The organism is Falsiroseomonas sp. E2-1-a4 (assembly GCF_051433165.1).
GTDB lineage: Bacteria > Pseudomonadota > Alphaproteobacteria > Acetobacterales > Acetobacteraceae > Falsiroseomonas.
The window spans coordinates 273,153-386,381 of sequence record NZ_JBHMFS010000001.1 but is presented as its reverse complement, the minus strand read 5'-3'; the positions used below and the strand labels follow the sequence as shown (position 1 = coordinate 386,381).

The window sequence follows — 113,229 nt, the reverse complement described above, 5'->3', positions numbered from 1 at the left end:
GGGCGTCCGGCGCCAGGGTGTCCGCTCCCCGCAGCGGCCCCATCGCGGCCACCGCGCGCTCGGCGAGATGGGTTCGCGGTGCGCTCAATCCGGTCATGCCAGCAGCATCCTTGCAATGATGCGGGGCGCATCCGCGAGCACGGCGCCAAAGGCGACGAACAGCATGGCGAGTCCACCAGCGAAGCCGATGCCGGAGATCATCGCGCCGCGCCGTGGCGGCGCGGAGACGGCGCCCAGCACCGGCAAGCCGATGCGGCGCAGATCCGCCAGCGTGTAGAAGCTGCGATCGAGTTGCATCAGCAGCAGCACCAGTCCGACACCAGCGCCGAGGCCGACAACAAGCACGCCGGCTGACAGCAGGAAGCGGTTGGGCGAAACCGGCTGCGCCGGCACCGTCGGCGGGTCCACCACCTCCAGCTGCACGCGGTCCGAACTGTCGCGCGCCGCGCCGGCCAGCTGCAGCGATTCGCGCCGCGCCAGCAGCTCGTCATAGTTGCGGCGCAGAACAGTGTAGTCGCGGTCCAGGTTCAGGAACTGCGCCTGTACCTGTGGCGCACTGCGGGCGATTTCGTCCAGACGCTCCAGCTCGGCAATGCCCTCACGCTCCTGTCGCTCCAGCGAAGCGATCTCGGACTCCACGTCCACCAGCCTAAGGCGCAGCATTTCCAGCGCCTGGTTCTGCGGCTGCGCAACAGCCGCACGTGCACCACCGCCACCACCACCACCCGCGCGTGCGGCATTCACCACGGCGAGCGCGGCGCGAACATCCGGGTGCGAGTCCGTGAAACGGAGGCGAAGCTCGGCCAGCTGGCGCTGCGCCTCCACCAGGCGCGGATTGCCGCCACCCGTGGTCACGGCAGGCGCCGGCACCGCCGCCATCTCCTGTAGCTGCTGCTGCGTCAGGTCACGGCGCCTGCGGGTATCGATCAACTCGCCCTGCACCTGCGCCAGGCGGGTGCGCGCCGCCTCGAGGCGGGAGGCCCCGCCGAGCGCGTCGGAGGGAAGAATATCGAGGTAGCGCGCCCGGAACTCGGCACGGCGATTCTCGGCCTGGCGCAGCTGCACCTCATAGGATGCGGTCTGCTCCGCCACGAAGTTGCGCGCATTGTCCATCTGCTGGCGGTCGGTGACCATCGCCGCCTCCATGAACAGGTTCAGCGTGGTGGCCACCACGTCATGCGCAAGCTGCGGATTGCGGTCCTGGAACTCGATGGTGAACAGGTTGCGGGTCTGCGTCTGTAGGCGAATGTCCCGCGCCAGCCGTGTCAGCATCTGCTCCTGGTCAACCGGGTCCTGGATCTGCTCACGCAGCTGCGTGCGGGTGATGATCTTCTCGAGGTTCGGGCGCGACAGCAGCGTGCGCTGCAGGGTCTCGACCTGGCTGGCCGGTGAGCTGTCGATCGCAATGCCGCGCAGCAGCAGGCCAAGGATCGCATCCGCGTCGGCATAAACCCGCGTCGTGGCGACATACTGGTTCGGCAACATCGTGACGCCGGCCCAACCGCCGAGGCACACCACCCAGGCAAGCGCCAAAGCGCGCCAGCGGTGGCGGGCGCCGGCGGCCAGCGCCCGGCGGAGCAGCCCGTGCAGGTCCATGGTCAGAACCAGCCTTGCGGGATGACCAGCGTGTCGCCCGGCTGCATGGCAATATCCTGGGAAATGTCGCCGCCACGAAGCAGGTCATCCAACCGCACAGGGATCACCTGCGGCGCCGCGCCATTGGGCGGGCGACGAATGATCTCGGCGCGATTGCCGGCGGCGTAGCGGGTCAGCCCACGGGCGTTGATCATCACGTCCAGCACGCTCAGCCCCTCGCGGTACGGCAGCGCCAGCGGCTGCGCCGCTTCGCCGATCACCCGGATCTGGCGGCTCGGCTGGCCGATGAAGGACTGCACCATGACGGTGACATTCGGCTCCCGCACATACTCCGCCAGGGCTTCCTCCAGCGCGCGTGCCAGCTCGCTAGGCGTGCGCCCGGCGGCCTCGACGTCCGGCACCAGCGGCAGGGAGATGCGGCCATCCGGGCGCACCGGCAGCGCCGCGGCGCTGAGTTCCGGCGCACGATAGACGAAGACGGTCAGCGTATCGCCCGGACCGATCACATAGGAGCTGGCGGCGGAGGATTCAGCGGTGGCGGCGGGTAGCGCTGTGGGTGTGCCGGCACAGCCGGCAAGCCCGGCACCCAGCCCGATGATGAGGGCAGACCAGGCCGGAATGCCTGCAACGCGGAAGCTCTTCATGCCGATGGCCTCTGGCTGGAGAAAAGCGGGCCGTGGAGGCCGGGAAGGTCCCGGAGCGGCGTCGCCTCTGGTGGTAAGAGCGATACAAAACTGAGCCGGCCGGCGCTATCTACAATTAAGCCCTGCGAATTTACGTTAAACGCAAACAGCCAGTGTGCAGTTGATTGAAATGTAAAATTAGGTGCCTTTTCAGGCAATCCTGTTGGCCCTAATGCAGTTTCGTGCCAATTTTGCTAAAATCATCTCATTTACAATATTTTGTGATTATTATTCGGATCGTGTTTGTCCGGCGATGTCGCATTATGCAGGCAGAAGAGGGCGACACCCATGACAAATTTGTTTGGCCACAGCGTACGAACCGAAGTCCTTGCACTATGTCTCGGCGAGACCGGCGCTGTGTTTCTTTGCGTGTTGGCGCTGCTGGTTGCGGGCGGTCCCTTCGGCCCGGCGGAGGGGATTGCCGCGGCCATGGCGTTGGCGGCGATCACGGCCACAACCGTGCTGTTGGTGGCGGGCGCCGTCGGGTTCTATGAACCCTCCACACTGGCCGGTCTGCGCGCCACCCTCGTCTCCGGCCTGGTCGGCACCACCATCCTGCTACTGCTTTCGGTGCTGGCGCTGCAATTCACGGAAGGTGCGGGCGTCAGCCCGGTCCAGCGGCATGCGCTGATCTCCGTGATGCTTGGCACCGCCATCGCCATCCTGGTCACGCGCCTGGGTTTCCTGCTGCTGCGGCCGCCGCTTCGCCGCCTGGCGCTGGTCGGCGCCGAGAAGCCCGGCACGGATCGCGGCTACGCGCCCTTCGAGGTGACGCTGGTGCTGCCGGTGGCCGATGCGCTGTCTCAGGCCATCACGCGCGGCCGACTGCGCGCCTGGCGCGTCTGGGCCGTGATCGCGCCGGCCCGCACGCCGTTGCCTGCCGAGACACAGAAGAACTGCGCGGCCGCCGGCGTGCATGTCTTCACGGCTGCTGAATTCAGTGAACACGGTCTCAACCGGCTGGATCTGGAGAGCCTTCCGGAAGGCTGGCTTGCCAGCGCGAACGCGGCCCATACCAGCCGGACGGAGGCCGCCTTGCGCCGGGGCTTCGACATCCTGGTTGCCAGTGTGCTGCTGCTGCTGACGTTGCCGCTGCTGCTAATCACCATGGTAGCCATTCGCCTCGACAGCCGGGGCCCGATTTTCTATCGGCAGGAGCGTGTCGGCCTGAACAACCGGCCCTTCATGCTGTTCAAGTTCCGCAGTATGGTGACGGATGCTGAGGCTGGCGGCGTCGCGCGCTGGGCAATCCGCGGTGATCCGCGCGTCACGCGCGTGGGCCGCATCATGCGGCTGACGCGCATCGATGAGATCCCGCAGGCCCTCAACGTGCTGCGGGGCGACATGTCTGTCGTCGGGCCGCGCCCGGAACGGCCGACCTTCGTGGCGCAGCTTGGCGAGATCATTCCGCACTACCACGATCGCGCCATCGTGAAACCGGGCATCACCGGCTGGGCGCAGGTCAACTATCCCTACGGCGCATCGGTCGAGGATGCGCGGATGAAGCTGGCCTACGACCTGTACTACGTGCGCCGCCGCAGCCTGCTGCTGGATCTGCTGATCCTGCTGTCGACCGTCCGCGTGGTCCTGTTCCAGGAAGGCGCCCGCTGATGCACGGCGCCGCGCACCAGTCGCCGGGAGGGTCGCGGTGAACGCCGCGGCCACGCCGTGGCTGCACGTCGCTGCGGCCGCCCTGTGCTTCGGCTGGGCCGTGTTGATCCTGGCTTGCGGGCGGCTGCGCGCCACCCTGCCGCTGACGCTGGCATGCCTGGCCGCTTCGGGCTGGGCGGCGGCGGTGGCCTTGCAGCCCGCCATGCCACTGGACGGCCTGCCCGGCGCGCTGGAGATTCTGCGCAGCACCCTGTGGCTCGGCCTGCTGCTGCTGCTTACCCGCCGCTACGGCGGCACCATCGCGGCGCCGCAGGTCTGGCGCTTCGCCGTGGTTGGCGGGGTCCTGACGCTGCTGTCGCTCGCGGCCTTGCTGCCCGCCACGCCCAGGCTGCCAACCATCGGCTCCCCGGGTTTGATGGCGCGGCTCGGCCTGGCACTGCTGGTGCTGCTGGTGGCCGAGAATTTGTATCGCAACGCGGACCGCTCGGCGCGCTGGCATGTGATCCTGCCCTGCCTGGTACTCGGCGGCCTGTCCGCCTTCGACGTGGTGCTGCATGCGGATGCGGCGCTGCATCGCTTCTATGCCCCGGCGCTGCTGGATGCACGGGCGGTACTGACCGCGTTGTCGATGCCGCTGCTGGTGCTCGCCGCGCTGCGCGACCGACGCTGGCGTCGCAACCCGCCGGTCTCGCGCCAGGTGGTATTCCACGGCGCGACGCTGGTCATCGCCGGCACCTTCCTGACCGGGGTTGGCGCGGTGGGCGAAGGGTTGCGGCATTTTGGCGGCGATTGGGGTGGTGCGGCGCAGGTCAGCCTGCTCGCCGGCGCGGTTCTGGCCATCGCGGTGGCCGCCTCCTCCGCCTCGATGCGCTCGCATATCCGCCGGCGCGTGGTCGACCATTTCTTCGCCGCCCGTTTCGATTACCGCGCCGAATGGCTGCGCTGCGTCGCCACGCTGTCCGCCCAGCATGCGGAAGCCGAGCAGCGCGCCATCGTCGCCATGGCGGATCCGGTGGACAGCCCGGCCGGCCTGCTGCTGCTGCGTGATGCGCCACAGGCGCCGTTGCGCTGGGCCGGATCCTGGAACCTGCCGGTGCATGACATTGTGCTGCCGCCGGACCACGCCCTGGTCACCGCGCTGCAGGACGGCACGCATATCGTCACCGCGGTACCGCATGACCTCGCCGCAGGGCTCGCGCCGCTATGGCTCGCCGTGCCGTTGCGGCATCACAGGGACGGGCTGCTCGGCCTCGTGCTGCTGGCGCCGCCGCGCGCCCGCTTCAACCTGGACGCCGAGGCGTTCGACCTGCTGCGGGCCGTCGGCCGCGAAGTGGCGATGTTCCTGGCCGAGCGCCGCGCCGCCGAACGGCTGCACGACCAGCGCGCGCTGACCGACCATGCCCGCCGCTTCGCCTTCGTGGCACATGACGTGAAGAACGTCGCCAGCCAGCTCACTCTGGTTCTCGCCAATGCCGAGCACAACATCGCGGATCCGGAATTCCAGCAGGACATGCTTCTGACGGTCGGCGCCTCCGCGCAGCGCATCAACGCGCTGATCGCGCGGCTGCGGGAGCCGGAGGCGGAACAGCCGCCGGCACTCATCGCACCGCTGGAGACGATCCGCGCCGTGCTGCGCGAGGTGGCGCATCCGGTCGAAGTCGCGGCGGATGAGGCCGATGCCTGCTGCATCGCCATCGCACCGGAGGCCTTTGCCGCCGCCCTGCGCCACCTTCTGGACAACGCCATCGAAGCCTCTCCCCAGGCCGTCCCGGTCCGCATCGCGCTGCGGCGGGATGGCGGATCCGTGCTGCTCGACATCACCGATCGCGGACCCGGCATGACCCCCGAATTCGTGCGCGACCATCTGTTCCGTCCCCTGGTGTCCGGCCGCGCTGATGGCAACGGCGTCGGTGCCTGGCAGGCGCGCGATCTGTTGCGCGCCGCCGGCGGCGACCTGCTCGCGCTCAGCACGCCGGGTGCTGGCACCACCATGCGCCTGACCATGCCCTGTCAGCCGGCAGCCAGGCCACCACAACTGCAGGAGATTGCGGCATGAGCAAGCCGAAGCTGCTTATTGTGGAGGATGATCCTGGCCTCTGCGCACAATACCGATGGGCCTTCCCGGCGTGGCGCGTCGTCATCGCAAGTGACCGGCGCCAGGCGGAGGCGACGGCCAGGCGCGAACAGCCGGCCGCCGTGCTGCTGGATCTCGGCCTGCCGCCGGATGCGGAGGGTGTGGCGGAGGGTTTCGCGACGCTCGCCGCGCTGCGCGCCCTGGCACCGGGCCTGCCCATCATCGTCGCCAGCGGCCAGGGACAGCGGGAGACGATGCTGCGCGCGGTCGGCCTCGGCGCATATGATTTCTGCGAGAAACCGGTCGACCTCGACGTGCTGCGCACCATCCTCGATCGCGCGCTGCATGTCCGCGCGCTGGAGGAGGAGAATCAGCGCCTGGCCGCCGCGCCGCGCCCCAGCCCGATCGCGGACATCATCACCGCCGACGAGGCTATGCTGAAGCTGTGCCGCAGCATCGAGCGCCTGGCCACCGTCTCCGTCCCCGTGCTGCTGCTGGGCGAAAGCGGCACCGGCAAGGAAGCGCTGGCCCGCGCCCTGCACCAGCTGGGTCCGCGCGCACCCAAGCCTTTCATCGCCCTGAACTGCGCCGCGATCCCGGAGGCGCTGCTGGAAAGCGAGCTGTTCGGCCACGAGCGCGGCGCCTTCACGGGCGCAGTTCGCCAGGTGACCGGGCAGATCGAGGCGGCGCATGGCGGCACGCTGTTCCTCGACGAGATCGGTGACCTGCCGATGTCGTTGCAGGCGAAGCTGCTGCGCTTCCTGCAGGACCAGATGATCGAGCGCATCGGCGGCCGTACCAAGATCCGCGTCGACGTGCGCGTCGTCTCCGCCACCAATCAGCCATTGGAGGAACAGGCCGAGACCGGCGGCTTCCGGCAGGACCTGCTGTACCGGCTGAACGCGCTGACGCTGCGCGTGCCGCCGTTGCGCGAACGTGGCGGGGATTCGCTGCTGCTGGCGCGCTGGTTCCTGGCACGCCACGGGCAGGAGGCGCAGCGCCGCCTGCGCGGCTTCGATGACACGGCGCTGGCCGCTATCGCCGCCCACCCGTGGCCCGGCAATGTGCGCGAGCTCGGCAACCGCATCCAGCGCGCTGCGCTGATGTCCGAAGGCCCGCTGCTCAGTGCGGCCGATCTGGAACTGGCGGAGGCGGTACCTGACACCGAACCGGCCAGCGAGGATCTCGACCTGCGCGCCGCCCGCGCGCGGGCGGAGCGGGAGATGATCGGGCGCGCCCTGGCGCGCTGCAATGGCAGCTTGTCCGCCGCTGCACGCCTGCTCGGGATCAGCCGCCCGACGCTTTATGACCTGCTCGAGACGCATGGGCTTTCGCCGCAGCGCGCCGACGCCAATCCCGCCTGACGGAGATCGAATGATGGCCCGCATTCTCTACAGCCTGCCCGCCTTCACCCTCGCCGCCCTGATGGCGACGGCGGCGCCCGCCTTCGCCAATGCCGCCGCCGAACGCGCCCGCGCGGCCGACGCGCGCGGCGAATTGCGCGCCGCGCAGATCGAATGGCGCAACGCCGTGCGCGCAAGCCCGGAGGACGGCGCCATCCGCATCGGCCTTGCGGAAGCCAGCCTGCGGCTCGGCGATGTCGACACCGCGACGCGGGAGACGCGGACGGCGCTGGAGCGCGGCCATGACCCGGAGGGCAGCACCACAGCGCTGCTGCTGCGGATTTACCTGGCGCAGGGCCGGGCACGCGAGTTGCTGGCGGATTTCCCGCAGACCGACACCCCTGCCCCCGCCGCCGGCCAGATCGCCGCGGGGCGTGCGCTGGCGCATCTGCTGCTGCGCGACCTGCCGGCGGCGCGCGACGCCGTGGCGATGGCGGAACGGCTTGCGCCGAACGCCGCGCAGCCCGGCCTCGCGGCCGCGGCACTGGCCTTGGCCGAAGGCGATCGCGGCGCCTCGGAAGCGCGGCTGGACCAGGTCCTGGCGGCCCATCCCCAGTTGGACGAGGCCTGGCTCCGCAAGGGTTCGCTGCAGCTCGAGCGTGGCGATCGCGCCGGGGCCATCGAAAGCTTCGGCCGCGTCATCGCCCGCGCGCCCACCGATGTGCAGGCGCGGCTGCGCCGGGCGGAGGCGCTGCTACGTGACGAACGGCCCGCGGAGGCGGCGCAGGACCTCGACGCCGCGCTCGCGGTCATGCCGAACAACCCCACGGCAATCTATCTGCGCGCCATGCAGTTCGGCAGCCAGCGAGAGTGGCAGCAGGCCGATGCGGCGCTGCAGCGTATCGCCGGCCAGCTCGGCAACTTCCCGAACGGCTTCCTGCTGCTCGCCCTGGCGAAGGGCGGCCTGGGCCAGCAAGCCCAGGCTGAAGACGCGGCGCGCCGCCACGTGGCCCGTTGGCCGGATGATCCGCGCGGCGCCAGGCTGCTTGCCGGCATGGCGATGAGCGCCGGGCGCCACGCGGAAGCCGCGCAGGTGCTGACACGCGCAACACAGAACCGGCCGCGTGATGCGGCGCTGTATGACGCGCTCGGCCGCGCGCACAGCGCCGCCGGGCGCCCGGACCTGGCCGTGCAGGCGCTGGAGGAAGCGGCGCGGATCGCGCCAGAGGATGCGGCGCTGCTGACCCGCCTGGGCATCGCCCGGATGGCCGCCGGTGACCCAGGCGGGGCGCAGGGCGCAGTGCAACGCTCGCTCGACCTCGGCCCGGCACAGCCCGGGGCGCGGGAGATGCTGGCCGCCGCGGCGCTCGCGCGCGGCGACCTGGACGCCGCGGCGGCGGAGCTGGCCCAGCTCGACGCGGCGGCCCGGCAGGGTGAGATGGGCGGCGTGCTGGATGGCACGCTGCGGCTGCTGCGGCTCGACGCCGCCGGCGCGCGCAGCGCCTTCCAGGCCGTGGTCGAGCGCCAGCCCGCCAGCATCCCCGGACGGCTCGGCCTGGCGCGCGTGATGATGCTGCAGGATGAAGGGGCGGCGGCGGTGCCGCTGCTGGGCGCGGTACTGCGCGAGCAACCCACCAATGGCGAAGCCGCGTCGCGCCTGGCCGCGCTGGCCCAGGGCGGAGCGGGTGAGACCAACCGGAGCGAGGTGGCGGAGGCCGCCCAGGCGGCGCTGGCCGCGGCGCAGCAGGCCAACCCGGCCAATGCGCAGCTTGCGCTGAACCACGCGGGCCTGCTGCTGCGCCGCGGCAATGCCGCCGCCGCACTGGCCGTGCTGGACACCCAGCCACTGCGCAACCAGCGCGGCACCGCGCTGCCGCTGGCGCGCGCCGAATTGCATGCCGCACTGGAACAATTTGATGCCGCCGAGGCCGCAGCGCGCGAGGCGATGGCCGAGGACCCGTCCTCCGTCCCGGCCCGCCGGCGGCTGGCATCGCTACTGATGCGCAAGGATGACAAGCGCGGTGCGGAGGCACTGCTGCGCCAGGGCCTGCGCCAGGCGCCGGCCGATGAAGGGCTGCAGCAGGCGCTGCTCGGCGTGCTGCGTGACGGGGCTGGCGGCGTGGCGGCGGCGGCGGCCGAGGCGGATCGGTTGGCCCGCGCTCCGAACGCCCCGCCCACCGCCCGCGCCCTGCCCGGCGACCTGCTGATGAGCCAGCAGCGCCATGCAGAAGCCGCGGAAGCCTACGGCGCGGCGCATGCCCGCGCTCCGGCATCCCTGCTCGTGCAGCGGCAGTCCGCAGCGCTGCTTGCCGCCGGCCGCGTCCCGGATGCGTCTGGCGTCCTCGATGCCTGGGTTGCGGCCAACCCGGACGACCTGGCGGCGCTCAACACACTGGCGCAGTTCGACCTGATGGCCCGACGCTTCCCGCAGGCGGAGGCGCGCCTGCGTCACGTTGTGGCCGCGGCGCCGGAAAACGCCGTCGCGTTGAACAACTTAGCCTGGGTGCTGGGCGAGCAGGGCGAGGCGCATCTGGCCGAGGCGCGCGGCTTCGCAGAGCGCGCCTACTACCTGGCACCCAGCCCGAACATCGCCGACACGCTCGGCTGGATCCTGGCCCGCAGCGGTGAGCCGCAGATGGCGGTGGCGCTGCTGCGCCAGGCGGTCCGCGCCGGGCAGGGGCCATCCGCCGGCTACCACCTGGCCTATGCGCTGCATCAGGCCGGTGACGGCGCCGGCGCGCGGCGCGCGCTGGAGACGGTGCTGGCCTCGACCACCAACTTCGCGGAGCGCGAGGCGGCCGAGCGCCTGCGCACCACCCTTTCGAACTGAAACGAGCGATGCGCCGCAAGGCCCCAGGAGCACAAGGCTGATGCCTCCGGACCAGACCCTCATGCTGCCGGAGACGCGGCCGCAGGCGGCCGACCCGGCGCGGCCGGAAGCCGTGCTACGGCTGCTGACCTTCAGCACGCTGTACCCGAATGCGGCGCAGCCCAACCACGGCGTCTTCGTGGAGAACCGTCTGCGCCATCTGGTCGCCAGCGGCGCGGCCAGCAGCACCGTGCTGGCGCCCGTGCCGTTCTTCCCCTTCGCCGCCGCCGCGCGGCTGGGCGGTGCCCGGATGCAGGGTTGGGCGCGCTATGCCGGCATTCCGGCGCGGGAGGACCGCCACGGGTTGGCGGTGCATCACCCGCGCTTCGCCGCGCTGCCGGGCATCGGCATGCTGACCGGCCCGGCTACGCTCTACGCCAGCGCCCGCCGCGCCCTGGCGCGGCTACTGGCGGAAGGTCATCGCTTCGACGCGATCGATGCGCACTATGTCTACCCGGACGGCGTCGCGGCGGTCTGGCTGGGGCGCGAATTCGGGCTGCCGGTCGTGATCACCGCGCGCGGCTCCGACATCTCCCAGTTGCCGCAACACGCCGTGCCGCGCCGGCTGATCCAGCACGCGATACGGCGCGCCGATGCGCTGATCTCCGTCAGCGTCGGACTGAAGGATGGGCTGGTGGCGCTGGGCGCGCCGGCGGGCAAGGTGACCGTTCTGCGCAACGGCGTCGACCTGGAGGCCTTCCGGCCGACCGGTGACCGGCCTGAAACCCGCGCGGCGCTGGGCCTTGGCAGCGGTCCGCTGCTGCTTTCGGTTGGCCACTTGATTCCGCGCAAGGGGCACGATCTGATCCTGCGCGCCCTGCCGCTGCTGCCCGGGCATAGGCTGATGGTGCTGGGCGACGGACCGGAACGCGGCGCGCTTCTGGCGCTGGCCGAGCAGCTCGGCGTAGCGGACCGCGTGCATCTCCTGGGCAGCCGGCCGCATGCGGAGTTGCCGCGCTACTACAGCGCGGCAGACGTGCTGGTGCTGGCCTCCTCGCGTGAGGGCTGGGCCAATGTGCTGCTGGAGTCGATGGCCTGCGGCACCCCGGTGGTGGCCAGCCCCGCCTGGGGCAGCCGCGAGGCGGTGCGCAGCCCGGCCGCGGGCCTGGTGATGGAGGGGACCACGCCGGAGGCGATCGCCGCCGGTGTGCGTCGCCTGCTGGCCGCACGCCCGGACCGGGGGGCCACGCGCGCCTATGCGGAAGGCTTCGGCTGGGAAGACACGACGCTGGGCCAGCTTTCGGTGTTTCGGAAGGTGCGGGCATGCGCCTGAACGTAGTCGCACGTATTACCGGAGCGTCAGGTCGATGATCCGCAATCTGGTCTTCATGGCGGTCCTGTTCCCGATGCTCGCCACGGCCTTGGCGCAGCCCTTCGTCGGCGTCCTGCTGTGGTCCTGGATCTCCTTCATGAATCCGCACCGCGAGATCTGGGGACCGGCCGCCAATCTGCCCTGGGGCGTGATGGTGCTTGGCGCGACGCTGATCGGATGCGTATTGGCCAGGGAGCCGCGTCGACTGCCACTGAATGGCGTGACCGTGCTGCTGATGCTGATGCTGGCGATGTTCACGCTGACGACCTTCACCGGCCTCGCCACACCTGCCAATGCCTGGACCAAGTGGGACCGGGTCATGCGGGTCATCGTCGTGCTGCTCCTGACGGCCGCGATGCTGACCGACCGGCGTCGGCTGGACGCGCTGATCTGGCTGATGGCGATTGCCATCGGCTACTACGGCGTCCGCGGCGGCCTGTTCACCATCATGACCGGCGGCAGCTACCGGGTCTGGGGCCCGGAGACCTCGATGATCTCCGACAACAACCACATCGGCGCGGCGATGCTGGTGGCCCTGCCGCTGATGAACTACCTGCGTCTGCAGGCTGGTCACCGGCTGGTGCGCATCGGGCTGGCTGTCGCCATGGTGCTGACGCTGTTCGCCATCATTGGCACCTACTCGCGTGGCGCCTTGCTGGGCATCGCAGCGGTCATCGTGGTGCTGTGGCTGCGGTCTAGCCACAAGCTGCTGGGCGGCATCATCATGGTCGCCGTGCTTGCCGTTGCCGTCAATTTCATGCCGGAGCAGTGGACGCAACGCATGAACACGATTGGTACCTACCAGGAGGATGCCTCCGCCACGACGCGGCTGACCTTGTGGGAGGTGTCGCTCCGGCTGGCCCTCGACCGGCCTTTGGTCGGCGCCGGCTTCGCAGCGCCCTACTCGCAGTCCGTGGTCGACACCGTCATGCCGGGTGGCCCGGCACGAGCGGTGCACAGCATCTGGTTCGAGGTGTTGGGCGAGCACGGTTTCATCGGGTTCTTCCTGTGGTTGGGCATGACGCTGGCCGGCGCCTGGTACGCCTGGCAGCTAATCCGGCTGGCGCGTAAGCAACCGCAGCTTGCCTGGGCGGGTGATCTTGGACGGATGCTGCACGTCTCGATCGTAGCCTACAGCTCGGCGGGCACGTTCCTGTCGCTGAGCTACTGGGACTACTATTGGACCTTGCTGGTGGTCGCGCCCGCCGCGCTGGCCATCGCACGGCGCAGCCTTGTGCAGCAGACCGAAGTGGACCCTTCCCGCTTCGGCTGGCGCACCGTGAAGCCGGGTGCCAGCAACCCGCGTCCTGCCATTGCCACGGCATGGAGCCGGCAAAGGCGGGCCAGCACATGACCGTCGCGCAGGCGACGAGGAGCCACTCATGCAGAGCTTATATTTCCTCGCCATGCTGCTGGGCGTCGCCTGGCTCTGTGTCTGGAGCATCCTGCCCGCAAGCTATCGCACGCGGGGCTGGTGGCCTTTTGCTATGCGCAACGACGTCTCCGAAGGCAAGGAAGCCGATCAGGCGGAGCACCGTGATGAGGGCACACGGCGCAGCCGGCGCGGAACGGCGACTTCGACTGCACAGCCGCCGGTCACCGCAGACCAGCAAACGAAGTCTTGGCGGATTCGCCGGGCGCAGGCCGTGGGGTCCCGTCGTCATCAGTGAGACGACGGGCGCAGGCAGCAGGGCGATGCCGGCGGTGGAACGCACCACAAGGGAGTCAGCAGCATGAGCGATGGAAACGAGGCAGGCGCCTCCTCGAAGGGGAAGTCGGGTCCCCGCGACAGGGCCTCGCTCGGCCGCCGCGAAATCGGGCTGCTGGGAGTTGGCTTGTTGGCGGGCTGCGCCGCGGCAGGACCCGGCGCCGTGCGGGCGAACCCGTCCGGCGGCGGCGTGGTGCTGGCAGATCCCCTGCCATGCCTCGCGCGGCGCGACGACCTGACGGGGCTGCTGCTGCAGGGCAGCGGCCGGCCATCCGGCAGCGAAATCCTGACCTTCGGGCTGCCGTTCCGTGCGGGGCAGATGCCGCGCGGGTCGACGCTGACCGCGAGAACGGCGCGCGGGGAAGGGCGCGCCTCGCGTGTCCAGCTCGACGTCATCACCCGCCATCCTGATGGCACGGCGCGCTTCGCGGCCGTCAGCCTCGAGGCCTCCGGACTGCCCGCCAATGCCCGTCAGGCATTCGTGTTGTCACGCGCGACAGCACCGGCGTTGGCCGCGCTCGATCTGGCGGCGGCGCTGTCGGGGCGTCAGGCGATGGTGGAGCTGACGGCGCTTTCGGGACGCGGCGAGACCTGGCGGCTCGATGTGCTGGAGCGGCTGCGTGCCGCGCCGCAGGGCGCGGCCTGGCAATCCGGACCGCTGGTGGTGCAGCGGCGCATCACCGCCGCAGTGCCGCCCGAGGTGGTGGGCGGGGCCACATCAATGCGGCTGGTCGCCGATGTCGCGGCGCAGGCGGACGGCACCATTTGGGTTGATGTCTGGTTCCGCAATGACATCGCGATGCAGCCGGGGGGCGGCACGGCAGCCTATGTGGCACGGGTCCTGCTGGATGGCCGGGAGGCGCTGCATGCGACGATGCCCGCGCATCACCAGTATCGCAGCTGGGGCCGGCTGCTGGGTGCGCTCCCTGGTGGCCAGCCGGCGCCGCCGCAGCCACCGGTGCGCCACGATGTCGTCTATCTGGCTGATACCGGAGCGATTGCCCATTACGACCTGACCGCGGGCGTGAATGAGGCGATGCTGGCTTCGATGGCGCAACAGATGGCGCAGCCGGAATGGCATGCGGCCTTTGGTGCGCGCGGCATCACGCAACAGATGCCGAGGGGCGGCGGGCGCATGGATCTGGGTCCCACCACGGGCTACCAGGCCGCCTGGCTGATCAGCGGCGATCCGCGGGCCGCCAGGTACTGCATCGGGCAGGCCGAGGCGGCGGGCACCATTCCCTGGCATTTCTGGGACCCGAATGGCGGCGCGGACCGGCACGGCGGCTGGTTGGATGCGCGGCGCTGGCCGCGGCTGTGGACGGATCCGCGCGGCCGGAATCCGCCGGGGGGGCTGGCACAGCAGATCACCGAGGATACCGGCTGGAGAATCGACACGACGCATCAGCCGGACCTCTCCTTCGTCCCGTATCTGCTTACCGGGCGCCGCGCCTTCGCGGATGAGGTGATGGCGCAGGGCGCCTGGAACGTGCTCGGCATATGGCCCGCCGTGCGTAATCCGCCGGGCATGCGCAACGACCGGGAAGGCTTTCTTGTTGTCCATAAGCGGCAGGTTCGGGGCGCCGCATGGTCCGTCCGCCAACTGGACGAAGCCGCATGGACCGCACCGGATGGCGACGCCAACCAGGCCTATCTGCGACATGTCGCGGACCGGAACTGGTCGTGGCTGCGGGCGCAGATCCCAGCCTGGACGGAGCTGCAGGGCGAGTTGCATGGCTGGCTGGTTCCCTACCAACTCGGCGGAGATGGGGTGGAGTTGCTGCCCTGGCAGCAGGACTACTTCGCCTCCGCAGCGGCGGCGGCGGCACGGCTGGGCAATGCCGATGCGCGCGTCTTCCTGGCCTGGATGGCCAATTTCCTGGTCGGCCGTTTCACGGCGGCCGATCGCGGCTTCGCGCGGCATGATGGCGCGGCCTTCATCATCATCGTGAGCCATCCCGGCAGCGAGGGCGGGATCGAACGGCCTTTCCAAAGCTGGGCCGAAGTCGGAGATGCGACGCGCGCACGCAACCGGTCGAATGGCGATGGCTGGGCAAGGAGCCAGGGTGAATACGCCCGGTTGGCCATGCAGTCCTTGGCACAGCTTGCCGACATCCTGGACCACGATGGCGCGCGGCGTGCCTATGACTGGCTTGCCGGCGCCCAGGCACCGTTCACGGATCCGATGAGCTTCGCGCGCCAGCCGGCCCTGAACATCGCCCCCCGTGGCGTGCCGCGGCTGCCGAGCCGGGTCCGGTCTTGCGTGCTCGCCTGATGGAACCGCGCATCCGATCCTGCGGCGCATCGGCTGCGCCCAGCCGGGCATCAACAGCGCCCAGCTGGGCGACGCTGCCCGGCGTTTCTTCTCTCCACCCCCAAGGCGCGCGGCGATTGGCCGGCGCGCCGTCCCGGAGTTGATTCGATGGCTCGATACCTGGTCACTGGTGGCTGCGGCTTCATCGGCTCACATCTGTGCGAAGCTCTGATCGCGCGCGGCGACCAGGTTCGTGTGCTGGACGATCTGTCGAGCGGTCATCGCGATAACCTGGCGCCAGGTGCCGAGCTGATGGTCGGGGATGTCGCGGACCTGGGCGCGATGACGCGCGCCCTGCGGGGGATGGATGGGTGCTTCCATCTGGCGGCCATCGCCTCCGTGGAGCGGGGCGTGCAGGATCCGCTTGGCACGCACAGAGTCAACCTCACCGGCACGATCACGGTGTTCGAGGCCGCCCGTGCCGCGCCGGCTGCGCTCGGGTCGAAGAATCCCTTGCCTGTCGTCTATGCGTCCTCAGCCGCAGTCTATGGCGATCCGGCGCGCCTGCCGCTGGCCGAAGGCGCTCCGACCCGGCCACTTTCGGCCTATGGCGCCGACAAGCTGGGCTGCGAGCAGCACGCGCGGGTGGCCGGTGCGGTGCATGGCGTGCCGACTCTCGGGCTACGCTTCTTCAACGTCTTCGGCCCGCGACAGGATCCGCGCTCGCCCTATTCCGGGGTCATCTCAATCTTCTGCGAGCGGCTGGTACGCAACGAGCCGGTCGGCATCTATGGCGATGGCGGCCAGACACGCGACTTCGTGGTGGTGAGCGACGTGGTGACCGCCTTACTGGCGGGAATGCGGCAAGCAAGCACGGCCGCCCCGGTGCTGAATGTCTGCACGGGCCGCGTGACCACAGTGCGGCAACTTGCCGAATTGATCGGCAGCGTCTGCGGGGTGGAGCCCGTGTTGCGGCATTTGCCGGCGCGCAGCGGCGAAATCCGCGATTCGCTGGGCTCGCCGGACCAGATGCGCGCACTGCTGGGCGTGGGTGATCCGGTGGCGCTCCGCACCGGGCTGGAGAGCGTGGTCAGGTGGCTGCGTGCCGGCCGGCCGGGCCTGGCCATCGGGGCTGCGTCAGACATACCGGAAGCTGTCAGCTCGTGATGACCCTCACGGCCAGCCCGAGCAGGCCCCAGAGCAGCGCGGAGAGGGTCCCGATCAACAGCATGGGGGCCGGCCGGGCCAGTCGCCGCAGTTCGTGGCGCCTAATCATCAGAACCCGCGCCCAGGAGCCAACGTCTTGCCGTGATATCGTGACGATTTCCAAGCATGGATCGGCGGCAGCCCTTTTTCGCCCTCGCGGACCGGTGATCGTAAAGTTCTTACTCAATTTTTCGCGCGAACGCATGCAGCGCACGCGAAAAGCAGGATGTTTACATGGCCGCCAGCGCCTGCTCGTGGCATTTCAGAATGGTTCGGCGCCATGATTTCACGTCGCCTTGAATCGCTGCACCAGGAGCTTTCAGAATGTGTGGCGTAATCGGCCTGTTCCATGCCGTGGATCCCACGGTGCCCAGCCTGGCCCTTCTGCGGCGCATGACGGACGCCGTGCAGCATCGCGGGCCTGACGGCGAAGGCGTGCATAGCGAGCCGCATCTGGGGCTCGGCCATCGTCGCCTGTCCATCGTCGATTTGGCCGGTGGCGCCCAGCCGATGTCAATCGCCGGTGGTGCCGTGACCATCGTCTTCAACGGGGAAATCTATAACCATGAGGCGCTGCGCCAGCAGTTGCGCGCCGCGGGCCACGTTTTCCACAGCCGTTCCGACACCGAGGCCATCCTGCATGGCTGGCGGGAATGGGGCCTGGGCGTGCTGGATCGCCTCAAGGGCATGTTCGCCTTCGCTTTGTGGGATCGGGAGCGCGGGGAACTGCTGCTGGCGCGTGACCGGCTTGGCGAAAAGCCCATGCATTACGCGACGCTTCCCGATGGCGGTTTGGCGTTCGGATCCGAACTGGCGGCGTTGCTGGCAGCACCAGGTGTCTCGGCGCGTCTCGATCCCGCGGCTGTCGAGGATTACCTGGCTTTTGGCTACGTGCCGGACCCGGCGACCATTTATGCCGGTATTCGCCGCCTGCCCGCCGGACATTTCCTCTTCCAGCGGCGCGGCGAAACGACCCCGCCGGTCCCGCGCCGGTACTGGCAGCCGCCGACCGCCTCCGTCGCCGCGCCCGCGGAAGCGGCGGTGGAACTGGCCGCGCGTCTAGAGACGGCCGTCCGTGCGCAGATGATGGCCGATGTGCCGCTCGGCGCCTTCCTGTCCGGCGGGGTGGATTCCGCCTCGATCGTCGCCTTCGCCGCAGCCGCGGCGCGGGAGGGCAAGGGAGGCCCGCTGTCTACCTTCACCATCGGCTTTACCGGCCCAAATGACGAGCGGCCCGCTGCTGCCGCGGTTGCCGAGCGCCACGGCACCCGCCACCGCGCCGAGACCAGCGAGGCCGACTACCTGTCTGCCGCGCGAGAGGTGGCGGTGCTGTTCGGCGAACCCTTCGGCGACCACTCCGCGGTGCCCACCCTCGCCGTCTGCCGGCTGGCGCGACAGGATGTGACGGTGGCCCTGTCCGGCGATGGCGGAGATGAAGTTTTGGCCGGCTACCGGCGCTATCGCTGGCACATGCTGGCCGAGACGGCGCGCGCCTGCCTGCCAGCCCCGGTGCGCCGGAGGGTCCTCGGAACGCTCGCCCGCGCCTATCCGAAGCTCGATCGCGCCCCACGCTGGCTGCGGGCGAAGAACACCTTGACGGAGATCTCGCTCGATAGCGCCGTCGGCTACTACCGCACCGTCTGCAAGGTCGCCGATGAGCGGCGGCGCGGCCTGTTTTCGCCGGGCTGGCGCGCGGCGCTCGATGGGCATGACCCGATGGCACGTATCGGCGCGCTGATGGATGAATGCGACCCGCGCGATCCCCTTTTGGCGGCGCAATACGCGGATCTGCACACCTACCTGCCGGGCGACATCCTGGTGAAGACCGACCGCACCAGCATGGCGTCGTCGCTGGAACTGCGGCCGCCGATCCTGGACCATGAGCTGGTCGAATGGGGGCTGTCGCTGCCGGCTTCGCTGAAGCTGCGCGGCGGCGTCGGCAAGCATGTTCTGCGGCAAGCCATGGCACCGCACCTGCCGCAGGAGCTGCTTTGGGGCCGCAAGCGGGGTTTTGCGCAGGCCATCGGCGGCCAGTTCCGCAAGGGTGCGCCGGAGCTGCGCCGGCGCCTGCTCGGCGGCGCCATGCTCGACAGCGGCATCTTCGACCCGTCCGCCGTCTCACGGCTGGTGGAGGAACATGCGTCCGGCGGTTCGGACCACTCCCAGGCGCTGTGGCAGTTGCTGGTCTTTGAGGGCTTCCTGGCAGCGCAGGATGCCGGCACGGCGCGGGCGCTGCCCGACCTCGCGGGGGCCTGATGCAGCCTTCAGCTCCAGTACCCGCAACGGTGAAGCCGGTTCCGCCGGCCGAAGACCCGACGACCGCGACCAATACCCGCCGCCTTGTCGTGACCGGCGCCGCCTTCATGATCGTTGGCCGCCTGGCCGTGCGCTCCATCAGCGTGATCAGCACACTGATCCTGGCCCGGCTTCTGGTGCCCGAGGATTTCGGCATCGTCGCCTTGGCCGCCGCCATCTTCGCGGTTGTCGACCTGATCAGCACGACGAATTTCGCCCTCGTGGTGGTGCGTCGCGCCAGCGTCGACCGCAGCTTCTACGATACCGCCTGGACAATGAACCTGCTGCGCTGCCTGCTGCTCGGCGGCCTCGTTGTACTGACGGCGGAGTGGCAGGCGGGGCTGATGCGCGAGCCACGGCTGACCCCGGTGCTGATGCTGATTGCCCTGAACGTCGCGTTGGACGGGCTGGCCAGCATCGGCCTGGCGCGGCTGCAGCGGGAGATGCGGTTCGATCTGCTGTTCCGCCAGCAGGTCATAGTCAAGATCGCGGCCTTCACCATCACCATCGTGCTCGCCTATTTCTGGCGCAGCTACTGGGCGTTGGTGCTGGGCCATACCCTGGCGAAATTGATCGCCATTCCCTACGGCTACTGGCTGGCGCCACACCGGCCCCGCTTTTCGCTGCGGCATTGGCGCGAGTTGCTGTCCTTCTCCAAGTGGTCGCTGCTGATGAATGCCTGCGCCGTCGCTGATGGTCAGGCACCAAACCTGGTGCTGGGGCGGCTGCTCGGGATGCAGTCGGTCGGCATGTACAACATCGCCTACCAGGTCGCGGCCACGCCGGTGACCGAGATCGCGGTGCCGGTGCGCGGGCCGATCTATGCCGGCTACGCGCGCAGCATGCACGACAAGGCGCTGCTGGGCCGCGAGTTCCTCAACGGCTTCGGCTTCCTCTTCACCGTGCTGCTGCCCTTGTCGGTCGGTATCGCGCTCGTGGCGCCGGAAATCGAGCGGATCGCGCTTGGGCCGCGCTGGGAGGGTGTCGCGCCGCTGATGACGCTCTGTGCCCTCTATGCGTTGGTCGACGCCATGGCGCATTTCAACTTCAACATGTTCACCGTGCTGGACCAGCTGCGCCGCTTCGTCGCCACCTACTCGATCATTGTCCTGGTGCGCGTGCCGGCCGTGGTGCTGGGCGCCATGTGGGCCGGAGCGGAAGGCGCGCTGGTGGCAATGCTGGCGACGGGCGTGCTGAACGCTGCGATCTGGCATCATCAGGTGGGACGCCTGCTGGGCCATGGCCTGGGTGATGCGCTCGCACAGATCTGGCGCGGCATACTGGCCGCCGCGGCCATGGCGGCGGCGGTGCTGGCGCTGCGCGGCCTTCTGCCCCCGGGCGCCGGCGACATGCTGCAGGCCTTGCGCGATCTGTCCATCCTGGCACCGGCCGGGGCGGTCGTCCATGTCGTCACGCAACTGCTCCTCTGGCAGCTTTGCGGGCGGCCCGCAGGACCGGAACGGCGCCTCCTGAGCCTGGCGGGGCGGATGCTGGCGCGGCTGCGCCCGAGGCCCTTCGCAGCAAGCCGCTGACGCGGACCAGCGAATTCTACTTCGTATCTTGGAGAAGAGCATGTTCTATAACTATCGCCGTAAGCTTCTTTACTGGCGCTTCAACCGTGCGATCAGCGGTATCCTTGAGACGCCGCCGCTCGTGCTGCGAGACGCGCCCTGGACCTTCGTCAGCATGGTCTCCCCCAACCACGTGCCGATGTATTTGCTTAGCATGAAAGCCTTTTATCGCCGCATCGGTAGTGGGCGGGTGATCGCCATCATCGACCGCGACACGCCTAATGAACCACTTGAGATGATGCGCCGCCATATCCAGGGCATCGAATTCAAGGTCTTGGAAGATATCGACACCGGCCCCTGCCAGCGTGGTGGTACATGGGAGAGAATCCTGCATATCCTGGATCTGGCCGAGGATCGATATATCGTTCAGATCGATGCTGATGTTCTGTCAGTTGCCGAGGATGTTCGTGAGGTCTTGGACTGCCTTGAAGCTAATCGTTCATTCACGATGGCTGACGAGCATGTTTTACATTCAATGCAGGAGGCTGCAGATCTCGCCCGCCAGATCAAGGGCAATTATATTGGTCAGGTGTCGGAACGGCTGTTCGACCAATATCCGGGACATGAGAATCTGCGCTACGTACGCGGCTCCTCCGGCCTTGCGGGTTTCGCTCGGGGCGGCTTCCCGCGAGCGGAGCTGGAGCGCTTCCATGGCGAAATGGAAAGGCTCGTCGGCGAGAAGCGTTGGAGGGAATGGGGTACGGAGCAGTGCGCCTCCAACTTTGCGGTCGCAAACTCACCTGGTGCGATCGTGCTGCCCTATCCTGCTTATGCGAGCTACATTGGCACCCCGCCGCACCCCGATACGAAATGCTTTCATTTCATCGGCACTTACCGGTTCGCCAATGGCGTCTTTGCCGGACACGGTCAGAAGGAGATTAAGACGCTAATGCGTGGCGCGCAGTCGAGTTAAGCGCAGAGCCGATCATACGCTCGCTCCGGCGCGGCGGCTTGTGAATTCGGATGGGGCGCAGGTTCAGCCAACACCCGCGCCCTTGCTGCTGACGCTCACCCAAATGCGCAGCCTGCCGGCCCAGTTCCCACGCTCGGGCGGCGTGCCGCGGGTGGATGATCGCCGCGTGATCAGCGGCATCATCTACGTCATCCGCCATGGATCGCAGCGACGCGATGCGCCTGCGGCCACGCGCCGTACCAGGACCGCCCGGACGGCCGATGATACCAGGGCCGGCCCGAATACCAGGCTCCACGCCGTCTGCAACGGCCGACGCCACCTTGTCCCGATGCTACTGACTAACGGGCCAAGTTAGTGAGCATCGCGGCGCCGCCCTGCAGGAAAAGGGCATCAGCCGGTCAGCGCAGTGCCCTGAACCTGTAAACGGCCAGTCGCCTACTGCTCATCCCGCACGACGCCGCACTCTCGGACCGCCGCATAGCCACCGCTTCCGTCAACTTCTGGTGTGGCGATGAGGCCTGACACTAGCGAAGCGATATGGCCTCGATCAACGCGCGGTCAGCGGCGGGGCAGGCGACATAATTGGGCCCTGCAAAGTCTTCCTGGGAGTAGTGGTAGTCTCGAAACTCCACCCCACGGCCGGTCAGCCGCCCCACGGCATATCCGACTTCGCTGAAGAACTTGTAGAAGTCGTTGAGCAAAAAGCGGCTTTCGATCGCCCCCCTGTTGTACTCGAACTGGATGAGGCGGACGGACCCCGCATCCAGCAGCGGGCGAAATCCCTGCAGGACCCTCGATTCACCGCCTTCCGTGTCGATCTTCAGGAAATCGATCTTTGAAATGTCTTGTCTTTGGCAATAGGCAGCGCCCGTGTCGATCTTGCAGTCCTGGGCCACGGTTGCGCCGCTCCCGTTGAACTTGTGCATACTGGAAATCTTTGAATTACTGCTGACGTGTACCTTGATGAATCCTTCTTGATCGCCAAGACCAAAGGCGTTTGCAACGACGCGTGGTTCGGCAGCAAACCTTTCCTGCAACACCTTGAAGGTGCTTGGAACAATCTCGAAGCAATGAATGCGGGCCCGAGGGTAATTCTCCAGCGCTTCGGTTGCCCAGTGCCCTTCGTTAGCCCCTACATCGAAGAGCGTCGTAAAGCCAAGGTCCGCCGTTCGCTGCATCAAAAGTTCTTCGCCGTTATTCTTTGTGTCATAGATACAGCCTCGGGAAGGATTTATCAGCTCACGCGCGAAAATCTCGGTTGCATGTCGGCGGGCGACGTCTGGGACAGCAACACGGAACTGATGGCCAAGACCCTCGATCTCGTCCGGCGTTAAGCGCCTGAGGCACGCAGCAAGACCCTTCGCCATGGCCAGGCCAGCTGTTTTCCAGATGTGCGGCATTGTCTCTCCAGATTCGCCCATTACTGGCGAATGAAGCATATGTTTTCTATGGCAGGTGAGTCCAGCGGTCGACGACGGTTGTCTAGGATCTTCGGCGCTGAAGCTGATTTACATATTTGGTCGCACGTAAGACGGACGCTGCAGCGTCCAATGGGCTGCGCAAACGTCCTGGGGTTCAGGCCGGTCGTTGGTCACGACGCCCGAAGCGGGCCACGCGCCGGGCAGTGCGCCACTACTGCACCGTCGATCAGCAACCGCTCCGTGGAGATGGCGGCAAGAAGGCATTTCGTCGCCATCTCCCACGGCGGCGGGATCCGCCCATCAGCTACGGGCCATACGTCGCTCGATCAGCTCAAGTACCTGCTGTGCCAGCGTCTCGGTGGATGGACCGCTGCCGTCCAGCACGATGTCGGCGTCCTCGGGCGGCTCATAGGGGCTGGTCACCCCGGTGAAGTTTGCAATCTCGCCGCGGCGCGCCTTCGCGTAGAGCCCCTTCACGTCACGCTCCATGCATATCTCTATGGGCGTGTCCACGAACACCTCCAGGAACTCGCCCGCACCCAGCATTTCGCGCACCATCTGCCGCTCGGCGCGGAAGGGGGAGATGAAGGAGGCGAGCACGATCAGCCCTGCATCGACCATCAGCTTCGCCACTTCTCCGACGCGACGGATATTTTCCACCCGGTCCTGGTCTGTGAAGCCAAGGTCCCGGTTCAGCCCGTGGCGAAGATTATCCCCGTCCAGCGAATAGGTGTGCCTGCCCTTCTGGTGCAGCGCCTGCTCCACCAGCTTTGCCACGGTGGACTTGCCCGAACCGGAAAGGCCGGTGAACCACAGCACCAGGGGCTTCTGGCCCAGCGCGGCGCTGCGCGCCGCCTTGTCGACCAGGAAGTGCTCGTGGTGGATGTTGGTCGACCGACGCAGCGGGAAGTTGATCATCCCGCAGCCCGCGGTGCGGTTCGTGAACCGGTTCACCAGGATGAAGGCGCCCGTCAACCGATTCTGCGCGTAGGGGTCCATGGGCACGCGCTGTGCGGTGCTGAGGTTACACAGGCCTATCTCGTTCAGCGAAAGCCGCGTCGCCGACTGGTGATCGAGGGTTGCCATATCCACCCTGTGCTTGATCAGCGTGATGGAGGCGGACGTCCAGACATTGCCGATGCGGAGCATGTACTGGCGCCCCGGGAGCATCGGCTCCTCATCCATCCAAAGAATGTGTGCGGCGAACTGGTCGGCCACCGCGGGACGGTCAGCGATTGGCGCCAGCACATCGCCGCGTGCCACATCCACCTCATCCGCGAGGCAAAGGGTGATGGCCTCGCCGGCTGTCGCGCGTTCCTGGTCGCCAGCCGTGCCTAGAATGCGCGCTACCTTGCTGCACACGCCCGATGCCGCGACGACAACGGCTTCACCCACAGCAACCGATCCGCTGGCCACGGTGCCCGAGAAGCCGCGAAAATCCTGGCTGGGCCGGTTTACCCATTGCACGGGAAAGCGGAAGGGAATGTGGCTCAGTTCCTCCTCCACGCGGACGCTCTCAAGGTGCTCCAGCAGGGTGGGCCCGCGGTACCAGGGCGTGTTGCCGGAGCGGCTGCTGACGCTGTCGCCGAAGCGGCCGGACACCGGGATAGGCACCATGGTGTGGAAGCCGAGGCCGGCCGCAAAAGTGGCGTACTCGCCCACGATTCGATCGAACACCTGCTGGTCGAAATTGACCAGGTCCACCTTGTTCACCGCCAGCACCACATGCCGGATGCCGAGCAGCGAGCAGATGTAGGAATGCCGTCGCGTCTGGGTCAGCAGCCCCTTGCGCGCATCCACCAGGATGATCGCCAGTTCGGAGTTGGAGGCTCCCGTCGCCATGTTGCGCGTGTATTGTTCGTGGCCTGGGCAGTCGGCGACGATGAAGCTGCGCCGCGGCGTGGAGAAGAAACGGTAGGCCACATCGATGGTGATGCCCTGCTGACGCTCCGCCTCCAACCCGTCCACGAGCAGCGCAAGGTCCACCTCGTCGCCCACGGTGCCGTGCTTGCGGCTGTCGCGGGTGATGGCGGCCAGCGTGTCGTCCATGATCATCTGGCTGTCATAGAGCAGCCGCCCGATCAACGTGGACTTCCCATCATCCACGGAGCCACAGGTGAGAACGCGTAGCAGGCCACGCGACAGGATGGTGCCGTCCATCAAAAATACCCCTCTCGCTTCTTGCGTTCCATCGAGGCTTCCTGGTCGTTGTCGATCAGGCGGCCGTGCCGTTCGGAGACGCGAGAGGTGCGCAACTCGTCCACCACCTGCTCCATTGTCTGAGCGCGGCTTTCATGGGCGCCGGTCAGCGGCCAATCGCCCATGGTGCGGAAGCGGACCCACATCTGCTCCACCTGCTCACCCTTCTCGAGCGGCATGCGCTCGTCGTCGCGCATGATCAGGGCGCCGCCGCGGCGCAGCACCGGCCGCTCGGCCGCGAAATAAAGCGGTACGACGGGAATCTGCTCGGCGGCAATGTAGTCCCAGACGTCGAATTCGGTCCAGTTCGAGATGGGGAAGACACGCATGGTCTCACCCGGGGCGATGCGCGTATTGTAGAGACCCCACAATTCCGGCCGCTGGCCGCGCGGCTCCCAGACATGGCCGGGCGCGCGGTGCGAAAAGACACGTTCCTTCGCGCGCGCCTTCTCCTCGTCGCGCCGCGCACCACCCAGCGCCGCGTCATAGCCGCCGATGTCCAGCGCCTGCTTCAGTGCCTGCGTACCCATCACGTCCATATGCAGCTGGCTGCCATGGGTCAGCGGCCCGATACCCTGCGCCAAGCCGTCGGGATTGGTGTGCACGATCAGGCGCGCGCCGAGCTCTGCCGCCCGCTGGTCACGGAATCGCAGCATGGCCCGGAAGTCCCAGCCCGTCGCGATGTGCAGCAGTGGGAAAGGTATGCGCCCGGGTGCGAAGGCCTTCATCGCCAGGTGCAGGACGACCGAGCTGTCCTTGCCTATGGAGTAAAGGAGGACGGGGTTACGGAAGCTGGCAGCCGTTTCCCGAAGGATCGCGATACCCTCCGCCTCAAGCCGCCGGAGATGGGGGCTGAGTGCAAAAGTCTGAGCGGGTTGCATGGCGTGGCCTCGTTGGTCGCGGGTGATTCGATACGCGGCAGGCTTGGATGCATCAAAGAAAAGTCCGCAGCGTGCCTGTGGGTTCAGATTTCTACGCCGCCTGATTAATAGAGACCGCGACCGTGGACGAAGCGGAACGTCTCAATTCTCCCGGCGCTCCTTCCAGGCCGCGACACGCACCGGAGCTAGTCGACACCCCTGGGGTCCACTGCCGCTCCGCCGTGGAAGAAAAGGATCCACCCGGTCGCCGTCACGGTCCTCGATTCCGCCAGCAGCTCCTATCGAGCGGCAGTGACCTCGCCGCGGTCCAGCAAGCGCTCGCTGCCGCCTTCTTCAGCTCGCAAGCCGATGGATGCGGGCGCTTGTGCTCACCTGCCGCTCGCGAGGAACGCCACAGAAATCGAGCAGGTCGACCTGGCGATCGCGATCGTCGATGTCATCAGCCATGACAATCCGAAACACATCGGGATGCCGCTTGGCGATCAGCTCGGCCTCGCCGTAATAATAATCCCAGTACTGCTCGATCGCTTCCTTCTTGGTCGGCCCGGGGAACTTGGGGAAACACTTGTCCCAGACGGGATCGAGCTGCCAGCGGGTTCCGTCATGCTCCATCCAGAAATTCCGCGACGTCACGTAAGGCTCGCGCGTTATGGCCGCACTGATACGAGCCCCAACTCGCTTGGACATCCAATACCCTAGATCCGACTTATGCATCCAGCTTCGAACGGTGGCTGACTTGTCTCGCTTCAGGCAGATAAACCGGACGTTCTTGCTGTGTGCCGCAATCGCATCCACATAACTAAGATAGTAAAAGGCAACATCCCCGATAAGCGACACTTTTTGCATTTTGCTCAGTTCGTCGTATTGCTTGGCCGAGACCTCCCGCGCCAGATCGACTGTGAGCATCGACGGCGAACCGCCGTCCAGAATGGCCTGATACTCATCAATCGTATTAAGTATCGGCCGGGGTGTGCCGAAAAATCGCACGTTGCTCGGGCTCATTTCGTGGAAGAAAACCGCATCGTGCTGCGCATTCAATAATTTTGCCAGCGACGCCGTTCCGGAACGGCCGCTCCCGAGCCCGATGATGATCATTTGAACCTTCCATCAAACAGCCAATCGCCCAACCGCAGGCAAAGACACGCCGCGGTCATCAATCGCCATATCGCAACTTCAAGCGGCATGTTATTACGTAGTGGATGCAAGTGTCCATCTTGCAAAAGTCGCAAACCGGCCAGTTTTTGATCCGTGTCGATCAAATAAATTGGCGCATTGGCCCGTTTCAGCTCACGCGTCAGGTCAGCGTGCCCGCCCCGCCGCGACACCGATGGCGACCCTGCGGGAGTCTGCGGCTTCGCCACGAGCTCACGAGGCCTGACCCGGCTTCACAACCGGCGGATCCCCAAGCACCCCGGCCGCCGCCGCCAATGCAGCATCAATTTTTTTGTAACAAACGTCAAAAACTGACCTGTTGCCATCGACGGGATCGTCGATCGGACCGAAGCCGGCCAGATCGCCGATAATCAGCAACCGATCCCGCAGTTGGGGAAAACGAGACACCACGTCGTCCCAATTTTTACTATCGAATACAAGTATCGCCCCCGCACCCTCGGCAACGGAGTCTGTGAGGTGACGTGAGCGGTGGGCGTGCAGGTCGACCCCGCGCGCTGCTGCAGCAGCAAGGCCAAAAGGCGGCGTCAGCCGCCCATCGCGCGGCAGGGTGCCAGCCGACGTGACCGCAATTCGACGGACTAGATCGGGATGCCGGGCGGCCAGCGCGATTTCGGCATAGGGGCTGCGACAGATATTGCCCGAGCAGACGAAGACCAAGGGACCGCCCCGCGCCAGAGCGCGCAGCTTTCGCCGGGCCAGGATCTGTTTCACCGCAGCCGTCCTCGGCAGTTTGCGCCACACCCGTGCGGCCACACGCCGAACTGCCCCGCCCAGCTCGATCAGGCCGGGCCAAACATCGTCACGGACAATCGTGTCCTGTCGCTCACGCCCTGTCGCGTTGCGCGCGAGTTCGGCGCCGCGGTGCAGAAACACAAATGGCGCGCCCAGCCCCGCCTGGCGAACATCCTCCACAAGCTGGCTGCCATCCGGCACCAAGTTGCGCCCATATACCCCGGCCCGATACGAAACTGCCGGTGTTTCAACCCCTTCGGTCACGAGACGATACCAGCGCCACGGGAAGTCGACACCCAGGGACACAGGAAGGGGCAGTGATCCCCATGGGCGCGCGTTCACTTCCAGAAGTACCCAGGAACCGGCATCGTTGCGCCGAAACTCGAACATCGCGACGCCCGTGTAGCCAAGCGCCCCGGTCATGGCCGCACACGCCGCATCAAGGTCGGCGGCTGGGCTCACGCTGACGCGGTAAAAACTGGCTCCCGCTTGGCTTTCGCGAACCCGGTCATGCTGGAATGCCTGCAGCAGGACGCCCTTGCTGGCCAGCACGGACAGTCCGACACCTCGCCCGGGGAAAAACCCTTCGATGAGGTGTTCATCCCGCACAAGCGTCGGAAGCACCGCGGCAAGATCCTCGACTGCGCGTATCACGCGCACCTTGCCGCGCGTGTGGAGCGTTTCGATCGCGTAGCTGCGGCGAGGCTTTACCACGACAGGCAGGCCGAATTCGGCCACGATTACCTCGGCGGTATCATCCTCTCGCATCAAACGACCGGGCGGAACTGCAACACCCGCTTGCTGCGCCAATTGGCGTGTCTGATGCTTGTCAAACAGCACGGCCACGGATCGATCATCCGGGATGGCGAAGTTGGACAATCCCCTGAAGCGGGCCCTGTGCCGGGCAAATGGCAAGAGAGCTGTCTCAGAGCAGGGTATGACGGCTTCAAATTCCTCGGCGCGCAGCAAGGCTTCCACTGCGTCCAGCCACTCCGCCCCATCATCTCGCCACAGCGGCAACCGATGGATCTTGGTGACGTAGCGCGACCGCAATGCAGGCGAGGCGAAATCCAGCGGCGCGGCGTGAACTTCAATTCCCTGGCGGCCGAGCGACCGCACCACCGCGAGGAAGCTGCGCGTATCATCGCCCAGAACCAGGGCTTTGCGGGGTACTGGCAAGTTACGCGCCGGGCCGGCTGCGGAGCGCAGACTGCGCCGTGGCAAGCGCCGTCCGGGCCAGCCAGCCGATCGATGGGCGCACCGCCAAGGCTTCACGCGCGTAGATGGCCGCCGTCATGTGGTCTCCGGCGCTGGCAGCTTCATGCGATATTTTCTGCAACGTAAATGCTTTATGTTGACGCGCGTAATATCGTATCTCGGGCCTGACTGCCGATAGGATTGCGCGGTCGAGCAGCTTTAACTGGGACAACCGCTTCTCGACCGTTGTCATGATCGTGGACATGTTGGCACCCTTTGACGGGATCGGTACGTGGTGCTGGGATACATTGAAGGGGGCGTAGCGAATGACCACAGCGCGGTCGATCGCGCGAAGATAAAAATCGCGGTCGCATTCGTAACGCAGGCCTTCATCCAGACCGCCGAGCTCAAGGAAGAATTCGCGCCGGATGACCAGCGTATTGAGGTGGCAGAAGCCATGCGCCCGCAGGAGTTGGGCGGGTTGTACGGCAATGGTCCCGGCCGCATCCGGCGCGGGCAGATCGGGCACCTTTTTCAACAGATCCTCGATCCAGACCGGGCCAGGCAGCACAACGCCCTCCCGCATCGCCACCTGGTCCGCCAGGTACAGGTCAACGGGGTCGTTGAACCGCACGGCCTGCTCGACACGCTGCAAATGCCCGGCGTCTGTCCACACGTCGTCATCGTCCAGGAAGCACAGATACGCACCCCGCCCGAGCCGCCCGCCGGTGTTAAGGGCGTAGCTCTGGCCGTGCCCCCGGGGTTGCCGCATCAGATGGTGTAGCCGGACGGGGCTGCTTGCCACGCTGTCCATGATGGCACCGTAGGCAGCCTCATGCTCCGCATCCGAACCATCATTGATGACAATGACTTCCAGTTCCACGCCCTGCTGCATCAGCACGGAATCGAGAGCCTGCTGGAACAGCGCAGGTCGATTGCGGGTCGGGATGACGACTGTGAACATCATGCAGCTGGGTCCGCCATCTGGTCCTGCGCCAACAGGGCATCCGCCACGCCCGACACTGTACCGGGACGCCCGCCAAGACTGTCCATGAAGAACTGGCAATAGCCAGCCAGGTAATCCAGGAATTCCTGCTTCTCGACTTCGTTCCGCACGTAAGGGGAGCCACCGGGCATCAATGTCGAGCTGTGGTAGGTCAGCATGAACAGCCGCCTGCCTTCATCGACTGCGGATCGGGTTTGCCGCATGAGATCTGGCAGACGGTGGCCTTCGGGCGTGAGCCGTAGCCGCTCCAGCAAGCCGGTGCGCGCCATGACTCCGGGCAGGCGCAACCGGCGGCCCAGGCTGGAATCAAGCAATGGGAACATTCCCGGCCCGGCCTTTGACAACATGCCCGCAAAGTGGACCGACAGAGGCAACTCGAGCAGTGTTGGCGATGTCAGGAAGGGATGGTCACCGTATCTGGCGAAGTCAGGCCCGCCGCTGCTTTCGAACGTGGTGTGGGGCACAACGCTGCAATCAACCTGATAACCCAGATCAACCAGGATTTCCGCCGTATTGGGTCCAATGCCATAGCGCCCGGCCTTGTAGATGGTGGGCGGGGCGCCGAACCTATCGGTAATTACGTCGGTCAGGACCTTCAGCTTCGCCCGCTCCAGAGCTTCTGGAAGATTTCCAGGAAAGGAGTTTGCACCCTGCACCGGCCCCTCATGTGGCGGGGTGACCCAGGGGTGAAGGTGCGCGCCGATGGAGCACCGGCCCTCGCGGGCGAAATCCCGAAGAACCTCTGCCTCGGCCGAAACCGCGACGGGGTAGGTAATGCAGTAGGTCGGCTTCAGACCATGCGCGTCAAAAATGGCCTGGGCATGCGTCTGCGCGAGGATGTTGCGCACGCTGGTGGCAGCCGGATCAAATGGCTTGTTCCAGTCGAATTCCTCTTCCGTATCCACCACCACCAAAAGGGTCGGCTGCCAGGATCGCGGCGCAGGCAGCGGCCGACGCACCGGAAAAGTCATTTGTGGACCAAACGGGATTTGGGTCTAGACAATTACAATCTCCTTACCTGCCATTCCGGGAAAGATACGATCGGTTCGCTGCTATCAGACTACATTTTCGCAGAATTTATGCGGCCCGCGACACCGTCGGAGGTGTCTGGTGGCTCGATCTTATCACGTATTGGGCAGCAGCGGCCTCAACTGCCGTGAGATCCGTATGCTCGTCTGGTTTCGCCGTGCCTGTTCAACAAATTGACGAAGTTTGTCACTCTGGTCGAGCGCCATCTCGCCGCCCGGGTCGCGCGCTTTCGACGCCGTCTTGCTCCAAGGGGCTCAGGGCTTCCGGGGGCCATTGGCATAGTCGGCACCACCGGCTTCCAGCAGGCGGCCGGGTGGGCAGGTCCGCATCCCGACGATCTCTTCCCGCGGCGCATCGCCTGTCAGCCCTCGATCAGCCCGGCATAGGTCTGGAACATCATCTCCTCGCCGAAATCCAGCACGGCGCGGGAACGGTTGGCGGCGCCGATGTTGCGCCGCCGCGCCGGTTCTTCCAGCAGCGTCGCCAGCGCGATGGCGAAATCGGCATCGTCGCGCGGCGTGACGAATGGGCGGTTCTGCGTCGCCACCATCGCCGCGACATCGCCGACATCGGTGGCGGCCACGGCCAGCCCGGTGCTCATCGCCTCCAGCACCGAGAAGGGCATCTGCTCCGTGTCGGAGGTCAGGGCGAAGACGTCGAAGGACCGGTATGCGGCGGCCGGGTCGGGCACGTGGCCGGCGAAGGTCACCCGTGACTCCAGCCCGAGGGACGCCGTCAGCGCCTGCAGCCGGGCCCGGTCCGGGCCGTCGCCGATGATCGCCAGGTGGAAGGCGGTGCGGCGGCGTGCCAGCAGGGCACAGGCGCGCAGCAGCCGGTCCAGCGCCTTTTCTGGCCGCAGCGCCGCCACCGTGCCAATCAGCGGCACGGCCTGCCCATCGCCGCCCCGGCCCGGCACCGGGCAGGCCACCGGCCCATCCGGCCGGAAGCGGTTGAGGTCCAGCCCGTTCGGGATGTAGCGCAGCTGCGCCTCCGGCAGCCGCCATTCCTGCTGGGCCAGCCGCAGCAGGGTCAGCGAAGGCAACACCACCTTGCTGCCGCGCAGCGCCCAGCGCCGGGCCAGGACGCGGCGGCGGAACTGACGCTCCGCCTCCTCCGGCCCGAAACCGTCCTCGATATGGATGTGGCGCAGCCCGGGCACGGCGTGGCGGGCGATGGCCCAGTCCATGCTGCCCCAATTGCCGGTCACCAGCACATCCGGCCGCAGCCGCCGCAGCAGCGCCTGGATGTCCCACAGCTTGCGCGCCAGCCCGACCGCGCCGGTGCCGCGACTGGCCGGTGGGTCGAGCAGGGTGAAGGGCACCTGAGGCCCGATCCGCGCGGCGCAGGCGCCGTTGCCGTCCAGCGGTACCACCACATGGCGCCAGCGCGCCCGGAAGCGATTGGCGAGCGCGGCGTAGCGCACCTGCGCGCCGCCCACGGCGAAGCTCGGGAAGACATGCATCACCAGCGGCGTGCGCGCGCGGCCGGATTGCTCATCCAGATTGGCCTGGCCGCGCGCCGTGGCATCCGCGACCTGATCGGTCAGCCTGGCTTGGGTGAAGGCAGGTACCGTCATGCCAGTGACCCCCGGGTGATCTCGCCGGTGGCATTGGGCCGCCGCAGCGCCGCGCGCTCGGCCTCCGCGATGGCCACCACGCGACGGGCGTTGCCGGCCCAGGTCAGGTCACGCGACAGGATCTGCGCCCGCGCCGCCTCACCCAGCCGCTGCCGCAGCGTCGCATCCTGTGCCAGGCGGGAAACGGCGCCCCAGAAGCCGCCGGGCTCCGCCGGGTCGAACAGCAGCGCCGTCTCGCCGTCCTGCAGCACTTCCCGCAGGTTGGGCTGGTCGGGCGCGACGATGGCGCGGGCGGCGGCCATGTATTCGAAAACCTTGAGCGGCGAGGCATAGGGCACCGCGGCCGGCTGCAGGGCGATATCGAAGCCCGCGACCAGGGCGGGCACAGCGTCGCGCGCCGCGAGGCCGGTGAAACGCACGCGATCGGCGATGCCGAGTTCCGCCGCCAGCCTCTCGAGGCCCGGCCGGGCCGGGCCATCGCCCACCACCACCAGCGACAGCGGGCGGTCGCCGCGCCAGGCGGCGATGCCGTGCAGCGCCTTGTCCAGCCCGTGCCAATCCCGCACGAAGCCGACGAAGCCGAGCACCAGCGAATCGCGCGACTGCCGCAGTGTGGGCTCAGGGAAATCGGCCAGATCGATGCCGTTCGGCACCACGGTGATACGGCCGGGCGGCACGCCGGCATCGGCGACGCGTCCGGCAAGCACTTCCGTCACCGGCAGCACGCGTTGCGCGCCACGCCAGGCGAAGCGCTCGATCCAGGCCGACAGGCGCGGCAGACCCAGGCCGCCGAAGCGCGCCCGTTCCTCCGCCAGCGGCGCATTCACCTCCAGCAGCAGCGGCACGCCGCGGGCCCGCGCCACGATGCGGCCGGCCACATGATACAGGTTGGCGCGTTCATAGATCACGTCCGGCTTGAAGGCCGCTGCCGCGCGGTACAGCCGCCAGGTGGCGGGAACCGCATAGGCAATTTCCGCCAGGGCCTGCGCCCCGGCCGGCAGCAGGCGGCGCAGCCGGGCGAGGCCAGCACTTTCGCCGCCCAACTCGGCCTTGTCGTAGCCGGCGGGGCCGGTGACCTGCACCGCATGGCCGGCTGCGCGGAGTGCGGCGACCATGGCGTCCAGGTGCACGCCTTGCCCGTCGCGGGATCGGATGCGGTGGCTGTAGAGGATCCTCATCGGCCGATCCATCCCGCGATCTGCCGGCGCGCCATGGCCAGCAGCCCGAGCGGATGGCCGGGATGCGCCAGCACCAGGCCCATCCGCTGCCGCCGCGCCGCCACCCATAGGCTTTTGTATGCGTCGTCGCCGCGCCCGAAATCTAGATGCTGCACGGCTTCCTCCTCGATCAGATGGCGGATCATCATGGCGGTCAGTGCGGTGCCGGGGGATGCGGCGCGGCTGGCCTCCACATGCGCGAGCTTCAGCAGCCAGGCGTGGCCGCCGGAGACCAGCCAGTACTGCGCCGCGACGGCCTTGCCCGCGGTATCGCGCAGCAGGGCGAGGCGCAGCGCGCCGACGGCCGCGGCGCCGCGCATCAGGGCGGGGTCGAAGGCGGGGAAGGGCTCGGCCGGCTTCCAGCTTCCGGCGTGCACGTCCAGGTAGCCGGTGATTCCGGCTTCCAGCGCCGGGCCGGGCTCGCGCAGCATCTCGAAGCGGAAATCACGCCTGGCGCGGTCCAGCTTGCGGCGGACGGTGGTGCGCAGCGCGGGCGGGCGGGCGGCCATGTAGCCTGGCCAACCGGCGCCGGGCGCCAGCGCCTCGTGCCAATTGCCGAAGTGCCGGTAGCGCTGCACGGTGATGCCGGCATCGCCCAGGCCCTGCAGCCAATCCTCCAGCCCGGGCGCATCCTCGGCCAGCGCCTCGAACCGGGCGGGGGCGCGAAAGCGCAGCGCAGCGCCGAGGCTGGCCCCGCATGCCAAGAGCGCGGCGGCGCCGGAGGGCTGCGCGGGCAGTGGCCGCCAGGCGAGGCTGTAGGGCGTTGTGAGGCTGCGAAGCCCGCCGTGCGAGCCGCGCTGCAGCGGCAGCAGCGCAACATCCTCGGCGCAGCGACCGAGCAGTGGCATGGCGCCGGGCGGCAGGGCGTGCGCGAGCGTCGTGTCGTACCACAGGCGGGTGGCGAAGATGTCGCCGGCGCCGACCGGGGCGAGGAAGCGGTCGCACCAATCCGGCAGCCGCCCATCCGTTACGGGATGCAGCCGCAACGGCGAGACTTTACATCTGCGGACTGAACGATCCGCACGCATGGCACGCCTCCCGGACCTAGGCAGGTCGCAAGTCGATGTCTTGGTCAACTTCAAGTCGCGGCACCGCCGGAGGCGCAGCGACGGTGCCGTAGGTGGAAGTGCATGCCTTCGTCCTCGATTGACGACGGCCGCACCAGCGGGGGCCCAGGAACGGGCCCAACCAGCGATGGCCGTCAAACACAGGTGCAAAGTCTTACATTGCAAACGCCTTGCCACAGATATTTTCCAAGACCGCCAGGGTTTTAGCCGCGCACCCAGCCGCCGCGCCCGCAATCCGTAAAGAACTCCGACAGCCTCGACAGCAAACGACTCAGGATCAAACGCGTCTCTATTTTGGCTCTTAACCCTCCCACCCGCGGGCTTCACTCACGTCGAGACGCTTCTCTGCGAGCGTGTGTCTCAGATCATGCGCGAGGACCCGTTGGATGCGACGCAGCCCAATCTGCTACGTCAGGCGTGGAGTATAGACAGAACGAAGGTGTCGTCGCTCCGCAGAAGGCTGTTATACAGAGATGTGAGGCGGAGGTTTTCGCGTGCATGACAACGGCCCGAAGGCCGCGTCAAACCGCGAAAACTGGCGCAGCTCAGATCTCAAATTACCGTTATCCGGACGCCAACGAGGCGGTATCGGCTATGGCAACCTCTATGCACGGTGACAGCCCGGTCCATTGCTGACGCCACCACTCGCGGGGCCATGGTCCGGCGAGATTACCTCATCGCAGGAGCACTGCAGATGCCGCCCGCCGTTTCCGTCGCCGTCTTTGCCTACAATGAGTCGGCGGTGATCAACCAATGCCTGGACGCGCTGGCCGCCTGCGCGCGGGAAGCATCCTTGACCGTGCATGTCCTGATGAATGGCTGCACCGACGACACCGAGGAGCGAGTACGGGCCTATAAGCCCGTCGGCTTCACGCTGGTACCCGTCGTGATCCGTCGCGGCGACAAGGCCAACGCCTGGAACGTCTACACACATGAGGTTGCGCCGCGTGATGCGGTGCTGCATGTCTTCACGGATGGCGACATGATCGTGGCGCCCGGGTCGATCGCCGGCTTGCTGGAACGCTTCGATGCCGTGCCGCAGGCCAATGGCTGTGCCGGCCTGCCGGTGAGTGGCCGTAGCCGCAACGCCTTTCGCGACAAGCTGCTCCGCGGTCATGAGATGGCTGGCAACCTCTACGCCCTGCGAGGCACCTTCCTGAACAGGGTCCGGGATCGAAATATTCGCCTGCCCTTCGGCATCTTCGGCGAGGACGGGCTGGTGACGATGCTCGTCAAGCATGATCTTGATACCCGAAGCCCGCGGAATGATGAACGCGTCACGGCGACCAAGCAGGGTGGTTTTGCTTTTCAGCAGCTTTCACCCTGGCGTCTCCGTGACTGGCGCATCTACCGCAACCGGAAGATGCGCTACGCCGTGCGGCGCCAGCAGGCGCACATGCTGTATCCCTTGCTGTTCGCACAGGGGACCGGCGCGATGCCCAAGCATGTGGTCGATCTTTATCGTGCTCATCACGATGCGATGAATCGCCGCTGGCGCGGCGTCGACACCTATTTCGATTGGGTAGCGCGCAGACGCATCCTTCGGGACGTTGCCGCGCATGACGAGGTGCGGGAGGAAGAGCGAGCACATCTGTATAGTTGATTCCCGACCGGAGCCTCGCTCTTGATCGACCGCGCCGCATCAGGTTTCCTTCTCACGCTGCTGGCCGCCCTCGTCCTGGCGCCACCCCCTTCCACCAAGGCAGCAGAGGTGCGCCCATCCCATCGCGTGCTGCGGGTCGGCGAAGGCGAACCCTTCGCGCTACCGAGTGCCGCCGCAGCGGCTGCGCAGGATGGCGACCGCGTACTCATCGCCCCTGGCCGCTACCGCGACTGCGCCGTCTGGCGCACGCCGCGCGTGACGATCGAGGCGTTGCCCGGCGGAGCGGTCGAACTTTACGGGCCCGTTTGTGCCGGCAAGGCCCTTCTGGTCGCCAGCGCGCCAGGCCTTGTGGTGGTGGGGCTGACCTTCCGGGGCGCCCGGTCGGTTGACGGCAACGGTGCCGGCATCCGCGCCGAGGGCGGCGACCTGACGGTGCGCAACAGCCGCTTCATCGACAACGAAAATGGAATACTGACCCATAGCGATACAACTGCGCGCCTGGTGGTGGAGGACAGCGACTTCCTCGGCAATGGCGCATTGCGCGACGGCCACGACTGCGCGCACGGCCTATACGCCGGACGATGGGCGCTGGTAACCATACGTCGTACACAGTTCCGGGACACGCGCGTCTGTCACCATGTGAAGTCGCGCGCGCTGCGCACGGAGATTATTGACAGCCTTATCTCGGATGGTCGTGAGAGCAACGCCAGCTATCTGATCGACATTCCGAATGGGGGCGACCTCCTGCTCCGCGGTACCGGCCTCATCAAAGGTCGCCCAAGCGGCAACCCGATCGGCGCGGTCATCATCGGCGCCGAGCGGCTCAGCAATCCAACCAGGAGCCTGGTGATCGAGCACAACAGCTTCGAGAACCGCATGTCGCGAGCCACCACTTTCGTCGTCAACCGAACGCAGGTGCCGGCCCTGCTGGAAAGCAACCATCTGGTCGGCTTCGCGCGACCGCTGCTTGGCCGCGGCCAGGTTCGCTGAGGCGGGCACTGGCAGAGGGTGGCTTCCGGCATCTGGTGAAACGGCTCGCCTGCCTCGACGGTCCACAGCTTGGAGATCGGTGCACCATCTGACAGGATACGCCCTGTCCTGTCGTTGTTCCTCGAGGACCATGTCCCTGCAGTCCTTCCTGACGGATGTCGCACTGCCGCCGCTGTTGCTGGCCATTCTTGCTGTACTGGGCGGCATACTGGCCTTGCGCCATCGGCGCGCGGGCGCAGCGATGGCCAGCCTCGGTGCGCTGGGGGTGCTCGCATTGGCGACTCCGCTGGCTGTGGCCCTGCTGCGCGGCCCACTTGAGGCGGCGGGGGAGGCCGGACCGCTCCCATTGCGGATGCCGACCGCCATCATCGTGCTGGGTGGAGACGCCGCACGCGGCCGCGACGGGCTGGAGGTGGGACCCTTGACCCTCGAGCGACTGCGAGCGGGAGCAGCCCTGCACCGGCGCACCGCTCTGCCGATCCTGTTGACGGCGGGGCCGCTGGCAGCGGGGGAGCCTGCACTGGCCCTCATCATGCAGCGCAGCCTCGAGGAGGATTTCGGCGTGTCGGCGCGCTGGGTGGAGACACGCGCCTCGGATACCCGCGGCAATGCGCAATTCTCGAGCGCAGTGCTGCGGGCGGATGGCGTCCAAGTGGCCTATCTGGTCACCCACGGGTGGCATATGCCGCGATCCCGCAGATCCTTCGCTCGCGCGGACTTTCCTGTTGTACCCGAACCCGTCAACCTCGAATCCCCGTACCGGATCAGCCTGCGCAGCTGGATTCCCCGCCCGGATTATCTCGGCGAAAGCTGGTACATGATTCGGGAGTGGGTAGGCCGCGCGGTCTACGCGCTTCGGGACGGGTAGTGCGCCAGGCGCGCGCGTTGCAGGCCATCGCACGGCCTCAGCCTGATGCGCTTGCGCGTCATGCGCTGGAAGAGCCTGGCCTTGGAACCCGGTCAGCGGAGAAGCGCAAGGTCAGAAAAGGGGGATGGGAACGCGGAGCCGGTCAGCGAGCCGGGCGAATCGTGCGGTACGCCCGCAGCGCCAACCCAAGCAGGGATCGCCGCGGAACCAGCTCACCCCACCAGAGGGTCTCCTCCCGGTCCGAAAGGCTCCGCTTGTAGCGGTGGACGCCCGCCAGGAAGTCATAGCTTTCCGCACCCTGCTGAAGCGCCGCATCGATCGCCAGCGCATGGCAAGTCATTCCCGGTTTGGCGCGGGCCTCGGGTGGCGGGGCAAGGCCGCTCTGATAGGCGAGAATCCGGCCACTGTATTTGAAATTGTATAGATATCCCACGACCGCTTCGCCAGCGGTGATGCGCAGCAGATCCAGTTCCTTCCGCGCCAATGCTCTCAAGATGAGGGCGTGGTGGAAGCGCCGCGAGAAGCTCTGTGCGAAGGCCCCCACCTGGCCACGGCTTTGCCAGGTCGCCTGATGCAATACAATCAGTGCGTCCAGGAACTCAGCCGCCTCCGCCGATGTCTCTGCACAGCGCAGTTGAAGTGTCCCCTGCGTCGTCGTGTAGAAGCGCTCGGAACGGCGGATCTGCTGCCGCGTATTGGCGCTTCGGCCGGCCATCCAGGCGCCGCCCGAGCGGCGGATCGCCTCCAGATCCAGCACGGGCACGGGGCGGGACTGCAGGTGTACCGGGATGCCATCAGCGGCCTCGACCACCGCCGCCGGCACACCGCTCAGCCGCAGCCGTCGCATGCCTCTGACCGTCCAGGCAGCCTGCAACATAGCGCGCGCAACGTCCTGGCCGCCGGAGGCCAGTAGCGGTGCATTATGCTCGATGAACGGCGCATCAAGCGTGGGATCGCCGCTCTCGGCCAGGCTGAGACGCCCGCGCCTCAGATTGAACAAGGCCAGCCCCACGGTTCGCCCCCCCTGAGAGGCGCGCAGCAGCACAGGGTTCGAATAGCGCTCCTCTGCCAGGCACCCCATCCAGGCCCAACTCTGGAAAAACGAGGGCCTCGCCTCAAGCTCCAGCTCCTGCCATTCCCTGCCTAGGGCCTCGATACTTTCGACCCTGGATATATCCACATGCATTTGCAACTGCGTCATCCCAGGTCGATCGGGGGCGGTCCGAGGGCGCACGCATCTTGGAAGCGGCACAAGACCGGGGCGTCGCGGCTGAATCCACTCGGGCGGATCGCCCCGCGATGGCACAGGTAAATCCTTGCGAGACGAAGCGCTACCTGGGGTGCCCGGGTGCGGCAATGCGGCGGTGGGATCCGCAGGTTCGGCGGGGGTTCCGGCACACGCTCACAACGGTTTTGCCCAGCCGCATGCCGCAACCACCTCACAGCCCTGGTTGACCTTCCTGCAGGGTCGCGCGCCGAAGACCGTTGCGAAGCAACGCGACGATGGCAGGGTGGCTGCCGCGCAGTCGTCCAAATCCGCCACAACGCATCCCTTTTCCTCCTCCAGCCCAGGTGTAACTGGTGGCCGCCCGATTCATCGCATACTAACGGCTGAATCGGCTATCGAGCGTTCTGAATAGTTTGCGCATGTCGAATCCTTGTTGTGCTGCGACCTTTATCAGAACGAAATTCCGGGACGCGCCGCTGCGGAAGTGGCACGGGACAGCCGGAAGGCGCAGCGAAGGACGCAACGGTGCGCGAAGTGCGCATCGCCTGCCGGTGCCGCTGATGCGGCGGCTATTTCACTGGGCGGATGTGTGGTGGAGTGGTCGGACCTGCGACGCAGGGCTCAACCGAGCCCTCGTCCGACGGGAGCGCGATGCGTTCGCGCTCCCGTCCCGGAACAGCCGGGCACGGCACGAGACCGATTGCGGCCTGAAGTAGCGTAGGTAGAGGATGGCTGCGGTAGCGCAGCGCCTTCGGGGCGGCCTGGAGCGATGGCTGAAGGTCTTCCCTGCAGCCGAATTGGCCAGTCATCGACTTGAGGCGCGACGCGCCGGTGCCGCGCGACGCCGTGCGCTCTATTGCAGGCGGGCGGCCCGACGTTCACGGGCCGCGTTCCGGTTCAGTTTTCGGTCCTGCCGGGTTGGACGGCAGGACAAAGGGCCAACTCTCTCAGGGCCTATCGTTCCCTGTCGGCGTCACGCCACGATGGCTCAGCTCCAGATGAAGTCTGACTGACGCAGGTCGGAGGCAGACACGCCGTCCATGATGATGGTCATGTCGACCCTGCCATTGCCGTTGACGTCAACCAGAAGCTGGTCGGAGGCGTCCACGAACCTGGCCTCGGAATGTCCCTTTCCGCTGAAGGCCGCGTCGCCGCGGAACACGAAGGCCCCCTTCAGCATCCCCTCAAAGACGAGGTAGTCCGTCTTTGCGGCGAAATCAGTGATGCGGTCAATTTCACCGTTTCTGGAGTCGCTGATCGCGCTGAACACAAACCGATCGGCTCCGCCACCCCCCGTGAGCACGTCGGCCCCCGCGCCACCGATCAGGATGTCCGCGCCGCCCCCGCCGGTCAGCACGTCTTTTCCGCCTCCGCCTGCCAAGCGTGCGCCGGTGGAACCAAGCACGGTCACATGGTCGTCGAAGCGGCCGCCTGTGACGCTCTCGGTGTTGAGCACGGTCAGCTTGTTCGCCGCGTTGGAGAACAGGATCAGGCTGTCATTGCCGCCGCCCAGGTCGACCCGGCCGTTGTTCATCGCCGTGCCAAGTGTCACCTGATCGTCGGCCGTCCCACCGGTGATGCTCTCGGTGTTGAGCACCGTCAGCTTGTTGGCACCGCTGGAGGACAAGATCAGGCTGTCACTGCCGGCCCCCAGGTCGATGCGGCCATTGTTCATGGCCGCGCCCAGTGTCACCTGATCGTCGAACTTCCCGCCAATGATGCTCTCGGTGTTGAGCACCGTCAGCTTGTTCGGACCGCTGGAGGTCAGGATCAGGCGGTCATTGCCGGCGCCCAGGTCGATCCGGCCATCGCTGATCGCCGTGGCGAGCACCAGATGGTCGTCGAACCTGCCGCTGGTGATGGTCTCCGTATTCAGCACCGTCAGCCTGTTCGCCCCGCTGGAAGACAGCGTCAGGCTGTCATTGCCGGCACCCAGGTCGATCCGGCCGTTGGTGATCGCGGTATCGAGGATCACCTGATCGTCGAAATTCCCGCCGGTGATGGTTTCGGTGTTGAGCACCGTCAGCTTGTTCGGACCGCTGGAAGCCAGGGTCAGGCGGTCATTGCCGGCGCCCAGGTCGATCCGGCCATCGGTGATCGCCGTACCAAGCGTCAGTTCATCGGTGGACCTGCCGCCGGTGATGCTTTCGGTGTTGAGCACCGTCAGCCTGTTCACCCCGTTGGAGGACAGGATCAGGCTGTCATTGCCGGCGCCCAGGTCGACCCGGCCATTGGTGATCGGCGTGCCGAGCGTCACATGGTCCTCGAGTGCGCCGCCGATGATGGTTTCCGTCTGAAGCACCGTCAGCTTATTCGGACCGGTGGAGGACAGGGTCAGGCTGTCATTGCCATTACCCAGGTCGATTCGGCCGCTGGTTATCGTCGTGCCGAGCGTCACCGTGTCATTGAACCTGCCTCCGATGACGGTCTCGGTGTTGAGCACCGTCAGAGTGTTCGCGCCGCTGGAGGACAGGGTCAGGCGGTCATGACCCACACCAAGGTCGATCCGGCCGTTGGTGATCGCCGTGCCGAGCGTCACCTGATCGTCGAACTTGCCGCCGCTGATGTTCTCCGTGTTGTGCACCGTCAGCTTGTTGGCACCGTCAGAGAACAGGATCAGGCTGTCATTGCCGGCACCGAGGTCGATCCGGCCATTGTTCATCGCCGTGCCAAGTGTCACCTCGTCCGCGGATTCCCCACCGATGATGGTCTCGGTGTTGAGCACCGTTAGCTTGTTCGGACCGCTGTTGGACAACGTCAGAATGTCGTTGCCCGCGCCCAGGTCGATCCGGCCGTTGGTGGTCGCCGTGGCGAGCGTCACATGATCATTGAACTTGCCGCCGATGATGGTCTCGGTGTTGAGCACGGTCAGCTTGTTCGCCGCGTTGGAGAACAGGATCAGGCTGTCATTGCCGGCAGCCAGGTCGATCTGGCCATTGTTCATCGCCGTGCCAAGCGTCACCTGATCGTCGGATTTCCCACCGGTGATGCTCTCGGTGTTGAGCACCGTCAGCTTGTTCGGACCGCTGTCGGACAAAATCAGGCTGTCATTGCCGGCACCAAGGTCGATCCGGCCATTGGTGATCGCCGTTCCGAGCGTCACCTCGTCATTGAGCCTGTCACCGGTGATGGTCTCGGTGTTGAGCACCGTCAGCTTGTTCGGACCGCTGTCTGACAAAATCAGGCTGTCATTGCCGGCACCAAGGTCGATCCGCCCGTTGGTGATGGCCGTGGCGAGCGTCACCTGATCATCGAACTTGCCGCCGGTGATGTTCTCAGCATTGAGCACCGTCAGCTTGTTCGCGCCATTGGAAGACAGGGTCAGGCTGTCCTTGCCGGAACTCAGGTCGATGCGGCCGTTGGTGATCACCTGATTGAGGACCACCTTTTCAGCGAGCTCGTCGCCGATCTTGCCGGCGTCTGGAGCCGGCGGGACGCTTGGCTTGGAAGGAGCGTTTCCGGTGCCGGTGCCGTTGCCGGTGCCGGTGCCGGTGCCGTTGCCGGTGCCGGTGCCGTTGCCAATGTCGGTGCCGCTGCCGCTGCCGCTGCCGGTGCCGCTGCCGCTGCCGCTGCCGCTGCCGCTGCCGTTGCCGGTGCCGGTGCCGGTGCCGGTGCCGGTGCCGGTGCCGGTGCCGGCGTCATACAGTTCCGGGATTGTCACGGCATGGTTCGGTTGCTTCGCGTACGTCGCCTCCAGAACGAAAGGCGGGTTTTCCGCCAGCAGGGTCTTGTAGGCGTCGTACGCCTCCTCAGAGCCGGTCAGCTGATAAATGCCCGCCAGCGTCATCAGCGCCAGGCGCGCATAGTCGCCTTGGCTCCGATGCCAGCTGTCCGTGCCGTTCGACCAGTCGTTTGCAGCCGTGGCGGCGCCGATTTCGGCCCAGCTCGTGTAGAACGCCTTCCCATCACCGATCGCTATTCTATAGGCGGCGCCATCACGCAGCGCGAAGCCCTCCTCCGCCGACTGGAAGCGGCCGATCAGGAAGTTCATCTGCCACTCGAGGAAGGTCAGCGCGTCCTCGTTGCCGCGGCTCGCGGCAGCGATGGTGGTCGAGGCGATATAGTCCTGCTGCCAGGGCGACAGATCGATCCCCTTGCCACCCACGTTTGGAACCCAGCCATAGGACTCGCCCTGCATCGCGCTCCAGGCCGGTATCTGTTCAACCAGCCACTTCCAGTTCGCATCCGCGACACCTTGCAGATAAGCCTGCTCCGGGCTGCCATCCGGACTGGCCCAGGCGGCATTCTGGATCTCGCGAATGCTCCAGGCGACGCTCCGCGCCTGGTTCTGCGGCGCGATGAAAGCGCCATCCTCGGTACGGACCGCAGGCCAGGTCGAGACCACGTTGTAGGCGGCCTGGGCCTGCAGGTTGTCGAGGATCCAGCGCTCGCCGGTCAGCAGGTAGGGGACGTAGGAGAGGCTTGGCTGGTGCGCGCGGTCCGGTGTCCAGCCCGTGTCCGTCGGTACCTGCTGCGTCAGGCCTTTTGAGTTCTCATCGCCTACCGTGCCCGTGCCGCCGCGAGCGTCGGTCCAAAGCTTCGGGTAGTTGTCCGAGTTCAGCCATGTCTCGTTCTTGGCATCCCAATAATGCCAGGGAACGCTGCTGGCGGCTTCGGCCTGACCCAGGGCGTAACCGGCGGCGTGGGGATCACCTGACATCAGCCAGGCGGTATTTCCGGCAGTCGAGATACCGATGTCCGGGCGCCCACCGGCCAGGGGCATGTGCTGCGTGACGCCGTTGACCGCCAGTGGCGCGCCCCAGGACGCCTGCGACTGGGCCTCAGCCCAGCTGCTGATCAGGCTGTCGGCGACGGTGAAGCTGCTGTCGTAATGTGCGACAGCGCCCGTCTTGGCGAGATGTTCGACATCATGCCGGATGTTCAACCAGCCTTCGGAGGGGCTGCCCAATCCCTGCCCACCATCCGTGTCGTTGGAGGAGAAGCTGCGGTGCCAGTTCTGGTATTGGCCCTGGTCAACCTTCTCCACCGCCACCTTGGTGCCGTCCATGGTGACCGTCAGGTCGTACTGCACCCGGCCGCCGCTGGCGCCCATGGCCTTGTCATTATTGAACTGCGCCTCGACCGTCATGCCGCCGCCCTTGAAGGCGGTGACGTCGAAAATCATGCGCTGTGCGCCGGGCAGGTCGATCGACACGCGGGCCTGGGTCGCCAGCGGCCCGCTCTGCCAGAAGCTGGCGGAACCGTCGGCCAACGCGTCACGCAGCGCGTCCAGGACATCGACGCTGATGGCCGATCCGCCGGCGATCTTCATCTCGACGAGGAACGAGTGCTGGTTCAACGCGGCGTTCAGATTGACCGCAGTCGCGTCAGGCGCAGCGCGCCCGGCGACGAGGGTGACTTCCACCGATTCTCCGGCAGCGAGTGCCGGTCGCTGCACCGCCAGAACGGCCATTTTGACCGACCCGTCCTCATGCCGGGTCTTCACATTCATCTGGATCGGAAGGGAGACACCGCCGCTTTGGGCGGTCAGGGCCGAGCCGGACGGTATTTCTCCCCGAAGGAAGACCTGCCCAAAGGTGGCCACTCCCCCGATTAACGCGCCGTTGCCGGCGTTCTGGAGGACGATACCGTGGGTTGAATGAGACATGGGCTACTCCCTCGGCGCCGATACACCCGACGCATCCGCCACCGGAAGTTGCATCATATCTGCGCGAAGTTTAATGAAATTTATGTAGGATAACGTAAAACAAGTCTTAGCGTTAGGCGATGGGGCGGCTCACGGGGAGTTGAATGGCGGACAATGTAGAATCATGTGCGTAACCGTATCGATATCAAAACATATTTCTCCTCGGCTTGAGCGTTGCTGGCAGTCCTGTCTCTGTTCGCGATGAAACAGATTCGGTTACATTAACTGCCTTGGCCGCATTCTGACCGCGTTTGTGGCGAGGAGATGGCCGTACCCAGATCTCCTCGGAGTTTCACGGAGGCCGGAAGCTTCTTGCTGGCGCGAATCCGCTGTAGCGCCGACGCACCGCACCTAGCCGCGCCACGCGCTCGCATGGATGCGGCAGAAGAAAACTGCGGGCCGTGTGGCCGATGGCCGCGAGCACGCCGCCATCGGCCGGCGGTCAGGCCGCCACCACCTGTGCAGCACTCACTGAAGGCGCAACTCGATCGGCCGGCGCCATCGGCCGGAGCCATGGGGCTCAATATTGGCAGCGTGGCCACGCGCCGGCGACAGGAGTGCCCAGCCCGCCTGATTTTTCTGCAGAAGCGGCCGCCTTCACCGGGTGGATCGATACGGCACCGACGCCGACAGCTATCAAAGAACCGTGCGCAGCCAGTAATGCGCACGTGGGAAGCCGAAGATCACCGCTAGTTGAGTGCCTCGCAATCCAGCATGTGGCGTTACGTTCTGCGTGCAGCAGACGAGTCCAAACCGACCGCGCCGCGAAAGAACGAGACAATCCGCAGGCCTTGCATCGAATCTTGCTGATCGCACGCACCTGCCGCTGTTCTTTACGTGAGTATTTTCCGGTCCTGCCATGAGTAGGTAAACAGCTGTAGTCGGATGCAAGCGCGGGATCGCTGCTGGCTCTTCCGGATGACGGAGGGGCATCAGCAGGTGCGAACTGGCTTGCCAGGTGAGACATCTCGCGAATACGCCCAAGCGGCTCTGGCCGCCCTGTCACATGCGGCCCGCCGCATTGTCCGAGGACACAAAGAGATGCACGGCATGGCAAAGTCTTCACCCGCCGCTTCGCGCAACGTCGCCGTCGAAGGCCACCCCCAGGGCTTGTCCGATCTCGACACGGTCGCCACCGAGATGATGGTTGCCGCAACACCGGGCAACCGTTCCCCAACCTCCGCCGATGCCAGCGTCGGCGGCCGCATCAAGGAACTCCGGCGTGCCGCCGGCCGCACGCAGAAGGAGATCGCCGATATCGTCGGCGTAACCGGCGCGCAGTTCCACCGCTATGAGACGGGTGCCACCCGTATCGCGACGAGCCGTCTGCTCGGGATCGCCGCAGCGCTGGGCGTGCGGGCCGAGGCATTGGTCGGCACCGCCTCCCCGCGCGCAGAACCGATGGTGGATTTCTCCGAAGGCGCGACCGATGAGCTGGTCGAGCTGGTTCAGGTGTTTTCGACCATCAGCGATCCGCGCCGCCGCAGCGCCCTGATGGCTTTTGCCCGCGCCGTAGCCCGCGGCCAGCCGCTGCAATCAGCCGGTGGTTCGATCGAATAGCCGTCACCTGCGATTAGTTCGGAGGCAGGGCTCGGTGCAACTCAGCCCTGCGGCCCGAGCGCCGAAACCACTTTGCGTATCAGCTCCGGCAGCGACTTGGCGCCGATCTTCGCCATGATGGCGGCGCGATGGTTTTCCACCGTGCGCTGGTTCAACCGCAGTTCCGCTGCGATGATCTTGCTTGGCGAGCCGGCGATGACGTGATCCAGGATCTGGCGCTGGCGCAGCGTCAGCCGATCCAGCCGCGCCGTCACCTCCGCCCTCATCGCCGCCTCGCCCGCCGCATGTGCAATGCGCGCATTCGCGCTCGCAATGTTCCGCAGAAGATCGGAACGCACGATCGGCTTCTCGATGAAATTGATCGCGCCTGCCGTCATCGCGCGCACCGCCATGCGGACATCGCCATGGCCGGTCACCATGATGGCGGGCAAGCGCTGGGCGTGTGGGCGCAAGGCCGCGAGCAGCGCCACGCCATCCATACCGGGCATCACCGCATCCACCAGAACGCAGCCTCGGCGCCCCGGATGATCCGCCTGCAGAAAGGCTTCCGCAGTCGGAAAGCTCTCCACTGAAAATCCGTTGGCAGTCAGCCACTCCGCCGTGTCGCGCCTCAGCGTCGCGTCGTCATCCACAATGAAGACTTGGCCTCCCACTTCGGGCGCGGCCACGCCCTCCGCCTGCAGGCTGGCCGCCATCCCGGGCACCGGACGTGGCGTTTCCGCCTCGCCTTCATGCGTGCCGCTGGCTGGCGCAACCGCATCAGCGCGCGCCGGCTCCGTCGTCTCCACGCTCGCTGCGCGGCCCGCGAGAAGGCGCCGCACCCGGGACAGGAGGTCGTCGGCCCGGATCGGCTTCGGCGCATGCTCGACATCGAGCAGCCCGATCTCCTGCCGCGTCCGGGCGGAGGTATCGCCCGTCAGGATGATCGCCGCCGGCGGCGCGGCCAGCACTTGACGCAGCTGCAGCGTCAATTCGACGCCGTTGAAATTGCCCGGAAGGTTGTAGTCGGTGATGACGAGCGCGGGCGGATGTTCGACGGCGAGTGCGATGGCGCGCGACCCCTCGAAGGCGACCGACACGGCATAGCCCTGTTCCTGCAGCAGCATTCGCAACGCATCAGCCACCGCCTGGTCATCCTCGATCACCAGGATACGCGCAGCCTCGCGTGGTAGCGCCAGGTCCTGCGCCGGCAGCGCGCTCCCTTGCGCCAAGGGCAGGTCGATGTGGAAGCAGGACCCCGCATTCTCACGCGACCGGACGCCGATCGGGTGGCCGAGCAGATTGCAGAGGCGCCGCGCGATGGCGAGCCCGAGGCCAAGCCCCTGGCTGCGCGCCCGCGCTGTGTTGCTGATCTGGTGGCTTTCCTCGAAAACCGCCTGCATCTGCGCCTGCGGAATGCCGATGCCCGTGTCCCACACCTCGATCCGCAAATGCCCGCGGACCCTGCGGCACCCCAGCAGGATGCGTCCCTGCCGCGTGTATTTCAATGCATTGGAAAGAAGGTTGCGCAGGATCTGGCGCAGCAGTCGCGCATCGCTCAGCACCACCGCACCGCTCGGCACCAGGCGCCAGTCGAGGTCTGCGGCGCGCGCCGCATCCGCGAATTCCCGGTCGAGGCTGGCCAACAGCGCGCCTACGTGAACCGGCGCGATCTCCGCATGCACGCGCCCCGCCTCCATGCGGTTGATGTCCAGCAAAGCGTCCAGAATGCCGGACATGGCATCGATCGTCTCATCCAGCCGCCCAATCAGGCGCAACAGCGCAGGATCGGACGCCTTGGCCGCCAGCAGACCGTGCAGCATGCTCATGCTTTGCAGGGGTTGCCGCAGATCGTGGCTGGCCGCCGCCAGGAAACGCGACTTTTCACGATCTGCACGCTCGGCGACCGCCTTGGCCAATTCCAGCCGCCCGGCCAGGCGTGTCTGCTCGGTAAGGTCCTCGATGGTCAGCACGCTGCGTGGCGGGTCGGAGTTCAGGCGCCTGGCGACCACCCGCAGCAATTGGGTCTCCCCCTCCGCCTGGGTAACTTCCAGGATCGAATCCTCCGCCTCACCCGGCAGGCCGTTCGCGGAGGCCAGGAAGGCCTCCAGCCGTGGTGCCGCAAGAAGGGCCGCCTCCAGGCGCTCCGGCGTCATGCCCAGCACGGCGTGAAAGCCCGGATTCGCGGCCACGACCTGGCGCTGCGCATCCAGCACCGCAACCGGCAAGTGGATGGCCTGCAGCAGGTCTTCCGCCAGGCGCCGCCGGGCGCCCGCGGCCCAGGCCACCAGCGCGCCGCCAAGTGCCATTTGTGGAAGTTCCTGGTCGACCAGCCGGCGGTCGGGCCCCTGGTTCAGTTCGGCGGCATCGCGCAGCTGCGTCATCACCCAGCCACCACCGCGGCGCAGGGCTTGCAGCCCGCGCCCCGCACGCGCCGGGTCGTCCGAGAGCAGCACGGCGATGCCCTTCGCGCCTTCCGTCTCCGCCAGGCTCAACAGCAGCGCCTCCAGCTCGCCTTCAGGCGGCGCGGGCAGGGTGCGGAGCCGGCGCTTGCGCAGTTCCACGGACATCCCTTCCGGCACCAGCAGAACGGAATCCGCCAGCACCGGCGCGCCATCCGAAGCCAGCCCAACCGGCATGGCGACCCGGCCGGCGAGCGCCGCACGAAGGGTCTCGTCCGCCCCCTCCGGAGGTACAACCACCACCAGGGCCAGCCCCGACTGCCTCGGCATGTCGGTCAGCAGGGCCAGGCAGGCTCCCAGGCCTCCGCCGACCGCGTCGACGACCACCACCGCAATCGCCGGATCAGCGGGTTGCAGGCGCGCCGCATCGACATCGCCGCAACCGGCACCGGGCATTTAGGGATCCTGGGTTTTGGGATGAAGTTCATGCAACATAGAGCCGGCGTCCAAAATGCAAACCGGCCAAAATCGCCGCTCTTGTTCAAATAAATGAGCGGGTACCGCAGGATATGAAACGGCTGCTGCGATCTGCATCTTCGCGCAAGCGTCCAGAACGCTCCGCGCAAACATGGCAATGCCTGGGGAAAGCAGGTGCTGAGACATGCGTATTCATGCGACTGACTCGCAGCGGCAGCGTGCCTGGCGATGACGGAATCCCGCTCCCGCATCAGCTTCCGTCCTCTTCCGGTTGATGATCCCCGGCGCCGCTGCCCCGACATCGCGCGTGCGCAGCAGCTTCTCGGGTGGCGTCCGCGGGTGACGCTGGAACAGGGGCTGCGGCCCGCCATCGCGTGGTTTGCGTCCCAGGCGGACCCCGCTGCGACGGCCCGGGTGGTATCCTCCGCCCTTTGAAGCGGAAGGCAGGGGCGGGACCGAGGCAGCCTCGGGTCGCGTGCCCATCAGCGCCATCAGGCCGCGGATGAGGTCCGACACATAGCAGAAGGACCGCGTCTGGGTGCCGTCGCCATAGATGGTCAGCGCCCCACCGGTCAGCGCCTGGCAGATCAGGTTGGAGACGATGCGGCCATCATCGGCGCGCATGCGCGGTCCATAGGTGTTGAAGATACGCGCCACCCGGGCATCCGCACGGCCGTGCCGGAGATAGTCGAAGCACAGCGATTCGGCCGCGCGCTTGCCTTCGTCGTAGCAGGCCCGGGGCCGGTGATGCTGACATGGCCGCGGTAATCCTCCCGCTGAGGGTGCTGCTCGGGGTCGCCATAGACCTCGCTGGTTGAGGTCTGCAGGTAGCGTGCGCCGCAACACGCCGCGAGGGCGAGCAAATGCTGCGTGCCGACGACGTTGGTCAGCATCGTGTGCACCGGATCCGCCTAGTATTGCGGCGGAGACGCGGGGCAGGCCAGGTTGTAGACCTCGTCCACCAACAGGCTCTCCGGCAGCGGTTCGGAGACATCGTGGCGGATGAAGCTGAACTGAGGATTCTGCAGGGCGGCCAGGTTCGCTTCCACCCCGGTCTGCAGATTGTCCGGGCCAATGACATGATACCCCTGGGCAAGCAGCGCGGCGCAGAGGTGGGAGCCGAGGAAGCCGGCGCCGCCCACCACCAGAACCCGCTTTTGCCTGCCTGGCGCCGGCCCGCCACCCTCATCCTGCCGCCAGCGCGTTGCGTTTGCCCTCTGCATCCGCTCATCCCCCTGCCGCGACGGATTGCGGCGCCACGGCCTGCTGCAGGGCCGCTACCAGCTCGCGGGCGCGGGCGAGCCCGGTATGCCGCTGGCGCACGATGTCGCGCGCCCGACGCGCCATCGCCTGGTGCGGGATGTCGCTCGGTGATTCCAGCAGCGCCACCACATCCTCCGTCGCCCGGGCGATGGCGACGCCACCAGGCAGTAGCGCCTCCAGCCCGTCCCACGCATCGCTGATGATGGGCGTGCCGATGGCCGCAGCCTCGAACAGCCGCACGCTGGGGGACCAGCCGGCGGCGATCATGTCGGCGCGCGTCACGTTCAGCGTGAAGCGCTGCGCGCTGTAGAAATCCGGATGCTCAACCGGCGGCAGATGCGCGATGCGCGCCACATCGGCTGGCCAGGCAATATCCTGCGGATATTGCGGACCGGCCACCACGAAGCGGCGATGCAGTAGGCGCCGCGCCGGCCCAGCAGCAGGCGATCGAGCGTCGGCTGGCGGTCCGGACTGTAGGTGCCGAGGTAGCCGGGGTCCCAGCGTGGCGTGGCTGCCGGTGTTCCGGTACTGCTCCGGCACCACCGAGCAGAACAAGGGCTCCGTCCGCCGGGCGCGGTAGCGCTACTTCAGGTGCTCCAGCGTCGGCCCGACGGTGAATGAGTAGTAGGTGGCCAGCTCCGGGATTTGCCGCGGTGCGATGTAGTCCTGCTAGCCCCGCGCCAGCCGCGCCAGGGTCACCGGCGTATCGATGTCGTAGAAGCTGACACGGCCGGGCGCGATGGCCAGCACCGCATCGAGCGATCTTCATGCCGCCAGCTCCGTTCCCGCCATGCCGAGGCGTCGCAGGATGTCCATCAGCTCCGCGACGCGGTGACGGCAGGTGTGCCGCGCCTGAATCGTCTCCAGCCCGGCGGTGGCCAGGGCCCGGGCGCAGTCGCGGTCATTCAGGACCTGGCGGAGCCGCGCCTGCATCTGTGCGCCGTCGCGCGCCTGAAGATAGTCCATGCCGGCGCGGAACAGCCCCTCCGCATCCTCCCACGGCGCACAGATCAGCGGAATGCCGCAGGCCAGCGCCTCGAACACGCGGATGGTGGCGATGCCGGGTAGCGCTTCCACATAGGGGCGGCGCGGGATGTGCAGCGTCGCGCGATGCCGCGCGAAGACGGATGGCACGGCCGCATTGGCGATCCAGCCCCGATAGTCGAGCCCGGCATCGCGCAGCGCCGCCAGCGCTGCCTCCGGGTAGCGTACGCCATGCACCGCCGGATCGGCGAAGCCGATGATCTCCGCCGCATCCGCCGCCGCGATGGCCTCCATCCGGTGCCGACCGATCCAGCCGGTGCCGAGAAATCCCAGCCTCGGCCTCATAGCTCTACCAGCGCCTTCATGAACCCATCCGGCCGGTCCCGCGTCATGTCCAGCGCATCGCCCAGGGCCGAAAGCGGGAAGGCGGTGGGTGTAGAGCGGGGACGGGTCCAGCCGGCCGCTGGCCACCGCCTCCACCGCCTCCCGCATCCCGCATCCCGCATCCCGCGCAGATATTTGGCCGGGTCGCGTTCATGCGCGTTCACCACATCCAGCCCGCGCCAGTTCCACAACCGCAGATTGACCTGGCGCGGCCCCGTCCTGGTGATAGCCCGCGATCACCAGCCGCCCCCGCACCCGCGTCAGTTCCGCCGCCAGGTCCAGCGGCCATTCCTTGCCCACCGCCTCGATCACGCGGTGGCAGAATTCGCCGCCGGTCAGCGCCTTCACCTGCTCGATGATCGCCCAATGATCCTCCACGGGGATCAGCTCAACCGCACCCATGCGCCGTGCCACTTCGAGCGAGTTGCGGCGGCGGGAGATAGCGATGACATGGGCGCCAGCGTCGCTTGCCAGCCGCGTCAGAATGGCGCCGAAAATGCCGATGCCGATGATGGCGACATGCTGCCCGGCCAGGCTGTCCGGCAGCCGCACAGCCTGGCTTGCGGGACCCGTGTCGAAGGCGGCGTAGCTGCGCTGGAACATGGTGGCGACGCGGTCGCCCACGGCCAGGCCCTGCACCTCCGCGCCCATGGCATCAATGACGCCCTAGGCCTCATGCCCCAGCGCACCGGCATCGGTCGGGAAGCGCATCCGGTCGCCCCCCCAGGGCGTGAGGTTGGAGGCGCAGACACCGCATCCCTCGATCCGCACCCGAACCTCGGCCATCCCTGGATCGACCGGTTGAACCTGGACTAGTTCGACGCGGCCCGGAGCGGTCAAGACGGCGGCTGAGGCAGGTGGCAAGTGTGGCTCCTCGGATGTCGCAATCCGGACCTTCGCGCGGCTGCGCGCGTCTCAGGCGCCGCGGAAACGGGGCCGAGCCGCGAAAGTTGCAACGCGATGTTCACCGATCTCGACCCAGGATGTTCAGTTGGCCAGCCCGATCGCATCTTGGAAGCGGCGGCTGCAGCCACTATTTCAACTATGTCCTCATTTCCCCCTCGGGCCGCCGGAGCGTCCCGCCATTTGGAATCCGGCCTCGACAATCGCATGACGAAATCTGAACACGCCGACGGCCTGGACTCCGGGACCGCGACCCCGCGCCTCAAGGTTTCGGCCCGCCTGCGCCGTACCAGCGCCGCGGTGCAGGGGCTTCTGGTGGAGCTGCGGCGCCCTGCGCGGCTCGCACCGCTGCCGGTGGCACCGCCGCGGCTGCAGCCAGGCAGCCTGCGCGTGGCGTCCTACAACATCCATAAATGCGTCGGCACTGATCGCCGCTTCGACCCGGCCCGCACCGCCGCCGTCATCGCCGAACTCGGCGCCGACCTGGTCGCGGTGCAGGAGGCGGATCGCCGCTTCGGCCGCCGTGTCGGCCTGATGGACGCCGCGATGCTGGAGCGCGAGACGGGGCTGGCGCCGCTGCCGGTCTCCGACCTGCCGGATGGCCATGGCTGGCACGGCAACGCCATCCTGGTGCGCCCCGGCACGCCCGCCCGCATCCGCCGCCTGGCCCTGCCGGGCGCGGAACCGCGGGGGGCCTTGGTGGCGGAGCTGGATCTGCCCAGCGGGCGGATGCGCGTCGTCGCCGCGCATCTCGGCCTGCTGCGCCGCTGCCGCGCCCGCCAGGCCGCGGCCATCCTGCACGCCCTGGCCGAGGATGTGGAAGGGGAGGCTCCGCTGCCCACCCTGCTGCTCGGCGACCTCAATGAATGGCGGCCCGGCGCCAAATCCTCCCTGCGCGCCTTCGAGCCGTTCTTCGGCCCCCTGGCGCATGGCCCGGCCAGCTTCCCGACCCGCCTGCCGGTGCTGGCGCTGGATCGCATCCTGGGCTGGCCGCGCGGCGTGGTCAGCGATGTGGCGGTGCATGACAGCGCTCTGGCGCGAATTGCCTCGGACCACCTGCCCCTGACCGCCGCCGTGCGGCTGGGCGATGTGGCCGGGCTGGTGCGCGAGGCCGCCTGAGAGCCTGCGTCGTTGCAACCGCAACGCTGCTGCCCCGTTCGCTTGAGGCTGGCACCGCGCATCGCCAGATCACCCGGGCAGGCGGATGAGGAGCGGCATGCGACAGATTTCGGCGATCCTGCCGGCCCAGCCCGCCCCGCCGGCACCCTCTCTCACGGCCACGCCAGGGACGGCGCTGGATGAGGCGGTCAGGCGGGTGCTCGGCGGGCTGGGCCATGCCACCAGCGGCGCCGCCCTGGTGCCGGAAGGGCTGGACGCCTTCGCCATCCGTGTCGCCACCGCGCGCGCCGCCGGCCGCAGCCTCGATCTGCAATACTACATGTGGCACGGCGATGTGACGGGCAGGCTGCTGGCCGGGGAGGTCCTGGCTGCCGCCGACCGTGGCGTCCGGGTTCGCCTGCTGCTGGATGATGCCTATGCGCTGGGGCGGGAACGCGTGCTCTCGGCGCTGGATTCCCACCCCGCCATCGCGGTGAAGCTGTTCAACGGCACCCGCTGGCGGGTGTTCGGCCGGGCCGGCTTCCTGCTGGAGATGCTGTTCGGCGGTTGGCACCTGAACCGGCGCATGCACAACAAGGCCTGGATCGCCGATGGCAAGGTGGCGATCGCCGGCGGCCGTAACCTGGGCGACGAATACTTCGGCGCCAAGGCGGATGAGTTCAATTTCCGCGACCTGGACCTGGTGCTGGCCGGGGAGGCCGCCGCCGGCACCAACCGGGTGTTCGAACGCTACTGGCGCAGCAGCCTGGCCCGCCCCGCCGCCCTGGTCTGCCCGCCCAGCGACAAGCGTGGCCTGCCGGCGCTGCGCCTGGCGCTGGCGGAGGCCGCGGCGGCACCGGAGGCGACGCGCTACCTCCAGCATCTGGGCGCCTTCAATGGCGTCGAAGCCCCGTTGGCGCGCGGCCTGGTGGCGCTCGCGCCCGGCGCCGTGCAGGTGGTGGCGGACCCGCCGGAAAAGGCGCGCCGCGGCCTGGCCGCGCGCCGCCTGGCGCGCGCCGCGGGCGGTATCGCGCCCGAGATCGCCGATGCGCTGCGCAAGGCGAAGCGGGAGGCGATGCTGATTTCGCCCTATTTCGTGCCCGGCGAGGCCGGCCTGGCCCTGCTGCTGGAACTCGTGGAGCGCGGGGTGCGGGTTTCCGTGGTGACGAACTCGCTCGCCGCCACCGATGTCGTCGCCGTGCATGGCGGATATGCCAAGTACCGGGAGCCGCTGCTCCGCGCCGGTGTACCGATTTTCGAGCTGAAGCCGAGCGGGGAGGATGAGGATACCTCGGTCTTCGGCTCCCGCGGCGCCAGCCTGCACACCAAGGCCTTCGTGGTGGATGAGGGGCCGGTCTTCGTCGGCTCCTTCAACCTCGACCCGCGCTCCGCCGCGCTAAACACGGAAATGGGCGCCTTCGTCGACCACCCGACGCTGGCCCGCGAATTGCGCGCGGAGCATGACCGGCTGGCCGACCCCGCGCGAAGCTGGCGGCTGGGTCTTGAGGACGGGCGGCTAACCTGGACCGGAACCGGTCCGGATGGGCGGCCGCGGACGCTGCGGCGGGAACCGGACGCCTCGCTGCGCCGCCGCATGTTGGCGCGGGTGCTGCGCTGGCTGCCGATTGAATCGCAGCTATGAGCATTTCCAGGTCAGGCTGCTTCGCCTGACGATCCGGAAAATACGCTGGAATGGTTGCGGCGCAGCGCCATGGCCAGGATGTGGCCCGGCGTGGGCTGCCACTGCATCACGCGCCAGCGCGCCGTGCCGCCAGGGGCGAAGGCCAGGCAGGGCGGGTCCAGCGTGAAGCCGAAACTATCCAGGCCGGTGGCAATCCCCTCCCCCGTCGCCTTCACACAGGCTTCCTTCAACGTCCAGATCCGCAGGAAGGCCGCATGGCGCGCAGGCTGCGGAAGTGCGGCCAGCAGCGCGGCCTCGGACGGCGCAAAGTAGCGTTCGGCGAGACCCGGGCCGGCCTCGCGCCGGGACAGATCCTCCACATCCAGGCCAATATCATCCTCCGCCGCCAAGGCGCAGGCAACCAGGCTGCTGGTGTGGGACAGGCTGAAGCGCAGCCAGGGCAGGTTGTGGGCGGGGTCCAGCTCCGGCTTGCCCTGTGGACCACGGAGAAAGCGAAAGGCGGGCGCGGGCAGGCCGCCGGCCTCGGCCAGCATGGCGCGGGCCAGGGCATGCGCGGCGATATAGGCGCGGCGATCCGCCTCGAAACGGAAACGCGCGGCGGCGTCCTGCTCGGCCGCATCCAGCGTGGCGTGCCAGGCGGCCAGCGTCTGGGCATCGGCGCCGCCGGGATGCAGCCAGCGCAGGCGCACAGAGCCTCGGGTGAAGGGGGCCATGGCGCCGTGGTCAGCCGGGGTAGGGCACGGCGTCACGCTCCACCAGGCCCCGGCCACGCCCGGCGGCGCGCAGCGCGGCACACAGGGATTTGCCATAGGACCGCGCGCAGGCCAGGCGGAAGGCTTCGCCGTCGCGCCAGATCAGCAGCGGAATCTGCGCGCCCAGTGTCGCCGCCGCGGCGCCCTGCGGGAAGGCGCGCGGATGCAGGTCCAGCGCCAGGATCGTCGCCAGCGCCTCCCGCACCAGCCGGCCGCGGAGTTCGAAGACGGCGCGAGAGCCGTCCATCGCCGTGCGCTGCGCCTCGGGCACTGGCAGGGCGGCGCCGGGGGCGTGCAGGCACAGCCAGTTGCCGGGCGCGGTCCAGATCGCCGTGGCGCCCGCCACCGCCGCCCAGCCGGGGCGCTGCGGCAGGCCGGGGAGGATGTCCGCGGGGCCATGCAGCGCGGTGGCGCCGAGGGCGGTGAAGGGGCGCAGTTCCAGCTCAGCCACGGGTGCGGCCGCCTTCCGGGTCGATGAAGACGGGCGCCACCACCTCCGCCTCCCCATCATGCCCGCGCACCGGGTCATAAACCCGGATGCGCGTCCCGATCCGCGCGGCGCCGCCGGACAGCAAGGCGAGGCCGATCTGCGTCTCCAGATGCGGCGACCAGCAGCTTGCGGTGACATGGCCGAGGTCATTCGCCGTGTTCGCCACCGCGCCGATCGCCAGCAGATGCGCGCCCGTCCGCAGCCCTGCCCCGCGCAGCCCGACCAGCACCGGCCGCGCCGGATCGACCAGCGCCGGCCGTTGCGCCAGGATGCGGCCGATGAAATCCTTGCGGCGCGAGAGCATCCGGCCGAGGCCGAGATCGCCCGCCGTGGTCTGGCCGTTCATCTCGCCACCGCCGGCATGGCCCTTCTCGATCCGCAGCACGCCCAGCGCCTCCGTCCCATAGGGCACGGCGCCGGCCGCCAGCAGCCGGTCCGCCAGCGCCTCCGCCGCATCCGGCGGCACGCCGAGTTCGAAGGCCAGCTCGCCGGAAAAGGACAGGCGGTACAGCCGGCCGCGCACGCCACCGGCAAAGGTTGCCTCCGCGCAGGCCATGTGCGGCAGGGCGGCGTTGGAGAGATCGGCATCGGTGACCTGCGCCAGTACGTCGCGTGCGTGCGGCCCGGCGAGGGCGATCTGCGCCCAGGCCTCGGTGACGGACAGGATGGTGACGCCCAGTTCCGGCCGCAGCGCCTGATGCGCGTATTCCAGATGCTGCATCACCCGCGCCGCATTGGCGGTGGTGGTGGTGACGAAAAAGCGATCTTCGGCAATGCGCGCGCAGGTGCCGTCATCCAGCACAAAACCGTCCTCGCGCAGCATGATGCCGTAGCGGATGCGGCCGGGCTTCAGCGTCGCGATGTCGTTGGCATAGACGAAATCCAGCAGCGCCGCGGCACCCGGCCCCACCAGCTCGATCTTGCCGAGTGTCGAGACATCGCAGAAGCCGGCGGCCTGACGGACATGCAGAACCTCCCGGTCAACGCTGTCGCGCCAGCCGGCCTCGCCGGGGCGGGCATACCATTCGGGGCGCAGCCAGGCGCCGGTGGCGACGAAGCTGGCGCCATGACGGGCGGACCAGGCGTGCAGCGGCGTCAGGCGCGTCGGGCGGTAGTCGGGGCCGGTCTGCGCGCCGGCCAGGGCGCCGATGGTCACCGGCGTATAGGGCGGGCGGAACATCGTGGTGCCGGTCTCGGCGATGCCGCGGCCCGTCGCCTCCGCCAGGATGGCGAGGCCCACGACATTCGCCGTGCGGCCCTGGTCCGTCGCCATGCCGAGGGTGGTGTAGCGCTTGGCGTGCTCGACGCTGCGGAAACCCTCCCGCGCCGCCAGCGCGATGTCGTCGGCGGTGACGTCGTGCTGGAAATCCACGAAGGCCTTGCGGCCGGGCACATGGTACAGCGCGCGCAGGCCAGCGGGTTCATCCTCGGCGCGCGGCAGCGCCAGGGGCTGGCCCTCATGCCCGGCATCCCGCGCCGCCTGCAACCCGGCGGCGGCGCCATCGGCGAGGCAGGCAGCCAGGGTGAAGCGCCCCGCCGCGGCGCCGGCCACTGCCATGCCGGGCGGCGGCGTGCCGGGCAGGAAGGCGGCCAGCGCCTCGTCCCATCGCGGGCGGCCGCCCTGGTGGCTGGACAGGTGCAGCGTCGGATTCCAGCCGCCCGCCACGGCCAGCAGATCCGCCGCGATGCGTTCGCCTGTGTCCAGCAGCGCGGAGGCCAGGCCGAGCCGTCCGCCGGTGCCCACCACCCGCGCTCCCGCCACCACGCGCAGGCCGGGGCGGGCCGGCATGTCGCGCGGGTCCACCACCGTGACCTCCGCCCCCGCATCGCGCAGCGCGGTCGCGGTGCGCCAGCCATCATCGCCAGCGGTGAACACCACGGCGCGGTGCCCCGGCAGGACAGCGTAGCGGTGCAGGTAGCCGCGCGCGGCGGCGGCCGACATCACGCCCGGCCGGTCATTGCCCGGAAAGGCGATCGGCCGCTCCACCGCGCCGGCTGCCAGCACCACACGCCGCGCCACGATGCTCCAGCCCCTTTGGCGCGGCTGGCCCGGCGCAGGCTCGGTCAGGTGGTCCGCCACGCGCTGCACCGCGCCATAGGTGCCGTGGTCGAAGGCGCCGAAGATGGTGGTGCGGGGCAGCAGCGTGACATCGGGCAGGCTGGCCAGTTCCGCCAGCACCTGCGCCGCCCAGGCTTCGCCCGGCGCGCCATCGATCTCCGGCGCATCCGCCAGCAGCCTGCCGCCGAGCCGGAAATCCTCATCCGCCAGCACCACCCGCGCGCCGGTGCGTGCGGCGGCCAGCGCGGCCGCGAGTCCGGTGGGGCCGGCGCCCACCACCAGCACGTCGCAATGCGCGTGCATGCGCTCATACGCATCGGGATCGGGCGCCGTCGCCGCGCGGCCGAGGCCGGCGGCGCGGCGGATCAGCGGCTCATAGACCTTCTCCCAGAAGGCGGCGGGCCACATGAAGGTCTTGTAGTAGAAGCCGGCGGATAGCACCGGGCCGAACAGCCCGTTCAGCGCCATCGCGTCGAAGCGCAGGCTCGGCCAGCGGTTCTGGCTGCGCGCTGATAGCCCCTCGAACAATTCGGCGGTGGTGGCGCGGGTGTTGGGTTCCTGCCGCCCGCCGTCGCGCAATTCGACCAGCGCGTTCGGCTCCTCGCTGCCCAGCCCCCAGATGCCGCGCGGACGGTGATATTTGAACGACCGCCCGACCAGCTTCACGCCATTCGCCAGCAGCGCGGAAGCCAGCGTGTCCCCCGCATGGCCGCTATAGCTGCGTCCGTCGAAGCTGAAGCGCAGCGGCTGCGCGCGGTCGATCAGCCCACCGCTGGCAAGCCGCGTCATGGTCGGCACACCTCGGCGCTGGCGATCGCGTGCGTGCGCGTATCGCGCATTACGCGCAGCCATTGCCGGCAGCCATGGATGTGCTGCCACAGCTCCGCATGCAGCCCGGCGGGGTTGTCGCGCAGATGCAGGTAGTCGTGCCACGCCGCCATCGGCGCGTCGGCGTCGGGGCGTGGCGGCGGTGCGCTGCCAATGGTCGAGAATTCGGCCACGTCGCGTTCGCCGCAGAAGGGGCAAGAAATGCGCATCAGTGCAGGTTCGCCTGGGCGCCCGCGCCCTTCTCATCGATCACCGCACCTGTCGCGAAGCGGTCCAGCCGGAACGCCGCATTCAGCGCATGCGGCTGCCCGGTGGCGATGGTGTGCGCGAAACACCAGCCGGAGGCCGGCGTCGCCTTGAAGCCGCCATAGCACCAGCCGCAATTCAGAAAGAGTCCCTCGATCGGCGTGCGGTCGATGATCGGCGATCCATCCATCGACATGTCCATGATGCCGCCCCATTGCCGCAGATAGCGCAGCCGCGACATGGCCGGGAAAAGCTGCACCGCGCATTCCATCACATCCTGCACCACCGGCAGATTGCCGCGCTGGGCGTAGGAGTTGTAGCCATCGATATCGCCGCCAAAAACCAGCCCGCCCTTGTCCGACTGGCTGACATAAAGGTGGCCTGCGCCATAGGTCACCACCGTGTCGATCATCGGCTTCACCGCCTCCGACACGAAGGCCTGCAGCACATGGCTTTCGATCGGCAGGCGCAGCCCCGCCATCGCCGCGACGCGGGAGGTGTTGCCCGCCACCGCCAGCCCCACCCGCTTCGCGCCGATGAAGCCGCGCGTCGTCTCCGCGCCCAGCACGCGGCCGCCCTGCACACGGATGCCGGTGACCTCCGTGTTCTGCAGCAGATCCACGCCGCGGGAATCCGCCGCGCGCGCATAGCCCCAGGCCACCGCATCATGCCGCACCGTGCCGCCGCGCCGTTGCAGCAGCCCGCCCTTCACGGGGAAACGAACGCTGTCCAGGTTCAGCCCTGGCACCATGGCGCGCACCTGCGCCGCATCCAGCAGCTCCGCATCCACACCCGCCAGGCGCATCGCATTGCCGCGCCTTGCATAGGCATCCCGCTGGCTGTCCGAATGGCACAGATTCAGCACGCCGCGCTGGCTGACCATGGCGTTGTAGTTGAGGTCCTGCTCCAGCCCTTCCCATAGCTGCATGGAATGCTCGTAGAAGGGCGTGTTGCCGGGCAGCAGGTAGTTGGAGCGGATGATGGTGGTGTTGCGCCCCACATTGCCAGAGCCGAGATACCCCTTCTCCACCACCGCCACATCGGTGATGCCGTGCCGCTTCGCCAGGTAATGCGCGGTGGCCAGCCCATGCCCGCCGCCGCCGATGATCAGCGTGTCATAGGCCGGCTTCGGCGCGGGGTCGCGCCAGGCGGGGGTCCAGGACCGGTTGCCGGTCAGGGCATGGCGCAGCAGGGAAAGGGCGGAATAGCGCATCGCCGCAGCATGGCACGCAGCGGCGACATGACCTGCCTGAAAACGACATGAATCGGTCGTTCCGCGTCTATTCTCCCTCCGCCAGCAGCGCCGCATCGCCGCCCGCCGCGGCGGTGTTCACCGTCACCACCCGTTCCACCATGAAGCGCGGCAGGTAGTGCGGCCCGCCCGCCTTGGGCCCGGTGCCGGACAGTCCCTGCCCGCCGAAGGGCTGGCTGCCGACCACGGCGCCGACCATGTTGCGGTTCACATAGACATTCCCCGCCGGCACCGCCTGCGCCACCCGCACGGCAAAACCCGCGCGCCGGCTCTGCACGCCCAGCGTCAGCCCATATCCGGTGCCGCCGAGCGAGCGCAGCAGCGCCGCTTCCGTCGTGCCGCGCCAGCGCACCACATGCAGCACGGGGCCGAAGACCTCCTGCGTCAGATCCTCCACCCGGCGCAGTTCGACGATGCGCGGCGCAAGGAAATTGCCGGTTTCCGTAGTGGGATGGCGAAACACCTCCCGCGCGCCCTCCGGCAGTTTCGCGAGCCAGGCTTCGATGCGCGCCTTGGCCTGCGCGTCGATCAGCGGGCCGACATGCGTCGCCGGATCGCGCGGGTCGCCCAGTTTCAATTCACGGGCCGCGCCGGCGATCATCGCCAGCATGCGGTCCGCCGCTTCCTCCTGCACACACAACAGCCGGAGCGCGGAACAGCGCTGGCCGGCGGAGCGGAAGGCGCTGGTCAGCACATCGTCGGTCACCTGTTCCGGCAGGGCCGTCGCATCCACCACCATGGCGTTGAGCCCGCCGGTTTCCGCGATCAACGGGACGATCGGCCCATCCTTCGCCGCGATGGCGCGGTTGATGGTGCGGGCCGCCGCGGTGCTGCCGGTAAACGCGATGCCGGCAGTGGCCGGATGCGCGACCAGCGCCGCGCCCACCTCCGCACCACCCGGCACCAGCACCAGCGCATCCGCCGGCAGCCCCGCCTGCCGCAGCGCCTGTGCCGCGAGGCCCGCGATGCGCGGTGTCTGCGGCGCCGGCTTCGCCACCACGGCATTGCCCGCCACCAGCGCCGCCGCGACCTGGCCGAGGAAGATTGCCAGCGGGAAATTCCACGGCGAGATGCACAGGAACACACCGCGCCCCGACAGGCTTAGCAGATTGCTTTCGCCGACCGGGCTGGGCAGCGCCGTGGGCGTGGCGAGGCGCTCCGCCTCATTTGCGTAGAAGCGGCAGAAATCGACGGCCTCTCGCAGTTCGGACAGCGCATCATCCAGCGTGCGAAACCCTTCCTCCTGGATCGCCGCAATGAACTTTCCCCAGTCCGATTCCAGTGCATCCGCCGTGCGGCGCAGCACCGCGGCACGTTGCGCGACGGGTGTGGCGTTCCAGGCGGGGAAGGCAGCCTCGGCGCGCGCCATGGCCGTGGCGGGATCGACTGGCGGCACCTCCGCCAGCGCCGGCGCCGCATCGCGGGCGGCGACCAGCGCGGCCAGGGCGCGACGATCCCCGAACTCCACCCCCTTGCTGTTCGGGCGATCCTCGAACAGCGCGGCCGGGCGCTTCACCCGCGGATGGCGTGGTGGGCCTTCCGCCAGCGCGACGGAGGGGTGGCGCAGCAGCCGCTCCAGCGGCAGAGAGTCATCCGCCACCGCCGCGACGAAGCCGCCATTCGCGCCATTCTCCAGCAGGCGCCGCACCAGATAGGCCAGCAGATCCTCATGCACGCCGACCGGCGCATAAATCCGCAGCGCCGCATCTGGCCGCTTCTCGGCCAGCTTCGCGTAGAGCGCGCCGCCCATGCCGTGCAGGCGCTGGAACTCGAAACGATCGGTGCCCACACCCTTCGCCGCCGCCAGTGCCAGCGCCTCCGCGATGCTCGCCGCATTATGGGTCGCAAGCTGCGGAAAGAGTCGGCCCTGTCTCGCCACATCGAGCAGTGCGTCCGCCTGGGTCAGCCAGGCGAGGTCGGTCGCCGCCTTGCGGGTCCAGACCGGGAAATCATCGAGGCCCCGTTCCTGCGCGCGCTTGACCTCCGCATCCCAGTACGCGCCCTTTACCAGCCTCACCATCAGCCGCCGCCCGGTCGCCGCGGACCTGTCCGCGAGCCACCCCACCACCGCGCCCGCCCGCTTCTGATAGGCCTGCACGGCAAGGCCAAGCCCTTCCCAGCCGGCGAGCGATCGCTCCGTCAGCAGCTTGTCAAAAACCTCCAGCGGCAGCTCCAGCCGGTCCGCTTCCTCGGCATCCAGCGTCAGGTTCAGATCATGCGCCCGCGCCGCTTGCGCCAGTTCAATCAGATCCGGCACAAGCTCCGCCATCACCCGGTCCCGCGACACCGCCTCATACCGCGGATGAATAGCGGACAGCTTGACGGACAGGCCCGGCCGCTGCGGCAGGCTGCCCTGCGCCGCGCGGCCGATCGCCGCGCAGGCGGCGTGATAGGCGCCCAGATATTTTCGGGCATCCGCCGCACTGCGCGCGCCCTCCCCCAGCATGTCATAGGAATACCGCGTGCCCTTGGCGGAACGGCCGAGCGCATCGGCGATGTTCTCGCCCAGCACGAACTGACCGCCCATCAGCCGCACCGCCTGCCGCGCCGCCTGCCGCACCGCCGGCACGCCGAGCCGCCGCGCCATCGGCGCCAGCACGCCACCCGGCGTCTCGCCACGCCCAACCAGTCGCGCCCCCATGGCAAGCGCCCAGCCGGAGGCGGCGGAGGCAAAACCCTCCGCATGGTGGCGCCAGTCGCCCTCGGCCAGCTTCTCCGCGATCAGCGCATCAGCCGTCGCGTCATCCGGCACGCGCAGCAGCGCCTCCGCCAGCGCCATCAGGGCCAGGCCCTCGCGGGTGGAAAGCGGCCAGCCGCGCAGGATTTCCTCCACCGCCAGCGGCCCACCGCCATCGCGGGCGGCCTGCGCCAGGGCCAGCGCCAGCGGCGCCGCCTCCGGCCGGGGGGTGGGGGCGGCGGCAAGCAGCGCGGCGCGCGCGGCTTCCTCGGAGGGGGCATAGGGGGCTTGGAACATGGCGCGCAGCATGCCGTGCCGGCGGCCGTGGATGGAGCGGGAATTTTGGTCTTATAACCGCCGGATCAACGGCGGAACGCTCCATGGACGACGAAATCGACCGCATCGACCGCCGCCTGCTGGCGCTGTTGCAACGGGATGGGCGGGCCACGGTGGCGGAGCTTGCCGCCCGGATCGGCCTGTCCCCCTCCGCCGCCTCCGAGCGTCTGCGGCGGCTCCAGGCCCAGGGCTTCATCACCGGCTGGGGTGCACGGCTGGATGCGGCGCGGATCGGGCTCGGCCTGCTGGTCTTCGTCGAGATCAGCCTGGACCATACCACCCCCGACGCCTTCGACCGCTTCGCCATCGCCGTGAAGCGGGTGCCGGAGGTTCTGGAATGCCACATGGTTGCCGGCGGCTTCGACTATCTGGTGAAGGCGCGGGTGCGGGACATGGCGGCGTATCGCCGCTTTCTCGGCGACGTGCTGCTCAGCCTGCCCGGCGTGAAGTCCAGCCACACCTATGCGGTGATCGAGGAGGTGATCGCGGAGGCGCCGCTGCCGGTCTGAGGTTCAACCGCCGATCTACCCGACCTGCGGCCGCCTGCGCTCAGGCGAGCCAAGGCCCTGGAGGGCGGCCCGGCGCCTGGCGTTAGCCGCGCAGCCGGCGCCACAGGGCCCGCAGCGGCACCTGGCTCAGCAACAGGAAGGCCATGAAGGCCATCAGCCCCAGGGTCAGCGGGCTGGCCACCGCCTCCTCCACCAGGAAGCCTAGGTCATCCCCCACCGAGATCACCGCACGCCGCCAGGACACGTCGATCAAGGGCCCCAGGATCATGCCCAGGATCACCGGCCCCACCTGGAAGCCGTACATCTTCAGCAGATAGCCGAAGACCCCGAAGCCCAGCATGAAATACACATCCACCACGCTGTTCTGAATGGAATAGGTGCCCACCACGGACAGCACCAGGATCAGCGGAATCAGCACGGAGGGCGGGCATTCCACCAGCTTGGCGAAGGCGCGGATTCCCGTCAGGCCGAAGACCAGCAGGAAGATGTTGGCCAGCGCCAGATTGCCGACGGTGAACCAGAACAGATGCGGCGTCTCGATCATCAGCATCGGGCCGGGCTTCAGCCCGTGGATGAACAGCGCACCGAGGATCACCGCCGTCACCGCATCACCAGGGATGCCCAGCGTCAGCATCGGCACATAGGCGCCACCCACCGCGGCGTTGTTCGCCGATTCCGGCGCGATCAACCCCTCATAGGCCCCCTCGCCAAAGGGGCGGGACGGGTTCTTCACCGTGCGCTTCGCCTGGTCATAGGCCATCAGCGCCGCGATATCGCCGCCCGTGCCCGGCAGCGCGCCGATCACCACGCCGATCAACGAACTCCGCAGCGACAGCGGCAGGTACTTCCGGATCAGCCGCCAGGGCGGGATGATTCGGGACACATCCTGCTTCACCGGCTTGATGCGCAGATTGTGCAGCTGCACCAGCGCCTCCGACACGCCGAAGAAGCCGATCATGGCGGCGACATAGGGAATGCCGGCCATCAGCTGCACGGTGCCGAGGGTGAAGCGCCCCTCCGCCGTCATCGGGTCCAGCCCCACCATGCCGAGCGCGATGCCCAGCGCCCCGGCGAACAACCCCTTGGCGAGCGATTCTCCGGACAGCGTGCCCACCAGCAGCAGCCCCATCACCGCCAGCAGCAGGTAGTCCCTCGGCGCGAACAGCAGCGCGAACTCGGAAATCACCGGGGCCGCCACCGCCAGCGCGATCACGCCGATGAAGCCGCCGAGCACCGACATCACCGTGGACAGCCCGATCGCCACCCCGGCCTCCCCGCGCCTCGCCAGCGGGTAGCCATCGAGTGCGGAGGCGATGGCCGCCGGTGCGCCGGGAATATTCAGCAGGATGGCGGAGCGTGATCCGCCATAGACGCCGCCGGTGAAGACGCCCGCGATCAGCGCCAGCGCCGCATTCACCTCCCAGGCAAAGGTAAAGGAGATCAGGATGGAGGCCGCCATGGTGACGGACAGGCCGGGAATGGCGCCGATATATATGCCCGCCAGCGTGCCCGCCGCCGTCAGCATCAGCAGGGAGGGATCCAGCCAGGACAGCAGGAAGAAGCCCATCTGCTCCGTCACAGCAGCCACCCCGGCGGCAAGACGCTGCGCAACAGCCAGCCCTGCGGCAGCACCACGGTGAAGACCATGCGGAACACCACATGCACAGCGACCACGGAGACCAGCGCCACCAGCAGCGCGAAGCCCAGCCCGCCGCGCCGCAGATACAGGATCAGCGCGGACAGGAAGGCGAAGGTTGCGATGTGGAAGCCGATCGGCTCCAGCAGCGCCATGTAGAGGCCGATCATCAGCACGGAGAGCGCGACGTCGCGCGGCGCGATGCGCGTGGCGAAGCCTGCCTCCGTTGGGACAAGGGTGCGGGTCCGCAGGATGATGAGAAGCGCCGAAAGCGCCATGACCACGCCGGCCGCCAGCGGCGTGATGCCCGGCGCGCTCACCTCCTCGAAGCCCCGCAACCGCTGGCCCTCCGCCATCACGGCCAGGCTCATCAACAGCAGCACATAGCCGAACAGGGTCTCGCCCGGCTCCCGCCGCCGGCGCTGGTCATGCATCAAGAACTCCTTGCCAGCGGCGGCGTGCGGATCGCGTCAGGACGGGCGCGGGATGTTCAGCGTCGCCGGGTCGGTGCGCGCGGCGCCGGCCTCCTGCAGGATCCAGGCGGTGACGGATTGCCAGCGGGCGAGGAAGGCCTCGGCCTCGGCGCCGGAGGTGTTCATCACCACATTGCCGTTGCCGGTCATCAACTGGGTGAATTGCGGGTTCGCCGTGCCGGTACGGAAGGCCGCCACCAGCTTCTCCCGCGCCGCATCCGGAATGTCCTTCTTCGCCCAGACGCCGTAGAAGGACCCCCACGGCATCAGCCGCGCCAGTTCCGGGAAATCCGCCGTCGCGGGCGGCACGTTGGGCAGGCTCGGCAGCGGCGTCTCGTTGAACACGGCCAGCGCCTTCACGCGGCCGGCGCGCACATGCTCCGCCACCGCGCCGGAGCCCACCGTCATCCAATCCGCATGCCCGCCCTGCAACGCCGTCAGCCCCGGGCCCTCGCCATCGAAGGGCACCGAGATGTGGCGGAAGGCGCCGGTGGAGGCGATCATGGTGGAGACGACATGCGCCTGGCCGCCCGGGCCGGTGCTGGCCATGCGGATGCGACCAGGGTTGCGCTTCATGTCATCCACAAGCTCCTTCAGCGTGTTCCAGGGCTTGTCCTTGTTCGCCACGATCACCGGCACGCTGCGCGCCAGCAGGCAGATCGGCGTGAAATTGGTGTAGTCGAGCTGGGAGATGTTCAGCACCTTGTACAGCAGCGGATTCTCCGCCCCGTACAGCAGCGTGTAGCCATCCGATGGCAGGCCATGCACATAGGTCAGCCCGATCGCGCCGGTGCCGCCGGTGCGGTTCTGCAGCACGATCTTCTGGCCGAGCGCCGCTTCAACATGCGGCGTCACCGCGCGCCCGGTGACATCCGTGGCGCCGCCGGCGCCCCACTGGATCACGCCGAGCAGGTCGCGCGCCGGAAAGGCCTGGGCGCGGGCCGCGGTAGCGCCCAGCAGCGGCGCGGCCGCAAGCCCACCGAGCAACATCCTGCGATGCATCATGGTTCTTTTCCCCCCTTTGGTGGCGTCTTCGTTTCCTGGACGCAGGCTGGCACGGCTGGCCGCGTCTTTCCAGACGGGGCGCTGCACCTACGGCGGCACGCTACTGGAATTGCATTCCAGAATGGAACCCCCTAACGATTCCGGCAATCGGGTGGGAACAGCGCATGCACCAGGCTCTCGGCCAGTTGCCGGAGGATGCGGAGTACGACCTCATCGTGCTCGGCGCCGGCGGTGCCGGCATGGCGGCGGCGCTGTTCGCGGCGCTGGATGGGCTGCGCGTGCTGCTGGTGGAGCGCACGGAATTCCTGGGCGGCACCACCGCGCTGTCCGCCGCCACCACCTGGATTCCCAACACGCAGCACGCCGTGGAAGGCGACAGCCCCGCCCAGGCGGCCGAATTCCTCGACCACGCCGTGGGCAATCATGCCAGCCGGGCGCTGCGCCAGGCCTTCCTGGATGCCGGCCCGCAGGCCATCGCCCGGCTGGAGGCGGAGACACAGGTCAAATTCCGCGCCCGCCCGCTGCACCCGGACTACATCCAGGAAATCCCCGGGGCGACGCTGCGCGGCCGGGCGCTGGAGCCGCTGCCCTTCGATGGCCGCAAGCTCGGCACGCTATTCCCGCTGCTGCGACCGCCGATCCCGGAGTTCACCATTCTTGGCGGCATGATGGTGGACCGCGACGATATCGGCCATCTGCTCGGCCTGCGGAAATCCTGGCGCTCCGCCCGCCACGCGCTCGGCCTGCTGACGCGCCATGCGTCGGACCGGCTGCGCCACAGGCGCGGCACGCGGCTGGTGATGGGCAATGCGCTGGTCGGACGGCTGCTGCATGAGCTGGCGCGGCGCGGCGTGGACATGCTGACCGAGACGAAGACGGAAGCCCTGCTGCGCGACGGCGCCCGAATCACCGGCCTGATGCTGCACCAGCACGGCACAAGGCGGCAGGTGCGAACGCGGCGCGGCGTAGTGCTGGCCACCGGCGGCTTCGGCCGGCACCCGACACGGCGGGCGGAGATGCTGCACACGCCGACCCCCGCCCACAGCCCCGCCGCCCCCGGCCATACCGGGGAGATGCACGATTTGGCGCTCGCCATCGGCGCCCGCTACGGGGAGGGCGGGATGGACAACGCCTTCTGGGCGCCGGTCTCCACCCGGACCCGCGCCGATGGCAGCACCGCCGTCTTCCCGCATTTCGTGCTGGACCGCGGCAAGCCCGGCACCGTCGCCGTCAATGCCGCCGGCCGCCGCTTCGTCAATGAGGCGACCAGCTACCACCTGTTCGCCCGCGCCATGTTTGCCAGCCACGCCACGGTGCCGACCATTCCCTGCTTCCTGGTCGCGGATGCAGTTGCGCTGCGGAAATACGGCCTGGGCATGGTGCGCCCCGGCGGAAGCGGCCTGGCGCCTTACCTTGCGGATGGCTACCTGACCGAAGCGCCGACGCTGGAGGCGCTGGCGGCAAAGCTCGGCGTGGAGGCGGCCGGGCTGGCGCAGACCGTGGCGACGATGAACCGCTACGCCGCAAGCGGGGAAGACCCCGAATTCGGCCGCGGCAGCACCGCCTATCACCGCGCCAATGGCGATGCCGCGCAGCAGCCGAACCCCAATCTCGGCCCCATCGCCATGCCGCCCTTCTACGCGGTGCGCTTGCTGCCCGGCGATATCGGCGCGGCGACCGGGCTGGTCACGGATGTCCACGCGCAGGTGCTGGATGAGGCGAACCAGCCGATCGGCGGCCTCTATGCCGTGGGCAACGACATGCATTCGATCATGGGCGGCGCCTATCCCGGGCCGGGCATTACCATCGGGCCCGGGATCACCTTCGGCTTCCTCGCCGCGCGCCATGCGGCTCAGGGTTAGGTATGCAGCAGGAAATCCACCATCATGGAGCGGCCGGCGGCGAACATGCCGATGCCGGTCTGTGTGCCGCAGCCCAGCGCGCGGGCGGCGGTGAGCAGGGGCGTGACCTCCGGGCTGGTGATGACCTCACCCACGAACATCGCCGGCGTCAGCCGATCCGCACGCAGCGGCAGCGCATCGCCGGGCTTCATGCCGGCCGGCGTGGCGTTGGCGATCAGATCGTAGCCGGTGGGATCATCGCTGCCCGCCACCAGCTTCGCCGCGCCACGCCCGGCAAGGCGCCCCAGCAGACGGTCCCGCCGCGCCGTATCGGCATCATGGATCGCGAGTTCCGACACGCCCGCTTCCAGCAGCGCCAGCGCGATGGCGGTGCCGGCGCCGCCCGCGCCGACCATCAGGGCGCGCTTGCCCTCCGGCACGCAGCCGGCCTGGCGGATGCCGCCGACGAAGGCGACGCCATCCGTCATGTCGCCATGCCAGGTGCCATCCGCGTTGCGGCGCATGATGTTCACCGATTGCAGGAAGCCCGCGCGATCCGTGGTGCTGGCGCAATGGGCGAAGGCGCTGAATTTATGCGGCACCGTCACGACGATGCCATCCAGGTTCCCGGCCAGCGACACGCCCCGGATGAAATCATCCATCGCCGCCACCGAAACCTGCGCCGGCACCAGCACCGCATCGCGCGCCCGTGCCGCGAAATCCCGCGTGATGCCGCCGGGCGACTGCACCTGCGCGATCGGGTCACCGATGATGATGAAAAGCCGCGTGGCACCGCTGAGGGCTTCGAGCATGTTGGTTTCCTCCTGTCCCCGCAGCTAGCCACGGCGCGCGCGCCATGACCACCGTGCTCGCCCGGTCCCTGCGGCTGCTGGAGGCGCTGTCCCGTGCGCCGGAGGGTCTGCCGCTGGCGGTGCTGGCGGACCGGCTGGCGATGCCGCGCAGCGCCGCGCACCGGCTGCTGACGGAGCTGGCGCGGCAGGGCTATGTCCGCCAGGGCCAGGATGGCGGGCCCTATGCGCTCAGCCTGAAGCTGGTGAGCCTCGGCCTGACCTTCCTGGCGGAATCCGGCATCCCGGACATCGCCCAGCCGGTGCTGGACCGCCTGGCGACGGAAACCGGGGAACTGGTTCGCCTCGGCGTCATACGCGACGGCCGCCTGGTCTGGGTGGCCAAGGCGCAGGGCGCGCGGTCCGGGCTGCGCTACGACCCCGACAATGGCGCGGAAGCGCATCTGGCCTCCACCGCCAATGGCCAGGCCTGGCTGGCGACGCTGCCGGAGGCGGAGGCGCTGGCCCTTGTCACCGCGCAGGGTTTCGGCGAGGCCGCGCAGCTCGGCCCCCAGGCGCCGCGCGACGTGCCCGCCCTGCTGGCGCGGCTGGAGGAGGCGCGGCGGCAAGGGTTTGCCTGCGTCACCGAAAGCAGTGCGCCGGGCACCGCCGCCCTCGCCGCCGTGGTGCGTGCGCCGCCGGGCCAGGCGATCGGCGTGGTCAGCATCGCCGGCCCGGCCTCCCGCCTCGATGCCGCGCGCATGGCGGCGCTGGGGCCGGCGCTGCTGGTGGCGGCGGCGGAACTGGCGCAGGCGAGCCATGCCTCCCCGCTGCTGCGCGCCGCGCCATGAGTGAGGATTGCGACGTGCTCGTCATCGGCTCCGGCGCCGGCGGGCTGGCCACGGCGGTGACGGCGGCCTTCCACGGGCTGCGCGTGGTGGTGGCGGAGAAGGCGCCGGTGTTCGGCGGCACCACCGCCTGGTCCGGCGGCTGGATGTGGGTGCCGCGCAACCCGCTCGCCATCGCCGCTGGCATCATCGAGGATGTGTCCGAGCCACGAACCTATCTGCGGCACGAACTCGGCAACCAGTTCGACGCGGCGAAGGTGAAGGCCTTCCTGCACGCGGCGCCGCGCATGGTGGAATTCTTCGCGGACCACACCGCGGTGCAGTTCATTGCCGGCAATGCCATCCCGGATTTCCATGGCGACACGCCGGGGGCGGCAACCGGCGGGCGTTCCGTCTGCGCCGCGCCCTTCGATGGCCGGGCGCTCGGGCCGCTGGTGCAGCGGCTGCGGCCGCCATTGGCGGAGCTCAGCCTGGCCGGCATGGGCATCGCCTCCGGCGAGGATCTGCGGCGCTTCATGACGGCGACACGCTCCCCGCGATCCGCCCTGCATGCGGCGCGGCGCCTGGTGCGGCATGGCTGGGACCGGCTGCGTCATGGGCGCGGGATGCATCTGGTGAACGGCAATGCGCTGGCCGCGAGGCTGCTGAAATCCGCCCAGGATCTCGGCGTGGCGCTGTGGGAATCGGCGCCCGCGGAAGGCCTGCTGATGCAGGATGGCGCGGTGCGTGGCGCCGTGTTGCGGCGTGGCGGCGTGGCCGTGCCCGTCACCGCGCGATGCGGCGTGGTGCTGGCCTGTGGCGGCTTCCCGCATGAGGCGGACCGCATCCGCGCCATGTTCCCGCATGCCCCGAACGGCGCGCATTTCTCCGCCGCACCGCGCGGCAATGCGGGCGATGGGCTGCGGCTGGGGGAGTCCGCGGGCGGCGCCGTGGCGCGGGATTTCCCGGATGCCGGCGCCTGGGCGCCTGTCTCCCGCGTGCCGCATGCCGATGGGACGGCGGGCCACTTCCCGCATCTGGTGGAGCGCGGCAAGCCGGGCGTCATCGCCGTCACCGCGCGCGGTGTGCGCTTCACCAATGAGGCGCGCGCCTATCACGACATGATGCGCGGCCTGTTCGCCGCGGTGCAGCCGCCGGAGGAAGTGTGCTGCTGGCTGATTTGCGACCACCGATTCCTGCGCCGCTACGGCCTCGGCTTCGTCAAGCCGGCACCGCTGCCGATCGGCGCGCATCTGCGCTCCGGCTATCTGCAACGCGGCGCGAGCCTGGCGGAACTGGCCGCCGCCTGCGGCATCGATGGCGCGGCGCTGGAGGCCACCGTCGCGCGCTACAACGGCCCGGCCAGGAACGGCGAGGACCCGGAATTCGGCCGCGGTTCCACGCCCTATGAACGCATGCAGGGCGAAGCCGGGCGCTGCAACGCGCCGATCGACCGCGGCCCCTTCTACGCCGTGAAGATCGTGCCCGGCAGCCTCGGCACCTTCGCCGGGCTGCGGACGGATGCGGCGGCGCGGGTGCTGGATGCGGCGGGCGCGCAGATCCCGGGCCTCACCGCCGTGGGCAACGACATGGCGAGCATGATGGGCGGGCATTATCCCGCCGGCGGCATCACCCTCGGCCCCGCCATGACCTTTGGCTGGATCGCCGGCCGCCGACTCGCGGGGATCGAGACATGACGCATCGCCTCGGCCTCGCCCAGCTCACATTGATGGAGACACCACCGCCGGAGTTGATCTCCATCGCCGCGGAGGCCGGCGCCGATTGCGTCGGCATCCGCATGATCCCGGTGCTGCCGGACACGCCCTTCTACCCGCTGATGACGGATGCGCCGCTGCTGCGGGAAACGCTGCGGCGCATCGCGGATACCGGCGTGCAGGTCTTCGACATCGAGATTGTCCGCATTGAGCCGGAGACCGATATCGCCGCCTTCACATCCTTCTTCGAAACCGGCGCCAGGCTCGGCGCCAAGGCCATCCTGGTCGCGGCCTATGACAAGGAACCGGCGCGGCTCGCCGACAGCTACGCCCGCTTCTGCGACGCCGCCGCACCCTATGGCCTGACGGCGGACCTCGAATTCATGCCCTGGACCGCGGTGCCGGATGTGCGGGCGGCGGTGGCGCTGCTGGCGCAGGTGGAGCGGCCGAATGCCGGCATCCTGGTGGACCCGATCCACTTCGACCGCAGCGGCAGCACGCTGGCGGACCTCGCCACGATTCGCCCGGACTGGTTGCACTACTGGCAACTCTGCGACGCCCCCGCCGCGCAGCCCGCCAGCCTGGAGGATCTGCTGCACCAGGCCCGCGCCGAACGGCTGCGGCCAGGCCAGGGCGGGCTGGACCTGGCGGCTCTGATCCGCGCCATGCCGGCGCATCTGCCGATCAGCCTGGAGGTGCCGGAGGCGGCGCTGGCGCTGCGCGTCCCGGCGCGGGCGCGCGGCGTGTCGATGGTGCGGGAGGCGCGGGCCTTCCTGTCACACCACGCTGCGCAACCACTTTAAACTGCGCGCGATCTGCGGTTCCTCCTCCTCGCCATAGGCGGGGGCGAGGTAGTCGATCTCCAGCGCCAGCAACCCCGTATAGTGCGCGGCGCGCAGATGGCCGAGCACCGCCTCGATATCCACCAGCCCCACATCCAGCGGCACGCTCGGCCAGAAGGCGAAGCTGCGCGGGTCGCCGCGCTGGGTGGTGATGTTCTTCACATGCGTGGCACGGGTATAGGGCGCCAGCTTCGCCGCCACCGCCACCGGCTCCTCGAACATCCGCAAATTGTTCGCGGTATCCAGGCAGACGCCGAGGCCGGGGCTGTCCACCGCCTGCATGATCTCCACCATCTCATCCGCCAGCAGATCGATGTGGTTCTCCACCGCCAGCACCACGCCCTGCCGCGCCGCCGCCTCCGCCAAGGGTTGCAGCATCGGGACGAGTTTTCCCTTGTGCTGCGCCCAATCGAGCGGGCGCGTGCGGCGGCTGCCGGCGCAGATCCGCATCACCGTGGCGCCGACGCGCTTCGCGATGCCGATATGGCGCAGCAGATCCTCGGCGGCCGCTTCGTCGGTGCCGGAGCGCAGCCCATCCGGATGCCCCCAGGCCCAGACCGGCTCCATGCCGAGTTCCGCCACACGATCCGCCAGCCGGCCGAGCGTCGCGTCATCTTCCGGGATGTACACGGCCTCCAGCGAAACGCCTTCCACACCGTGGCCCTGCGCGATGTCGAGAAAGTCGAACACGTCGATGCGGCGGCCGGGGTCGCGTTGCAGCCCCTCATACCAATCGCCGAAATAGCGGTGGTAGCAGTAGCTATCGATGCCGATCCGCATGGCGTGTTTCTCCCTTCAGGCGGCGATCTCCACCAGCACCGGCACATGATCCGATGCCTGGGTCCAGCCGCGTGCATCCTTCAGCACGGTATGGCCAACCAGGCTGCCGGCGAGGTCGGGCGAGACCCATACATGGTCCAGCCGCCGCCCACGATCCGAGGCCCGCCAATCCGCCGCGCGATAGGACCACCACGTGTACAGCTTCTGGTCCGCCGGGACGAAATGCCGCAGCGCATCGTGCCAGCCGCCCGCCTGCATCATCGCCGTCAGCGCCTGCGTCTCGATCGGCGTGTGGGAGACGACGTCGAGCAACTGCTTGTGCGACCAGACATCATGCTCCAGCGGCGCGATGTTCAGATCGCCGACCAGCACGGCACGGCGAAATCCACCGGCGGCATGGCGCGCGGCGGACCAGGCGGTGGCCTCCGCGACAAAATCCAGCTTGTGGGCGAATTTGATGTTCTTCTCCCGGTCGGCGATGTCGCCGCCGGCGGGGATGTAGAAATCATGCAGCTCCACCGGGCCGCCGGGTGCGTCCAGCTCCACCGCGATGTGTCGGCAATCGCCCTTGGCGCACCAATCCGGGTCCACGCCGTCACGCCGCGTGAAGGGGATGCGCGAGAGGATGGCGACGCCGTTGTAGCCCTTCATCCCGCGCACGGCGCGGTGTTCGTAGCCGAGCGCAGCGACGCCCTCATGCGGGAAGAATTCGTCGGGGCACTTTGTCTCCTGCAAGCAGATCACGTCCGGTGCCAGGGCGGTGACGAGATCGGCCAGCAGCGGCAGGCGCAGCCGGACGGAGTTGATGTTCCAGGTGACGATGCGAAGGGTCATGCGGCCTGCGTTCGAGCTGGGTCAGGTGGCTTGCCCCCACCCCGACCCTCCCCCGTAAGAACGGGGGAGGGGGAATCACTTAGACGATCTTGACGGTCACCGTGCCGACGCCCTCGACCATGCCTTCCAGCAGGTCGCCCTTGTTCACGGCGGCCACGCCTTCCGGCGTGCCGGTCATGATCAGGTCGCCCGGCTCCAGCCGCACCAGGCCGGAGAGGTTGGCGATCACTTCCGGCACCGACCAGATGAGCTTCGACAGATCCGAGGTCTGGGTGACCTTGCCGTTCACCCGCAACTCGATCTTGCCCTTGGAGGGGTCGAAATCGCCGGCCGGCACCAGCAGGCCCATCGGCGCCGACTTGTCGAAACCCTTGCCCATGTCCCACGGGCGGCCGGTCTTCTTCGCCTCGTTCTGCAAATCGCGCCGCGTCATATCCAGGCCGCAGCAATAGCCCCAGACATGCTTCAGCGCATCCGCCTGGCTGATATCCACGCCGCCGGTGCCGATCGCGACCACCAGCTCCATCTCATGGTGCAGGGATTTGCTGGCGGGCGGGTAGGGCATGTCGGCGTCGTTGATCACCACGGCGTCCGCCGGCTTGGTGAAGTAGAAGGGCGGCTCCCGCGTCGGGTCGCTGCCCATCTCGATGGCGTGTTCGGCGTAGTTGCGGCCGACGCAGAAGATGCGGCGCACGGGGAAGGACCCGCCGCCCTTCACCGGGATGGAGGCCTGGGCGAGCGGCGGAATCACGTAGTCGGCCATGCTGGAGCTTTCCTTCGGAACGCGATGCGCCGGACCATACCCCCCCGCCCCCATCGCGCAAGAGGATGGCAGGATCAGCCCAGGCTCACCCGCCACATGAAGCGCCGGCTTTCGCCCGCACCCAGCATCTCCATCCCCGGCTTGGCCCAGATGTCCCCCCAGAACTGCGCCGGATCGGCGTAGCCCGCCCAGGGCTCGATGCAGAGGAACTCGGCGCCGGGCTTCATCCACAGGCCGAGATGCGAGAACCCCTGCCAGGTCACCTCCAGCCCCTTCGTGCCCGGCGCGGCGTAGCGAAGGCGGCGGCTGGCCGGGTTCAGCAGGATGATGGCGGAGGGGCGGAACAGATCCTCCCGCAGCCCGAGATTCCGGCCATGCACCGGAAAGGGTTGCGGCGTGGCGTCGATCAGCCCGTTCTCATCCAGCCGCCAGGCGGGGCCGGATTCCTCCTGCTCGAACTCGATCCGGTGCGCGTTCTTGGCTCCGGCGCCGGGCAGCGGCCAGCGGAAGGCGGGGTGCGCGCCGATGGAAAAGGGCAGCGTGCCCTCACCCGGGTTGTGCGCCGTATGCGTCACGGTCAGCGACGCGCCATGCAGCGCGTAGGCCACCTCCAGCCGGAAGGCAAAGGGGTAGGCGGCGTGGGTCGCGGCGCTGTCCACCAGCAGGAAGCGGCAGCTTTCGGCGCCCTGTTCCAGCAGCTCGAAGCGGCTGTCGCGGGCGAAGCCGTGCTGGCCCATCGGGTACAGCTCGTGGCCGACGCGCAGCGTGTCGTCCCGCACCCGGCCGACGATGGGGAACAGCACCGGCGCATGCCGCGGCCATTCCGGCCCGGCCTGCCACAGGAATTCCTGGCCTGTGGCGTCCCGCAGGCTGGCCAGCTCCGCGCCCTGCGACTTCACCACGACGGTGACCTGGCCGGAGGAAAGGGTGACGCGATCCGTCATGGCAGCCGTCCGGCGGCGCGCCGCTGGTCGTAGGCGCGGGCATGCAGATGGGCCATTTCGTGCAACTCCGCGGGAATGCCGGCGCTGGCTGCGACCGTGGCCAGATAACCAAGAATATGGTCCGCCTCCGTCCGCCCACCGGCTTCCAGATCCCGCAACAGGGATGCGGTGTAGGGGCTGGCGGGGTCGGCGAACAGCATGCGGTAGCTGGCCATGAAGCCGTCCGACATCGCATGGCCCTGCGCCGCGGCGATGGCGGCGTTGCGGTCCAGCAGCGTCATCAAGAAATCCGTGCCGCCGGCGCGGACAATCTCCCCCACGCTGGCGCGCATCAGCACGGTGGCGGCGGCGACGGTGCCGAGATGCACCAGCTTCTCCCACATCCGCCTTTCGATATCCGGCACCGCCTGCGCCACCAGGCCCGGCGCCTCCCCCAGCGCGGCGGCCAATGCGGCAGCGCGGCCATCCATGCGGCCGTCCTGCTCGCCGAAGGTCAGCCAGTGCCAGTCGCCCAGATGCTGCACCACGCCATCCGCCGTCAGCGTCGCGGCGCACTTCGCCAGGCCGCCCCAGACCTGCGCCGGCCCGAAGGCGGCGTTCAGCGCGGCGAGATGCGCCATGCCGTTGAGGATCGGCAGCACGCAGGCACCGGCCTCCACCGCCGGGCGGATGGCGGCGATGGCGCTGTCCAGGTCATAGGCCTTGCAGGACAGCAGCACGACATCGAAGCCCGGCCCGGCCGCCAGCGTGGTCACCACGGGCCGGTTGATATCGCCGAAGGCACTCCGCACCCGCAGCCCATCCCGCGCCAGCACCGCCGCCCGCGCCGGACGCACCAGGAAGGTCACGTCCAGGCCGCGTTCCAACGCCCGTCCGCCGAAATAGCCGCCGAGCGCGCCCGCCCCCAGCACCAGCATCCGCATCCCGAATATATCCCCGATCCGCCCAGGAGAATCCGCATGCGGCGGGGCTTGTCCAGGGCCAATGCTGGTCCTGCGGCGTGGTCCCGCAACGAAAATCGCGGCAGAGTGGCCGCCATGACCGAGTTTCCCGTCTCCTTCCTGCGCTACGCCAGCTTCCTGCTGACCAGCCTGCCGCAGCTTGCTGCCCTGCCGCCGGCCAAAGGCGGGCGGCACCGGGTGCTAGATACCGCGCTGGATGCCGTGGCGGACCGCCCCGGTCTGGGGCTGGAATTCGGCGTGTGGAAGGGCACCAGTCTGCGCCACGCCGCGCGCCGCCAGCCCAGCCGGGCCTTCCATGGCTTCGACAGCCTGCGCGGCTTCCCCGAGGATGGACGGCGCGACTGGCGGATGGATTTCAGCCTGTCCGCCGCGCCGCGCCTGCCGCGCAACTGCACCTTCCATGCCGGCTGGTTCGAGGACACGGTGCCGCCCTTCGTCGCCCGTCTGGATGCGCCGGTGGCGCTGGTGAATCTGGATTGCGACATCCATTCCTCCGCCTGGACCGTGCTGGACGCGCTGGCACCGCATCTGCAGCCCGGCGTCGCGATCCATCTGGATGAGGCGCTGAACTACGACACCTGGCTGTGGAACGAGATGCTGGCGCTGTTCCAGATGCTGGAGGCCACCGGGCTGGGCGTGACCTGGGTAGGCCGCGGCGGCCGCGTGCGCGGGCTGCCGGAGACGCTGGCGATGCTGGAAGCCGGGCGCTACCCCAAGTGGCGGGACGATGTGGAGGCCGGCTATGCGCGCCAGGCCGCCTGCGTGCTGACCGCGCGCTGCGAAGCGCCGCCCCCGGCGGAGGCGGAAGCCTTCGCCGAAAGGCTGGCGGCGCGCCATGCGGCGCATCTCGCCGGCACGCAGGTCCGGCAGGATTGCCACCCGGACGACCCGGCTGCCCCACCGCCGCCACGCAAGCCCGCATGGCGACGGTGGTTGCGCCTGTGACGAATTACCGCATCGCGGCGATATCCAGCACCTCCACCGCCGGCAGGCCGGCCACGGCGCCCAATTCCGTCAGCCTGCCCTCGGCCAGGTCGATGCTGTGCAGCGTGCCGCCAGCCAGCACGAAGCCCCTGTTGCCGCCCTGCCCATCCGACAGCACGTCGAACCCCACCGACACCGGCAGGCTCCTGCCCAGCATGCCCTTCACCTGCTGCACGCCATCATTCGGCGGCGCCTGGAGGTTGTAGCTGCCGAGCAGCGTGTCGATCGTATAGAGCGCCGTGCTCGGCGCGCCCGGCTGGCCAGCCGCCGGCGCCCCGGCGGGCGGGGCCACGCTGTTGGTGTAGGCGCCGGCGGTGATGCGCGGCGCGGTGCCGGCCTGCGGCGAGCCATCCATGTATTTCTGCTGGCCGTCGCGGACCACCTCGCCGGTATCGACGTTCACCCGGAAATTCACCCCGCTCAGGCCCATCAGCCGCAGGCGGTTGGCGACCGGGTTGAAATCCACCACCGCACGCCCGCCGCTTTCGAAGGGCATGTTGAGGCGGGAGAGCTGCGTGGCGCGGCCATCCATCGGGTCGATGGTCACGATCTGCCCGCTTTCCGTCACGCCATACAGGCGGCCATCCTGCGGCCGCTGGTCGATGCCGAGCAGGCGGCCATCGGTGCTGGTGATGCGGATGGGCGCTTCGGCACGGCGGGTTTCGCTGTCGATCCGGACCAGCGTGTTGTCGGCGGTCAGCCCGATCAGGGTCGCGGCCTGGGCGCCGGCGGCGGCGCCAGCCAGCAGGGTGGCAGTGGCCAGGGCGGTGCGAAGGGTCTTCGACATCGGTTTTCTCTCCGTTTCGGGGCATGGCTTGGCGGCCTTGCTGCTGGCGTTACGGAGGATGGATGCGGCTGGATGCAGGGGCGGCAGAAAAAAGCTGCGGCTTCAGCTTCCCGTGGCGGGCGCCAGGCGGCCGATGAACAGGATCGGCCCGGTTGGCCGGCCGATCGGCGATCCGCCCGGCGGTTCCAGCGTGATCTCGATCAGCATCCCCGGGCTCGGGCGGATGGTGCTGGGCGCGACACTGATCCGCCCCTCCGCCGGGATCAGGCCGAGCGAGGTCGGCGCCGTCTCACCCTGCGGCAGCGCCCAGAGCTGCAAGGCGCGGCCAACCGGCGCCGGGCGCGGGTTCAGGGAGGCCAGGCGAATGCCGCCGCCATCGGCCTCCACCAGCCAGGCCGGCTGGTCCTGTTCCGTCAGCAGCACGGTCATCAGCCGCGGCGCCGGTTCCGGCTGCAGCAGGATGAAGGCGGCAAGGCCCGCGGCCAGCGCGGTGCCGCCGATGGCGGTGATCCGCCACGGGTCAAGCAGGCCCGCAACCCAGCTTTGCCGCGGCTTCGCAGCCGGTACCGGGTCCAGCGCCGCCGCAATGCGGTCCCACAGCCCGGGCGGCGGGGCTTCGGGTGGCGCCAGGGCGGTCAGCGGCGCCAGCCTCGCCTCCCATTGCGCCACGGCCTCCGCCAGCGCGGCGTCGGTGGGCAGCGCCGCGGCAACCGCCGCCGCCTGCCGCGCTTCCAGCGTGCCGAGCACGTATTCGGCGGCCAGCGCGTCGCGGTCCTCGGGCGTCATGCCCGGGTTCAGGCTGTGCGGCGTCATGCCAGGCACTCCCGCAGGCGCAGCAATCCGCGGCGGATCCAGGCCTTCACGGTGCCCAGCGGCAGTTCCAGCCTGGCCGAGATCTGCGCATGGCTCAGCCCATGCACGAAGGCCAGCACGATGCCGCGCCGGTTGCGCTCCTCCAGCGTTGCCAGGCACTGGTGCAGGCGGCGACCCTCGGCGCTGGCCGAGACCCGCTCCAGCGCCTCCGCCTCCACCGGCTGGTCGCCGAGCGCGGGATCATCCGTCGGGATTTCCCGCCCGCGTGCGCGTGCCATGTCCAGCGCCGCATAGCGCACGATGGCGGCCAGCCAGGCCTCCGGCGTGCCGCGGAACGGGTCGAATTGGTGCGCGCGGTGGGCGATGCGGAGGAAGGCGTCCTGCAACGCATCGGCCGCCGCATCCCGGTCCCGCAATATGGCGTTGGCCACGCCGAACAGGCGCACGGATTGCCGCTCATACACCGTGCGCAAAGCCTGCCGGTCTCCGGCGGCGACGGCGGATAGCAGCGGGGCGAGGTCCGTGGCGGCGTCCATTGGTCGGGAGAATGACCATGCCGGCGAGCAGCCGGCAACCCACTGTTGGAAGGCTGCCTAGGTTTCCAGCATCCGGCGCAGCAGCTCGACATCCTCGGCGAAGGCGCTGTCGGCCTGCATCAGCTCCGCCACCCGGCTGACGGCATGCATCACGGTGGTGTGGTCGCGCCCGCCGAAGCGGCGGCCGATTTCCGGCAAGGACCGGCTGGTGAGCTGCTTGGCCAGGTACATCGCCACCTGCCGCGGCCGCGCCACCGCCCGCGCCCGGCGGGGGGAGGACATGTCCGTCAGGCGGATATTGTAATGTTCCGCCACGCGCTTCTGGATTTCCTCGATCGTCACCCGGCGGTCATGCGCGCGGAGGATGTCGTGCAGCACCTCCTGCGCGCCCTCCAGCGTTACCGATCGGCCGAACAGGTTGGCATGTGCGATCAGCCGGTTCAGCGCGCCCTCCAGCTCGCGGACGTTGGAGGTGATCTTGTGGGCGAGGAACTCCATCACCTTGGGCGGCACCGGCACGCCCTGAGTCTGCGCCTTGGCCTGGAGGATGGAGATGCGGAGCTCGTAGGTGGTGGCATGCAGGTCGGCGACCATGCCGCAGCCCAGCCGGGTCCGCAGCCGGTCCTCGATACCGGACAGATCGGACGGCGATTTGTCCGCGGATACAATGATCTGCTTGCCGGCATCGACGAGTGCATTAAACGTATGGAAAAATTCTTCCTGCGTATTGTCCTTGCCGATCAGGAATTGCAGGTCGTCGATCAGCAGGACATCGACGGAGCGCAGCGATTCCTTGAATTCCATCGTGCTCTGGCTGCGCAACGCCGCGATGAAGCGGTACATGAATTTTTCCGCGGACATGTACGCAACGGAAAGCGGCGGGCGCCCATCGGCTGCGCCATGGTCACGGATGGCCCAGGCGCTGGCATGCATCAGATGCGTCTTGCCAAGGCCGACGCCGCCATACAGGAACAGCGGGTTGAAGCCCGGGCTGGCCGGGCGCTCGGCCACGCGGCGGGCGCAGGCATAGGCGAATTCATTCGGCTTGCCGACCACGAAGGTGTCGAAGGTGAAGCGCGGGTCGAGCGGCGCGGCCCAGTCGCCGCGGGCATCGCCGGCACGCGGTTCCGCCACGCGACCGAGCGGCTCCGCGAGGCCGGACTGAGCCTCATGCGGTTCCGCGGCCAGATGCCGGGCCGTGATCCGGTTAGGCTTGCCGGCCGTCGCCGCGCCGGAACGCAGCGATTCCGCCACCACATGGTCCTGCGGCGCTGCCTGTTGGCCCTGTTCCGGCCGATGATCCTGGGCCCGGCTATCCTGGGCCGGTCGCGCCTCCGCGACCCGGTTTTCGGGCATGACGCGGAATTCGAGGCGCCGCACCGCCGGCAATTCGGCCTGCCACAAGGCGCGCAGGCGGTCGCCGTAATGGCCACGCACCCAGTCGCGCAGGAAGCGCGTGGGCAGCAGCACGACAACTTCCTCACCCTGCACGGAGGCCAGGGTCATCTGCCGCAGCCAGGTGCGGTATTCGACCTCGCCAACCTCTTCCTTCAGCCTACCCCGAATGCGCGCCCAGACCTCCGCCAACTGGGTGGGAGAGGACGAAGACGACGGGCCGACCGCATGCTCCATGTGATGCACCTGCCAACCTCGTGGGCCCTTGCGGGCGCTGTGCATTTGACCGTTCGGCTGCGGAGAACCCGGCCGGAAAGACGGGCGCGCGGCTCCCGAGGGATGAGCACGCCCATCCGGAAGTTACCGCGACGCGCTTAGTTGGCGCAAATGATTACTGGGGGATTCTGAAAGTGAGGCGGCTGCGGACCAAGTAGTTACCTCAGCGCGACCGACATATCTTACAACAAAAACAACAAGCGGCCCATCATAGTGACAGGCTGCCTGGTGTTTGTATCACAAAAATGGATGTCGGTCCTCGGCAAGCCAGCCCCGCGCTCATGGCAGGGCGACCAACCGGCTCAGGCCTGGGCGGTTGCGCCCAGCGCCTTGATGCGCGCCGAAAGCCGGGACAGCTTGCGGGCTACGGTGTTGTCGTGAAACACGCCCTTGTCGGCGGCGCGCTGCATTTCCGGCTGCGCGGCCCGCAGCGCTTCCTGCGCTACGGACTTGTCACCACCCGCGATGGCCAGTTCAACCTTGCGGAGGAAGCCGCGCACGCGCGAACGGCGCGAACGGTTGCGCTCCGTGCGCTTCTCGGTCTGACGGATGCGCTTGCGCGCGGAAGCCGTATTCGCCATGGCGTCTTTATCTGACCAGTCAAAAGTTACGGGTGCTGGCGGATCGGACCACCAGCGAAGGCGCGGTTACTACCCCTGGTCGCGCCGGAGAGTCAATGCGCGTGAACAGCCGGGGCGCGTGAACAGGCGGGCCGCGTGAACAGGCGGGCCGCGTGAACAGGCGCATCAGCGGTGCCGGAAGACCGGCTTCCGCTTTTCGGCAAAGGCCGCCATGCCTTCCTTCTGATCCTCGGTGGCGAAAAGGGATTGGAACAGCCGCCGCTCCAGCCGCACGCCATCCTTCAGCGTTGTCTCGAAGGCGGCGTTCACCGCTTCCTTCGCCATGGCGACGGAGGGTGCGGACAGGCTGGCGATCTTCTCGCCCAGCTTCAGCGCCTCCGGCAGCAGATCCGCCACCGGCACCACGCGGGCCACCAGATTGGCGCGCTCCGCCTCCGCCGCATCCATCATGCGCGCGGTCAGGATCATCTCCATCGCCTTGGATTTGCCGATCGCCCGCGTCAGCCGCTGGCTGCCGCCGGCGCCGGGGATGATGCCCAGATTGATCTCGGGCTGGCCGAATTTGGCGTTGTCGGCGGCCAGGATCAGGTCGCACATCATGGCCAGTTCACAGCCGCCGCCAAGCGCGAAGCCCGCCACCGCGGCGATCACCGGCTTCTGGATGCGCAGCACGTCTTCCCAGCGCTTGCCGATGAAATCGTCGAAATAGACCGCCGGGAAATCGCGATCCTTCATCTCCTTGATATCGGCCCCGGCCGCGAAGGCCTTCTCGGAGCCTGTCACCACGATGGCACCCACCGCCGGATCGGCGTCGAATGCCCGCAGCGCCTCCCCCAGCTCCGTCATCAACTGGTCGCACAGCGCGTTCAGCGCCTTCGGGCGGTTCAGGGTGATCAGGCCGACGCGGCCCTGAATCTCCGCCAGGATCATCTCATAGGCCATGCGCCGTCTCCCCCATTCCGGCCCAAGCGGTAGCGCAACCGGCCCAGCGGCTCAACGCTGCGTGCGGGCGCAGAAGAAGCTGCTGCGGCCGGATTGCACGATGCGCGACACGCCCGCACAGCCGCTGCCCGGCCCGGGGCAGAGCGGGCAGGGCTGGCCTTCCCGGTCGTAGACGGAAAACCGGTCCTGGAACCGGCCGAGCTCCCCATCCGCCCGCACATAATCCCGCAGGCTGGACCCGCCGGCGCCGATCGCCTCCTCCAGCACCGCCTTGATCGCCGGCGCCAGGCGCCCCGCCCGGGCGCCGGGGATGGTCTGCGCCTCCCGCCGCGGGGAGATCCGGGCGCGGAACAGCGCCTCGGCCACGTAGATGTTGCCCAACCCCGCGACCACGCTCTGGTCCAGCAGCGCCGCCTTGATCGGCGTTTTCTTTCCCGCCAGGGAGGCTGCCAGGCTGGCCGCGGAAAATGCCGGCTCCAGCGGTTCCGGCCCCATCCCGGCCAGCAGCTTGTGCGCGTCTTCCGCCGCGGTCGGCACCAGGTCCACGCTGCCGAAGCGGCGCGGATCGACGAAGCCGACCCGTGTGCCGTCCTCGGTCTCCATCACCAGATGCTCATGCGCCTCCGGCGGCTGGTTGTGGCCGCGCGTGTCAGAGAACACGCCATTCGGCCCCATGAACGGCACCGCCGCCCCCGCCATCGGCCGCGCGACCATGCGGCCCGACATGCCGAGATGGATGAGCAGGCTCTCCCCCGTATCCAGCCGCGCCAGCATGTACTTGCCCCGCCGCCGGAACCCCGTGACCACAGCCCCTGTCAGCCGCCGCGCCAAACCCTCCGGAAACGGCCAGCGCAGTCCCTCCCGCATCGTCTTCGCCCGCGTGATGCGCCGCCCCTCGAGCACCGCCCGAAGCCCCCGCATCACCGTCTCCACCTCCGGCAATTCCGGCATTTTTTCTCCATGCTGCCGCAACCCCTTGGCACAGCGGGGCGCTGGCTTGGACATGGGGACGCACCATCTGTTGTCGTGCGGGGGTCGGCCACTGGCAAGGCACCCGCCGAAAGGGCAGGATGAGGCCATGAGCGACACAACCGATTTCGGCTTCCGCGAGGTGCCGCGCACCCAAAAAGCCTCCCTGGTGCGGGAGGTCTTCGAAAGCGTGGCCCCCCGCTACGACCTGATGAACGACCTGATGTCGCTGGGCATCCACCGCATCTGGAAGCGGATTTTTGTTAATTCCATCGCGGCCTCGCCGCGGGAGACGTTGCTGGACCTCGCCGGCGGCACCGGGGACATTGCCTTCGGGGCGCTCGCCCGCGGCGCCAAGCGCGTCATCCTGACGGATGTGAACCCGGCCATGCTGGAGGTGGCGCAGAAACGGGCGCTGGACCGCGGCATCACCACCGGCCTCGACTTCGCCGTGGTGGATGCCGAGCACATCCCGCTGCCTGACCGGTCCGTGGAAAAGGTCTCCATCGCCTTCGGCCTGCGCAACTGCACCGACAAATCCGCGGTGCTGCGCGAGGCGCGGCGCGTGCTGCGCCCCGGCGGCCGCTTCCACTGCCTCGAATTCTCCAAGGTGGCGATCGAGCCACTCGCCAAGGTCTATGACGTCTGGTCCTTCAAGGTGCTGCCCGAGATCGGCGCCCGCGTGGCGCAGGACCGCGACAGCTACGAATACCTGGCCGAATCCATCCGCCGCTTCCCGGACCAGGACACGCTGGAGGACATGATGCGCGATGCCGGGCTGGAACGCGTGGCGCATCGCAACCTCTCGGGCGGCATTGTCGCCATGCATTCCGGCTGGCGCCTGTGAATCCGGCGCGGGACCCGGATTTCCGGTCCCGCATCCAGGCCGCCTTCGCCGCCCAGGGGCTGATGGCCACGCTCGGCGGCCGCCTTGTTCTGGTGGCGCCCGGCCGTTGCGAAATCGACGCTGATTTCGCCCCCGGCCTCACCCAGCATCACGGCCTGTTCCATGCCGGCGTGCTGACCACCCTCGCCGACAATGCCTGCGGCTTCGCGGCGATGAGCCTGCTGCCCGCGGGCGGCGAAGTGCTGAGCGTGGAGTTCAAGGTCAGCTTCCTCCGCCCCGCATCCGGCCTGGTGGCGGTGGCGCGGGGGGAGGTGGTGAAGCCTGGCCGCACCCTCAGCTTCTGCCGCGCCGATGTCTTCGTGCGTGATGCGGCCGGCTCGGAAACCCTGGTCGCCACCATGATGGCAACGATGATGGCAGCAGAGCCGGACCGGCGCTGAGGCGCCACGGACCTGTCGGCAGATTTGACGCCCCGCCGCCCAACTCGGCATGGGGGCCGCAGAGGACAAATAATGACAAAACATATCAAAGGCTCGTTGGAACCCTAACAGCAGGCACGGATCTTGCTGTCTGTCCTCTGCCCGAAGTGGCACACAAGAGAGGACCCATCGAGATGAGCACTCCTTCAACCTTCCTGGCAGCCGCCGCCCTGGCCGCGGGCCTTGCTCTCGCCGCCGGCCCCGCCAACGCCGCCATCATCTACGCCGGCAATTTCACGGGCAATGAATGCGGCGGCCAAGGCGGTTTCAGCAACTGCTACGCCACCACCACCGGCACGCAGCAGGGCGCCACCCCCGGCGCCTCACCCGCCATCTACAAGCGCGAAGCCGGCGGCGGGCAGGACATCAGCAGCCAGTTCCCGACCATCAACGGCAGCGAGTTCGAGGTCAGCCTGAACAACCTGACCAACGTCCTCAGCTTCAACTACAACCCGGGTGCCGGCGATCCTGAGATCCACTATTTCGCCATCAAGCAGTCCAACGGCTTTGCGTTGTTCTATGACCTGACGACGGCGATCACCTCGTTCTCCGCCAATCTGACCACCTACTTCCCGGGTAATCCGGGCTTCTCCCACATCACCTTCTTCGACACTACGGGCCGCACGCCGCCGACCCCGGTGCCAGCGCCGGCCAGCTTTGCCCTGTTTGGCGCCGGGCTGGCGGGCCTCGGCCTGGCGCTCCGCCGGCGTCGCCAGACGGCTTGATCGCGTCCCAGATGCGGGCTGCGCCAAACGGCGCAGCCCGAACGCTTCAGTTCAGCCGCAGCCCAATGCGGCGGATCACCGGCTCCCACGTCGTTCGTTCCGCGGCCAGATACTGCGCCAGATGCGCTGGCCCGCTGCGCGCCGGCTGCGCGCCGATCCGCGCGAGGGCGGCACTGATCTGCTCATCGCCCAGCGCCTCCGTCAGCGCCGAAGCCATGCGCTGCAGAATGGCATCCGGCGTGCCGGCCGGCGCCAGCAGGGCCTGGAAGTTCCGCACCACCAGCGCGGGAAAGCCCAGCTCCGCCGTGGTCGGGATGGTGGGGGCGAGCCGCGAGCGCGTACCGGCGGTGATCGCCAGCGCCCGCACGCTGCCCGATTCCAGCAAGGGCAGCAGGGCGGAGATATCGCCGAACAGCGCATCGATCTTGCCGCCGATCAAATCGGGCAGCGCCGCGCCGGTGCCCCGATAGGGCACGTGTTCCATCTGGATTCCGGCCAACTGCCCCAATAGTTCCATCGCCAGGTGCGGCGTCGTGCCGATGCCGGCCGAGCCGAGGTTCAGCGCCCCGGGCCGCGCCTTGGCCAGCGCCACGAAACTTGCCAGGTCGGTCGCCGGCAGCGCGTTGGTCACGGCCAGGATCTGCGGGCTGTCGGCAATCAGCGCCACCGGCGCCAGCGCCTGCAACGGGTCTGGCGCATCCGCCGCGCCGGCGGCGGGCGCGATGACCAGCGGGCCGGGCGAACCCACCAGCATGGTGTAGCCATCCGGCCGTGCCGCCGCGACGATGCGTGTGCCGACCAGCCCGCCCGCCCCAGCGCGATTTTCCACGATCACCGGCTGGCCAAGCGTGCGGCGCAGCCCCTCCGCCAAGGGCCGCGCCACATTGTCCACCGGCCCGCCGGGCGCGAAGGGCACCACCAGGGTCACCTGCCGCTGCGGCCAGCTTTCCTGCGCCCGGGCCAAGCCAGGCGTCGCCAGTGTCGCCGCCAGCAGCATGCGTCGTGTTGTCGTGATCATGTTGTTCCTCCCTCTTCACGCGTCGCGCCATGGCTTACACATTCGGCGAAACAGGAATGCCCGCCATGCGCATCGCATCGATCGAAACGCTTCCCTGCGTGCAGCGCCAGGAAGATCCCAGTTGGAATTTCGCCCGCGGTGCGATTCCGGAAGTACGCGGCTGGATCATCCGCGTGCGTGACACGGATGGCGCGGAGGGTTTTGGCTACGGCCACGCCATGGCGCTGGTCACCGGGCTGCCCGAGGCCTTGCCGCATGCCGTCGCGCATTACGCGAAGCTGCTGAATGGCCGCCCGCTGGCGGATCTCGCCGCGCATGCGGAGGCGATGGGCCATGCGTTGGTGCACGCACCGGGCGCCCGCGCCGGGGTGGAGATGGCGCTGCATGATCTGCTGGCGCGGCGCCTGTCCACGCCGCTGGGTACCCTGTTCGGCGGCCGATTCCGCGAGACCATTCCCTGTGCCCGGCTGCTGGCCCTGAAACCGCCGGAAGGCATGGCCCAGAAGGCCGCCGCGCTGGTGGCGGAGGGCTACCGCGCGCTGAAGGTGAAGTTCAGCGGCGACCCGGCGCTGGATGCCGCGCGGCTGGCCGCGATCCGCACCGCGGTGGGGCCGGATGTCCGCCTCTCGCTCGACCCCAACCAGGCCTATTCCGCCAAGGGTTTTCTCAAATTGTTCGAGCGCATCTGCATCCACGACATCGCGCTGGTCGAACAGCCGGTGCCGGCGGCGGATTGGGACGGGCTGGCGATGCTGACAGCGCGGCTCGGCGTGCCGGTGGAGGCGGATGAAAGCGCGGCGTCGCTGGCCGATGTCGCTCGCCTCGCGCAGACCCGCATGGTGGATGTGATGAACCTGAAGCCCACCAAGATCGGCGGCATCCGCGACACGCTGGCCGCCATCGCGATCTGCGAGGCCAGCGGCATCGGCGTGCGTTTCGGCGCCAGCTTCGGGCCGGGCCTGTTGCAGGCCTTCACCAGCCATCTGGCGGCCTCGCTCAAGCGGATAGAGCATTCGTCCGAACTCGCGGAACACGCCCATCTTCTCGATGATCCCTTCGCGCCCTATCCGGTGGTGGATGGCGGCGTGGCCGTGCCGGATGCGCCCGGCACGGGACTTTCGTTCAGCGCCCCTTGAAGACGGGCTTCCGCTTCTCCGCGAAGGCGCGCAGCGCTTCCTGCGTGTCTTCGGTGGAGGCCAGCGCCACGGTCTGCGACTGCTCGAAGCGATAGCCATCATGCAGCGGCAGGTCTTCCGTTACCTGGAAGCTCCGCTTCGCCGCCCGCACCGCCAGCGGCACCTTTTGGGCGATCTCCGCCGCGATGCCCTGTGCGGCTTCGACAACCTTGTCGCGCGGCACGCAGACGGAAGCGGCGTTCATCCGAAACAGCTCCGGCCCGGTGATGCGGCGCGCGGTGTAGATCATCAGCCGCGCATCGGACTCCCCCAGATGCCGCCGCACATGCTTCACGCCCCCGGCGAGGCCGACATCGACCTCGGTCATCGACATGAAGCTTTCTTCCGCAACCACCAGAATGTCGCAGCACAGCGCCAGCACGCAGCCGGCGCCGATGGCAGCACCGTTCACCGCGGCGATCACCGGCTTCTCGCATTCCAACACGCAGTCGAATCCGGCGCGCACCAGGCGGTTGTGGCGTGGGAAGGCGCCGGGCGCGCTGCGGTCCGGCCGGTCCTTCAGATCCGCCCCGGCCGAGAAGGTTTTGCCCGCGCCGGTCAGCACGATGGCGCGCACATCCTCGCGGTCATGCAGTTCGTCGAAGACGCGGATGATCTCGTCGCGGAACGCACCGTTCTGCGCATTCACCGGCGCGCGGTCGATGGTGACCGTCGCGACGAAATCCGCCACATCCAGGCGCAAGGTTGAATAGCTCATTCCACGCGTATCCCTGCCGCCTCGATCACCTGTCTCCACCGCGCGCTTTCCGCGCGGATGGTCGCCGCAAGCTGCTCGGGGGTGGAGGGCGTCGGCTCCTCCCCCAGCGCTTCCATCCGCGCCCGGTATTCGGGGCGGGCGAGGATGGTCTGCACCGCCTCGCTCAGCTTCGCAACGACAGCCGCCGGCGTACCGCCGGTGGTCGCGATGTAGTTGAAGGGCGCGGCATCGAAGCCGGGCAACGTCTCCGCCAGCGCCGGCAAGTCAGGCGCCTGCGCCGAACGCTGCGGCGTGGTGACGCCGAGCGCGCGCAGCTTCCCGTCCCGCGCCTGCGGCAGCAGGATCGACAGCGTATCCAGCGCCATCGTCACCGTGCCGCCCATCAAATCGGTCAGCGCGGCGCTGGTACCGCGATAGGGCACGTGGGTGATGTCGATCTGCGCCAGGAACTTCAGCATCTCCCCCGCCAGGTGGGAGGAGGAGCCGACGCCGGATGAGGCGAAGGTCAGCACCCCCGGCCGCGCCTTCGCCAGCGCGATCAGCTCCGCCAGGTTGCGCGCGGGAACGCCCGGGTGCACCGCCAACAGGTTCGGCGCGCGCTTGATACCCGATACGGGGGCGAAATCCCGCACCGGATCATAGGGCACGCTCCGCATGAGATACGGGTTCACGATCTGCGGCCCCGGCGTGCCATAGAGCAGCGTATGCCCATCCGGCGCAGCGCGCGCCACCGCCTGTGCGCCAATGGTGGCGCCGCCGCCCGGGCGGTTCTCCACCACCACGGGCTGGCCGAGCACCGCGCCCAACGGCTCCGCCAGCATCCGCGCGGAGGCATCGGCCGACCCGCCCGCCGCGAAAGGCACGATCAGGCGCAGCGGCCGGTTCGGGAAGGGCTGCTGTGCCATGGCTGGCGATGCCAGCAGTCCGGCAAGGCCAAGCGTTGTGCGGCGGGTGAGGGTCATTCGATGGTGATCCCCTGGGCGGCGATCACGCCACGCCACCGCGCGATCTCCTCCTGCACCATGGCGGCCAGCGCGGCGGGCGAGCCGCCCAGCGGCTCCGCCCCGAGCGTTGTGAAGCGGGCGCGGACGCTTGGGTCGGCCAGCACCTTGTTCATCGCGGCATTCAGCACGGCAATGGCCGCGGGCGGGGTGCGCGCGGGCAACAGAAGGTAGTTGAAGGAGGCGTCATGGAAGCCCGGCAGCGTCGCCGCGATCGGTGGCAGATCCGGCGCCGCCGATGCCGGATCGCGGGTGCTGACCGCCAGGGCACGCAACCGGCCATCCCGCACCAGCGGCAACAGAGCCGCGGCGGTGTCGAGCGTCATATCCACGCGGCCAGCCATCACGTCCTGCACGCCGGGCGCGGTGCCGCGATAGGGAACATGCAGCAGCTCCACCCCCGCCAATTGCGCGAACAACGCACCCGCGAGATGGGCGGAGGACCCGATGCCGGAGCTGGCATAGGTGATGCCCCCCGGGCGCGCCTTGGCCAGCGCGATCAACCCCGCCACGCTTTGCGCCGGGCTGTCGGGCCGCACCACCAGCAGCTTTGGCGCCCGCATCAGCGCAACCAGCGGCGTGAAATCCGCCTGCGCGTCATAGGGCATGTTCCGCATCATCAGCGGGTTCAGGATTTGCACCGGTGGCGGCGCGTAGAGAATGGTGTGGCCATCCGCCGGGGCCCGCGCCACGGCAATCGCACCCACGGTATTGGTGCCGCCCGGGCGGTTCTCCACGATCACGCTCTGGCCGAGCTCACGGCCCAGCGGCTCGGCGATGATGCGTGCCAGCGTATCCGCCGTGCCGCCGGGCGCCAGCGGCACAATGATGCGAATCGCACGGTCCGGCGCCCAGCTTGCCTGGGCCTGGGCCTGGGTGCCAAGGGCCAGGCCGCCGGCGGCGGCGGCGGCGGCCAGAAGCGTTCTGCGGTTCATGGCGCTCAATCCAGGGTGATGTTGTTGGCGCGCACCACTTCGCTCCAGGTGGCGGAGGTCTGGCGGATGAAATTCGCGAAATCCGCCGGGTTGCTGCCAACCACGCGGCCGCCCTGGTTGATCAGCGCCTGGCGCGTCTCCGGATCCGCCAGCGCGGCCTGCGCGGCACTGGCCAGCGCGGCCAGGCGATCCGCCGGGATGCCGGCCGGGCCGAGCAGGCCGTACCAGGTCTCACTGATCATGTCCGGCACGCCGGCCTCGATGGCGGTGGGCAGGTCCGGCATGATGCCTAGCCGCTCCGCGGAGGTGACGGCGAGGGCCGGCACGGACCCGGCCCGCACATGCGTCAGCAGCGCCGGCACGTCGGCGGCCAGGATCTGGATGCGCCCGGCCAGCAGATCCGTCACCGCCGGCGCCGCGCCACGATAGGGGATGTGGACGATGTCGATGCCCGCGCGGATCTTCAGCAACTCGCCCGCCATGTGCAGCGAGGAGCCGACCCCGGCGGAGCCGAAGGAAAGCGCGCCCGGCCGCGCCTTGGCCATCGCCACCAGCTCCGCGAGGTTCTTTGGGCCAAGATTGGGTGCGATGGCGATGATCTGCGGCACGGCCAGCACCTGGCTGATCGGCGCCAGATCCTTCTGCACGTCATAGGGCATGCTGCGCTGCAGATGCGGCAGGATGACGATGGCGCCGGAGCTGGCCATGACGATGGTGTGCCCATCCGCCCGCGCCTTCGCCGCCGCATCCACGCCGATGGCGCCGCCGGCGCCGGCGCGTGAATCCACCACGATCGGCTTGCCGAGGCGCTCCGACATCACACGCGCCGTGACGCGCGCGATGAAATCGGCCGGGCCGCCGGCGGCGAAGGGCACGATCATGCGGATCGGCTGGTCCGGGAAGGTGGATTGCGCGCGGGCCATCTGCGGCAGTGCGGCCAATCCGAGGGCACCGAAAGCGCTGCGACGGGTGATGTTCATTGTTGTTTCCTCCATGTCGTTGTTGGTGTCAGTTGAAGCCGAACAGCTCCCGCGGGTTTTCCGCCAGGATGTGGCGGGCGAGCGTGTCGTCGCCCAGCCAGTCGAGAAACAGGTCGAGCATCGCGCCCGCATCCGGCGCTGGTGCCATCCGCACATAGGGCCAGTCCGAGCCCCACAGCAGGCGATCCGGATTGGCCGCGACCAGCGCATCCTGCAGCGGCCGCAGGCTGTCGGCCGGTGCACCGCGCTGCACGCGGCACAGCGTGATCTTCACCCAGATGTCGCCAGCCCGCAGATGGTCCAGCACGGTGCCGAAGGCCGGGTCCGCCGCGCCATCCGGCATCGCCAGATGGTCCAGCACCAACGGCACGCCGAGCGGTGTCAGCGCCGGCAGCAACTCGGCGAATTGCGCGGCGCTGGCCCAGAGATGCGCCTGCCAGCCCAGCGCGCGCAGCCGCGGTGCCAAGGCGCGCAGTGCCTCCACGCCGATGCTGCCGGGGTAGCGGCCGCCACCGTTGGGGGCCTGCATCTCGACGAAGCGCAGCGCCCGCACACCGGCCTCATGCCATTCGGTGAGGGTGGCATCCGTCACCGTCTCGTCCGCGCTCATCACGCCGCGCAGCGTGCCGTTGCTGCGCGCCAGCGCATCCAGCAGGCAGGCGGCATCGCGACCGTAGGGGGCGGGCTGCACCAGCACGGCGCGCGGCGTGCCGATGGTGGCGCGCATCGCTTCATGCGTCGCGAGGTCCGCGCCGGGCAGCGCATAGGGCGCCGGGCCGGCGGGGAAGCGCGCATCGAAGACATGCGTGTGCGTGTCGCACGCTCCCGCCGGCACCGCATGGCGCGGGCGTGAGGCGGCGGGGGCCTCCACCATCACGGGGCCGTCCCGGGGGCGGCTTCCGGCAGGGTGAACAGCCCATGTTCCGGCGCCGTCAGCGGCGGTGCCTCGCCATCCGGCAGCGGCACGCCATGCGCGTTCAGCGTCATGGACACCATGGTGTAGTAGCCGACCAGCGCCGTCAGCTCGACCACGCCCTTGACGCCGAAGGCCTCCACCGCCGCGTGGTAGATCGCATCCGGCACGCGGCCATCCTGCTGCAGCGTGCGGGCGAATTCATAAACCAGGCGCTCATCCGCCTGGTCGAAGACCGGCGGGCGGCCTTCGCGCATGGCGTCCAGGATGCCGGGCGCGATGCCGTTCTCCGCCGCTGTGCGGGCATGGACGAACCACTCCACCTGCGCGCTCCAGCGCCGGCCGGTGACGCAGATGGCAAGTTCGGAAAGCCGCTTCGGCAGGCTGGTGGAAAAGCGCAGGGACTCGCCCAGCGCGGACCAGCGCCCGGCGAGGTCCGCATTGTGGATGGCCGCCCGCAGCGGGCCGATCACCTGGCCGCGTGGGCCGGAGACCACCTTGTCCCAGACTTCGCGCTGCGCCGCGTCCAGTTCGTCGCGGCCGGGCAGGGGAATACGAGGCTTCATGTCACGCCACTTTCGGCCAGGGCCGCACGCGCGGCGTCATCCAAACCCAGTTCCGCCAGAACCTCCGCCGTGTGCTGGCCGAGCAGCGGGGGCGGGCGGTTGAACTCCAGCGGGGCATCCTGCAGGCGGATCGGGCTGACCACCTGCTTCACGCTGCCATGCGGATGCGGCAGGTCGCGCAGCATCTGCCGGTGCACCACCTGCGGGTCCGCGAAGACATCCGGCACCGTGTTGATGGGGCCGCAGGGCACCCCGGCCGCATCGAGCAGCGCGGTCAATTCGCTGCGCGTGAAATCGGCGAAGCGTTCGGTCAGCAGCGGCGTCAGCAGCAATTCATTCTTCACGCGGTCGGCGTTGCGGATGAAGCGCGCATCCGTTGCCCAGTCCGGCCGATCGATTGCCTGGCACAGCTTCGCAAACTGCCCGTCATTGCCGACCGCCAGCACGACAAAACCATCCGCCACCGGGAACACATCCTGCGGCTGGATATTCGGGTGCCGGTTGCCGGCGCGGGCCGGCACGCGGCCGCCGACGAAATGGTTCATCGCCTGGTTGGCCAGGAAGGCCGCCTGCACGTCCAGCATCGCCAGGTCGATGGTCTCGCCCTGCCCCGTCTCCGCCCGCCGCGCCACGGCGGCCAGGATGGCGACGGTGGCGTACATGCCGGTCATCAGATCCACGATCGGCACGCCGACTTTTTGGGGGGGCGTTTCCGGCGCGCCGGTCACGCTCATCAGGCCGCCCATCGCCTGGATCATGAAGTCGTACGCCGCCTGGTCACGGCGCGGGCCATCCTGGCCGAAGCCGGTGATGGAACAGCAGATGAGGCTCGGCTTGAGCGCACGCAGGCTGGCGGCGTCCAGCCCATAGCGGGCCAGCGCACCGGCCTTGAAATTCTCCACCACGATATCGGCGGTCTGCGCGATCTGCCGCACCACCGCCTGGCCCTCGGGCCGCGTGATGTCGATGGTGACGGAGCGCTTGCCGCGGTTGACCGCCAGGAAATAGCCGGCTTCCTTGGTGGCATTGCCCTCCGCATCCTTCAGGAAGGGCGGCCCCCAGGCGCGCGTGTCATCGCCAGCGCCGGGGCGCTCGATCTTGATGACGTCGGCACCGAGATCGGCCAGCACCTGGGTCGCCCAGGGCGCCGCCATGATCCGGCCGAGATCCAGCACGCGAAGATGCGACAGCGGCCCCATCAGGCGTCCACCACCTGGGTCGCCAGCATCGAGGGGCGCTGCGCGAAATCCGCATGGAAGGAAGCGAAGCGCGGGCAGGTGGCGCGCCAATCGATATCGGCGAAGCGAAAATCAAGATAGCTGCCGAGCACGCCGAGCGTGATCTTCGCTAGCCCCATCGGCATCGCGTCGATCTCGGCCTCCACCGCCGCCAGCGCTGCCTGCGCCTTTACCGCGAAGGCGTCGAGCAGTTCGGGCATCGGGTGCGGCTTGTCACGCTCATTCCGCCACAGGATCAGCAGGTCCAGGAAGCCGGTCGCCAGGGCGTGGCGGCGCAATTCCTGCCAGCGCGCCGGGCCTTCGGCCGGGATCAGCCGCGGGCCTTCATGCAGCGTGTCCAGGTATTCGCAGATGACGAAGCTGTCGTAGAGAACGCTGCCATCATCCAGGCGCAGCGTCGGGATCTTGCTCAGCGGGTTCTCCGCCATCAGCGCCGCGTGCGGCTTGGTCATGGCCACCACGGTGCGGGTCGTGGTGATGCGATCGGCCAGGCCGGTCTCATGCGCGAAAACCATCACCTTGCGCACGAAGGGTGAGCGCGGCGACCAGTGCAGCAGCATGGACACAGTTGTTTCCCCCAAGCGTCTTAGGTCAGCTATATGACCTTAAGCCGGTTCCGGTGCCGCCGTCTATGCCCTGGTTGCGTCATGGTGCGGCCGTCCGGCCTGGAAGGCCGCGATGCCGTCCACGATCATCCGCACGATATCCACCCGTGTCTCCCGCGTCAGCGAAGCGTAGTGCGGCGCCACCACCAGATGTGGCGCGGCCAGCATCGCCGGGTCGGGCTCGGGTTCCGATGCAAAGACATCCGTGCCGGCGCCGCGGATGGTGCCGTCCTGCAAGGCCGCGACCAGCGCGGCCTCATCCACCACGGACCCGCGGGCGATGTTGATCAGAAAGCCCGCCGCGCCGAGTTTCTGCAGGATGGCCGCATCGACGATGCCGGCGGTCTCCGCCCCGCCAGGGCAGCACATCACCAGCACGTCGGCTTGCTCGGCCAGTTCCGCGATGCTGGGCACATGGGGCCAGGGCGCGTCGGGCTTCGGCCGGGGGCCGGACCAGATCACCTTCATACCGATGCCCTGCGCCCGCCGCGCCACCGCCGCTCCGATGCGGCCAAGGCCGAAGATGCCGCAGGTCTTGCCGAACAGCCGCGTGCCCGATTCCGCGCGGCCCTTGGCCCAAGCGCCAGATCGCACGAAGGCATCCGCATACACCACCCGCCGGGCGATGCCGTAGAGCAGCGCGATGGCGTAATCCGCCGTGTCCTCCGTCAGCACATCCGGCGTGTTCAGCACGGCGCAGCCCTGCGCGCGGGCGGCATCCAGGTCGATGCGGTCCAGCCCGGTGCCGGTGCTGGCCAACAGCTTGATGCCCTGAAGCCTGCCGAACATCGCCGCATCGCAGCCGGCCATGGCGCTGGTCACGCCGATCCGAAAACCCGTCACCGGCCCCGGCGGCAGGGCCGCGAGGTCCACCAGCCGATGCCCATCGGCCTCCAGCGCCTGGCGCAGATCGGCGGGCACCGCGGTCATCACCAGAAGGGATTCGCCGGGGCTGGCTTGCATGGAACGGGTCCTGTCGCGCTATGATGCCGGAAAGGCCAGGATAATGACCTTTTTGGGGAAGGATAGCCTGTCCACCATGCCGATCACCCAGCAGGCCGTGAAGACGCTCTCGGCCCAGTTATACGACTGGTCCCTGCGCCGCGTGCCGGACGACACCAAGGACGCGCTGCGCCGCGCCCGCGCCACCGAAACCCATGCAGGCGCGCAGCGCGTGCTGGAGATCATGCTCGGCTCCGCGCTGCGGGCGGAACAGACGGACCGCTTCGTCTGCTCCGATGCCGGCGTACCGGTGTTCCGGGTGACGCTGGGTGCAGAGGCGCGGTGGGAAGGTGACATCAAGGCCGCCATCACCGAGGGCTTTGCCGAACTGGTTTCGCGCATCCAGCCGCCGCTGCTGAAGCATGTGACGAACCCGCTGACCAATGAACGCGGCTACCAGGGCAAGGACATGCCCCTCGTGACGTGGGAAATGGAATCCGGCGTCGACTGGATCGAGATCGCCTGCCAGCCCAAGGCGCTCGGCTCCGGCCGCTGGGCGCAGGCAGAGACCTTCAGCTTCCCCTCGCTGGCGGATATCGAGGCCTATGTGATGAAGGCGGTGATGCAGGCGGGGTCGCAGCATTGCCCGCCGGTGATCATCGGCGTCGGCATCGGCGGCAGCTTCGACGTGGCGGCGAAGATCGCGAGCAAGGCCACCTACCGCGCCATCGGCAGCGTCAACCCGGAACCGGTGCTGGCGGCGATGGAGGAAAGGCTGCTGCGCGCTGTGAACGCCACCGGCTTCGGCCCGATGGGCACGGGCGGCGACACCACGGCGCTCGCCGTGCATGTCGATTACAGCGCGGGCCATGGCTACACGCCCGTCGCGGTCTGCTTCAACTGCTGGATCAACCGCCGCACCCGAGCGCGCATCCATGCGGATGGCAGTGTGGAGCGCATCGAATGACCATTCGTGGGATCGATGGAATGAGCGAGTATCGCCGCATCCGCATGCCGATGACGCGGGAGGATGCCCGCAGCCTGCGCGCCGGCGACATGGTGCTGCTGGATGGCGAGATCACCATCACCGCCGGCCTGCCCACGCATCACCGCATCCTGGCCTGCGCGGATGAGGGGCGCGACCCGCCGATCGATATCCGCGACGGGTCCCTGCTGCATCTCGGCAGCTACAGCCAGGACACGGCGGATGGCGGGCTGGAGGTGCTGTACATGAACCCCACCACCAGCACCCGCTTCAACCCGATCATGCCGCGGCTGATCCGCCATTTCGGGCTGACGGCGGTGGGCGGCAAGGGCGGGCTGGATGCGGCGTGCCGGGAGGCGATGCAGGAGGTGGGCTGCGTCTACCTCTCCTTCCTCGGCGGCGGCGCGCCGCTGCATTCCAGCGCCATCACCGGCGTGAAGGCGGTGGCCTGGAACGACCTGGTCGCGCATTACCGCCTGGTGCGGCTTTCGGTGAACGGCCTCGGCCCGGTCACCGTCGGCATCGACGCGCATGGCAACAGCCTGTTCGAGACGCTGTCCGCCCAGGCGCAGGACCGGATGCCCGAGATCCTGGCGCAGCTCGACCGCGACCGCGCTGGGTAGGGGTTACGCCAACTCCACCAGCGCATGCGGCAGCCCGCCGCCGGCCAGTGTTTCCACCCCCGTCTCCGTCACCAGCAGCATATCCTCCACGATGAAGCCGCCGAGCCCGTCCAGATACCAGGGCAGCTCAAAGGCCATCACCATGCCCGGCTCCAGCACCACGTCGCTATCGGCGGCGGTATAGGGAAACTCCTCCGACCAGATGGAGGCGCCGAGGCCATGGCCGAAATGACCGCGCGCATAGCTCGGGAAGCCCGCCCGATGCATGGCGCCAAGGCAGGCGGCGTGAATATCCCGCAGCGCGACGCCGGGGCGAAACATCGCCAGCCCCGTCTCGAAGGCCTGCCGCAGCGCCGCATGCACCTGGCGCGCCGGGGCCGGGGCCGGGCCACAAGTGAAGGTTCGCGCGAGGTCCGCCGAATAGCCGCCAACCACGGCGCCCACATCCACCTTCACAACATCGCCCCGCGCCAGCACGCCTGGGCTGGCCCAGGGGGAGGCGCCGAAGCCCACATATTCCCAGGCGGTCACGCCGCCCGTGCCGCGCACCCGCGCCACCTGCCGCACCAGGTCGAGAAAACGCTGCCCCAGCCCATCCCGCGTCGCACCCTCCCGGATCTCGGGGATCAGCGACAGCAGCGCGGCCTCGGTGATCAGCCCGGCCTCCCGCAGCCAGGCGATCTCGGCGGGGGATTTGTGGGCGCGCAGCCGTTCCACCAGCAGGGAGGCATCGTGCAGGCTGGCCGGTGCGACCGCTGCCTCCAGCGCCGGCAGATCGGCGGCCGGCACGGCGGAAAGCTCCACACCCAGACGGGCGCGGGAAAACCCCTGCACGGCCAGCACCTGCTGCAGCGCGGCCAGAGCCGCGGCACGGTCGAAGGTGGTGGGGCGGGCGAAGCCGGGGGGGCGGGCGGCGGTGGCGCGGGCCACCCAGGCGGCGGCATCGCCCGTATCATCCAGGAAGGGCCGCAGATCGGCTGCTTCGGGCCAGATGGCGTGGCGGATCAGCAGCGCGCAACCGGCTGCCTCCACCGGCCCGGCGAACAAATCGCTCACCACCGCCCCCATTGGCCGCGCCGGATCGGCCGGCACCACCGCGATCGCCGCCCCCAGCCGCCGCCAATTCGCCGCCACACCGGCAGGTGCGCCCGTGGCCCACCGGAAGCTCTCCGGTGCCGCCAGCACCAGCGCATCCAGCCCCGCCGCCTGCATCAGCCGCGCCGCGCGCGTCCGGTCGATCTGTCCTGCCATGGTTACAATGGGCGGCGTCCTTCCGGCGATTGTCAACGACGGCCTCCGCCCCCTATCGTTCGCGTAACCTTGGCGGGAGTGGCGAGAATGCGGAAGTGGATGCTGGGCGCGATGGCCGCCCTGTTCGGCCTGGCTGGCACGGCGCAGGCCCAGAATGTGGAATGGCGCTTCCACAACAGCTACGCGCCGACGCGGATCGAGAGCCAGCATGTGCGGGACCTCGCCGCGGATCTGCGGGAGCGTACGAATGGCCGCTTCACCCTCAACGTGTTTGAGGGCAATGCCATGAACCTGCGCGATGCCGACATGCTGCGGACCATGCAGGGCGCGACGCCGGAGATGAGCTTCATCTGGCCGCCCTTCCTCGGCCGCGACGATGCGGCGATGTCCTCCATCCTGGTCTTCGGCCTGATCCGCAATGCGCAGGAACTCACGCGGGTGATGCCGGCCCTGCAGGAAAGCCTGAGCCAGGGCATCCGCCGCTGGAACATCGAGCCGGTGGGCTACATGCAGCTCGGCCTGCTGGACGCCGCCATCTTCTGCCGCAGCCCGGTGCGGACGCTGGAGGAATTGAAGCGCGTGAAGCTGCGCGTCGGCTCGCGCGAGCAGGTGGAAACCTTCCGCGCGCTCGGCGTCGCCGCCCAGATCGTGCCGCAGCAGGAACTGTATGCCGCGATGCAGACCGGCGTGGTGGATTGCGCGCTTTACCCGCCGCGCATCGTCCACACCATCAGTCTGCAGGAAGTGGCCAAGCACGCGACCAGCACCGGCTTCGCCTTCCCGCCCACGCCCTACATCCTGTTGGCCAACCAGGCGCGGTTCCGGGCGCTGTCGGCGGATAACCGCGCGGCGCTGCAGGCCTCCGCCGCCGCCATCGAACAGCGCAGCGCCCGCTTCGCGCAGGATGCGGCGGATGACGAAGCCTCCCGCGAACGCCTGCGCGGCCAGGGCGTGACCTTCCACCCGACCTTCTCCGAGACCGAGCAGCAGGCCATCCGCACCGCCGCCATGGCGACGTGGGAGACGCTGATGCGCGAGGCCGGTGGTCAGGGCCCCGCCTGGCGCACCCGCATCCAGTCGGCGCTAGGCGCCAACTGAGTTGGAGCGGATCGACCGCGCCCTGCTGACGATCTCCCGCGCGCTGCTCGCTGTTTCCGCGGCGGCCTGCGCGGGGATTCTGGGGCTGGTCGTCGCGGCGGTGGTGATGCGCTACGCCGTCGCCGCGCCGTTCCGCTTTACCGAGGAATTGGCGGGGCTGCTGCTGTCAGCGCTGGCCTTCCTCGCACTGCCCTTCGCCATGGCGGGCAACGCGAATATCCGGGTGACCCTGCTGACGGACAAGCTGCCGCCGCTCGGCCGGCGCATCGCCTGGGTGCTCGGCCAGTGCATCATGGTCGCCTTCTGCGCGATCTTTGCCTGGGAGAGTTACGGCCTGGCTGAATTCACCTGGCGGCTGTCGCTGATGAGCGAACAGGCGCGACTGCCGCTCGGCCCGTGGGTTGCGCTGGCGCCGGCCGGTTTGGCCTTCACCGGGCTGATCGCCGCCTGGGCGGCGCTGCGGCCACCGCCGGCGGAGAAGGCGCAGCATCTGTGATCTGGACATTCTTGGTCGGCATGGTGACGGCCACCGTGCTGTCGGGTGCCGTGCTCGGCGCGGCGCTGGGGCTGACGGGCTTTGCCATCCTGCACTTCTTCGCAGGCGGATCGACCCGTATCGGCGTGCAGACGGTGTGGAACACGCTGAACGAGTTCACGCTGACGGCGATTCCGCTGTTCATCCTGCTGGGCGAATTGCTTGTGGCCTCGGGGCTGGCGCGTGGCGTCTATCGTGCCTTGGCGCCGATCTTCGCGCGGCTGCCGGGCGGGTTGCTGCACACCAATATCGCGGTCTGCGCGGTATTCGGCGCCGTCTCCGGCAGTTCCATGTCGGTCGCGGCCGCCGTGGGCTCCGTCGCCTATCCGGAGCTGAAATCGCGCGGCTATGACCGGGCGCAGACGGTGGGCACGCTGGCGGCCGGCGGCACGCTGGGGCTGCTGATTCCGCCCTCCCTCTCTTTACTGATCTACGGCGCGCTGACCGATACCTCGATCGGACGGCTGTTCCTGGCCGGCGTGCTGCCAGGGTTGATGATGGCCGGGCTGTTCATGGCCTGGATTTTGGTCGCCGCGCTCCGCAATCCGGCCATCGCCCCGGCGGAGCGCCGCGTGGCGCTGGGGGAGGCCTTGCGCGGGCTGGCGGGCGTGCTGCCGCTGATCGCGTTGATCATCGCCGTCCTCGGCAGCCTGTTCGCCGGGCTGGCCACGCCGACGGAGGCCGCGGGGGTGGGCGTGGCGGCGGCGCTGCTGCTCGGCTTCGCCATGGGCGACCTCACCTGGCGCGGCTGCGGCACGGCGCTGATCGGCACGGTACGGACCTTTGCGGTCATCGCCATGGTCTTCATCGGCGCGCTGGTGCTGGCGCAGGCGATCAGCCTGCTCGGCCTGCCGCAGCAATTGCTGGCGTCCGTGGCGGAATGGGGCCTGTCGCGCTGGGTCCTGCTGCTGGTCGTCGTGCTGGTCTATCTGCTGCTGGGCATGTTCTTCGACGGCCTGTCGATGATGATCATGACCCTTCCGCTGGTCTTTCCCCTGCTGACCGGCGTGGGGTTCGATGCGGTGTGGCTCGGCGTGGTGGTCACGCTGATGATCGAGGTGGGGATGCTGACACCGCCCGTGGGCATGAATCTTTTCGTTCTGGTCGGCATCACGGGTGGCGAGGTGAAGCTGGGCGAGGCGGCGCTGGCCGCCTTGCCCTACTGGATCGCGCTGCTGCTCGGCGTGGCGCTGCTGTGCCTGTTCCCCGGCATCGCCACCTGGCTTCCCTCACTCGCCTTCGGCTGACGCGCCGGCATTCCGCTGCGCCAACCGCAGCCCCGCCACATGGCCCCAGGCCATGTAGGGGCCGATGGTGGTGCCGGTGCCGACGCCGCGGGTGCCAAGCGGATTGGCGCTCGACGCTCCCGCCGCGAACAACCCCGCGATCACGCTGCCATCCGGCCGCAGCACCTCCGCCTGATCATTCGTGCGCGGCCCGCCCTTGGTGCCGAGGATCGATCGGTTGAACGGCATCGCCAGGAACGGTGCCTTTTCCAGCGCCTCCAGCCCGCCCCGCCGCCGCTTGTCGCCACTGGCCGCGGCATCGGCGGCGGAGGGGCGGCCGAAATCGTCATCCTTCTGCGCGGCGCAGGCGGCGTTGTAGCGCGCGACCGTCGCCCGAAGCGCCACCGGGTCCAGGCCGATGGCGCGCGCCAGTTCGGCCACGCTGCCTGCGCGATGCAGCCAGCCGGCATCATCCTTCGCCGCCCAGCGCGCCGGCGGCAACCGCTCCAGCAGCCGCGCATCGGCGATCACCCAGCAGGGCAGGTGGATCGGCTGGCCGGACGCGTCGCGCGCATCCATCGCCTCGCCGATGTTGAAGACCAGTTCGTTGACGAAGCGCGCGCCGTGGCGGTTCACCAGGATGGCGTTGGCCTCGGTGTGGAAGGGCACGGGGCGTGCCATCAGATGCCCCTCATGCCGCACCGGCACGGCGGGTGTCAGCGTCGCCTGGTCCATATGCGCCAGCGCCGCGCCGGCCGCTTCCGCCATGCGGTGGCCATCGCCTTCATTGCCCGGCGGGCTGCCGAGGTAGTCCACCTGCCCCGGGAAATGCTCGGCACGCAGCGCCGCATCCCACTCGAAGCCGCCGGTCGCGATGACCACGCCGCGCCGGGCCTGGATGGTTTTCTGGCGGCCGCCTTGCTCCATCACAACACCTGTCACCGCCCCGGTCTCGTCCTGCCGAAGCTCCACCGCGCGTGCCGAAAGCTCAACCTGCACCCCCGCATCCAGGCAGCCGCGCAAAAGCCCGGTGATCAGCGCGGTGCCCTTGCCGCGGCTGTTCACCAGCAGCCGCCAGGCGAGCCGCGGCCACAGTTTCAGCGCGGTGCGATAGGGGTGGTGGTACAGATCCGTCTCCACCGCCTCGTGATAGGTGAAGATCTCCGGGATGGTGGACCGGCGAATGCGGAAGGCGAAGCGCCCCGCCCGCCAGCGGCTGAGCGGCAGGGGCGAGAGCATGCGCCCGCGCGGCTTGGCACCGGGCAGGTTGCGCAGCGGGTCCCCCTCCGGCGTCAGGCGGAAGCGCAGCGGCGAATGCGCCTCGACGAAGCGCAGCATGGAAGGCGATGCCGTGACCAGCCGCCGCCACAGCGCATCTTCGGTCGCCTCCCAGCCTTCCGGCGCGGCGGCGCGGATATAGGCCAGCGCTTCCCCCGGACTGTCGGCGATGCCGGCGGCTTCCGCGTGGTGGTTCGCCGGAATCCAGGTGCCGGCGCCGGACATGGCGCTGGTGCCGCCAACCCGGTCCGTTTTCTCCAGCACCAGCACCCGCAGCCCGGCCACGGCGGCCGTCAGGGCCGCGGTCAGCCCGGCGGCGCCGCTACCCAGCACCACCGCATCATACGCCTCGTCCACGCGCCAAAAACCCCCGCAAGCCGGGGCCAGCTAAAGCACGGAATGCGCGAGGGCTAAATCCGCCGCGCCGCGTGTACCGCGGCGGCGGAGCCATTGCCGACCAGCCAGGACCAGCCGCGCAGCAGCAGGCCGGGCGGCGCATCGGCGGCCTCCCGCGCCTCGTCGCGGTGCTCCACCTCCTCCTCCTGGCAATGGGCCAGCATGGCGCGGATCTCGGGAAAGATGCGCTCCGCATCCAGCCGGTCGATCTGCGCCTGGTAGTGGTGATCCACGAAGGTCTCGACCGCATCGATGGTGGCGTAGATCGCGCGGTTGCCGGCCAGCGCCGGCAGCGCCCCGGTCAGCCAGCCCGCGACGCGCCAGATCGGCAGCAGCACGCTATGCTGGCGCCGCGGCAGCAGCCCTTCCAGCAGGTCCAGATGCCCCTGTTCGGTGGCGCCATGCCGCGCCGCGAAATCCCGGATCTCCGGGTCGCGGGCGAAGGCCAATATGCCGCGATAGATCATCACGGCGCCGGTTTCCCCGGCATGGTCGGAACGCAATTCGCCGACCAGCCACTTCGGCAGGTCGGCGGCGGGCGAGGGGGAGCGCATGTGGGTCATTGCCACCCGGACATGGCCCGGGTGGCGCCGACCACAAGCCGTATCAGACGCGCATCGGCATCAGCACGTACAGCGCTTCCGGCTTGGCGCTGTCCGTCACGATGGTCGGCGCGGAGCCGTCGGAGAAGCGGAACTCCACCGTCTCGGCGATCTGGTCGGTGATGTCGTTCAGGTAGCGCGCCTGGAAGCCGATCTCGAGCGGACCGTGCTCGTAGGTTACCACATCGCCATCCAGCTCCTCCTGCGCCTGGCCCAGCTCGGCGCTGGCGGCGGACAGCAGCAGGTGGTTGCGGTCGATGGACAGCTTCACAGGGCGCGAGCGCTCGCTGCTGATGCCCGCGACGCGGCCCACCGCATTCGCGAAATCAGCCTTCTTGACCCGCAGCACCTTGTCGTTGCCGCGCGGGATCACCCGCTCATACTCCGGGAAGGTGCCGTCGATCAGCTTGGAGGTCAGCTGCACCGCGCCCAGAGTGAAGCGGATCTTGGTGTCGGAGAGTGCGACGGCGATCTCATCCGTCACTTCCTCGGCCAGCTTGCGCAGCTCGTTCACCGTCTTGCGCGGCACGATCACGCCCGGCATGCCGTCCGCGCCATCCGGCAGCGGTTCCTCGACCCGGGCGAGCCGGTGGCCATCGGTGGCGACCGCGCGCAGCACCTTGGTGCCGCCGGCCTCCGTCGCGTGGATGTAGATGCCGTTCAGGTAGTAGCGCGTCTCCTCGGTGGAGATCGCGAAGCGGGTGCTGTCGATCAGCCCGCGCAGCATGGCGGCGCCGATGGCGAAGCGGTGCGGCAGCTTGCCCTCGGTCATGGAGGGGAAATCCTCCACCGGCAGGACGGAGAGCTTGGCGTCGAAGCGGCCGGCGCGCAGCGTCATCTGCGCGTCGCCGCCCGGATGGTCCAGCTCCAGCTTGGCGCTGTCCGGCAGCTTGCGGACCAGCTCGAACAGGGTTGCGGCTGGCGCCGTGGTGCGGCCGGCGCGCGCCACGGTCACGCCGGGCACATCCTCGACCACCGCGATTTCCATGTCCGTCGCGGTCAGGCGCAGCCCGCCCTCACGCGCTTCCAGCAGCACATTGGCCAGGATCGGGATGGTGTTGCGCCGCTCCACCACGCTCTGCACATGCGCGAGCGCCTTGAGCAGTACCGCCCGGTCCACCGTGAACTTCATGACCTGGATTCCCGAAATCTGGCGGCGACAGGCCGACCGCTACCCGCACCGCGCGGGCGCCTAGTCTAACAGGCTGGAATCGGCCTTTGAAGGGCCGGGCTTCCGTCCATTTTAGCCGCGGAAGGAGGGTGCCCGGACCAGCAGGCAGAGAATCTGGAACATCGCCTGGGCGCCGATCTGCGCGGTGGCGGTGCTGGCATCGTATTGCGGTGCCACCTCCACCACGTCCCCGCCCACGACATCCAGCCCCGCCAGGCCGCGCAGCAATTGCTGCACCTGCAACGGCGTCAGCCCACCCACCTCCGGCGTGCCGGTGCCGGGCGCGAAACCCGGGTCCACCGCATCCACGTCGAAGGAGACATAGATCGGCCCCGTCGCCACTTTTCGCGCCAGTTCCAGCACCGCCGGGAGGCCCATCTCGGCGAATTCATGCATCTGAATCAGTGTCATGCCGCTGGCGGTGGAGAATTCCCACAGATAGCCGGCGCCGCCGCGGATGCCGATCTGGATGGTGCGTGCCGGGTCCAGCACGCCTTCCAGCACCGCTTCCCGGAACGGCCCGCCATGGTGGAAGCGGGTGCCCTCATAGGCGCCGCCGGTATCGGCATGGGCGTCGATATGCACCATGCCCAAGGGCCGGCCGGCGCCCAGCGCCTTCAGGATCGGCAGGCTGATGGAATGGTCACCGCCAGCCGCCACGGTGCGGATGCCCGCCGCCCGCAGCGCCTTGAAATGGCTCTCGATATCCGTGTGGCAGGTTTCCAGCGAGAAGCGGGACGCCATCGGCACATCGCCGATATCCGCCACCCGGGCCTCCGTCAGCGGCGCCATGTGCAGGGCCGGCTCATAGGGCCCAATGCGTTCCACGCCGCGAATGGCGCGCGGGCCGAGGCGCGCACCGGCGCGGTTGGTCACGCCGAGGTCCATTGGCACGCCCACAAGCCCGATCTCGGGCGGGTCGGTCAGCGCATCGGCCTGGAAGGGGGCGCCGCAGAAGGTGGCGAGCCCGGCGAAGGGCCAGGTGCGGCGGTCGCCCTGGAACTGGCTTTCGATGATGCGGCGGAACAGCGGGTCTTCCGTCTCGGCCCCGCCACTCGCTTCATAGCGCGCCCGCAGCGCCGCCAGCTTTTCCGCATCCATGCCGCCGCCTCCCGCAACGCAAAGCGCCCGGTCAGGGGGGTGACCGGGCGCCACGCTGATTACTTCCGATCGGAATGGTCGGGCGAGCCGGCAGGGGAACCGGTCCTCGTCCGCCGGCGGTAGTCGGCCGGCCCGGCCACCATAGCGCGGCCAAACCGGCCGCGGCAAAAATTTCGCGTGGCCGCCGTTTCAGGCTGCTGCGCGCTGGGCCGGAACCGCCTCCGGCCGCCGTCCCGCGGCCCAGGCGGCGGCGGCGGCGCCGAAGGCCTCGAAGATCACGCGCGACCGGGCATCCTGTTCCCAGTCATATTCCGGGTGCCATTGCACGCCCATGACGAAGCCCGGCGCATCGGCCACGCGCACCGCCTCGATCGTGCCATCCGGCGCCCAGGCTTCCGCCACCAGGCGCGGCGCCAGGCGGCAGACGCCCTGGTTGTGCAGCGAATTCACCGGCACCGCCTCCGGCCGGATGCGCAGCCCGGCCTCGGCCCAGATGCGGGCGAGCTGGCCTTCCGGGGCCACGCGCACCGCATGGGCCTTGCCGGTCCGAACGCCCGGCAGCTTCTGGTCGGACGGCGTGGAGTGGTCCATCCGCCCCGGCAGGTCCTGGATCCGCTGGTCGAGCGACCCGCCCAGCGCCACGTTCAGCTCCTGGAAGCCGCGGCAGATCGCCAGCACGGGCAGGCCGGCGGCGATGGCGGCGCGGATCAGCGGCAAGGTTGTGGAATCCCGCTGCGGGTCCTCCGGCGTACCCTCCGCATGGGCGGGGCCGTCATAATAATCGGGGTGCACGTTGGACCGGCTGCCGGTCAGCATCAGCCCATCCAGCCGCGGCAGGATATCCGGCACCAGCGCCTCCCCCGCCGCGGGCAGCAGCACCGGCACGGCGCCGATCGGCCCGAGTGAGACGCGGACGTAACTGTCCGAGGCGGCATGGTTCGGCGTGCCGAACAGGCCAAATGCTTTTACACAGCAGGAAATACCGACCATTGCGCGCATTATGAGAGCTTCGTGCCGCACCATGGCAGGATCAAGTCAAACTTGGGTCCAAGGGATGCGCGCGGATCGCATGGCAGACCGGACTTGCCGCTTTGCCTGGCGCCCGCGGCCCGGTTTCGCGGCGAAATTTGCATCCTGGTGGCAACCTGGCGCGTGGTTGCTGTTGCGCCGGCCACGCCAGCCCGCATGATGGGCGCCTTGGGACGGAGGCGGGCATGGTCGGGCGTCGGCAGGTTTTGGCGGGGATCGGCATGGCAGGGCTGGCCGTCGGGCCAGGGGCCTACGCCCAAACGGCCTGGCCGGAGCGGCCGCTGCGCTGGGTGGTGGGCTACCCGCCCGGCGGTGCCTCCGACACCTTCGCCCGGCTGATCGCGGCGCAGATGACCCCGCGGCTCGGCCAGAATGTGCTGGTGGAGAACCGCCCCGGCGGCGGCGCGGTGCTGGCCAGCGAGATCGTCGCCCGCAGCCCGGCCGATGGCTACACCTGGATGCATGTCGACAACGGTATCCTGGTCTACAATCCGGCGCTGTATTCGCGCCTGCCCTACAATCCGGACCGGGATTTCACGGGCGTCGGCTTCATCGGCCGCTTCCCGCTGTTCATCGTGGTGCGGCCGGATGATCCGGTGCGGGATTTCGCCGGGCTGGTCGCGGCTTCCAAGCTGCGGGCGCCGACCTATGGCACGCCGGCCGTCGCCTCCCCGCACCACCTGGCGATGGAATTGGTGAAGCGGCGCACCGGGCTGGCCGGGGAACACGTGCCCTATCGCGGTGGCCCGGCGGCGATGCAGGACCTCATGGGCGGCAATGTCGATGTGGTGGTGATCGACACCGCCACCGGCACGCCCTTCATCAAGGATGGCCGCTGCCGCGCGCTTTGTGTGATGAGCGAGACGCGCAGCGCCCTGTTCCCCGATGTCCCCACCCTGCGCGAACTCGGCCATGCGGAGGCTGTGGCCTATGGCTGGCAGGGCATGAGCGTGCCCAGCGGCACCCCTGCCCCGGTGATCGAGCGCCTGGCGCAGGAAATGGTGCGCGCCATGACCTCTGCCGATATCGCCCGGCGCCTGGCCGATCTCGGCATCGAGTACCAGCCCTGGACCCCGGCGCAATTCGCCGACTTCGTGCAGCGGGAGAACGCCCTGTGGCGGCCGCTGATCCGGGAACTGGGAATCCGGCTGGACGGCTAAGGTGGCGCCAGGCGGCGGTCAGTAGCGCAGAAGCGCCGCCGCCCGCACGCCCTCGGGCATCGCATCCTCGGCCAGCATGCGAACCTCGCCGCCGTTGCGCAGCGTCTCGACGGCCGAGGTATCGTACAGATCCTCGGAGGCATCGCCCTGTGCCTCGTCATCCCCGCCCTTGGCCAGCAGCAGCGTATCAACCCGCCCGGCCTCGGCGGCCTCCAGGATATCCTGGGCATTGATCGCCACCCGGCCATCGCCACTGCCAAGCCGGGCCTGGACGCGTTCCACCGCCTCGTGCTTCTCCGCCTCGAAGGCCGGCCGCACGATCTCATAGGCCGCAGCGTGAAGTTCGTCCCGATCCATGCCCTCCGGGTTCGTCTCGATCACGCCCGCAAGCTGGTCGCCGAGCTTGGTCTGCTGGCGGAAGTGACCCTGCGCACCGGCATCCGCCACCAGCACTACCGGGCGGGTATCATTCGCCAGATGCGCCTCCAGCGCCGCGGCGATGCGCCGCATGAACTCCACGCTGCGGCCCTTGCGCCAATCCTCCGGACTGTCGCCATAGACCTGCGCCTTACCCACGCTGACCGACCCGATATTCGGTCGGTTCACCGGCGCGGCCTGCAGCGGGTTTTCGTAATCGTCATCCAGGCCCGTCACCTCGTCCAGCGAACGCGGCAGCGCGGCGGCGCCATCCTCACTGAGGCTGAAGCGCGAGGCATCGTACAGCCGGACGATATCGGCCGTGATCGTCAGCACGACAAAGGCACCATCCCGCGCCAGCACCGGAAGCAACGGCCGGATGTGGAAGCCGGGGCGCACGACCACCTGTTCTTCCAGCGCCACTGGCAGCTTGTAGTAGCGCGGCTGGGCGCCGCCCAGGAACACGGCCAGGCCGTGCCGCTGGTGCTGCCAGAATTCGTAATCCTCGACCAGCGCGGTGGCCGGCGCCAGAAGCGCCTCGGCATCCTGGCGCGAGGTTCCGGACTCCATCAGCTTGTCCCGGGCCTCGGCCACCAGGTTCTTCAGCCGGATCGGGTCCTGCCGGATCTCGGCGCCCCGCACATGGGTGGGCAGAAAGATCGAGACGCCGGTGGCCGGCGCGTCATCCAGCAGCGCCCAAAGATCGTCCTTGGAAAACATCATCAGCGGTGCTCATTGTCGCGGATGGAGGCGGCACCCTTCTGGTCGGCCAGCTTGCCGAAGGTGCTTTCGGCCATGCTCCGCAGCTTCCGCGCCGCGCCGCGATAGGCTTCCTCCAGCGTCGCGGCCTGGTGCGTCACGGCCATGGGCTGGCGCCCGGTTGGCCGCGCTTCCATCAGGCAGCGCTTGTCCGCACCGCCAGATTTGCCGGCGTTTTCGTCGCTGAGATGCACCTCGATGCGGGTGAGCTGGTCGGAGAACCGGCCCAGGACGTTCTCGATTTCCGCCGTGACCTGCTGGGCCAGGGCGTCGCGTCCTTCGACATTGTCGTCGGTATTGAACTGAATCTGCATGTTGGCGCTCCCGGTTCGGGACTTAACGCCCCGGGCCGCGCCTGGTTGGTCCGCGTCGTGCGCTTTTTCGCCTCAAATCTGCCCGAGAGGCCGGCGGGACAGCAGCAGATCGGCATGGGTCAGCCCCGCCAGGCTGCCCTCAGCCAGCGGCTTCAACCCGCCGGGGGTGATCTCCTGCACATAAACCAGGCCAAGGTCGCGCAGCCAGGCCTCGAAGGCGCCCACATCCTCCCGCGCGCCCATCATATGGATGTCCCACTCGGTGACCATCAGCAGGTCGGGCGATCGGCGGATCAGCGCCTCCGCCCCGCGCAGCGCCTGCGGCTCGCTGCCCTCGCAATCCAGCCGCATCAGATCCGCCGCCGGCAATTCGGCCAGCGCATCGTCGATCCGCACGCCGCGCGCCTCGAACCGCTCCGGGTAGCCGGCTACCGTCTCGGCCAGCGCCACATGGCCGCTGCCGATATGGGCGGGGTGGACGGCGAAGGCGATGCGGCCGGGTTCCGCCAGGGCGGCCGCGGCATGCACGGTGACGCGGCCATCGAAGCCGTTCACCGCGACGCTGTCGCGCAGCAGGGCCAGCACGCGGGGATTGGCCTCGAAGGCATGAACATGGCCGGTGGCGCCCACGGCCTGCGCCATGGCGAGCGTGTGGTAGCCCATGCTGGCGCCCACCTCGACCACCTGCGCGCCCGGTTTCAGCAGCCGGCGCAGCAGACGTTCCACATGGCGTTCCCATTCGCCGGACAGCGCGATATGCGGCGTCATGCCGACATCGCGCACATCAAGGAAGATCTTTAGCCCGGAATGGGTCAGCGCCACCGCTCGGTTGCCAAGGAAGCAATAGGTGTTGCGCGACGCCGGGGCGGGGCGGGTCGGGCCGGGGCGGGAGGGAAACAGGCGTCTGAACACGCTTCGGCCACCTTCGGAACGGGGATCGTGGCGGCCAGCATAGCCGCCAGCGGCCGTCCCGCCAAAATCCTCCCCTGGCCACAACCAGCGGTTAATCCTGCCGATGCAGACTACGGCCTCGGCCAGGTGCCGCGACGCCAGGAGGGCGAACCCCAACCAGGGAACCCCTCCCCATGTCCGCAGCCCTTTGCTTCGATCCTCTCGGCTTCCGCGCTCCGACCCCGGTGCGCGACTTCCTGCGCGGGTTGCGCCGCTGGCTGACCTACCGGCCGGAGCGCCGCTACCTGGGTGGGCGCCGCCGGAATGCCGCCGGTTAGCCGCTTACTTCGGCAGGGCCGCGTGGGCTGCGAGGCAGGCGATGTCCAGGATTTGGTTCACCCCCGCCTCCATGCCGACGATCTGCACCGGCGCCGACAGGCCCATCAGC

At 68.6% G+C, this 113,229-nt stretch carries 97 protein-coding genes and 2 pseudogenes (2 of these 99 running past the window's edge); 36 read left to right on the top strand and 63 right to left on the bottom strand.

What is annotated here, in order from left to right; genetic code table 11:
- The 3 genes in view from ACFHNC_RS01855 to ACFHNC_RS01845 are tightly spaced (at most 2 nt apart) and all read right to left on the bottom strand, a layout consistent with a single transcriptional unit that may run on beyond the window.
- Positions 1–97 carry the 5' portion of a hypothetical protein gene (locus ACFHNC_RS01855; RefSeq protein ID WP_437167497.1) on the bottom strand. 839 nt of this gene lie to the left of the window's left edge, so only the first 97 of its 936 coding nucleotides appear in the window; its start codon is at positions 95–97; its stop codon lies off the left edge, out of view.
- Positions 94–1,596, bottom strand: coding sequence for an XrtA system polysaccharide chain length determinant (locus tag ACFHNC_RS01850; protein WP_437167496.1), 1,503 nt, complete (start codon positions 1,594–1,596; stop codon positions 94–96). The genes ACFHNC_RS01855 and ACFHNC_RS01850 overlap by 4 nt, the downstream gene beginning before the upstream one ends.
- A gap of 2 nt (positions 1,597–1,598) precedes the next feature.
- A complete protein-coding gene (locus ACFHNC_RS01845) occupies positions 1,599–2,240 on the bottom strand; it encodes an XrtA/PEP-CTERM system exopolysaccharide export protein (protein WP_437167495.1) in 642 nt (213 codons plus the stop codon).
- 327 nt (positions 2,241–2,567) lie between these two features.
- Between ACFHNC_RS01845 and ACFHNC_RS01840 the strand changes: the two genes are divergently transcribed.
- The 13 genes and pseudogenes from ACFHNC_RS01840 to ACFHNC_RS01780 all read left to right on the top strand — a co-directional run.
- Positions 2,568–3,890 (top strand): exopolysaccharide biosynthesis polyprenyl glycosylphosphotransferase, encoded by a 1,323-nt coding sequence (locus ACFHNC_RS01840; RefSeq protein ID WP_437167494.1) that lies wholly within the window; start codon positions 2,568–2,570, stop codon positions 3,888–3,890.
- A gap of 37 nt (positions 3,891–3,927) precedes the next feature.
- Complete coding sequence (gene prsK / locus ACFHNC_RS01835) at positions 3,928–5,946, top strand: XrtA/PEP-CTERM system histidine kinase PrsK (RefSeq protein WP_437167493.1); 2,019 nt, start codon at positions 3,928–3,930, stop codon at positions 5,944–5,946.
- Positions 5,943–7,328: a PEP-CTERM-box response regulator transcription factor gene (gene prsR / locus ACFHNC_RS01830; protein ID WP_437167492.1), complete on the top strand. Its 1,386-nt coding sequence runs from the start codon at positions 5,943–5,945 to the stop codon at positions 7,326–7,328. Before prsK ends, prsR begins: the two co-directional genes overlap by 4 nt.
- A 13-nt stretch (positions 7,329–7,341) precedes the next feature.
- Complete coding sequence (gene prsT / locus ACFHNC_RS01825; protein ID WP_437167491.1) at positions 7,342–10,137, top strand: XrtA/PEP-CTERM system TPR-repeat protein PrsT; 2,796 nt, start codon at positions 7,342–7,344, stop codon at positions 10,135–10,137.
- 40 nt (positions 10,138–10,177) lie between these two features.
- Positions 10,178–11,449 carry a glycosyltransferase family 4 protein gene (locus tag ACFHNC_RS01820; RefSeq protein WP_437167490.1) on the top strand — a complete coding sequence of 424 codons (1,272 nt, stop codon included), beginning with the start codon at positions 10,178–10,180 and terminating at the stop codon, positions 11,447–11,449.
- A gap of 34 nt (positions 11,450–11,483) precedes the next feature.
- The gene (locus ACFHNC_RS01815; protein ID WP_437167489.1) at positions 11,484–12,842 is read left to right on the top strand and encodes a putative O-glycosylation ligase, exosortase A system-associated; all 1,359 of its coding nucleotides are present in this window, start codon (positions 11,484–11,486) and stop codon (positions 12,840–12,842) included.
- Between the two features lie 28 nt (positions 12,843–12,870).
- A complete protein-coding gene (locus tag ACFHNC_RS01810) occupies positions 12,871–13,158 on the top strand; it encodes a hypothetical protein (protein WP_437167488.1) in 288 nt (95 codons plus the stop codon).
- A gap of 63 nt (positions 13,159–13,221) precedes the next feature.
- Positions 13,222–15,471, top strand: a complete 2,250-nt coding sequence (locus ACFHNC_RS01805) for a hypothetical protein (RefSeq protein ID WP_437167487.1) — start codon at positions 13,222–13,224, stop codon at positions 15,469–15,471.
- 147 nt (positions 15,472–15,618) lie between these two features.
- Positions 15,619–16,617, top strand: coding sequence for an NAD-dependent epimerase/dehydratase family protein (locus ACFHNC_RS01800; protein ID WP_437167486.1), 999 nt, complete (start codon positions 15,619–15,621; stop codon positions 16,615–16,617).
- Between the two features lie 363 nt (positions 16,618–16,980).
- Positions 16,981–18,912 carry an asparagine synthase (glutamine-hydrolyzing) gene (gene asnB, locus ACFHNC_RS01795; RefSeq protein ID WP_437167485.1) on the top strand — a complete coding sequence of 644 codons (1,932 nt, stop codon included), beginning with the start codon at positions 16,981–16,983 and terminating at the stop codon, positions 18,910–18,912.
- A 29-nt stretch (positions 18,913–18,941) separates the two neighbouring features.
- On the top strand, positions 18,942–20,483 hold the full coding sequence (locus ACFHNC_RS01790; protein WP_437167484.1) for a lipopolysaccharide biosynthesis protein: 1,542 nt from the start codon (positions 18,942–18,944) through the stop codon (positions 20,481–20,483).
- A 40-nt stretch (positions 20,484–20,523) separates the two neighbouring features.
- Positions 20,524–21,435 carry a hypothetical protein gene (locus tag ACFHNC_RS01785; RefSeq protein ID WP_437167483.1) on the top strand — a complete coding sequence of 304 codons (912 nt, stop codon included), beginning with the start codon at positions 20,524–20,526 and terminating at the stop codon, positions 21,433–21,435.
- A gap of 103 nt (positions 21,436–21,538) precedes the next feature.
- A pseudogene (locus ACFHNC_RS01780) lies at positions 21,539–21,661 on the top strand (IS5/IS1182 family transposase); the annotation flags it as partial.
- A 298-nt stretch (positions 21,662–21,959) separates the two neighbouring features.
- On the opposite strand, the gene ACFHNC_RS01775 reads toward ACFHNC_RS01780, so the two are convergent.
- From ACFHNC_RS01775 to ACFHNC_RS01730, 10 genes are all read right to left on the bottom strand, one after another.
- Entirely contained in the window at positions 21,960–22,835 is an 876-nt protein-coding gene (locus tag ACFHNC_RS01775; protein WP_437167482.1) for an FkbM family methyltransferase, read from the bottom strand.
- Positions 22,836–23,156: 321 nt separating this feature from the next.
- The gene (gene cysN, locus ACFHNC_RS01770) at positions 23,157–25,016 is read right to left on the bottom strand and encodes a sulfate adenylyltransferase subunit CysN (protein WP_437167481.1); all 1,860 of its coding nucleotides are present in this window, start codon (positions 25,014–25,016) and stop codon (positions 23,157–23,159) included.
- The gene (gene cysD / locus ACFHNC_RS01765; protein ID WP_437167480.1) at positions 25,016–25,936 is read right to left on the bottom strand and encodes a sulfate adenylyltransferase subunit CysD; all 921 of its coding nucleotides are present in this window, start codon (positions 25,934–25,936) and stop codon (positions 25,016–25,018) included. Before cysD ends, cysN begins: the two co-directional genes overlap by 1 nt.
- Positions 25,937–26,269: 333 nt before the next feature.
- A complete protein-coding gene (locus tag ACFHNC_RS01760; protein WP_437167479.1) occupies positions 26,270–27,031 on the bottom strand; it encodes a hypothetical protein in 762 nt (253 codons plus the stop codon).
- Positions 27,032–27,301: 270 nt separating this feature from the next.
- Positions 27,302–29,020, bottom strand: a complete 1,719-nt coding sequence (locus tag ACFHNC_RS01755) for a hypothetical protein (RefSeq protein ID WP_437167478.1) — start codon at positions 29,018–29,020, stop codon at positions 27,302–27,304.
- Between the two features lies 1 nt (position 29,021).
- On the bottom strand, positions 29,022–30,005 hold the full coding sequence (locus ACFHNC_RS01750; RefSeq protein ID WP_437167477.1) for a glycosyltransferase family 2 protein: 984 nt from the start codon (positions 30,003–30,005) through the stop codon (positions 29,022–29,024).
- Positions 30,002–31,015 (bottom strand): polysaccharide deacetylase family protein, encoded by a 1,014-nt coding sequence (locus ACFHNC_RS01745; protein ID WP_437167476.1) that lies wholly within the window; start codon positions 31,013–31,015, stop codon positions 30,002–30,004. The genes ACFHNC_RS01750 and ACFHNC_RS01745 overlap by 4 nt, the downstream gene beginning before the upstream one ends.
- Positions 31,016–31,434: 419 nt before the next feature.
- Positions 31,435–32,649 carry a glycosyltransferase gene (locus ACFHNC_RS01740; RefSeq protein ID WP_437167475.1) on the bottom strand — a complete coding sequence of 405 codons (1,215 nt, stop codon included), beginning with the start codon at positions 32,647–32,649 and terminating at the stop codon, positions 31,435–31,437.
- Complete coding sequence (locus tag ACFHNC_RS01735; RefSeq protein WP_437167474.1) at positions 32,646–33,827, bottom strand: glycosyltransferase family 4 protein; 1,182 nt, start codon at positions 33,825–33,827, stop codon at positions 32,646–32,648. The genes ACFHNC_RS01740 and ACFHNC_RS01735 overlap by 4 nt, the downstream gene beginning before the upstream one ends.
- Complete coding sequence (locus ACFHNC_RS01730; RefSeq protein ID WP_437167473.1) at positions 33,824–34,852, bottom strand: GNAT family N-acetyltransferase; 1,029 nt, start codon at positions 34,850–34,852, stop codon at positions 33,824–33,826. Before ACFHNC_RS01730 ends, ACFHNC_RS01735 begins: the two co-directional genes overlap by 4 nt.
- Before the next feature lie 775 nt (positions 34,853–35,627).
- Between ACFHNC_RS01730 and ACFHNC_RS01725 the strand changes: the two genes are divergently transcribed.
- From ACFHNC_RS01725 to ACFHNC_RS01715, 3 genes are all read left to right on the top strand, one after another.
- Positions 35,628–36,536 carry a glycosyltransferase gene (locus ACFHNC_RS01725; RefSeq protein ID WP_437167472.1) on the top strand — a complete coding sequence of 303 codons (909 nt, stop codon included), beginning with the start codon at positions 35,628–35,630 and terminating at the stop codon, positions 36,534–36,536.
- 21 nt (positions 36,537–36,557) lie between these two features.
- The gene (locus ACFHNC_RS01720) at positions 36,558–37,526 is read left to right on the top strand and encodes a hypothetical protein (RefSeq protein WP_437167471.1); all 969 of its coding nucleotides are present in this window, start codon (positions 36,558–36,560) and stop codon (positions 37,524–37,526) included.
- A gap of 130 nt (positions 37,527–37,656) precedes the next feature.
- Positions 37,657–38,394: a YdcF family protein gene (locus ACFHNC_RS01715; RefSeq protein WP_437167470.1), complete on the top strand. Its 738-nt coding sequence runs from the start codon at positions 37,657–37,659 to the stop codon at positions 38,392–38,394.
- A gap of 142 nt (positions 38,395–38,536) precedes the next feature.
- Here the strand turns inward: ACFHNC_RS01715 and ACFHNC_RS01710 are convergent, their stop codons facing one another.
- Together ACFHNC_RS01710 and ACFHNC_RS01705 are read right to left on the bottom strand one after the other, a co-directional pair.
- A complete protein-coding gene (locus ACFHNC_RS01710) occupies positions 38,537–39,595 on the bottom strand; it encodes a GNAT family N-acetyltransferase (RefSeq protein WP_437167469.1) in 1,059 nt (352 codons plus the stop codon).
- 1,015 nt (positions 39,596–40,610) lie between these two features.
- Positions 40,611–45,230, bottom strand: coding sequence for a beta strand repeat-containing protein (locus ACFHNC_RS01705; protein ID WP_437167468.1), 4,620 nt, complete (start codon positions 45,228–45,230; stop codon positions 40,611–40,613).
- Positions 45,231–46,310: 1,080 nt separating this feature from the next.
- Here ACFHNC_RS01705 and ACFHNC_RS01700 point away from each other — a divergent pair.
- Positions 46,311–46,829 (top strand): helix-turn-helix domain-containing protein, encoded by a 519-nt coding sequence (locus ACFHNC_RS01700; protein WP_437167467.1) that lies wholly within the window; start codon positions 46,311–46,313, stop codon positions 46,827–46,829.
- A gap of 41 nt (positions 46,830–46,870) precedes the next feature.
- Here the strand turns inward: ACFHNC_RS01700 and ACFHNC_RS01695 are convergent, their stop codons facing one another.
- The 6 genes and pseudogenes from ACFHNC_RS01695 to ACFHNC_RS01670 form a co-directional block, all read right to left on the bottom strand.
- Positions 46,871–49,666, bottom strand: a complete 2,796-nt coding sequence (locus ACFHNC_RS01695; RefSeq protein WP_437167466.1) for a response regulator — start codon at positions 49,664–49,666, stop codon at positions 46,871–46,873.
- 213 nt (positions 49,667–49,879) lie between these two features.
- A complete protein-coding gene (locus ACFHNC_RS01690) occupies positions 49,880–50,386 on the bottom strand; it encodes an NAD-dependent epimerase/dehydratase family protein (protein WP_437167689.1) in 507 nt (168 codons plus the stop codon).
- Positions 50,275–50,910 (bottom strand): annotated as a pseudogene (locus ACFHNC_RS01685) (NAD-dependent epimerase/dehydratase family protein). Before ACFHNC_RS01685 ends, ACFHNC_RS01690 begins: the two are co-directional and overlap by 112 nt.
- Positions 50,911–50,914: 4 nt before the next feature.
- On the bottom strand, positions 50,915–51,490 hold the full coding sequence (locus ACFHNC_RS01680) for a glycosyltransferase family protein (RefSeq protein ID WP_437167688.1): 576 nt from the start codon (positions 51,488–51,490) through the stop codon (positions 50,915–50,917).
- A 225-nt stretch (positions 51,491–51,715) separates the two neighbouring features.
- Positions 51,716–52,279, bottom strand: coding sequence for a glycosyltransferase family protein (locus ACFHNC_RS01675; protein WP_437167465.1), 564 nt, complete (start codon positions 52,277–52,279; stop codon positions 51,716–51,718).
- A gap of 189 nt (positions 52,280–52,468) precedes the next feature.
- Positions 52,469–52,969 carry a zinc-binding dehydrogenase gene (locus ACFHNC_RS01670; protein WP_437167464.1) on the bottom strand — a complete coding sequence of 167 codons (501 nt, stop codon included), beginning with the start codon at positions 52,967–52,969 and terminating at the stop codon, positions 52,469–52,471.
- Between the two features lie 459 nt (positions 52,970–53,428).
- On the opposite strand from ACFHNC_RS01670, the gene ACFHNC_RS01665 reads away from it, so the two are divergent.
- The gene (locus ACFHNC_RS01665; RefSeq protein WP_437167463.1) at positions 53,429–54,340 is read left to right on the top strand and encodes an endonuclease/exonuclease/phosphatase family protein; all 912 of its coding nucleotides are present in this window, start codon (positions 53,429–53,431) and stop codon (positions 54,338–54,340) included.
- 97 nt (positions 54,341–54,437) lie between these two features.
- Positions 54,438–55,961 carry a phospholipase D family protein gene (locus ACFHNC_RS01660; RefSeq protein WP_437167462.1) on the top strand — a complete coding sequence of 508 codons (1,524 nt, stop codon included), beginning with the start codon at positions 54,438–54,440 and terminating at the stop codon, positions 55,959–55,961.
- 11 nt (positions 55,962–55,972) lie between these two features.
- Here ACFHNC_RS01660 and ACFHNC_RS01655 read toward each other — a convergent pair whose 3' ends face one another.
- The 6 genes from ACFHNC_RS01655 to ACFHNC_RS01630 form a co-directional block, all read right to left on the bottom strand.
- Positions 55,973–56,674, bottom strand: a complete 702-nt coding sequence (locus ACFHNC_RS01655) for a 4'-phosphopantetheinyl transferase family protein (RefSeq protein WP_437167461.1) — start codon at positions 56,672–56,674, stop codon at positions 55,973–55,975.
- A 10-nt stretch (positions 56,675–56,684) separates the two neighbouring features.
- The gene (locus tag ACFHNC_RS01650) at positions 56,685–57,164 is read right to left on the bottom strand and encodes a sarcosine oxidase subunit gamma family protein (protein ID WP_437167460.1); all 480 of its coding nucleotides are present in this window, start codon (positions 57,162–57,164) and stop codon (positions 56,685–56,687) included.
- Entirely contained in the window at positions 57,157–60,051 is a 2,895-nt protein-coding gene (locus tag ACFHNC_RS01645) for a sarcosine oxidase subunit alpha family protein (RefSeq protein ID WP_437167459.1), read from the bottom strand. The genes ACFHNC_RS01650 and ACFHNC_RS01645 overlap by 8 nt, the downstream gene beginning before the upstream one ends.
- On the bottom strand, positions 60,048–60,299 hold the full coding sequence (locus ACFHNC_RS01640) for a sarcosine oxidase subunit delta (protein ID WP_437167458.1): 252 nt from the start codon (positions 60,297–60,299) through the stop codon (positions 60,048–60,050). Before ACFHNC_RS01640 ends, ACFHNC_RS01645 begins: the two co-directional genes overlap by 4 nt.
- Entirely contained in the window at positions 60,299–61,549 is a 1,251-nt protein-coding gene (locus tag ACFHNC_RS01635; RefSeq protein WP_437167457.1) for a sarcosine oxidase subunit beta family protein, read from the bottom strand. The genes ACFHNC_RS01640 and ACFHNC_RS01635 overlap by 1 nt, the downstream gene beginning before the upstream one ends.
- A 67-nt stretch (positions 61,550–61,616) precedes the next feature.
- Positions 61,617–64,562 carry an L-glutamate gamma-semialdehyde dehydrogenase gene (locus tag ACFHNC_RS01630; RefSeq protein ID WP_437167456.1) on the bottom strand — a complete coding sequence of 982 codons (2,946 nt, stop codon included), beginning with the start codon at positions 64,560–64,562 and terminating at the stop codon, positions 61,617–61,619.
- A gap of 83 nt (positions 64,563–64,645) precedes the next feature.
- Here ACFHNC_RS01630 and ACFHNC_RS01625 point away from each other — a divergent pair, with 83 nt between their 5' ends.
- Entirely contained in the window at positions 64,646–65,110 is a 465-nt protein-coding gene (locus tag ACFHNC_RS01625; protein ID WP_437167455.1) for an Lrp/AsnC ligand binding domain-containing protein, read from the top strand.
- A gap of 82 nt (positions 65,111–65,192) precedes the next feature.
- Here ACFHNC_RS01625 and ACFHNC_RS01620 read toward each other — a convergent pair whose 3' ends face one another.
- The 3 genes from ACFHNC_RS01620 to ACFHNC_RS01610 are packed head-to-tail and all read right to left on the bottom strand — an operon-like array spanning position 65,193 to position 68,224.
- The gene (locus ACFHNC_RS01620) at positions 65,193–66,689 is read right to left on the bottom strand and encodes a tripartite tricarboxylate transporter permease (RefSeq protein ID WP_437167454.1); all 1,497 of its coding nucleotides are present in this window, start codon (positions 66,687–66,689) and stop codon (positions 65,193–65,195) included.
- Positions 66,686–67,180, bottom strand: coding sequence for a tripartite tricarboxylate transporter TctB family protein (locus ACFHNC_RS01615; RefSeq protein WP_437167453.1), 495 nt, complete (start codon positions 67,178–67,180; stop codon positions 66,686–66,688). The genes ACFHNC_RS01620 and ACFHNC_RS01615 overlap by 4 nt, the downstream gene beginning before the upstream one ends.
- A 36-nt stretch (positions 67,181–67,216) precedes the next feature.
- Positions 67,217–68,224 (bottom strand): Bug family tripartite tricarboxylate transporter substrate binding protein, encoded by a 1,008-nt coding sequence (locus ACFHNC_RS01610; protein ID WP_437167452.1) that lies wholly within the window; start codon positions 68,222–68,224, stop codon positions 67,217–67,219.
- A gap of 164 nt (positions 68,225–68,388) precedes the next feature.
- Here ACFHNC_RS01610 and ACFHNC_RS01605 point away from each other — a divergent pair, with 164 nt between their 5' ends.
- On the top strand, positions 68,389–70,086 hold the full coding sequence (locus tag ACFHNC_RS01605; protein ID WP_437167451.1) for an FAD-dependent oxidoreductase: 1,698 nt from the start codon (positions 68,389–68,391) through the stop codon (positions 70,084–70,086).
- Here the strand turns inward: ACFHNC_RS01605 and ACFHNC_RS01600 are convergent.
- Entirely contained in the window at positions 70,083–70,877 is a 795-nt protein-coding gene (locus tag ACFHNC_RS01600; protein ID WP_437167450.1) for a shikimate dehydrogenase family protein, read from the bottom strand. The genes ACFHNC_RS01605 and ACFHNC_RS01600 overlap by 4 nt on opposite strands.
- Before the next feature lie 44 nt (positions 70,878–70,921).
- Between ACFHNC_RS01600 and ACFHNC_RS01595 the strand changes: the two genes are divergently transcribed.
- The 3 genes from ACFHNC_RS01595 to ACFHNC_RS01585 are packed head-to-tail and all read left to right on the top strand — an operon-like array spanning position 70,922 to position 74,198.
- Complete coding sequence (locus tag ACFHNC_RS01595; RefSeq protein ID WP_437167449.1) at positions 70,922–71,704, top strand: IclR family transcriptional regulator; 783 nt, start codon at positions 70,922–70,924, stop codon at positions 71,702–71,704.
- Positions 71,701–73,377: an FAD-dependent oxidoreductase gene (locus tag ACFHNC_RS01590; RefSeq protein WP_437167448.1), complete on the top strand. Its 1,677-nt coding sequence runs from the start codon at positions 71,701–71,703 to the stop codon at positions 73,375–73,377. Before ACFHNC_RS01595 ends, ACFHNC_RS01590 begins: the two co-directional genes overlap by 4 nt.
- Complete coding sequence (locus ACFHNC_RS01585; protein ID WP_437167447.1) at positions 73,374–74,198, top strand: sugar phosphate isomerase/epimerase family protein; 825 nt, start codon at positions 73,374–73,376, stop codon at positions 74,196–74,198. The genes ACFHNC_RS01590 and ACFHNC_RS01585 overlap by 4 nt, the downstream gene beginning before the upstream one ends.
- On the opposite strand, the gene ACFHNC_RS01580 is transcribed toward ACFHNC_RS01585, so the two are convergent.
- The 5 genes from ACFHNC_RS01580 to ACFHNC_RS01560 all read right to left on the bottom strand — a co-directional run bounded on the left by ACFHNC_RS01580 (position 74,172) and on the right by ACFHNC_RS01560 (position 78,481).
- Positions 74,172–75,017 carry a sugar phosphate isomerase/epimerase family protein gene (locus ACFHNC_RS01580; protein WP_437167446.1) on the bottom strand — a complete coding sequence of 282 codons (846 nt, stop codon included), beginning with the start codon at positions 75,015–75,017 and terminating at the stop codon, positions 74,172–74,174. The two genes, ACFHNC_RS01585 and ACFHNC_RS01580, sit on opposite strands and share 27 nt — an antisense overlap.
- 15 nt (positions 75,018–75,032) lie before the next feature.
- Positions 75,033–75,851, bottom strand: a complete 819-nt coding sequence (locus ACFHNC_RS01575; protein ID WP_437167445.1) for an exodeoxyribonuclease III — start codon at positions 75,849–75,851, stop codon at positions 75,033–75,035.
- Between the two features lie 79 nt (positions 75,852–75,930).
- The gene (locus tag ACFHNC_RS01570; RefSeq protein ID WP_437167444.1) at positions 75,931–76,614 is read right to left on the bottom strand and encodes a fumarylacetoacetate hydrolase family protein; all 684 of its coding nucleotides are present in this window, start codon (positions 76,612–76,614) and stop codon (positions 75,931–75,933) included.
- A 74-nt stretch (positions 76,615–76,688) separates the two neighbouring features.
- Positions 76,689–77,558 carry an aldose 1-epimerase family protein gene (locus ACFHNC_RS01565; protein ID WP_437167443.1) on the bottom strand — a complete coding sequence of 290 codons (870 nt, stop codon included), beginning with the start codon at positions 77,556–77,558 and terminating at the stop codon, positions 76,689–76,691.
- On the bottom strand, positions 77,555–78,481 hold the full coding sequence (locus ACFHNC_RS01560; protein ID WP_437167442.1) for a 2-dehydropantoate 2-reductase: 927 nt from the start codon (positions 78,479–78,481) through the stop codon (positions 77,555–77,557). Before ACFHNC_RS01560 ends, ACFHNC_RS01565 begins: the two co-directional genes overlap by 4 nt.
- A 114-nt stretch (positions 78,482–78,595) precedes the next feature.
- On the opposite strand from ACFHNC_RS01560, the gene ACFHNC_RS01555 reads away from it, so the two are divergent.
- On the top strand, positions 78,596–79,465 hold the full coding sequence (locus ACFHNC_RS01555) for a class I SAM-dependent methyltransferase (RefSeq protein ID WP_437167441.1): 870 nt from the start codon (positions 78,596–78,598) through the stop codon (positions 79,463–79,465).
- 4 nt (positions 79,466–79,469) lie between these two features.
- Here the strand turns inward: ACFHNC_RS01555 and ACFHNC_RS01550 are convergent, their stop codons facing one another.
- The 7 genes from ACFHNC_RS01550 to mutM form a co-directional block, all read right to left on the bottom strand.
- Positions 79,470–80,291 carry a DUF4394 domain-containing protein gene (locus tag ACFHNC_RS01550; protein ID WP_437167440.1) on the bottom strand — a complete coding sequence of 274 codons (822 nt, stop codon included), beginning with the start codon at positions 80,289–80,291 and terminating at the stop codon, positions 79,470–79,472.
- Between the two features lie 102 nt (positions 80,292–80,393).
- On the bottom strand, positions 80,394–81,104 hold the full coding sequence (locus ACFHNC_RS01545; RefSeq protein ID WP_437167439.1) for an anti-sigma factor: 711 nt from the start codon (positions 81,102–81,104) through the stop codon (positions 80,394–80,396).
- A complete protein-coding gene (locus ACFHNC_RS01540; protein ID WP_437167438.1) occupies positions 81,101–81,640 on the bottom strand; it encodes a sigma-70 family RNA polymerase sigma factor in 540 nt (179 codons plus the stop codon). The genes ACFHNC_RS01545 and ACFHNC_RS01540 overlap by 4 nt, the downstream gene beginning before the upstream one ends.
- A gap of 57 nt (positions 81,641–81,697) precedes the next feature.
- Complete coding sequence (gene dnaA, locus ACFHNC_RS01535; protein ID WP_437167437.1) at positions 81,698–83,272, bottom strand: chromosomal replication initiator protein DnaA; 1,575 nt, start codon at positions 83,270–83,272, stop codon at positions 81,698–81,700.
- A gap of 341 nt (positions 83,273–83,613) precedes the next feature.
- Positions 83,614–83,892, bottom strand: coding sequence for a 30S ribosomal protein S20 (gene rpsT, locus ACFHNC_RS01530; RefSeq protein WP_437167436.1), 279 nt, complete (start codon positions 83,890–83,892; stop codon positions 83,614–83,616).
- Positions 83,893–84,057: 165 nt separating this feature from the next.
- Positions 84,058–84,834, bottom strand: a complete 777-nt coding sequence (locus ACFHNC_RS01525) for an enoyl-CoA hydratase (RefSeq protein ID WP_437167435.1) — start codon at positions 84,832–84,834, stop codon at positions 84,058–84,060.
- Positions 84,835–84,885: 51 nt separating this feature from the next.
- Positions 84,886–85,785 carry a bifunctional DNA-formamidopyrimidine glycosylase/DNA-(apurinic or apyrimidinic site) lyase gene (gene mutM, locus ACFHNC_RS01520; protein ID WP_437167434.1) on the bottom strand — a complete coding sequence of 300 codons (900 nt, stop codon included), beginning with the start codon at positions 85,783–85,785 and terminating at the stop codon, positions 84,886–84,888.
- Positions 85,786–85,912: 127 nt separating this feature from the next.
- Here mutM and ACFHNC_RS01515 point away from each other — a divergent pair, with 127 nt between their 5' ends.
- The 3 genes from ACFHNC_RS01515 to ACFHNC_RS01505 all read left to right on the top strand — a co-directional run bounded on the left by ACFHNC_RS01515 (position 85,913) and on the right by ACFHNC_RS01505 (position 87,854).
- The gene (locus ACFHNC_RS01515) at positions 85,913–86,650 is read left to right on the top strand and encodes a class I SAM-dependent methyltransferase (RefSeq protein ID WP_437167433.1); all 738 of its coding nucleotides are present in this window, start codon (positions 85,913–85,915) and stop codon (positions 86,648–86,650) included.
- Complete coding sequence (locus ACFHNC_RS01510; RefSeq protein ID WP_437167432.1) at positions 86,647–87,090, top strand: PaaI family thioesterase; 444 nt, start codon at positions 86,647–86,649, stop codon at positions 87,088–87,090. The genes ACFHNC_RS01515 and ACFHNC_RS01510 overlap by 4 nt, the downstream gene beginning before the upstream one ends.
- A 173-nt stretch (positions 87,091–87,263) precedes the next feature.
- Complete coding sequence (locus ACFHNC_RS01505) at positions 87,264–87,854, top strand: PEP-CTERM sorting domain-containing protein (protein WP_437167431.1); 591 nt, start codon at positions 87,264–87,266, stop codon at positions 87,852–87,854.
- Between the two features lie 46 nt (positions 87,855–87,900).
- On the opposite strand, the gene ACFHNC_RS01500 is transcribed toward ACFHNC_RS01505, so the two are convergent.
- The gene (locus ACFHNC_RS01500) at positions 87,901–88,872 is read right to left on the bottom strand and encodes a Bug family tripartite tricarboxylate transporter substrate binding protein (RefSeq protein ID WP_437167430.1); all 972 of its coding nucleotides are present in this window, start codon (positions 88,870–88,872) and stop codon (positions 87,901–87,903) included.
- Between the two features lie 65 nt (positions 88,873–88,937).
- On the opposite strand from ACFHNC_RS01500, the gene ACFHNC_RS01495 reads away from it, so the two are divergent.
- Entirely contained in the window at positions 88,938–90,008 is a 1,071-nt protein-coding gene (locus ACFHNC_RS01495) for a mandelate racemase/muconate lactonizing enzyme family protein (protein WP_437167429.1), read from the top strand.
- Here the strand turns inward: ACFHNC_RS01495 and ACFHNC_RS01490 are convergent.
- The 9 genes from ACFHNC_RS01490 to ACFHNC_RS01450 form a co-directional block, all read right to left on the bottom strand.
- A complete protein-coding gene (locus ACFHNC_RS01490; protein WP_437167428.1) occupies positions 89,995–90,765 on the bottom strand; it encodes an enoyl-CoA hydratase/isomerase family protein in 771 nt (256 codons plus the stop codon). The two genes, ACFHNC_RS01495 and ACFHNC_RS01490, sit on opposite strands and share 14 nt — an antisense overlap.
- A complete protein-coding gene (locus tag ACFHNC_RS01485; protein WP_437167427.1) occupies positions 90,762–91,727 on the bottom strand; it encodes a Bug family tripartite tricarboxylate transporter substrate binding protein in 966 nt (321 codons plus the stop codon). The genes ACFHNC_RS01490 and ACFHNC_RS01485 overlap by 4 nt, the downstream gene beginning before the upstream one ends.
- Positions 91,724–92,701, bottom strand: a complete 978-nt coding sequence (locus ACFHNC_RS01480) for a Bug family tripartite tricarboxylate transporter substrate binding protein (RefSeq protein WP_437167426.1) — start codon at positions 92,699–92,701, stop codon at positions 91,724–91,726. Before ACFHNC_RS01480 ends, ACFHNC_RS01485 begins: the two co-directional genes overlap by 4 nt.
- 5 nt (positions 92,702–92,706) lie before the next feature.
- Positions 92,707–93,681 carry a Bug family tripartite tricarboxylate transporter substrate binding protein gene (locus tag ACFHNC_RS01475; protein ID WP_437167425.1) on the bottom strand — a complete coding sequence of 325 codons (975 nt, stop codon included), beginning with the start codon at positions 93,679–93,681 and terminating at the stop codon, positions 92,707–92,709.
- Positions 93,682–93,709: 28 nt separating this feature from the next.
- Positions 93,710–94,555 (bottom strand): amidohydrolase family protein, encoded by an 846-nt coding sequence (locus ACFHNC_RS01470; RefSeq protein ID WP_437167424.1) that lies wholly within the window; start codon positions 94,553–94,555, stop codon positions 93,710–93,712.
- Entirely contained in the window at positions 94,555–95,160 is a 606-nt protein-coding gene (locus ACFHNC_RS01465) for a carboxymuconolactone decarboxylase family protein (protein ID WP_437167423.1), read from the bottom strand. Before ACFHNC_RS01465 ends, ACFHNC_RS01470 begins: the two co-directional genes overlap by 1 nt.
- Positions 95,157–96,359 carry a CaiB/BaiF CoA transferase family protein gene (locus tag ACFHNC_RS01460; protein ID WP_437167422.1) on the bottom strand — a complete coding sequence of 401 codons (1,203 nt, stop codon included), beginning with the start codon at positions 96,357–96,359 and terminating at the stop codon, positions 95,157–95,159. The genes ACFHNC_RS01465 and ACFHNC_RS01460 overlap by 4 nt, the downstream gene beginning before the upstream one ends.
- Positions 96,359–96,958 carry a glutathione S-transferase family protein gene (locus tag ACFHNC_RS01455; RefSeq protein ID WP_437167421.1) on the bottom strand — a complete coding sequence of 200 codons (600 nt, stop codon included), beginning with the start codon at positions 96,956–96,958 and terminating at the stop codon, positions 96,359–96,361. The genes ACFHNC_RS01460 and ACFHNC_RS01455 overlap by 1 nt, the downstream gene beginning before the upstream one ends.
- Positions 96,959–97,027: 69 nt before the next feature.
- Entirely contained in the window at positions 97,028–97,966 is a 939-nt protein-coding gene (locus tag ACFHNC_RS01450) for a 2-hydroxyacid dehydrogenase (RefSeq protein WP_437167420.1), read from the bottom strand.
- A gap of 43 nt (positions 97,967–98,009) precedes the next feature.
- Here ACFHNC_RS01450 and ACFHNC_RS01445 point away from each other — a divergent pair, with 43 nt between their 5' ends.
- Both ACFHNC_RS01445 and ACFHNC_RS01440 read left to right on the top strand, forming a co-directional pair.
- Positions 98,010–98,912: a fumarate hydratase gene (locus ACFHNC_RS01445; RefSeq protein WP_437167419.1), complete on the top strand. Its 903-nt coding sequence runs from the start codon at positions 98,010–98,012 to the stop codon at positions 98,910–98,912.
- Between the two features lie 20 nt (positions 98,913–98,932).
- The gene (locus ACFHNC_RS01440) at positions 98,933–99,553 is read left to right on the top strand and encodes a fumarate hydratase C-terminal domain-containing protein (protein ID WP_437167418.1); all 621 of its coding nucleotides are present in this window, start codon (positions 98,933–98,935) and stop codon (positions 99,551–99,553) included.
- Between the two features lie 3 nt (positions 99,554–99,556).
- Here the strand turns inward: ACFHNC_RS01440 and ACFHNC_RS01435 are convergent, their stop codons facing one another.
- On the bottom strand, positions 99,557–100,804 hold the full coding sequence (locus tag ACFHNC_RS01435) for a M24 family metallopeptidase (RefSeq protein ID WP_437167417.1): 1,248 nt from the start codon (positions 100,802–100,804) through the stop codon (positions 99,557–99,559).
- Positions 100,805–100,891: 87 nt separating this feature from the next.
- Here ACFHNC_RS01435 and ACFHNC_RS01430 point away from each other — a divergent pair, with 87 nt between their 5' ends.
- From ACFHNC_RS01430 to ACFHNC_RS01420, 3 genes are read left to right on the top strand one after another with little or no spacing between them, the layout of a single operon-like run.
- Complete coding sequence (locus ACFHNC_RS01430; protein ID WP_437167416.1) at positions 100,892–101,902, top strand: TRAP transporter substrate-binding protein; 1,011 nt, start codon at positions 100,892–100,894, stop codon at positions 101,900–101,902.
- A gap of 1 nt (position 101,903) precedes the next feature.
- On the top strand, positions 101,904–102,398 hold the full coding sequence (locus ACFHNC_RS01425; RefSeq protein WP_437167415.1) for a TRAP transporter small permease: 495 nt from the start codon (positions 101,904–101,906) through the stop codon (positions 102,396–102,398).
- The gene (locus tag ACFHNC_RS01420) at positions 102,395–103,684 is read left to right on the top strand and encodes a TRAP transporter large permease (RefSeq protein ID WP_437167414.1); all 1,290 of its coding nucleotides are present in this window, start codon (positions 102,395–102,397) and stop codon (positions 103,682–103,684) included. The genes ACFHNC_RS01425 and ACFHNC_RS01420 overlap by 4 nt, the downstream gene beginning before the upstream one ends.
- Here ACFHNC_RS01420 and ACFHNC_RS01415 read toward each other — a convergent pair.
- The 5 genes from ACFHNC_RS01415 to ACFHNC_RS01395 all read right to left on the bottom strand — a co-directional run bounded on the left by ACFHNC_RS01415 (position 103,667) and on the right by ACFHNC_RS01395 (position 109,210).
- Positions 103,667–105,298 carry an FAD-dependent oxidoreductase gene (locus ACFHNC_RS01415; protein WP_437167413.1) on the bottom strand — a complete coding sequence of 544 codons (1,632 nt, stop codon included), beginning with the start codon at positions 105,296–105,298 and terminating at the stop codon, positions 103,667–103,669. The two genes, ACFHNC_RS01420 and ACFHNC_RS01415, sit on opposite strands and share 18 nt — an antisense overlap.
- Before the next feature lie 53 nt (positions 105,299–105,351).
- Positions 105,352–105,891, bottom strand: coding sequence for a demethoxyubiquinone hydroxylase family protein (locus ACFHNC_RS01410; protein ID WP_437167412.1), 540 nt, complete (start codon positions 105,889–105,891; stop codon positions 105,352–105,354).
- 52 nt (positions 105,892–105,943) lie between these two features.
- Positions 105,944–107,071, bottom strand: a complete 1,128-nt coding sequence (gene dnaN / locus ACFHNC_RS01405; protein WP_437167411.1) for a DNA polymerase III subunit beta — start codon at positions 107,069–107,071, stop codon at positions 105,944–105,946.
- Between the two features lie 111 nt (positions 107,072–107,182).
- Complete coding sequence (gene speB / locus ACFHNC_RS01400) at positions 107,183–108,211, bottom strand: agmatinase (protein ID WP_437167410.1); 1,029 nt, start codon at positions 108,209–108,211, stop codon at positions 107,183–107,185.
- Positions 108,212–108,400: 189 nt separating this feature from the next.
- A complete protein-coding gene (locus ACFHNC_RS01395; RefSeq protein ID WP_437167409.1) occupies positions 108,401–109,210 on the bottom strand; it encodes a gamma-glutamyl-gamma-aminobutyrate hydrolase family protein in 810 nt (269 codons plus the stop codon).
- 215 nt (positions 109,211–109,425) lie between these two features.
- On the opposite strand from ACFHNC_RS01395, the gene ACFHNC_RS01390 reads away from it, so the two are divergent.
- Positions 109,426–110,400, top strand: coding sequence for a Bug family tripartite tricarboxylate transporter substrate binding protein (locus tag ACFHNC_RS01390; protein WP_437167408.1), 975 nt, complete (start codon positions 109,426–109,428; stop codon positions 110,398–110,400).
- Positions 110,401–110,418: 18 nt separating this feature from the next.
- Here ACFHNC_RS01390 and ACFHNC_RS01385 read toward each other — a convergent pair whose 3' ends face one another.
- From ACFHNC_RS01385 to ACFHNC_RS01375, 3 genes are all read right to left on the bottom strand, one after another.
- Positions 110,419–111,540, bottom strand: coding sequence for a baeRF3 domain-containing protein (locus ACFHNC_RS01385; protein WP_437167407.1), 1,122 nt, complete (start codon positions 111,538–111,540; stop codon positions 110,419–110,421).
- Positions 111,540–111,890: an HPF/RaiA family ribosome-associated protein gene (locus ACFHNC_RS01380; RefSeq protein ID WP_437167406.1), complete on the bottom strand. Its 351-nt coding sequence runs from the start codon at positions 111,888–111,890 to the stop codon at positions 111,540–111,542. Before ACFHNC_RS01380 ends, ACFHNC_RS01385 begins: the two co-directional genes overlap by 1 nt.
- A 72-nt stretch (positions 111,891–111,962) precedes the next feature.
- Positions 111,963–112,802, bottom strand: a complete 840-nt coding sequence (locus ACFHNC_RS01375; protein ID WP_437167405.1) for an FkbM family methyltransferase — start codon at positions 112,800–112,802, stop codon at positions 111,963–111,965.
- 173 nt (positions 112,803–112,975) lie between these two features.
- Between ACFHNC_RS01375 and ACFHNC_RS01370 the strand changes: the two genes are divergently transcribed.
- A complete protein-coding gene (locus ACFHNC_RS01370; protein ID WP_437167404.1) occupies positions 112,976–113,119 on the top strand; it encodes a hypothetical protein in 144 nt (47 codons plus the stop codon).
- 4 nt (positions 113,120–113,123) lie between these two features.
- On the opposite strand, the gene ACFHNC_RS01365 is transcribed toward ACFHNC_RS01370, so the two are convergent.
- Positions 113,124–113,229: the final stretch of an NADP-dependent malic enzyme gene (locus ACFHNC_RS01365; protein ID WP_437167403.1), read on the bottom strand. Its footprint extends 2,204 nt past the window's final position; the window shows 106 of its 2,310 coding nt (coding positions 2,205–2,310); its start codon lies beyond the right edge, outside the window; its stop codon occupies positions 113,124–113,126.

Bases quoted from the DNA above. Each gene is read 5' to 3' on its own strand.
- ACFHNC_RS01850 (WP_437167496.1), bottom strand. From the start codon at position 1,596: ATGGACCTGCACGGGCTGCTCCGCCGGGCGCTGGCCGCCGGCGCCCGC.
- ACFHNC_RS01845 (WP_437167495.1), bottom strand. From the start codon at position 2,240: ATGAAGAGCTTCCGCGTTGCAGGCATTCCGGCCTGGTCTGCCCTCATC.
- ACFHNC_RS01840 (WP_437167494.1), top strand. From the start codon at position 2,568: ATGACAAATTTGTTTGGCCACAGCGTACGAACCGAAGTCCTTGCACTA.
- prsR (WP_437167492.1), top strand. From the start codon at position 5,943: ATGAGCAAGCCGAAGCTGCTTATTGTGGAGGATGATCCTGGCCTCTGC.
- prsT (WP_437167491.1), top strand. From the start codon at position 7,342: ATGGCCCGCATTCTCTACAGCCTGCCCGCCTTCACCCTCGCCGCCCTG.
- ACFHNC_RS01820 (WP_437167490.1), top strand. From the start codon at position 10,178: ATGCCTCCGGACCAGACCCTCATGCTGCCGGAGACGCGGCCGCAGGCG.
- ACFHNC_RS01815 (WP_437167489.1), top strand. From the start codon at position 11,484: ATGATCCGCAATCTGGTCTTCATGGCGGTCCTGTTCCCGATGCTCGCC.
- ACFHNC_RS01810 (WP_437167488.1), top strand. From the start codon at position 12,871: ATGCAGAGCTTATATTTCCTCGCCATGCTGCTGGGCGTCGCCTGGCTC.
- ACFHNC_RS01805 (WP_437167487.1), top strand. From the start codon at position 13,222: ATGAGCGATGGAAACGAGGCAGGCGCCTCCTCGAAGGGGAAGTCGGGT.
- ACFHNC_RS01800 (WP_437167486.1), top strand. From the start codon at position 15,619: ATGGCTCGATACCTGGTCACTGGTGGCTGCGGCTTCATCGGCTCACAT.
- asnB (WP_437167485.1), top strand. From the start codon at position 16,981: ATGTGTGGCGTAATCGGCCTGTTCCATGCCGTGGATCCCACGGTGCCC.
- ACFHNC_RS01785 (WP_437167483.1), top strand. From the start codon at position 20,524: ATGTTCTATAACTATCGCCGTAAGCTTCTTTACTGGCGCTTCAACCGT.
- ACFHNC_RS01775 (WP_437167482.1), bottom strand. From the start codon at position 22,835: ATGCCGCACATCTGGAAAACAGCTGGCCTGGCCATGGCGAAGGGTCTT.
- cysN (WP_437167481.1), bottom strand. From the start codon at position 25,016: ATGGACGGCACCATCCTGTCGCGTGGCCTGCTACGCGTTCTCACCTGT.
- cysD (WP_437167480.1), bottom strand. From the start codon at position 25,936: ATGCAACCCGCTCAGACTTTTGCACTCAGCCCCCATCTCCGGCGGCTT.
- ACFHNC_RS01760 (WP_437167479.1), bottom strand. From the start codon at position 27,031: ATGATCATCATCGGGCTCGGGAGCGGCCGTTCCGGAACGGCGTCGCTG.
- ACFHNC_RS01750 (WP_437167477.1), bottom strand. From the start codon at position 30,005: ATGATGTTCACAGTCGTCATCCCGACCCGCAATCGACCTGCGCTGTTC.
- ACFHNC_RS01745 (WP_437167476.1), bottom strand. From the start codon at position 31,015: ATGACTTTTCCGGTGCGTCGGCCGCTGCCTGCGCCGCGATCCTGGCAG.
- ACFHNC_RS01740 (WP_437167475.1), bottom strand. From the start codon at position 32,649: ATGACGGTACCTGCCTTCACCCAAGCCAGGCTGACCGATCAGGTCGCG.
- ACFHNC_RS01735 (WP_437167474.1), bottom strand. From the start codon at position 33,827: ATGAGGATCCTCTACAGCCACCGCATCCGATCCCGCGACGGGCAAGGC.
- ACFHNC_RS01725 (WP_437167472.1), top strand. From the start codon at position 35,628: ATGCCGCCCGCCGTTTCCGTCGCCGTCTTTGCCTACAATGAGTCGGCG.
- ACFHNC_RS01715 (WP_437167470.1), top strand. From the start codon at position 37,657: ATGTCCCTGCAGTCCTTCCTGACGGATGTCGCACTGCCGCCGCTGTTG.
- ACFHNC_RS01710 (WP_437167469.1), bottom strand. From the start codon at position 39,595: ATGACGCAGTTGCAAATGCATGTGGATATATCCAGGGTCGAAAGTATC.
- ACFHNC_RS01705 (WP_437167468.1), bottom strand. From the start codon at position 45,230: ATGTCTCATTCAACCCACGGTATCGTCCTCCAGAACGCCGGCAACGGC.
- ACFHNC_RS01700 (WP_437167467.1), top strand. From the start codon at position 46,311: ATGCACGGCATGGCAAAGTCTTCACCCGCCGCTTCGCGCAACGTCGCC.
- ACFHNC_RS01695 (WP_437167466.1), bottom strand. From the start codon at position 49,666: ATGCCCGGTGCCGGTTGCGGCGATGTCGATGCGGCGCGCCTGCAACCC.
- ACFHNC_RS01675 (WP_437167465.1), bottom strand. From the start codon at position 52,279: ATGAGGCCGAGGCTGGGATTTCTCGGCACCGGCTGGATCGGTCGGCAC.
- ACFHNC_RS01670 (WP_437167464.1), bottom strand. From the start codon at position 52,969: ATGGGCGCGGAGGTGCAGGGCCTGGCCGTGGGCGACCGCGTCGCCACC.
- ACFHNC_RS01665 (WP_437167463.1), top strand. From the start codon at position 53,429: ATGACGAAATCTGAACACGCCGACGGCCTGGACTCCGGGACCGCGACC.
- ACFHNC_RS01660 (WP_437167462.1), top strand. From the start codon at position 54,438: ATGCGACAGATTTCGGCGATCCTGCCGGCCCAGCCCGCCCCGCCGGCA.
- ACFHNC_RS01655 (WP_437167461.1), bottom strand. From the start codon at position 56,674: ATGGCCCCCTTCACCCGAGGCTCTGTGCGCCTGCGCTGGCTGCATCCC.
- ACFHNC_RS01645 (WP_437167459.1), bottom strand. From the start codon at position 60,051: ATGACGCGGCTTGCCAGCGGTGGGCTGATCGACCGCGCGCAGCCGCTG.
- ACFHNC_RS01640 (WP_437167458.1), bottom strand. From the start codon at position 60,299: ATGCGCATTTCTTGCCCCTTCTGCGGCGAACGCGACGTGGCCGAATTC.
- ACFHNC_RS01635 (WP_437167457.1), bottom strand. From the start codon at position 61,549: ATGCGCTATTCCGCCCTTTCCCTGCTGCGCCATGCCCTGACCGGCAAC.
- ACFHNC_RS01630 (WP_437167456.1), bottom strand. From the start codon at position 64,562: ATGTTCCAAGCCCCCTATGCCCCCTCCGAGGAAGCCGCGCGCGCCGCG.
- ACFHNC_RS01625 (WP_437167455.1), top strand. From the start codon at position 64,646: ATGGACGACGAAATCGACCGCATCGACCGCCGCCTGCTGGCGCTGTTG.
- ACFHNC_RS01615 (WP_437167453.1), bottom strand. From the start codon at position 67,180: ATGCATGACCAGCGCCGGCGGCGGGAGCCGGGCGAGACCCTGTTCGGC.
- ACFHNC_RS01610 (WP_437167452.1), bottom strand. From the start codon at position 68,224: ATGATGCATCGCAGGATGTTGCTCGGTGGGCTTGCGGCCGCGCCGCTG.
- ACFHNC_RS01605 (WP_437167451.1), top strand. From the start codon at position 68,389: ATGCACCAGGCTCTCGGCCAGTTGCCGGAGGATGCGGAGTACGACCTC.
- ACFHNC_RS01600 (WP_437167450.1), bottom strand. From the start codon at position 70,877: ATGCTCGAAGCCCTCAGCGGTGCCACGCGGCTTTTCATCATCATCGGT.
- ACFHNC_RS01595 (WP_437167449.1), top strand. From the start codon at position 70,922: ATGACCACCGTGCTCGCCCGGTCCCTGCGGCTGCTGGAGGCGCTGTCC.
- ACFHNC_RS01590 (WP_437167448.1), top strand. From the start codon at position 71,701: ATGAGTGAGGATTGCGACGTGCTCGTCATCGGCTCCGGCGCCGGCGGG.
- ACFHNC_RS01585 (WP_437167447.1), top strand. From the start codon at position 73,374: ATGACGCATCGCCTCGGCCTCGCCCAGCTCACATTGATGGAGACACCA.
- ACFHNC_RS01580 (WP_437167446.1), bottom strand. From the start codon at position 75,017: ATGCGGATCGGCATCGATAGCTACTGCTACCACCGCTATTTCGGCGAT.
- ACFHNC_RS01575 (WP_437167445.1), bottom strand. From the start codon at position 75,851: ATGACCCTTCGCATCGTCACCTGGAACATCAACTCCGTCCGGCTGCGC.
- ACFHNC_RS01570 (WP_437167444.1), bottom strand. From the start codon at position 76,614: ATGGCCGACTACGTGATTCCGCCGCTCGCCCAGGCCTCCATCCCGGTG.
- ACFHNC_RS01565 (WP_437167443.1), bottom strand. From the start codon at position 77,558: ATGACGGATCGCGTCACCCTTTCCTCCGGCCAGGTCACCGTCGTGGTG.
- ACFHNC_RS01560 (WP_437167442.1), bottom strand. From the start codon at position 78,481: ATGCGGATGCTGGTGCTGGGGGCGGGCGCGCTCGGCGGCTATTTCGGC.
- ACFHNC_RS01555 (WP_437167441.1), top strand. From the start codon at position 78,596: ATGACCGAGTTTCCCGTCTCCTTCCTGCGCTACGCCAGCTTCCTGCTG.
- ACFHNC_RS01550 (WP_437167440.1), bottom strand. From the start codon at position 80,291: ATGTCGAAGACCCTTCGCACCGCCCTGGCCACTGCCACCCTGCTGGCT.
- ACFHNC_RS01545 (WP_437167439.1), bottom strand. From the start codon at position 81,104: ATGACGCCGCACAGCCTGAACCCGGGCATGACGCCCGAGGACCGCGAC.
- ACFHNC_RS01540 (WP_437167438.1), bottom strand. From the start codon at position 81,640: ATGGACGCCGCCACGGACCTCGCCCCGCTGCTATCCGCCGTCGCCGCC.
- dnaA (WP_437167437.1), bottom strand. From the start codon at position 83,272: ATGGAGCATGCGGTCGGCCCGTCGTCTTCGTCCTCTCCCACCCAGTTG.
- rpsT (WP_437167436.1), bottom strand. From the start codon at position 83,892: ATGGCGAATACGGCTTCCGCGCGCAAGCGCATCCGTCAGACCGAGAAG.
- ACFHNC_RS01525 (WP_437167435.1), bottom strand. From the start codon at position 84,834: ATGGCCTATGAGATGATCCTGGCGGAGATTCAGGGCCGCGTCGGCCTG.
- mutM (WP_437167434.1), bottom strand. From the start codon at position 85,785: ATGCCGGAATTGCCGGAGGTGGAGACGGTGATGCGGGGGCTTCGGGCG.
- ACFHNC_RS01515 (WP_437167433.1), top strand. From the start codon at position 85,913: ATGAGCGACACAACCGATTTCGGCTTCCGCGAGGTGCCGCGCACCCAA.
- ACFHNC_RS01505 (WP_437167431.1), top strand. From the start codon at position 87,264: ATGAGCACTCCTTCAACCTTCCTGGCAGCCGCCGCCCTGGCCGCGGGC.
- ACFHNC_RS01500 (WP_437167430.1), bottom strand. From the start codon at position 88,872: ATGATCACGACAACACGACGCATGCTGCTGGCGGCGACACTGGCGACG.
- ACFHNC_RS01495 (WP_437167429.1), top strand. From the start codon at position 88,938: ATGCGCATCGCATCGATCGAAACGCTTCCCTGCGTGCAGCGCCAGGAA.
- ACFHNC_RS01490 (WP_437167428.1), bottom strand. From the start codon at position 90,765: ATGAGCTATTCAACCTTGCGCCTGGATGTGGCGGATTTCGTCGCGACG.
- ACFHNC_RS01485 (WP_437167427.1), bottom strand. From the start codon at position 91,727: ATGACCCTCACCCGCCGCACAACGCTTGGCCTTGCCGGACTGCTGGCA.
- ACFHNC_RS01480 (WP_437167426.1), bottom strand. From the start codon at position 92,701: ATGAACCGCAGAACGCTTCTGGCCGCCGCCGCCGCCGCCGGCGGCCTG.
- ACFHNC_RS01475 (WP_437167425.1), bottom strand. From the start codon at position 93,681: ATGAACATCACCCGTCGCAGCGCTTTCGGTGCCCTCGGATTGGCCGCA.
- ACFHNC_RS01470 (WP_437167424.1), bottom strand. From the start codon at position 94,555: ATGGTGGAGGCCCCCGCCGCCTCACGCCCGCGCCATGCGGTGCCGGCG.
- ACFHNC_RS01465 (WP_437167423.1), bottom strand. From the start codon at position 95,160: ATGAAGCCTCGTATTCCCCTGCCCGGCCGCGACGAACTGGACGCGGCG.
- ACFHNC_RS01460 (WP_437167422.1), bottom strand. From the start codon at position 96,359: ATGGGGCCGCTGTCGCATCTTCGCGTGCTGGATCTCGGCCGGATCATG.
- ACFHNC_RS01455 (WP_437167421.1), bottom strand. From the start codon at position 96,958: ATGCTGCTGCACTGGTCGCCGCGCTCACCCTTCGTGCGCAAGGTGATG.
- ACFHNC_RS01450 (WP_437167420.1), bottom strand. From the start codon at position 97,966: ATGCAAGCCAGCCCCGGCGAATCCCTTCTGGTGATGACCGCGGTGCCC.
- ACFHNC_RS01445 (WP_437167419.1), top strand. From the start codon at position 98,010: ATGACCTTTTTGGGGAAGGATAGCCTGTCCACCATGCCGATCACCCAG.
- ACFHNC_RS01440 (WP_437167418.1), top strand. From the start codon at position 98,933: ATGAGCGAGTATCGCCGCATCCGCATGCCGATGACGCGGGAGGATGCC.
- ACFHNC_RS01435 (WP_437167417.1), bottom strand. From the start codon at position 100,804: ATGGCAGGACAGATCGACCGGACGCGCGCGGCGCGGCTGATGCAGGCG.
- ACFHNC_RS01430 (WP_437167416.1), top strand. From the start codon at position 100,892: ATGCGGAAGTGGATGCTGGGCGCGATGGCCGCCCTGTTCGGCCTGGCT.
- ACFHNC_RS01410 (WP_437167412.1), bottom strand. From the start codon at position 105,891: ATGCGCTCCCCCTCGCCCGCCGCCGACCTGCCGAAGTGGCTGGTCGGC.
- dnaN (WP_437167411.1), bottom strand. From the start codon at position 107,071: ATGAAGTTCACGGTGGACCGGGCGGTACTGCTCAAGGCGCTCGCGCAT.
- speB (WP_437167410.1), bottom strand. From the start codon at position 108,211: ATGGATGCGGAAAAGCTGGCGGCGCTGCGGGCGCGCTATGAAGCGAGT.
- ACFHNC_RS01395 (WP_437167409.1), bottom strand. From the start codon at position 109,210: ATGCGCGCAATGGTCGGTATTTCCTGCTGTGTAAAAGCATTTGGCCTG.
- ACFHNC_RS01390 (WP_437167408.1), top strand. From the start codon at position 109,426: ATGGTCGGGCGTCGGCAGGTTTTGGCGGGGATCGGCATGGCAGGGCTG.
- ACFHNC_RS01385 (WP_437167407.1), bottom strand. From the start codon at position 111,540: ATGATGTTTTCCAAGGACGATCTTTGGGCGCTGCTGGATGACGCGCCG.
- ACFHNC_RS01380 (WP_437167406.1), bottom strand. From the start codon at position 111,890: ATGCAGATTCAGTTCAATACCGACGACAATGTCGAAGGACGCGACGCC.
- ACFHNC_RS01370 (WP_437167404.1), top strand. From the start codon at position 112,976: ATGTCCGCAGCCCTTTGCTTCGATCCTCTCGGCTTCCGCGCTCCGACC.